The organism is Sphingopyxis sp. (genome assembly GCF_035944815.1).
Lineage (GTDB): Bacteria > Pseudomonadota > Alphaproteobacteria > Sphingomonadales > Sphingomonadaceae > Sphingopyxis.
Genome location: NZ_DASZAU010000009.1, coordinates 168,980 through 284,322, shown reverse-complemented (window position 1 = coordinate 284,322; position 115,343 = coordinate 168,980). Strand labels below are relative to the sequence as shown.

Below are 115,343 nucleotides of genomic sequence, written 5' to 3'. Positions count from 1 at the left end.
CGACGTCGCGTTCGCCGGTCACCGCTACCCCGGCCGGTCCCAGCCGTTCGGCGAGCTGCTTCAGCACCAGTTCGCGTTCGAACTCGGCATCGGCAATGGGATGGACGGTTTCGAAGTTGAAGCGCCGCTTGAGCGCGCTCGACATCTCGTGCACCCCGCGATCGCGAAGGTTCGCGGTCGCAATCACGTTGAAGCCGGGCGCGGCGCTCGCGATGGCATCGGCGCCGAGTTCGGGCAGTGCCAAGGCCTTTTCCGACAGGATCGAAATCAGTGCATCCTGCACCTCGGGCGGGCAGCGGGTGATTTCCTCGAACCGGACGATACGCCCCGACCGCATGGCGTTCAGCACCGGCGACGGGACGAGCGCGCGTTCGCTCGGCCCTTCGGCGAGCAGGAGGGCATAGTTCCAGCCGTAGCGGATATGGTCCTCGGTCGTCCCTGCCGACCCCTGCACCACCAGCGCCGACGTCCCGCTGATCGCCGCCGCGAGCAATTCGGACAGCAGGGATTTGGCGGTACCCGGCTCGCCTACGAGCATCAGGCCCTGCTGGCTCATCAGGCTGACGATCGCGCGATCGACCAGCGGGTCGTCGCCATAGAATTTACGCGATATGCCGAGTTTCGTATCGCCGAGCAGGAAGCTGCGCACCGCGCGCGGCGACAAATGCCAGCCTGCGGGCCTCGGAAATTTGTCCTGCCCCGCCAGCGCGGCAAGTTCGGCCGCGTAACGCTGTTCCGCAGGTGGCCGGATCGACGGTGCCTCGTTGGTCATCAATACGCCTTCTTTTTCCAGTCGGGATCGAAACCGGACCCCTTTTCCGCCAGATCGTGAAGATCGCGCCAGCTTTCCGCAAGCAGGACCGGCGGCACTTCGCCGAGCATGACCTGATTCCCGCCGCCCCCGCCGTCGCGGAGCTTGCGAAACGTCAGCCCGAGGAGCGCGGCGGGGCGGTTTTCTTCGGGCAGCGGGCTACCCGAAAATTCGATCTCGGCCATAAGGCCGGCGTCGCGGTAGGTCTTTTCATATGTCATGAACCAGCCGCCGTCCTGCGCCGGGCCGCGCTGATAACCGAGCTTGGTCGCCGCACCGCGAAGCTTGAACGTTTCGATCATCCAGCCTTCGCGATCGCCGATCGACCGCTCGCGCTTCTGTTCCTCCGCCAGTTCCGGCAGGTCGCGTCCGAACTGGTCGAAGGGCGGTGCCACCGCATAATCGGCGAGATGCGTGCGCCATGCCGCAATCGCGTCCGCCGACAGCAGCGACGAATGCGCGAGCCCTATCCGTGCGAAACCATCGGTCGCGACATCGTTGTCGGACGCGTCGGTATAGCTGCCGTCGCCCAGCGGCCGGAAGGTCGCCAGCGCCTGCCCGTCCGCGTCTGCGCCCTGCCACACGAGCCGCGCCGCGATCCGGCCGACGATCGGGTGGCCCGCAACGAAGCTGCCCCATTCGGCGACGTCCCAGCCGCGTTGCGGGAACATCGCTTCCTGAAGCCGGTCGGTTTGCGCGGCGAGCACTTGCTTCACCTCCTTGCGCGCGTTGGACAGTTGCTTCTTCGCGGCATCGACCAGCGGCTTTTCCTCGTCGACGCGCGGCCCGGGCAGTGCCTTTACCTCGCGCTCCTCGGCATTGAGGATGATCACCCCGTCTTCCGCGTCGAACCGCAACCGGTAGGTCCGCCCTTCGCCCAGATCGAGATCCTGCGTCCCGTCGATGTCGAAGCCGCCTGTCGGGATCGTCCGGTCGGCGAGTTGCGCCGCGCTCCAGCCGTTGCGCTCGGCGACATCGTCGACCAGCGCCGCCGCATGCGCCTGAACGGTCCGCTGTTTCGACCGGTTGGCCGCCGACAGGACGAGTTGCAGCGCCGCACCGCTGCCGATCGACGCCAATGTTTCGAGCAGCGCCTTCGCCTGCGACGTCCGCGCGCCATGATCCTTGAGAAAGATGCGGATGCGCTGCGCGGCATCGGCTCCGCCGACCCGCGCCGCGATCGCCAATATGCCCTTGCTGTCGACCGCGCTCCCCAGATATTCCCCGGCCTTCGCCTGTTTCAGTCGCGCAAAAACGAGATTGCGATCGGTCGGGAAATAGTCGGCGCTTTGCGGCCATCGCTTCGCGTTCGTAATATTCTGGCGCAGCGTCGCATCGACATGCTGCATGGCAAAGGCGTTCGCCTCCTCGTCGCTCGGCCGGCGGATATCCTGGTCGATCCAGCCGGTCAGCACCATCCAGCCGAGCCGGTGCGCGTCGCCCGGCGCGAGCCGGTCGAGCCAGAGGTTCACCAGCGCATTGCCGCCCGGCTGCTTGAGTTTCGCCGCGAGGACGACCCACCAGCGCGGCAGGACGGGGTCGACCGTACTGCCGTCGGCCCAGCGCAGCGCGGGAAGCATATCGAACGGGAACCATTCGAGGCCCTTGGGCGGCGCCTTCGCAAGACCCGCCTTTGCTTCCCCCGCCAGCGTGGCAGGATCGAAATAGGGCGACACATCCTCGCCAAGCCGCTCGAGCGCCGTAATCATGGCGGCGCGCGCCATATCGCTCTTGTCCTTTGCCAGCGCGGCGCGAATCTGCGGCGCCTCGTTCTTCGCGCCGCGCGCGGCGAGCCAGCCGGCAGCGAGCGCGCGAACCTCCTGGCGGCCATCCTGCAGCTGTATGGCAATCGCGCCGTCGATGCCGGGCGTATCCTGCAGCAAGGCCCGTGCCTTTTCGCGCAAGCGCCGTGAGCTGTCGCCCGCCAGTAGCAGCAACCGGCTTCGATACCGGTCGGGGAGCGTCGGAAAATGCCCGAGCAATTCGAGCCCCGGCTGCATGCGCCTTTGCTCCGTTCCGCTCTGCGGCGCCATCCCCAGCGCCTGATCGAGATGATCGAAACGGCCACACAGGACGGGCCAGAGCGGCGTATCGAGATCGGGCAGCGGCCCATACCATCGCTGTGCCAGATAGCCGGCGATGAAGTCGTTCCCGCCGGCTGCCAGCCACAGGTCGAAAAATGTCCGGAAGTCGGCGCCGGCGTTCAGCCGATGCTGCACGGCCGCCCCGATCGGCCCGCTCCAGTCATTGAACAGGCCGTTGATATGACCGTTGGACATCGCGACGGCGAGGCGCGCGAGGTGATGGAGCGACAGGCGCGGATCGAGAAAGAAGGCGTCGATCGCGGGGTGTTTGAACTGATGCCAGCGCAGCCAGTTGACCACCGTGTTGAACGACGCCGGCGCCATGGGCTTGGTGCCCGCGGCGAGTTCGGCGAGATCCTTGAGGTCCCGGGGCCCCTTGGCCGCGAATTGGCGGCTCCAGTGCCAACGCTCGCGCGACGCTTCGGCCTTGCCCTTCGCCAGCATCCGGTTGAATTCGGCGATTGCGGGCTCGAGGGTCCGCATAAGATCCGGGGGAACCGGCGTCGGTGCAGGCTCGGCCGGCACCGGGCCGGCTTCGACCCGGATACCGCGGACATCGACATAACCCTCGACGCCATCCGGCCGTGCATCGGCCACGCCGCCCGGCAATCCGGTGGCCGTCGCCGCGACGGCGGTGCCGAGCCGGTCGAGAGCCGCAATCACTTTGGGAGCCGTCTCGGCTTCGCGCCAGCGCGACAGGAGGTCGCCCGCCCGTTCGCCGAGACACCCCGCGGCGACCTCCACCAGAACCGCGCGCGCTCCCGGTGCGCCTTTCGCGAAACGCGCTTCGAGCGCGCCGATCAGCCGATCCGGATCGGCAGCCGTCAGCGACTGGCCCGCATCGGCCCGCGCCTTTTTGGAAGACCCGGCAGCCAGATCGAGCAGGAGGTCGAGAAACCGATTCTGCAGTCCGAAACGGCCGAGAGCGGATGCGAGCTCTGCGCGGACGTCCGCTGCCAGTTCGGGGACCACCGCCACCACGGCATCGTGCGACCGGTCGAGCCATTCGGTGACGCCGCCGAACCGGCCGACACTGTTGTTCGAACCATAATGCGCGGCGTCGCGGGAAAAGATGATGTCGAGCGCCGGCGCCAGCCCGTTCCCGGTCGTCCCGGCGAGGTCGACGAGCGTGCCGATCGGCTGATCCTTGCGCCCCTGTCCGAGCCAGATCGTAACCGCATGCCGCAGCCAGTCGGGCGATTTCTTTGTCCCGAACATGCCCCAGTCATGCCGGAGCGGCTCGAGCGCGGCGAGAACTTCCCCGAACCGCTGCATCTGGTCGATTCGCCAATTCGCGACATCGGTGAACAGCCCCTCTTCGTCGCTGCGCGGCCAGGTTCGCGCGCGCTGGGTCCACGCCCGCTGGCTGGCTGGATTTTGCAGAGAGAGAAGGATCGAGGGATTCGATCCGTCAGTCACATAGCGAACGGCATTTGCAGGCAGAGCCCGGTCCGACTTCGCCAGATGCTTGAAATAGGCCGCGATTTTTCTGGCAGGAAGTTTACCGGTTCCACCCGGATCCCCTGCACCGGACAGGCCCAGACTCCGCCTGAGGCGATCAAAAATCGACCCGCTCACCACGCCTCCCCACTAGCAGTCTTGGCCACGCCCTCGTTCTGGCACCGCTCGACACACAAATCCAATTAGAACGCCGGAGCAAATGGTTACAGCCCAATATTATTGACAATGGATGGAAAGAGGCCGTCACGGTCAGACCCCTCGTCGCCCTGCCGCGTAGCGACAGCCAGGGCTTCGCGCCCGGCAACTTCTATATCCTTTAAAAATCTCAATTTTTCAAAATCTGAAATTTTTTCTCCTTTTTCGCTTGAATTTTTCCAAAATGCCTGCCCTTATAGATTTCGGCAAGCAAGCGTCTCGTTCAGGACCACTACAAATTTGGCCGGCGCCGTGCGGAATTGCCAGTAAGGCGAAGGGGATTTCCATGAAAATCGTTCATCCGGGCTGGCTCGCCAGCACCGCACTCATCTTGATCGCATGCCAGAGCCCGGCCTATGCGCAGACGGCTTCGGAAAGCCCCGCGGCGAGCGAGGCCGGCGACGAGGATATCGTCGTGACGGGATCGCGAATCCAGCGCTCCGGCTTCGACGCCCCGACCCCGACGACCGTGATCGGCGAAGCCGAACTCGCGCTTGGCAACCGCCCCAGCATCGCACAGGTCCTGAACGACGCCCCCCAGTTCCGCGCCACATCGACCCCGTCGACCACGCCGGGCAATACGAACAGCGGCGTCTCCACCGCCGACATGCGCGGCCTCGGATCGGTGCGCACCCTCACCCTGCTCAACGGGCACCGCTTTGCCGGCGCCAACGACCTCAACATCGTCCCGCAAAGCCTGGTCAAGCGGATCGACGTCGTCACCGGCGGCGCTTCGGCAGCATGGGGCTCGGGCGCCGTCGCCGGCGTGGTCAACATTGTTCTCGACGACGATTTCACCGGCTGGCGCATGGGCGTCCAGTCGGGCATCTCGTCGCGCGGCGACGCCGCGCGCTATGGCGCCGACATCGCTTGGGGAACCGACTTCGCGGGCGGCCGCGGCCATTTCATGGTCGGCGGCGAATATATGAACGAGCGCGGCGCGCTCAGCCGCAGTGATCGCCGCAATCTCGAAGCCGGGCTGTTCCAGCGGCCCGACGGCAAGCTGGAACTGGTCCGCGACCCCAATTCGACCCAGCTCTATAACGGCGGCTCGATCCTCGGCCTCACCGGCGCGCCCCGCAATCTGGTTTTCAACCCCGACGGCAACATCGGCGCTTTCCCGCTCGGCAGCGTCACACAGGGCGCCACCACCGTCGGCGGCGGCGGGCAGAACATCTTCGACTATGTCGCGGTGAGCACCCCCTACGAGCGCGTCAACCTCTTCGCCCGCGCCAGCTACGACCTGACCGACTCGCTCAAGGTCTGGGCCAATTTCAGCTTTCACCGCATGTCGGCAAATTACAGCTTCTTTCCCGAAACACCTGCCGTCGCCATCATGCCCGACAATGCGTTCCTGACGCAGGCGAACCGCGACCAGCTGGCGGCGGCCGGCGTCACCGGTCCGTTTCTGCTCGGCCGCGTCCTCGACGATGTCGGCGACGACGGGGTCATGACCTTCAAGTACAGCCGCCGCAACCTCGAGGGCGCGATCGGCCTCAGCGGCACCTTCGGCGATGGCTGGAGCTACGAAGCCTATTACGATCATGGCGAAATCCGCCTCAACCAGAGCCTCAACAACCAGCGGATCAAGTCGCGCTTCACCAACGGCGTCGACTCGGTGCTGGTGGGCGGCACGCCGACGTGCCGGATCAACGCCGATGCGTCGACGACGAACGACGATGCGAGCTGCGTGCCGATCAACCTGTTCGGCAACGGCAGCATCTCGGACGAAGCCGCGGCCTGGGCCTTCGGCGGGTCGCAGCTGATCTACACGATCAAGCTCGACGCGGCGGGCGCCAGCCTGTCGGGGCAGCCCTTCTCGACCTGGGCCGGCCCCGTCGATATCGCGCTCGGCTCGGACGTCCGTTGGGAAAAGCAGGTCACCAACTATGTCGACCCGCTGTCGCTTGCCAACGCGCTCGGCACGCTCAACTCGTCGGCGACCAACGGCAGCTTCAACGTCAAGGAAGTCTTTGCCGAGGTGAACGTGCCGCTGCTCGACATTAGCGACACGCTGAAGCTCGAGGTCAACGGAGCGGCGCGCTATTCGGACTATAGCACCAGCGGCGGCATCTGGTCGTGGAAGACCGGCGGTACCCTGCGCGTCCTCAATGACCTGCTGTTGCGCGCGGTCTATTCGCGCGACATCCGTTCGCCCAGCATCACCGAATATTTCCTCAACCGTTCGACCAACATCGGCACCGTCTTCGACCCGTTCCAGGGGCCGAACGGTACGGTACAGAATAATGTCGTGGTCTATGGCGGCGGCAACGCCAATCTGACGCCCGAGATTTCGCATACGCTGACCCTCGGCGGATCCTATTCGCCGTCCTTCGCTCCGGGGCTGCGCCTGTCGGTCGACTATTACGACATCGACATCGACAATGTGATCACGACGGTGACGGCGAACGACCTGCTGAAGCAGTGCTTCGCCGCCGCGCCGAACGATCCGACCTGCAGCGGCATCATCGTCCGCGAAACCAATGGCACGATCGGATCGATCACCAACGGGTTCCGCAACCTCGCCAATTACCGGACGCAGGGTCTCGATATCGAGGCCTCGTACCGCCTGCCGTTGGGCGACGGCACGCTGTCGTTCCGCGCGCTGGCGAACCATGTGTTCAACCTGAAGATCAACGGCGCCGATGTCGCGGGCTTCGTCGGCGGAGACACCGCCTTCTCGACCCCGAAATGGCGCGGCACGGCAACGATCGCCTATGACAGCGACGATTTCGGCGCGAACCTGCGCCTGCGCTATGTCGACGGCGGGCTCGATCGCCCGTTGTCGGTTGTGAACAATGTCCCGATCGAGATCGTGAACAACAAGGTCGGCAGCCGCACCTATGTCGACCTTGGCGCGCAGTTCAAGGCGGGGCCCTTCACCCTGTTCGGCAACGTCAACAACCTGTTCGACCGCGATCCGCCGATCACGCCCTATACCAGCCCCAACTATGATGTGATCGGCCGCTATGTATCGGCCGGGGTCAAGCTGAACTTCTGACGTCTCTCACCAGAGCGAGGTCCCGGCGGCGGCGGTATCGACGATACCGCCGCCGTTCTTTTGTCCGGCAACCCGGATCGCAACCGCTCGCACTTCAGGTTTCGAAAACCGCTTGACCGGTCATCGGTTTCGTCCGATATTTCTGTCATGACAGAAATTACCGAACATGATTCGAAACTGTCCCCGGCGGCGACCGAGTTCATCCTCCATTGGGGCAATCTCGGCGGCCAGTGGGGCGTCAACCGGTCGGTGGCGCAGATCCACGCGCTGCTCTTCATTTCCGACCAGCCGCTCCACGCCGAGGAGATCGCCGACATGCTCGGGCTCGCGCGGTCGAACGTGTCCAATTCGATCAAGGAATTGCTCGGCTGGCGGCTGATCGAGCGTGTCCCTCTGCTCGGCGACCGGCGCGACCATTTCACCGCCGAAAAGGACATCTGGGAAATGGTCACGCGCATCGCCGCGGGGCGCAAGGCACGCGAGGTCGATCCGGCCGAGGCAGCGCTCAAGGCCTGCGTCGCGCGCGCGGCGGACGATCCGGGATTGAGCCCGGCAGCCAAGGCGCGTCTCGCCGATATGCTCGACTTCGTCACGACGATGGGCCGCTGGCACGACGAAATGCTGGGCGTGCCCAAACCCGCGCTGATGCGGCTGATCAAGCTCGGCGCCGGGGTGACGAAGCTGATCAATTGGCGGCCCGGCCGCGGCAAGGACGCAAGGTAGGAGGAAGGCCATGTGGGGCGGTGCGCAACGTGAACCGATCGGAGCAGCCCCCGCTTCCCCGGCGTGCGGCGACGACGCGCTTTATGACTATCGCTTCCGCCGCCTTGTCCCCGCCGCCGATTGGGACGTGCTGCCCGAGGACGTCCGCCGCCGTTTTTCCAAGCGCCTCGCCGGACAGGCGGTCGCAACCTACAGCGGCGAAATCGTCTGGACGCGCCTGTCCCGTCCCGGCTGGCTGCTGGCGCAGCTCTGCCGCCTGATCGGCGCGCCGCTGCCGACGGAAGCCAGCGGCCCCGCGCCCGCCGCCGTCGCGGTCAGCGAGGATCGCGCGAGCGGCGGCCAGTGCTGGACGCGAATCTATGGACGCGCGCGCGGTTACCCGCAGGTGATCCACAGCGCGAAAAGCTTTGCCGGCCCGACGGGGCTCGAAGAACATATCGGCGGCGGTTTCGGCATGGCGCTGACCGTCAGGGCCGAGGCCGACGCGTTGATCTTCATGTCCGATCATTATTTCTGGCAGCCCGCGGCGGGCATCCGCCTTCGCCTGCCGCGCTGGCTCGCACCCGGCACCACGGTCGTCACGCACCAGCATCTCGGGTCCGGCCGCTTCGCCTTCGACCTCAAGGTGACGCACCCGCTGCTCGGCGAAGTCGTGAACCAGCATGCGCTGTTCCGCGATGGCTGAGCTGCGCGTCCTCATCATCGGCGCGACCGGGGTGTTCGGCAGCCGGCTCGCCGAACTCGCCGCGCGCGAACCCGGCCTCGCGCTGACCCTCGCAGCGCGAGGCCGGGGCCCGCTCGACACGCTCGCGGCGCGGCTCGGCGGGCTGCCGGTACGGCCGCTCGACCGCGACAGGCTGACCGCGGATGACCTGGCCGGTTTCGACGTCGTGATCGACGCGGCCGGCCCCTTCCAGGCATCGGCCCCGACCGTGATCGAGGCGGCGATCGCGGCACGGGTCCGTTATGTCGACCTCGCCGACGGGCGCGCCTTCGTCGCCGCGATCGGCGCGCACGACGCCGCGGCAAAGGCAGCGGGGATCAGCGTCACCACGGGCGCGAGTTCGATCCCCGCGCTGTCGCACGCGGTGATCGATGCGATGACCGATGGCTGGCAGTGCATCGACCGGATCCGGATCGGTATTTTCCCGGGAAACCGCGCCCCGCGCGGGCTCGCAGTGGTGCAGGCGATCCTGTCCTATGTCGGGCATCCGGTCCGCGTCTGGCGCGGCGGGCGCTGGACCGACGTGCCCGGCTGGGGAATGCTCCACCGCTGGCGGGTACCCGGTGTCGGCGCGCGCTGGGCCAGCGTCTGCGACACGCCCGAACAGGATCTGCTCGTCCGGAGGTACCATCCGCACGACAGCGCCGAGTTTTTCGCGGGGATGGAATTGTCGATCCTCCACCTCGGCCTCGCCTTGCTCGCGCTGCCCGTCCGCCTCGGCTGGATCGCCAGCCTGCGCCCCGCATCGCGGCCGCTGCTCGCCATCGCGAAAACATTGCTCCCGTTCGGTAGCGATATCGGCGCGATGGACATCGTGATCGGCGGGCGGAACAGCCGCGACGAGGCGGCGGAGGTCCGCTGGACGCTGCGCGCCGACGGCAATCGCGGTCCCTATGTCCCGACGCTGGCGGCGCTCGCCCTGCTGCGCCGGTTTCGGGACGGCGGGGCCCCGGCGCCGGGCGCGGCGCCCTGCGCCGGCCTGCTGACGCTGGCCGAGAGCGAAGGCGATTTCGGCCGGCTCGGGATCGCCACCCAACGCAGCTGAAGTGCGTTTCGTCGCACCGAATCCCCTTGTCCGTCCCTTGTCGATGCTTACATATCGGCGCACGATAATTTCCCCCGGAAGATGAGGATCGCCTTGCCATGCCCCGTAAAGCCCTGTCCGCGCCGCTCGCGCTGGTTGCCCTGTTCATGACCCCCGCGGCGGCGCAGGCGGCCGAAGAGGAGGCGGCAGCGACCGGATCGGCGATCGCCTATCCCGACTCGCCGCGCGGCAATACGGTCGATCCGCAGTTCGGCGTCGATGTCGCCGATCCCTATCGCTGGCTGGAGGACGACGTCCGCGTCAATCCGAAGGTCGCCGACTGGGTCGCGGCGCAGAACAAGGTGACCGACGCCTATCTGGGCACCCTGCCCGGCCGCGATGCCTTCGCGAAGCGGATGACCGAGCTTTACAATTACGAACGCTTCGGCCTGCCGACCAAGGCGGGAACGCGCTATTTCTACAGCCGCAACGACGGGCTGCAGCCGCAGTCGGTGCTCTATGTCCGCGAAGGGCTGAAGGGCGAGGGCCGCATCCTCATCGACCCCAATAGCTGGGCGAAGGACGGCGCCACCGCGCTCGCCGAATGGACCCCGTCGGAAGACGGCAAATATCTCCTTTATTCGGTGCAGGACGGCGGCACCGACTGGCGCATCGTGCGCGTCAAGGATGTCTCGACAGGCAAGGACCTCGACGACGAAGTACGCTGGGTCAAATTCTCGGCGCTCGACTGGGCGAAGGACGGCAGCGGCTTCTATTATTCGCGCTTCCCCGAACCGAAGGAGGGCGAAGCCTTCCAGTCCCTGAACGAAAATCACGCGGTCTATTTCCACAAGCTCGGCACGCCGCAGGCCGCCGACGTGCTGATCCACGCGACCCCCGACAAGCCGAAGCTGAACAATGCCGCCATCGTCACCGACGACGGCAAATATCTGCTCGTCGTGGGATCGGAGGGCACCGACGAACGCTATGGCCTGACGCTCTACCCGCTCGGGTCCAAGGGCGCGGGCAAGCCGGTCACGCTGGTCGACGATTTCGCGAACAACTGGGAATATGTGACCAACGAAGGCACGCGCTTCACCTTCCTCACGAACAAGGGCGCGCCGCGCCAGCGCATCGTGTCGTTGGACATCAAAAAGCCCGCGCAGCTCACCGAGCTCGTCGCCGAGAGCGAGGACACGCTGGTCGGCGCGTCGCGCGTCGGCAGCCGCATCATCCTCTCCTATCTCGGCGATGCCAAGTCGGAAGCCGAAATGGTTGCGCTCGATGGCAAGAAGGTCGCGAATATCCGTCTCGCCGACATCGGGTCGGCGTCGGGTTTCGGCGGCAAGTCGCGCGACCCCGAAACCTTCTATGCCTTTTCCAGCTACGCGCGGCCGACCACCATTTACCGGCTCGACACGAACACCGGCAAAACCGAGATTTTCGCCGAACCCAAGCTGACCTTCAAACCCGACGATTTCACTGTCGAGCAGCGCTTCTACAAATCGAAGGACGGCACCGAAGTGCCGATGTTCGTCGTGATGAAAAAGGGCCTCGACCGCAGCAAGGGCTCGCCGACGCTTCTCTATGGCTATGGCGGCTTCAACGTCTCGATGACCCCCGGCTTCTCGCCGACGCGGCTCGCGTGGGTCGACAAGGGCGGCGTGCTCGCGATCGCGAACCTGCGCGGCGGCGGCGAATATGGCAAGGCTTGGCACGATGCCGGCCGGCTCGACAAGAAGCAGAATGTCTTCGACGATTTCATCGCCGCGGGTGAATATCTGATCGCCGAGGGGATCGCGGGCAAGGGCCAGGTCGCGATCGAAGGCGGGTCGAACGGCGGCCTGCTCGTCGGCGCGGTGACCAACCAGCGTCCCGACCTGTTCGCCGCGGCGCTGCCCGCGGTCGGCGTGATGGACATGCTGCGCTTCGACCGCTTCACCGCCGGCCGCTATTGGGTCGACGACTATGGCTATCCGTCGAAGGAAGGCGATTTCAAGAACCTGCTCGCCTATTCGCCCTATCACAACATCAAGGACGGCACGGCCTATCCGGCGGTACTGGTGACGACGGCCGACACCGACGACCGCGTCGTCCCGGGGCACAGCTTCAAATATACCGCCGCGCTCCAGCATGCGAAGGCGGGCGACAAGCCGCACCTGATCCGCGTCGAAACCCGCGCCGGCCACGGCAGCGGCAAGCCGACCGACAAGATCATCGCCGAGGCGGCCGACAAATATGCCTTCGCGGCGAAGTGGACGGGGCTCGACGTCGAATAATGAGCTACGCCCTCGCTTTCACCGCGACCGATCCCGCCGAGCTCTGGGCCGAGGCGGGCGACGCCGCCGCGGCGCTCGTCGCAGGCGAGCCCGACGGCATCGCCAATATGGCGAATGTCGCGGCGCTGATCTGGCAGGCGATCCCCGACCTCAACTGGGCGGGCTTCTATCGCTTCGACGGGACCGAGCTCGTGCTCGGCCCGTTCCAGGGCAAGGCGGCGTGCATCCGCATCCCGCTGGAAAAGGGCGTGTGCGGCGCCGCCGCGCGCCTTCGTGCCACCCAGCGCGTCGACGATGTCCACGCCTTCCCCGGCCATATCGCGTGCGACGCCGACAGCCGCAGCGAGCTGGTCGTGCCGGTGATCGCGCATGATCGGCTGGTCGGCGTGCTCGACCTCGACAGCCCGCGCCCCGCGCGCTTCACCGCCGCGGACCAGGCCGGCGCCGAAGCGCTGGTCGCGCGGATCGCGAGCGCGCTCGCAGGCTAGGCTCCCCGAAGCTCTACGCCGTCAGACCCCGGCCTCGTCTCGGTCGCCCTTCGCCTGCCAGGTCGGATCGACCCGGCGCACCGCACCGTCGAGCGCGCGCAGCAGCAGCGCCGCGACGATCGCGATCCCGCCAAGCATCGCGAAGAAGGGGCCCTGTTCCATATGGCTCCACAGCATGCCGACGAGCCCCGCCGACAGGCTGCCCGAAAAGATCGCAAGATACCATGCCGCGACCGTGGTCGCACCGAGCCGCGGCGGCGCGAGCCGCGCAAAAAGGCCGAGCCCGGTCGGCAGGATCAGCAGCTCGCCGAAGGTGAAGATCGCAAAAAAGACCGCGAACCAGACCCACGGCGCTTTCGCCTCGCCGCTGCCCCATTCGACCGCGGCAAGCAGCAGATAGGCGACCGCGACGACCAGCGCGCCCAGCGCCATGCGCCGCGCGGGCGACATGTCGTGCCCGCTATCGGCGCGGCGACGCCAGTAGGCGAGCAGCGGCGGCGTCATCAGCATCACCAGCAAGGGGTTCAGCGACTGGAACCAGGTCATCGGGATCGTCCACGCGCCGACCGCACGGTCGATCCCGGTGTCGGCCCACAGCGCGACCGTATTGCCGACCTGTTCGTAGGCGCCACGGAACACGGTGACCGAGAGCGCCACGGCGACGAGCACCATGAACGTCCCCCTGTGATCGGCCCAGCGCATCGCGGGCATATCCGCCGTCGGCGCGCGGGGCGGCTCGGGCGGCAGGTAGCGCTGGCCCCAGACATAGATCAGCAGACCCGCGAACATGCCGATGCCGGCGGCGCCGAAGCCATAATGCCAGCCGTACAGCTCGCCGAGCGTTCCGCAGATCAGCGGCGCCAGAAAACCGCCGATATTGATGCCGACATAATAGACATTATACGCCCAGCCGCGCCGCGGATCGCCGGCGGCATAAAGATCGTTGATCTGGCTCGGCAGGCTGGGAAGGAACAGCCCGTTGCCGATCGCGATCGTCGCGAGCGCGGCATAGAAAAGCGGTTCGAACGCCATCATGAAGTGGCCGATCGCCATGATCGTCGCACCGAATATCACCGCACGCCGCTTGCCGAGCAGGCGGTCGGCGATCACGCCGCCGACGATCGGGGTGAAATAGGCGCAGGCGGTATAGGCCCCATAGACGAAGGACGAATGGCCCTGCGTCAGCAGCAGCTCCTTGGTCATATAATAGACCAGCAGCGCGCGCATGCCATAGTAGGAGAATTGCTCCCACATATTGGTGAGGAACAATACGGTCAGCCCGCGCGGCTGGCCGAACCAGGTCGGTGCGCTGGCCTGCGTCATGCCGTCGCGGGCGCGCGCGCGCCCCACACCGTCTCGTCGCACCAGACCGTCCCGTCGCGATAGATCACGCCGGGCGAGCGGTCGCGCGCGAGGAAGAGCGGACCGTCGAGATCGACGAGGTCGCAGAGCTGCCCGGCGACAAACCCCGGCGCAGCGCCAAGACTGCTGCACACCATGCAGCCGACCATCACGCCGAGCCCGGCGTCGCGCGCTGCCGCGGCGATCATCAGCGCCTCGGTCAGCCCGCCGCATTTGTCGAGCTTGATATTGAAGACGTCGAAGCGGCCTTGCAGCCCCGCGACATCGCCCAGGGTCAGTGCGCTTTCGTCGGCGGCGAGCGGGATCGGCGAACGATAGCCGTCGAGATCGGCCTCGCGCCCGCGCGCGAGCGGCTGTTCGATCAACGACACGCCCGCGTCGACCATCGCGTTGGCCAATGCGTCGAGATCGCCGATCGTGAAACCCTGATTGGCGTCGACGCCGATCCACACATCGGGGCGCGCGGTGCGGATCGCGCCCACGCGCGCGATATCGAGGTCGAGTTGGCCCGTGAGCTTGACCTTGATCGACCGGGCTTGGGTATAAGCCGCTGCGGCCTTCGCCATCTTTTCCGGGTCGTCGGCACCTACCGTGAAAGTGGTGCGCAGCGGCCGCGGCTGTTCGAGACCCGCAAGCGCCCAGACCGGACGCCCGGTCCGTTTCGATTCGAGCTCCCACATCGCCGCATCGACGGCGTTGCGTGCACCGCCGGCGGGCAGGATCGAACGGAGTTCGGCGCGCGAGGGACCCGCCTCGATCGCGTCGTGCGCCTGCCCCAGCTGCGCGAGCATGTTCGTCAGATCGTCGCCGAGATAATAGACGCCGGTAGCCTCGCCGCGCCCCACGAACGCGCCGTCGTCGAGCGTGACGACGATCGCATTCGCGCTGTCGAAGGTGCGACCGGCGATGCGGAATGGCTCGGCCAGCCGCAGTTTTTCGACCGAAACGCCGAGTTTCAAACGCGTCATCAGTAATTCACCGTCATTGCGATCAGCCCGAAGGTCCAGGCGACGTACAGCGCGAGCAGGATCGCGAGCAGCACGAGTACCGCCCACAAGGTGCGGAACCAGCCGCGCCTTTCCCGCCGGACGATCTGGAGATTCCAGCCCGCCACCAGCGCGCCGGCGACGAGGATGATCAGCCCCCCGATCTGGAGCGTCCAGAGCCAGGGGTCGAACGACGGAAGCGCCTTGAGCGTCGACAGGCTGACGACCCATGCGACAGCGAGTGCGAACACGAGCCCCGCCGCGACGCGAACGCCGCGATAGGCGAGCAGCGCCGGGCGGCGCAGCGTCAGCGGCGCCTTGTACTGGCGGCGGATCAGCGCCGAAACCGGCCATTGCAGAAAGGTGACCAGCAGGATGCCAAGGCCAATATAGAGCGCGGGCTTGATCCACGCGGCCGATTGCGAAGCCGGCGCGCGATCGAAGACCATGAAGGGCGAGATGCCGTCGACGCTCCAGCGGACGACCTTGCCATCCACCACCTGCGCGGCCAGCCGTCCATGGCCGTTGGCGTTGTGCCAGACGAACGGGGCGGTCTCGACCCATTTCGCCGGAACGCCGCTCAGATCGCGCGCGGCCGGAACGACCAAATCACCCTTGGCATCGACACTGACCGTCACCTGCCCGACAAGCGACGCGAGCGCGTAGAAATTGGATTCGGCACGGCGGCTGTTGAGCCAGTTTCCGGCCAGCATCTTTGCATGCGCCGCCGATGTTTTCGCATCGACGCGCGTCGTCGGCATCTCGGTTCCGGGCAGGTAGCGGTCGGCGAATTTCTCGAACAGCGCACGGCGCACGGGACCGACCGACGCCTGCTCACCCGTCGCGTTGAACGACATGTAGATGCCGATCTTCTCGTCCATGAACAGGTGGAGCGCGGTGTGGAACAGCTGGGTATCGCCCAGATGCGCGATCACCTGCCGCCCGTTGATGTTGGTTTCGAAAAAGCCGAGTTCCATCCGGTTGAGCGGCGGCAGGATGGTCAGCGGCGTGTCGTGCATTATCCGCGCGGTTTCGGGCTTCATCAGCCCTGCGCCGCCATCCAGATGCGCAATCATGAACTTCGCCATATCGGCCCCGGTCGACGACAGCGCGCCGGCCGGCGCCGGCCCGACGATCTCGAATTTCGAGGGGCCCGCCGATCCCTTGCGATATCCGGTCGCCATCCATGGCGCGAAATCCTTCGGCAGCGGCTGGCGGAAGGTCGAGCGCGTCATGCCGAGCGGCTGGAAAATCCGCCGTTCGACATAGTCGTCGAAGCTCATCTTCGACACGCGCTCGACAATATAGCCCGCCAGCGCAGTGCCATAGTTGGAATAGGAGGGCGTCGTCCCCGCGGGGTAGATCCGCTTCGGCGGCAGCTTCACATAGTCGGCGAGCGAGATCCGGAACTTCGGATCCTCGAAGATCGTGCGCTTGCCATGCTCCTCGAATCCCGCGGTGTGCGTCATCAACTGGCGCATCGTCACCGGCTTGCCCTGGTACGCCGGAATCCGGAAGTCGAGATAGGCGTTGACGTCCTTGTCGAGATCGATCCGTCCGGCTTCGACCTCCTGCATCACCGCGGTCCAGGTGAAGAGCTTCGACACCGAGCCCGGCCGGAACAGCGTCCGGTCGGGGTCGACCGGGGTGCGTTTGGCGAGGTCGGCATAGCCGAAGCCGCGCTGGGTCAGAACCTGGCCATCCTTGACGACGACAACGACCGCCCCCGCAAGGTCGCCGCGTTCGAGCGCGAACGGCATATAGCCGTCGAGCCAGCTATCGACGTCCTGCTTGGTGAGCGCCGCGGCCGCACCGGGGAGAGATGGCGCAGCCGCGGCGCCGCCGGCGTCCGGCCGCGCGCTTTTCGGCGCGGCGGGCGCTGGCGTTATCGCCTGTCCCGAGGCTCCCACGCCCAGCAGCAGGACGAGCGGCAGCAAGGCATATTGCAGGATCGATCGCATAGTCGTTCTCCCGATGCGCCGCGCGAAGCGGCGCACCTTCCCTCATCGAAAATAAGTCGGGCTTCAGTCGCCCGCCGGACGGACGACAGCGCCGCCCTTCATCACGAAAGCCATCGTCTCGAGCGCAGCAACGTCCTTCAGCGGATCGCCGCGCACCGCGACGATATCCGCCGCCTTGCCCGCCGCGATCGAACCGATTTCGCGCTCCAGCCCGATGTGCGTCGCGCCCCAGACGGTAGCGGAACGGATCGTGTCGAGCGGCGTCATCCCGGCCTTGGTCATCAGCGCGAACTCGCGGGCATTCTCGCCATGTTTCGAAACGGCGGAATCGGTCCCGAAGGCGATGCGGACGCCGCCCTCGTGCGCGCGGCGCAGCGCATCGACCATCAGCGGGCCGACCGTGCGCGCCTTGGCGCGGACCGCTTCGGGCATCCAGCTCGCTCCCTCGGCCTGCCGCGTCACCGTGTCGCCGGCGAGCAGCGTCGGGACCAGATAAATGTCCTTCGCCTTGAACAGCCGGATCGATTCCGCATCGAGATAGGTGCCATGCTCGACCGAATCGACGCCCGCGCGGAGCGCGGCGTTGACGCCGTCGGTGCCATGCGCATGTGCGGCGACCTTGCGGCCGAGCCGGTGCGCGGTATCGACGATCGCGACCAGTTCGGCGTCGCTCATCTGCTGGCCAAGGCCCGCGGCGGTGTTCGACATGACGCCGCCGGTCGAGGCGGTCTTGATGATGTCGGCCCCCTGCTGCACCGCCAGACGCACCGCGCGCGCGCAATCGTCGGCGCCCGAACACAGGGTCGGCGAACGGAAGAGGTCGATGATTTCCTGCCGGTAGCCATGGACATCGCCATGCCCGCCGTGCGCGGCGACCCCGCCCGCGGCAATGATGCGCGGGCCGACCACCTTGCCGGTGCCGATCGCATCGCGCAGCGCGTTGATCGCTTCGGTCTCGGATCCGAGATCGACAACCGTGGTGAAGCCCGCCTCGACCGTGCGCCGCGCAAAGACGACGCCGTCGAACGCCTGATCGGTCGTCGATTTGGTCACCGCGTCGAGCCGGCTGGTCGGCCCCGATTCAAAGGTCAGATGGACATGGCTGTCGATGAGACCGGGCAGCACGAACGCATCGCGAAGGTCGATCACCCTGCCCTCGCCGACATAGCCGTCGCGGATTTCGGCGACCTTGCCGCCCTCGACGACGATCGTCTTGCCCGTATCGACCCGGCCGCTCGCGGGATCGGCGAGCAGGCGGCCGGCGTGGATATAGGTCCGGTCCGCGCCTTGCTCTGCCACTGTGGGCTGGACGAACAAGGCGGACGCCATCGCCGCCATTATGATCTTCTTCATGACCCTCTTCCTTCCCTGCATGATTATCCGCGCCCCCAGATCGCCTCGTCGCACCAGGCATCGCCGTCCCGATATTCGATCGACGGCGTGCGGTCGGCGGCGAGGAAGATCGGACCGTCGAGGTCGACGATGTCGCAAAGCTGGCCGACGATGAACGCAGGCGCCATCGCGAGGCTGCTGCTGACCATGTTGCCGACCATCACGCCGAGGCCGAGCGCCCGGGCGCGGTGCGCCATCGCAAGGCCTTCGGTCAGCCCGCCGCATTTATCGAGCTTGATATTGACGACGTCGAAGCGCCCCACGAGGCCATCGATGTCGGCAAGCGTCAGTACGCTTTCGTCGGCGGCGATCGGGATCGGGCTGCGATAGCCTTCGAGATCGGCCTCGCGCCCGCGTGCCAGCGGCTGTTCGAGCAGCTTGACGTCGGCGGCGACGAGCGCCGCAATCAGCCGGTCGAGATCGCCGATCGCAAAGCCCTGGTTGGCGTCGACGCCGATCCAGCAATCGGGCCGCGCAGCGCGCACCGCATCGACGCGCGCGATGTCGAGGTCGATATCGCCGGTCAGCTTGAGCTTCAGCGCGCGCGCCTGTTCATAACGCCGCGCGCCGGCCGCCATGACATCGGGGTCGTCGGCGCCGAGCGTGAAGGTCGTGCGCAGCGGGCGCGGCGCCGGCAGGCCCGCGAGTTCATGCACGGGGGTCCCGCTACGCCGCGCATCGAGTTCCCACAGCGCGCAATCGATGGCGTTGCGTGCGCCGCCAGCGGGCAACAAAGACTGCAATGCGTCGCGCGTGATGCCTGCTTCGACATCGCTGCGCACCGCATCGATCGCGGCGGTCATCGCGGCGACATCGTCGCCGCGATAATAGACCCCCGCCGCCTCGCCGCGTCCGGCATGCACGCCATCCGAAAGGGTGACGACGACCACCGGCGCCTCGGTGAAGACATGACCGGAAATGCGGAACGGGCTGGCGAGCGGGAAACTCTCGACCCGATAGTCCAGCGTGAGCGGCATTGTCGTCACTTGGCGGCTCCGCCGCAACCGTGGCGCAGCACGGCGCCCGCTTTCGCGCCGGTGTGCTTGCCCTCCGCCAGTGTGACGACGCCGTTGACGATCACCGTTTCGATCCCGCTCGGCGATGCCGTCGGCTTGTCCCACGTCGCGCCATCGTCGAGCGTATCGAGGTCGAAGACGACGATATCGGCGCGCATGCCGTCGCGGATCAGCCCGCGGTCGGACAGGCCCATGCGCTGCGCCGGCCAGCCGGTCATCTTGCGCACCGCATCCTCGAGCGACAGCACCGGGCGGCGCTTCACATATTCGGCGATGATGCGCGGGAAGGTGCCGTAAGCGCGCGGATGCGGCAGGCCGAGCGCGTCCATCTCGCCGAATTTCTCCGACGCCGCGGCGTCGCTGCCGATGCTCACCCACGGCTGTTTCAGCGCGGTTTCGATATCCTGCTCGCTCATCATGAAATAGAGCGCGACCGACCGGTTGGGCAGACCTTCGAGGAGGATGTCCCATGCAACGTCGGCGGGGTCGCGGTTCAGCGCCTTGCCGATCTCGGCGAGGCTCTTGCCGTGGTACGGCTTGTATTTCTCGCTGAAACCATTGGCGAGCCGGACGTTGCCGAACCCGCCCGAGGCGTGGACGAGGTTCGACCAGCCGGGCATCGATCCCGCGGCGACCTCCTTCTTCATCCGTTCGCGCACCTTGGGATCGCGCAGCCGCTCGATCCCCTTCTGCACGCCGTCGGCCCATACCCAGCTCGGCGCGATGATTTCGAGGCCGGTGCCGCCCGCCGTATAGGGATAGAGGTCTGCCGCGACATCGACGCCCCGCGCGCGCGCCGCGTTGATCGCCGCCAATGCCTGCGGCATCAGCTTGCCCCACCCCGGTGCATAGGCGCCCTTCAGGTGGAATATCTCGACCTTGACCCCGCCTTTTTCGCCGATCTCGATCGCTTCCTCGACCGCCTTGACCAGCCCCTCGCTCTCGTCGCGCATGTGCGTCGCGTAAAAGCCGTCGCATTGCGCCGCGACCTTGGCGAGCGTGACAAGGTCGGAGGTTGTCTGGAAGCTGCTCGGCGGGTAAATCAGCGCGCTGGTGATGCCGAAGGCGCCATTCTGCATCGCGAGTTTGACCTCGCGACCCATTTCGTCGAGCTGCGCCGCTGTCGGTGACCCGGCGCCATCGCCCATCACCTTCACGCGCGCCTGCGTCGCCGAATAATAGCTGCCGAAATTGACCGCGATGCCCTGCGTCTCGAGCCGGTTGAAATAGGCGGGAATTTCGGCGGCAGGGACCGGCGTCCCGCCTTCGCCCGCGATCACCGTGGTCACGCCCATGCGCAGCTTGTTCTCGGCCGCGCCATTTTTGAGCAGCACGCTGCCCGACTGGTCCATCATGTCGATGAAGCCCGGCGAGACATAGCGGCCGGTCGCGTCGATTTCCTTCGTCCCGCGGCCTGGAACCTGACCCACGCGGACGACGCGGCCGTCCTTTACCGCAACGTCGGCACTGACCCAGGGATTGCCGGCGCCGTCGAGGACGCGGCCGCCGCGGATCACGATGTCATATTCAGGCGCCGGGGTGTTCGCGACGAGCAGCAGCGGCAGCACCGACAGGGCACCCAACAAAATCTTACGCTTCATCATGCATCTCCCTTGCAGCGGCCCGCGGCCGGCGACCTTCTGTTCACTTTCGGGCAGCCCCGTCGGGCGCGCGGACCGCACCCACAACCTCGCGAACCGCCGAAATCACGACGTCGGGGCGATCGATCTGGATATAATGGCCGGCGTCGGGGACGGTCAGCTGGCGGCCGCGTGTCGACATCGCCGCCTGTTCGGCGCCCAGTTTTCTCCATTCCTGCTTGAACCGCTCAGCGTCCCGGGCCTCGAGGCCCAGCCCCTTGCGCTCGGCGGGCGTGAACGGCGCCATAGCGGTCAGCACGACGAGCGGACGGTCACCGAAACTGCGGACCCGGCGCGCATCGTCCATCGTCATGTCGAAGCCATCGAGTTCGGACGTCGCGCCGACCACCGACGCGCTGGCATAGGCCGCCATGCGGGCCGCCGCATCCTTTGGCAGTTTCCCCTGTCCGGCGTTCGCCATCGCGAACCGCACGGCGCCGGTCCACGACAGCGCCTTCGCGATGTGCATGATCCACGCGACCTGCCGCGGATTGGCGTCGGTGTTCGCCACCTTGCCGAGCCGGGCGACCTGATCGGGATGCGAGGTATCGACCATCACCAGTCCCGCGACGCGGTCGCCATATTTGCCGACATAGGTTCGCGTGTAGGGTCCGCCGATCGAATGACCGACGAGGACCAGCCGGTCGGTGATACCCGCCCCTTTGAGCAGGGCGTGGAGATCGTCGGCGACCGCGGCCGCCCGCTGCGGCGTGTCCTTGGGGTCGCTCCACATGATCCCGGCGCGATCATAGGCGCACGCGCGCGTGAAGCCCGCGATGCTGTCGTGGACAAGCGTCCAGTCGATCGTCCCGCCGGTGCCCAGCCCCGATTCGAAGACAACCGTCGGCGATCCCGAGCCGCGGCAGTCGATGTGCATCTTTCGCCCGCCGACATCGACCAGTTGCCCGCGCGGAGGATAGTTCGCCACGGCATTCTTGCGCCCCAGCGCTTCATAGATGGCGCCGATGAGGAGTATGAGCAGGAGCAACGCAAGCAGCCCGAGCAGGATCCGTTTCAGCCAGCGAAGCAGGCGCCGCCAGCCTCCCGGTTTCTTCAAGGCAGCAGCGTCCGTCATTGCGCACTCCCCTCGATCGCCATTTCATCGCCCGAACCGCGCTGTGCCCGAACGAGGCGGACCATGCCGATCGTCAGGACCGGCACGACATAGACGGCGAGGAAAACCCATGAGAGCGTCCGATATCCGCTGGCGATCAGCGTCACGAGGCCGAACCGGTCGGCAAGGAACATGCAGCCGACGAGCAATGCCCCGGCAATGCCGCCGCGCGCGCGGCGGCTGAGCGCCGCACCGCCCCGCGCCCTTCGCGCGGCATCGATACGCTCGTTGATCGCATGGACCGACCCCGCCCCGCTCTCGAGCAGTGCGGCAAAGATCATGAACTGGAACAGGAGGTGGAACAGCGGCATTTCGAGCTGCTGGAGCATGAAGTCCGACGGCAGCGTCTCGTCGATGATGCCGGGATAAAAGGCGATCATCGCGACGAAGAACAGGATCGCCGGCGCCATCGCCAGCGGGCCCGCGATCAGTCCCGACACGACCGCGTCGCGCTGGCTGGTCAGATGGCGAATGACCGGCAGGATCACCACCGCGCCGATTACATTGTAACCGGTATAGGTCAGCCCGCCGACAACCCACCCGTCCGCAGGCACGGGAACGGCGAAACGCGCCGCGATCTCATCGCCGAAGCTGCCGAGCGCCAGCACCATGAACAGCGCGTAGACGGCATAGAGGAGGAAGGAGACATATTTGAACAGGCCCTCGACCGATTCATTGCCGAAGGTCACGAAGAGCGCGATGGAAGCAGCAAGGATCGCCGTGCCCGCAAGTTGCGGCAGACCAAAGATCGCCGCACCGATCTCTCCCGCCGCGGCGCCGAACACCGCGAGCACGAGCGTGACGAACAGGACATAGGCGACCTCGAACAGCACCCAGCCGGGTCCCAGAAGCCGCTCGAAGAAGCTGCGATAGTCGAAGGCGCCGATCGCCCGCGCCAGTGCAAAGGTCGCCGCGCAGATGATGCTCCACAGCAGCATCGCAAGCAGCATCGCCGCCAGCCCGCCCCACGGTCCGCTGGGCAGGAAGAATTCGGCGAGTTCGCGCCCCGTCGCATAGCCGCCGCCAATGACGACGGCCTTGAACGCAAAGCCGGGCAGCAGGAAGCGCTGGAACCAGGTCGGTCCGGCCCCCGCTGCCATGGCCGCGCCCGCGCTCATGCGAGGCAGGCGTCCACGAGGCGATCGAAGGCGTCGCCGCCGCGAATGGGATCGGCGACCGGAAGCCCGAGCCGCGCGCTTTCGGCCGCCATCAGGGCGTCGGCCTCGTCGGCATCCATATGCGCCGTATTGAACGAAACCCCGGCGCAGCGGATCGCCGGATTGGTCCGCGAGCCGAGCCGCAGGTTGAGGTCGATCGTCTCTTCGATGCTCGGCAACGCATAGCCCGGCAGTCCCATGACCTCATCGCGGCCGGGCTGGTGACAAACGACGATCACGTCCGGCTGGCTGCCGTGCAGCAGACCGAGCGATACCGCAGCATAGGCCGGGTGAAAGAGCGAGCCCTGCCCCTCGACGACATCCCAGTGACCGGGCGCCGCATCGGGGCTTACCAGTTCGGCGGCGCCCGCTTCGAAATCGGACACGACGGCGTCCATCGGGACGCCGCCGCCGGCGATCATGATGCCGGTCTGGCCGGTCGCCCGGAAATCGGCGTCGACGCCGCGGGCCGCAAAGGCGCGCGCCAGCGCCAGCGCCGTATATTTCTTGCCGAGCGCGCAGTCGGTTCCGACGGTAAGCAGCCGCTTGCCCGAGCGCTTTCGTCCCGTCCCGACCGGCAGCCCACGCGGCGGGTCGCGCACATCGATCAATTGCCGCCCGAGCTCGCGGGCTCGGGCGGCGAGATCCGGAAGGTCGGACAGGCGCATATGCATGCCGCTGACGATATCCAGCCCGGCGTCGAGCGCCTCGATCAGCGCCGGCATCCAGCTATCGGCGATCACTCCGCCGCTGTTGGCAACGCCGATGAGCAGCGATCGGGCACCACGCTCATGGGCTTCGGCGGGCGTCAGCGGCTCGAGACCCGTGCTGACCGCCGCACCCGGCAGAGCATATTCGCCGACGCATTTTTCGGGCGCCCAATCGCGGAGCCCGAGCGCCGTCTTGGCATAGCCGCGCTCGGTCGTGTCGCCGAGGAAGAGCAGATAGGGTTGCGGCAGGCTCAGGGTCCGGGCGCTCGCAGCGAGATAAGATTGGATGGTCACACATTTCACCCTGAAAGAGTTCAAGATCGCAGGCGCTGGGCAAATATCCCATGAACGCCAATCAACGCCCAATCAGGCTATAATTTTCTGATTTTGAAATTTCAACCATATTCGACACCCGGCGGGGCGAATGCTGTCCGGCGCGACCATCCACCGCGCCGGACTGTGTCAGAAGGCCGTGCCGTAGCCGATGAGGTGAAAGACAAGGGCGATCCACAGCAGGACGATCGCGCTCAGGACCAGCACGACGCTCCACACACGGGCAAACCTGCCCCGCGCGCCCTTCCAGACCAGAACAAGATGCCACACCGCGGCGCCCAGCAGGGCAAAGAGGATGAGCGGCGTCGCGATCCGGAGCGCGATCAACATGCCGTCGAGCTCGCCATTCAGCGACGAGAAATCTCCGAGGAGCGCGCTGGCAAAGACCGGCCAGGCGATCATCACCGCTACCGCCAGCCCCGCGAGAGCGCGTGTCAGGCGATAGGCACGCCATTCGGCAAGTCTGCGGCTCGGATGCACGCCATAATGCCGGCGGACCAGCGCCGCGACCGGCCAGAAAAGCGCGGTGAGCAGCAGCGCAGTCAGGCCGATCAACAAGGCGGGGGTCAGCCAGACGCTCGAGCTGTACCAGGGAACGGGCTCGAACAGCATGAAGGGCGACGAGGAGTCGATCCCGAACCGGACGACACGTCCCTCCTTCACCTCCGCCGCCAGCCGCATCTTGCCGCCTGCCTCGCGCCAGACGAAGGGCGCAATTTCCACCCATTTGCGCGGCGCGCCGCCGATGCCCGTCGCCGCCCCGAACAGAAGGCCGCCATCGGCGTCGAGGCCGACCTTGAGCTGACCGCCCAGTTCGGCCGCTTTCAGGAAGCTCGTTTCGAGCCGCCGCGTCTTGTTATAGGTGCCAACCATCATCCGCGCATGTTCGCGCGCGGTCGCGGCGTCGACGCGGCCGTCGCGCGGCGCTTCGGGGAAGTAACGATCGGCGAAGGCCTCAAACAAATGGCTGCGAATCGCCGCCGAGACCTTGTCCGTGCCCGCTGCGTTCATCGACATATAGATGCCGACCTTTTCCTCGGGGAAAATCCAGATCTGGCTGTGGAAGACGATCGAATCGCCGCCGTGCGACAAAACTTTCCGCCCGTTGATATTCTGCTCGTAAAAGCCGAGCGCCATGCCGTTGAGCGCGGGGATCGACCGCGTGATGCTATCGTGCATCAGGCGCGCGGTCTCGGGCTTGAGCAACGCGCCGCCATTGTCGAGATGCGCGATCATGAACCGCCCGAGGTCGGCGCCGGTCGCGGCGAGCCCGCCGGCGGGTGCAAAAGCGTTGAGTTCAGGGCGCCCCGGCTTGCCCAATCCGAGAAGATAGCCATTTGCCAGCAGGGGTTCGAGCCGCGCGGGCAATTTCGCCCGCATCGTCGAATGCGTCATCCCTGCTGGCGCGAAGATATGCCGCTCGACATAATCATCGAAGGGCATGCCCGACACCCGCTCGACGATATAACCGGCGAGCGCGGTGCCATAGTTCGAATAGGCGGGGGTAGTACCCGGGGCGTAGATCCGCTCGGGAACCTGCCGCTTCATCGCCTCGGCAAGGGTGGGAATGTCCTTGAGATCATAGCTGTTGAGCCCGCGCTGCACCTCGTCGAAGCCGGCAGTGTGCGTCATCAGGTTGCGCATCGTGACCGGCTTGCCGGCATAGGGCGGAATGCGGAAATCGAGATAGGTGTTGATATCCTTGTCGAGGTCGATCCGGCCCGCCTCGACCATCTGCATGACCGCAGTCCAGGTGATCGTCTTCGACACCGAAGCCTGCTTGAAAAGCGTCGTTTCGGGATCGACGGGACGCCGTTTGGCAACATCGGCAAAGCCGAAGCCCCGCTCGGTCAGCGGTTTGCCGTCTTTCACCACCACGACGACAGCGCCCGCCGCGCGCCCGCGTTCGAGCGCATAGGGCATGAAACCGTCGAGCCATGCGTCGACATCCGCCTTGGTCAAGGGGGTGACCGGCGCTGCCGCCGAATCCCCTGCAACGACACCGGCGACCGGCGCTTCGCCCGACGCGGCCGCCCCCGTAAGCAGCGCGAGCGCCAAAGCGCCCGCCAGCCTGACCGATTTGATGAACCGCATGTCGCTCCCCCGCTTGTCCGGCCTGCGCTTTTTCGCAGTTGGCGTTAAAATTTTCTCAAACTGAAATAATTTTCATTTTGAGACAAGCCATCGGAGACGCGGTTTGTCAATGCAGAATGGTCGCAGCAAGTCATCGCCCGCCGCGTGACAGCAGGAACAGGCGCCTCGTAGCGCCGTTTTGCGAAAATCAGCTTTCGATGGGTTGCAACGACGACTTCAGATCGGCGTCATTGGCCGAACAGACCGAAAGCACGCGGCACGGCCCGTCACCGACTGCGACATAGCCATGCCCCATAGAGGCGTCGAAATAGGCCGAATCGCCGGTCTTCAACAGCGACGGCGCGTACATATCGGTGTGAAATTCGCACTCACCCTCCAGCACGAGGACATATTCCTCGCCCGGATGCCGCATCAACTCGCCGAATTCGTCGATCGACCGCACCTTCACCTCGATGATCATCGGGTTCAACGCCTTGTTCAAAAGGTCGGCCGACGGATAGGTATAATGATAGGTCGACGTCTCGATCGACGCGCCTTCGTTGGCAGGCGTGATGCTCCGTCGTCCGGTCGCCGGACGTTGCGTCGCCACCGTTTGCGAGGCCGGCGCGGCAAACAGGCGCGCGATATCGATATCCAGCCCGCGGCTCAGCCGCACAAGCTTTTCATAGCTCAGCGACATTTTCCCGGTTTCGACCTTCGAAAGCGTCGAGACGGGTATTCCCGTCCGCTCGCTAACCTCGACCAGCGTCCAGCCCTTTTCGGTCCGGAATTCACGCAGGAAAAGGCCGGGACTATGATCCCCCGATCCGAGGCGTCCGGCGCCCGGCATTATCTTGTCCGGCCTTGATGGCATGATGGTCCTTTCTACTGATTTTCTTATCTAGCATATATTTTCATCAATGCACTCTGCATCAAGGAGTGGTTCGGAACGGCCGATATGCGACATTTGTCGCCGGCAGTGCCGATCACGCCGCGCCCGACACAAAGACCTGTTCAGGATAAATTTGACAAATCAGAAAATTCTGAAAATGACATATGCCATCTTCGCGGCAACGCGGCCCAATGCCGCCGGGCGGCGAACAGCGGAGCGACACATTGACTGAAACCGACACCAACGATTCCCGAAAACCATCCCCCGCGGGAGCCCGGTTTCGCTGGATGTTAGCGCTGCTGGTCCTTGTTGCGGCACTCGCGCTTGCCTGGCTTGGAAACCGCCTGCCCGGCGTTGCGCCCGAAACTGCGCCGGCCACCGAATTTTCCGCCGCAAGGGCGATGAAGGACGTGCGCGCGATCGCCACCGACCCGCATCCGATCGGATCGGCGGAGATAGAGGTCACACGCCAATATCTTCTGTCACGCATGGCGGCTCTCGGCCTCGATCCGCAGCTCCGCGACCAGACGGTCGTCGTGACGCGCCGCAATTCGGCCGATACAGCGATCGGCGGACGTCTGCGCAACATCGTCGGCATCCTGAAAGGCAGCGATCCGACATTGCCCGCGGTGCTGTTGATGGCGCACTATGATACCGCGCCGCTCTCACCCGGTGCGGGCGACGATACCGCGGGCGTCGCGGTCGCGCTCGAAGTCGCGCGCGCGCTGGGGGCGGGTGCCCCGCTCCGCCGGTCGGTCATCTTCCTCATGACCGACGGCGAAGAAGTCGGGCTTTTGGGCGCCAATGCCTTTTTCGAAAGCGACCCTCTGCGCGGACTCGTGGGGCCGATTCTCAACCTCGAAGCGCGCGGAGACAGCGGGCGGACGCTGATGTTCCAGACCAGCGGCAACAATCGTCCGCTTGTCGAGGCCTATCGTCGCAGCGTTACGACCCCTGCGTCGGACTCGCTGATGGTGACGATCTACAAACAGATGCCGAACGACACCGATCTGACCGCGGCGCTCGAGCGCGGTCATGCCGGCATGAACTTCGCCTTTGTCGGTCATCAGATGGCCTATCATACGCCGCTTTCGACCGCGGCGAGCCTCAATCAGGGCAGCATCCAGCATATGGGCGGCCAGATATTGCCGCTCGTGCGGGATTTCGCACAGGCAAAGGATATGGGGCGCGGCGCCGGCGACATGGTGTTCGCCGATCTCTTCGGCCAATATTTCCTGGCCTATCCGGTCGCGTTCGGCTGGGCGCTGGCTGTCATCGTGATCGGGGCGATATTCGCCCTGACCGCGGCAGCGCTTGCACGCCGCTCGGCGAATTGGCGCGACGTGGCGAGGGGTGCCGGCGCGGCCATCGCGTTGCCGCTCTGCATCGCGGCCGCCCTGATGCTGGTGCAGCGTCTCGTCGCGCTGTTGCTCGGCGATATCGCATCGCCCTATGCGGTCACGGGCCAGTTCGCATGGATGCTTGGCGCGACCCTGCTGCTTGGCCTCGGCACCGGAGCGCTGGTGATCGACGCCGCCGTCCGCGGACGGCGCTGGCGGTTGGCACTTTGCGTCGTCACAGCATCTATGCTCGCTGCCTTCCTCGGCGATTTCAGCCTCGTCGCGCTGCTGATCGGCGTTGCGGCGGGATTCATTCTTGGCGTCAGCACGGGCCGCCCGGCGGCCCTTCCCGGCTGGCTGGCGGGCGCCGCATCCGTGCTCGGCGTCGCAGCGCTGGCGCTCCAGCTATGGCTTCCCATGGGGGCGCATGCGCTCATCTGGCCCCTCGCGCTGTTGTTGCCCGTTCTCGCATCGCTCCTGTTCGCGGCCGGTCGCATCGATCGCCCCGCGATCCTGATCGCGCTCGCGCTGCCTGTCGTGCTGCTGGCCGGGCTCATGGCGCGGACCGGCTATGATCTGTTCGTGATGATCGGAGTGACGGCCCCGGCAATCATCGCGCCTTTCCTGATGCTGGCGGTGCTCGCACTCGCCCCGCTCCTGTGGCCCTTGCGGGCATTGGCGCGCGTGGGGACGCTCCTTGCCATCGCGGGCCTCGTCCTCGCTACGGTCGCCGGGATCGTGGGCCGGACGCCGTCGGCCGCGAGCCCCGAGCTTGTCGAGGCGTTCCGGATCGCCGACGTCGACACCGACAATGCCCGATGGGCCAGCGGCAAACCGGACAAGAGCGGATGGGTCCGAGCGACGCTGGCGCAGGACGGCGACAAGCCCCGGCCCGGGTCGATCGTTCCCTTCGCCAAAGGCGATTATTGGGTCGCGAGGGCAAAGCCCCTGCCCGTCGCCGCGCCACGCCTCGAGGTCACTGCGACCGGACAGGGACGCGCTCGGCTCATCGATATCCGCGCCGCAAACGCCAATGCCGGGCGATATATGCGGATCCATTTCAAGCCATCGGTCGATCTCACCGGACTGCAACTGGCGGGCAAGCCGGTAACCGACACCCTGAAAGCGGGTGAATGGTCGCAGGTCATTTTCCATGCGAGCGGCGGCGAAGAGGTCCGCCTGACGCTGCGCGCCGACCGCCCGGGACAGATCGAGGTCCGGATGGCCGAAGTTCGGGGCGGCGACCCCATCAAAGATTCCCCGATCCCGCTTCCCCCGCACGTCGTCCCGTACCGGCGGTCGGGCGACACCATGATCGTCACGCGCCGTTTGGCGAGTTGGTGACGTATCGGAGCCGGTGAGAAGAGTCGGCCCGGATGGCATGGGCGCCACCCGGGCCAGCCGGTAATCAGAACGCAGCGGTCACGCTTGCGACGACAGCGGCATCGGCGATCGATCCGCTCCCGTCGCCACCCTTGCTAAAATTGGGTTGCAGGCGGGCGGCCTCGGCCTTGCCGATGTCGGTGTCGACATAGGAAATGTTCAGCGTGAGGTTGCGCCAGGTCGCATCCATGCCCAGCGCCCAATCCCAATAGCGGCCGGTCGGCGCAACGCTGGTGCCATTGGGGCCAAGGCCTGGATTGCCATCCGAATAGCCGACGTGCGCCTTTGCCGTCAGCGGCGTTCCGCCGATCGCGAAGGCGCCATCGCCCCAGAGGTAGAGATTGTCTTCCTTCTGCCCGCGGCTATCGGGAGCAGCCGAGACGTTCGCCAGCGCATATTGCTTGGGCGCATAAGCAACCCCGGCAGTGAGGGTCGCGGGGCCGGTCGTGCCGGTCAGCTTGACATAAGGCTCGGCGAAATCCGATTCATCGGCGCCACCGGGATACATGTACCAGACCATGCCGACGTCCAGCGTCGCATTTTCGGCGATCGACGCCTTGTAACCGCCGATCAGGTCGAGTTCCATATTCGCACCGCCGAACGTACCCCATCCCGACAGGTTGGAAGCCCAGACACCGGCGTAGAGACCGCTTTCGTGCGCGAGGGTCAGGCCGCCCTGCACTGCCATTTCCTTGTCGGACTGCGAAACCCCGCGAAAGCGATAGTCGGACGCGAGCGTCGCCGAACCCGACAGGGTGACGGCCTGCTTGTCTTCTTGCTGCGCCGAAGCGGCGACCGGGAACAGGCCGGCGGCAAGCGCGGCGGCGGCGATCAGATTTTTCATATTGGCCTCTTGAACATGCCCCGGCCGGAATGGCGGGAACGGGTGAGGCGGCCCGACTAGATCAGCGGCGCGTTGGAAATCGAGAGCGGGAAACAGGGGATTTCATAGTGTTTTCATTATGCCCGGCCGCGAGCGCCCAAGGGGATATCAGACATCGCGATCGGGCCGGACCGTCACCGCGAGGTCGGGCGGCGGCATTCGGCGCCAGCGCTCGGAGACCTCGACAATCTCCCACAGTGCAGGCCCGGCAAAGAGCAGCGCGCTGCCCGCACTGCCGCAGAGGAAGACGATCGCCGCGAGCAGCAGCATGAACGACGTCGGTTCGCGCGCCGGCACTCCCAGCGCCATCTGGTGCAGGCGGACGGCAACCGCGCCGCCCGATCCGAGCAAGACCATGCCTCCGCCACGCAGCCCAAGACTGGCCGACAGGCTTTGATGCCATTTCTTCATCCGAACCTCCAAAAGAGGTCGTTCAATTACGCAGGACGACATATGATTTCGAGATCGGGAAGCGGCCGCGCGCATTGAGATTGCATAGGATCGAAATCGGCCGCTTAGCCGAGCCTTTCGATAGCGAAGGCAGCGAGCGCGACCGCGCCGCACATATAGACCGTCAACAGCAGCGGCCCCTGTGCACCCAACCAGTCGATAATGCGGTCGTGCAGGCGCGCCGGGGCGGCGGGGTGGCAATCGATATCGCGTCTGGTCATGCCCCGATCTAGGCAATTGCCCCGTTTGAAATCGAGAGGGGCAGAACGCTATTCGCGTATAAAATCCATATGATCGGCGCGTGGCCTCAGCGGGACGGGACAGTTTCTTCGGCTACCGGCTCGCTATCGAGCCTGAGCCGGTATCCGATGCCGAGCTCGTTGCAGATGATCTGCGGTTGCTGGGGGTCGCTCTCCAGCTTCTGGCGCAGCGTGCGGATCAGCACGCGCAGATATTCGACATGATGTTCATGCTCGTGCGGCCAGACTTCGGCCATGATCTGGTTGTGCGTGATGACGCGCCCGGGAAAGCGCGCGAGCTGTGCCAGCACCGCATATTCCTTTGGCGTCAGATGCACTTCCTTGCCGCCCTTGGTCACCGTGCGCGCGATGAGGTCGAGTTTGACGTCGCCGACCATGAGGCCGAGATTGCCGCCATCGCGGGTCAGGCGATTGCGGAGCGCGACGCGGACCCGCGCAAGCAGCTCATCGGTATCGAAAGGCTTGGTCAGATAGTCGTCGGCGCCAAGGTCGAGCGCCGCCACTTTCTCCTCGGTCGCGTCGCGTGCCGATACGATGATGAGCGTCGTATCGGACTGCTTCTTGATGAGCTGGACCAGTTCCAGCCCGTCGCGATCGGGAAGGCCGAGGTCGAGCAGCGTGATGTCGGGCCGCTCGTCGCGCAGCCGATCGGTCGCTTCGCGCGCATTCTCGGCCTCGACGATCGCATAATCGGCGCGCTCCAGCGCCGCACGGATCAGGCGGCGGATGTGAAGCTCGTCGTCGACGACCAGAATCTTGTGGCGCACTTTCATAGATTGTCCTTGTCGGCGGGATGCGTGATGATCAGCGCATCGGGAATGCGGATGGTGAAGCAGGCGCCGTGCGGATCGGCATTGTTGCCCGCCTCGACCGACAGGCCCATCGCCTCGGCAAAGCCCTTCACGATCGCGAGGCCGAGACCGGTGCCGTGCTTGGCGCGGTCGCTCCCCTCCAGCCGGGTGAAGGTTTCGAAGACGCGCTTCTCGTTGCCCGGCGCGATGCCCGGCCCCTCGTCGATCACCGAAAGCTCGATCGCGTCGCTCATGCGCCGCGCGCGGATGGTGATCGGCGTATCGGGGTCGGCATAGCGTCCCGCATTATCGAGCAGGTTGATCAGGCAATGGTGGAGCAGCACGGGGTCGACACGGACGAGCGGGATGTTGGGGGAAATATCGACCTTCACCTCGTGCCCCGCCAGCGAACCGCGCGTATCGTGCGCGGCGCTTGCGGCGGCGTCGAACAGGTCGGTCGCCTCGACCTTCATCGGCAGCGCCCCGGCCTCGACGCGCACCATGTCGAGGAGGTTCGAGACGAAGCGGTTGAGCCGCCGCGCCTCGGCCTCGATCGTCCCCGCGAGTTCGGCCGACGGATGCCGCTGCATTTCCTGCGCCGCCGACAGGATCGTCGTGAGCGGGGTGCGCAGGTCGTGGCTGACCGACGACAGCAGCGCCGAGCGCAACCGGTCGCGTTCGTCGACCTGCCGCGTCCTCAAATTATCCTCTTCGAGTTCCATGCGGTCGAGCGCGATCGACGCCTGGTCGAGCAGGCTCATCAACAGCGGCACCTGATCCGAGCGGACGGGCTCGCGCGCATCGTCGCGCGTCAGCCCGAGCACGCCGAGCACGCCGCGCGTCGTGCGCAGGGGGTGGAAGAGCCAGTCGGAGGCGGTGAGCGTCGCCGACCCGCGCCCCGCGGGCTGTTCATTGTCCATCGCCCATTGCGCCGCGGCGCGTTCGATCTGCTCCAGCCGGTCCTCGGGCGGTACAGCGGCACGCAGCATCGGACCGTCGGCCGACGGCAGGAGCAGCACTGTCCGTACGTCGAGCAGACGGCCGACCTCGGCACAGATCGCCTGCATCAACACATCCTGATCGGGCGCGGCGGTGAGCTGGCGCGAGAAGCTGGCGAGCGCCGCATTCTGGCGCGCGCTCGACTGCGCGAGATCGGCCTGCGCCCGCACGCGCGCGGCAAACTGGCTCGTCACGATCGCCACGCCCAGCAGCACGAGGATGCTGATGACATTCTCGGGGTTGTTGACGGTCAGCGTACCGGTCGGCGGCAGGAAGAAGAAATTATAGGCGAGACTGGAAGCCAGTCCCGCAAACAAGCCGGCGCGCAGGCCGAAGGTCGCTGCGGCGAACATGACCGGCACGAGATAGAGCAGCGAGATATTGCCGAGATCGATCACCTCGATCAGCAGGCGCCCGAGCGCCGTCATCAGCACCACCATCGCGAGCGACCAGATATAGTCCGAGGTCTTGCCCCAACGGCCTGGGAGAGCAGTCGCGGGCCGCTGCGCGGCCTTCGCTTCAGGTTCGCCGGGCAGGACATGGACCGCGACATCGTCGATCGTCCGCACCAGCTGGTCGACAACCGAGCCATGGCGCATTTCGAACCACCAGGGCCGCGCCGACTTGCCGATCACGATCTGTGTCGCGCGCGCGTCGCGCGCGAAAGCCTGCAAGCCTTCGACCACGCTAGCCGCAGGCACGGTCGCGGTCGAAGCGCCAAGGCGCGAGGCGAGCGCGAGCGTGTCGGCGAGTTGCTTGCGATCGTCGTCGGTCAGCGACTGGCTGCGCCGGGTCTCGATATAGACCGCGGTCCACGGTGCCTTGAGCGCGTCGGCAAGCCGCTTCCCCGCACGGACGAGTTCGGCCGCGACCGGAAGCTCGCTGACCGCGACGACGATCCGTTCGCCGACCGCAAAGCTTCCCGCAAGCGCATGGCTGCGCACATGGTCGAGCATCTGCGCATCGACCGCCTGCGCCGCGCGGCGCAGCGCCAGCTCGCGCAGCGCAGTCAGGTTCGATTTCGAAAAAAAATGGCCGAGCGCGCGCGTCGCTTCCTGCGGGATATAGACCTTGCCGTCGCGCAGCCGCTCGATCAGTTCGTCGGGCGGAATGTCGACGACCTCGATCTCGGCATTTTCCAGGATAACGTCCGGAACTGTCTCGCGCACGCGAACGCGGGTAAACGACGCAACGACGTCGTTGAGGCTTTCGACATGCTGGATGTTGAGCGTCGAATAGACGTCGATGCCGGCACCCAGCAATTCCTCGACGTCCTGATAGCGCTTGGGATGGCGGCTGCCGGGCGCATTGGTGTGCGCGAGTTCGTCGACGAGGACGAGCTGCGGACGCCTTTCGAGGATCGCGTCGATGTCCATCTCGCCGAGGCTGTGCCCCTGATGGTCGACCTCGCGCCGCGCGACGATCTCATGACCCTCGATGAGCGCCTCGGTCTCGCGCCGGCCGTGCGTTTCGACCACGCCGATCACGACATCGACCCCGGCCTCGCGCCGATGGCGTCCGTCGGTCAGCATTTCCCATGTCTTGCCGACGCCGGGCGCGGCGCCAAGGAAGACTTTGAGACGGCCGCGGCCTTCCTGCGCCGCCTGACGCAGGAAGGCCTCTGGTGATGGTCTATCGCTTTCTGTCACGCAGCAGGTTTAGCGCCAAAAGCATCGAGTCGTCGATTGAGCTCGAACACGTTGACGCGCGGTTCGCCGAGGAAGCCGAAAAGCGGCTTTTCGACGCTCTGCTCGACCAGTCCGCGCACTGCAGCCGGATCGAGCCCGCGGACACGCGCCACGCGATCGACCTGGTAAAGCGCCGCCTCGGGCGTGATATCGGGGTCGAGACCGGAAGCCGACGCGGTGACGAGGTCGGCGGGGATCGCCTTGCCCGGTTCGGCCGCCTTCAGCTTTTCGACGTCGCCCTTGACACGATCGACGAGCACCTGCGACGTCGGGCCGAGGTTCGAACCCGACGAGGCGAGCCCGTTGTAACCGTCTCCCGCGGCCGACGGGCGCGTGTTGAAATAGCGCTCGCTGGTGAAAGCCTGTCCCGCAAGCGTCGAGCCGACGACCTTGCCATTTTCGCGAACGAGGCTGCCGTTCGCTTGGGCCGGGAAGAACGCCTGCCCCACGCCGGTCAGCGCAAGCGGATAGCCTATTCCCAGCAGCACGGCGAAGAGCAGTGTCATGACGAACGCCGGACGCAGCGAGCTGATAATATCCTTGTTCATTACCGGTCTCCTTAGACCAGACCCAGGCCGCCAACGGCCAGGTCGATAAGCTTGATCCCGATGAAGGGCGCGACGAGACCCCCGAGCCCGTAGACCGCAAGGTTGCGTGCGAGCAAAGGCCCTGCGCCCATCGGACGATAGGTCACGCCCTTGAGCGCGAGCGGCACGAGCATCGGGATGATCAATGCGTTGAAGATGATCGCCGAGAGAATCGCGCTTTCCGGGCTGCTCAAACCCATGACGTTGAGCACGCCGAGCCCCGGGTAGAGCGCGATGAACATCGCCGGGATGATCGCGAAATATTTGGCGACGTCGTTCGCAACCGAAAAGGTCGTGAGCGCCCCGCGCGTCATCAGCAATTGTTTGCCGAGCCCCACGACTTCGATCAGCTTCGTCGGATCGCTGTCGAGGTCGACCATATTGCCCGCCTCGCGCGCCGCCTGCGTGCCGGTGTTCATCGCGACGCCGACGTCGGCCTGCGCGAGCGCCGGCGCGTCGTTGGTGCCGTCGCCGCACATCGCGACCAGACGCCCGCCCGCCTGTTCCTTGCGGATCAGCTCGAGCTTGTCTTCGGGCGTCGCCTGCGCGAGGAAATCGTCGACGCCCGCTTCGGCAGCGATTGCCGAGGCCGTGAGCGGATTGTCGCCGGTGATCATCACCGTGCGGATGCCCATCGCGCGCAGCTCGCCGAAACGTTCGCGGATGCCGGCCTTGACGATATCCTTGAGGAAGATCGCACCGAGCAGCTGGCCGTCCTTCGCGACCGCCAGCGGCGTACCGCCGGCGCGCGCGATTTCGTCGGTGATCCGGCGCAATTCGGTTGCGGCGGCGGTGGTACCGGCGCCGGGATTGGCCTTCAGAACCGAATCGACCGCCCCCTTCTGGATCACGCTGTCGCCGATCTTGATCCCCGAAATGCGCGTTTGTGCTGTGAACGGGATGATTTCGGCACCTTGCGGCAGTTCACTTGCCGTCTGTCCGAATTTCTCGCGCGCAAGCGCGACGATCGAGCGGCCTTCGGGCGTTTCGTCGGCAAGGCTGGCAAGCAGCGCAGCTTCGGACAAAACGGCCATCGACTGACCGCCGACCGGGCGGAATTCGGTCGCCTGACGGTCCCCGATCGTGATCGTGCCCGTCTTGTCGAGCAGCAGCACGTCGACGTCGCCTGCAGCTTCGACCGCACGGCCCGACTTGGCGAGCACGTTGAAGCGCACGAGACGGTCCATGCCGGCGATACCGATTGCCGACAGCAAGGCGGCAATCGTCGTCGGGATGAGCGTGATCAGCAGCGCCGCGAGGATTGCGACGGGAATGCTGCCGCCCGCATAAGAGGCAAAGCCGGGAATGGTTCCGACCGCGATCAGGAAGATGATCGTCAGGCCGACAAGCAACAGGGTCAGCGCGATTTCGTTCGGAGTCTTCTGCCGCTCGGCGCCTTCGACGAGCGCGATCATCCGGTCGAGGAAGCCCTGCCCCGGATTGACCGTCACCTGCACGCGGATTTCGTCCGAGATGACGCGCGTGCCGGCGGTCACGGCCGAACGATCGCCGCCCGCCTCGCGGATCACGGGGGCGCTTTCGCCGGTGATCGCGGCTTCGTTGACCGACGCGACGCCCGCGACGACTTCACCGTCGGAAGGGATGAGGTCGCCGGTTTCGACGAGCACGATATCGCCGACACGGAGCGCGCTGGCGGGCACGCTTTCATAAGCTTTGCCTCCATCCTTCACCCGCTTGGCGGTCAGTTCCGCCTTCGTTGCGCGTAGCGATGCCGCCTGCGCCTTGCCGCGGCCTTCCGCCAGCGCCTCGGCGAAGGTGCCGAAGAGCACCGTCAGCCAGAGCCAGATTACGAGTTGCAGCTTGAAGCCGGTCGCAAGGCCGTCGTGGCCGACGACGAGGAGCACCGTCAGCAAGGTCGCGACGACCGCGGTGGTGAACATCACCGGGTTGCGGATCAGTTCCTTCGGGTTGAGCTTGCGGAAGGCATCGCCGATCGCCGGAACGATCAGCTCTGCCGTGAACAGGGACTTGGTTTCAGACCGAGCCATTGGGATATCCTTAGAAAAGCTGGCCGTTGATCATCGCGAGATGATCGGCGATCGGACCGAGCGCGAGGCTGGGCAGGAAGGTCAGGCCGCCGACGATCAGCACGATGCCGACCAGAAGGCCTGTCCACAGCACCCCGGTGGTGGGGAAGCTGCCCGCCGTTTCGGGCGTATATTTCTTCGCCGCGAGGCTACCCGCGATGGCCAACATGGGGATGATGATGAAGAAGCGGCCAAGCCACATCCCGACGCCCAGCATGAAGTTATAGAAGGGCGTGCCGGCGGTGAGGCCCGCAAAGGCCGATCCGTTGTTCGCGACAGCACTGGTGAAGCCGTAGAGAATTTCGGAAAAACCGTGCGGCCCCTTGTTGAGCGGCCCGGCAAGACCCGCCTCGGTCACCGACGCGATGGCGGTGCCGCCAAGGATGATCAGCGGAAGCACCGCGATCGCGAGCACCGCAAGCTTGACCTCGCGCGCCTCAATCTTCTTGCCGACGTATTCCGGCGTGCGGCCGACCATCAGGCCCGCAACGAACACCGCGAGGATGGCGAACAGCAGGAATCCATAGATGCCCGCCCCGACGCCGCCGATGACGACTTCGCCAAGCTGCATGTTGAACAGCGGGATCATGCCGCCCAATGCGGTGAAGCTGTCGTGCATCGCATTGACCGCGCCGCACGAGGCCGCAGTGGTAACCGCGGCGAAGAGCGACGAGGCCGCGATTCCGAAGCGGACTTCCTTGCCTTCCATATTGCCGCCCGCGACGCCAAGCTGGTGGAAGATCGGATTGCCCGCGGCTTCCTGCCAATAGACGACACTGGTGCCGGCGAGGAAGATGACGAGCATCGCCGCGAGGATCGCCCAGCCCTGACGCTGGTTGCCCACCGCCTTGCCGAAGGTCCAGGTCAGGCCGAAACCGATCGCGAAGATTGACAGCATCTGGACGAGATTGGTGAGCGCGTTCGGATTTTCGAACGGATGCGCCGAATTGGCGTTGAAGAAGCCGCCGCCATTGGTCCCGAGCATCTTGATCGCTTCCTGCGACGCGACCGGGCCGAGCGCCAGCGTCTGCTTGACGCCTTCGAGCGTCGCGACATCGACCGAGCCGGCGAGCGTCTGCGGCACGCCGTTGGCAATCAGGAAGATCGCATAGACGATGCAGATCGGCAGCAGCAGGTAAAGCGTGACGCGCGTGACGTCGGCCCAGAAATTGCCGAGCGTCGCCGCGCTGCGCCGCGCGAAGCCGCGGAAGAAGGCAAAGGCGAGCGCGATGCCCGTCGCCGCCGACAGGAAATTGTGGATCGTCAGGCCGAGCATCTGGCTGAGGTTCGACAGCGTCGCCTCGCCCGAATACCATTGCCAGTTGGTGTTGGTGGTAAAACTGACCGCGGTGTTGAACGCGCCATCGCTACCGACGCCGTCATAGCCGAGCGGATTGAGCGGCAGCACGCCTTGCAGGCGCAGCACCGCATAGGTGAAGAGCAGCAAGGCAACGTTGAAGATCAGCATGTGGACCGCGTAACGGCGCCAGCTCTGCTCCTCGTTCGGGTCGATGCCCGACAGGCGATAGAAACCCGCCTCGACGGGGCCGAAGATGCGGTGCAGTGGCGTGCGCTGGCCGTCGTAGAGCGCGAAGATCCAGCGGCCCATCGGCTTGGTCATCGCCAGCAAGATGCCGACGAAGACGATGATCAGGAGCCATCCCTGAAAGGTCATGGCGCGCCTCCCTTAGAAGCGTTCGGGCCGCGCGAGCACGGCGACGAGATAGAGAAGAAGGCCGAGCGCGGTGAGGCCCGCGAGCCAGAGGTCGAGAGTCATGGTCATCGATCCTTATGCGTCGTCGCACAGCCGCGCGTAGCCGAGGCTCGCGGCGAGGAGAGCGAGGATGATGCCGACCCAGATGAGATCCTGCATGGGTAGTGCTCCGGCAAGGCGCTGGCCACGGGACGCGGCACGAGTCGTCTGCGGGCTTCCAAATAGGTCAGGGGCGAATTTGAATTCGAGACACCGAAAACCGCGATCGCATAGTATTCTCATATGATTTTGCCGATTTCGGCGGAATGGCGCGCGATGGTGCCGGTTCGTCGCACCAGATCGCGCTGGAAGCAGCACGGTCTATAGTGTGTTCCCTCCCCGGTCCGCCTTGCTTCGAGCCGGGAGGATTGCGCACAGCCATTTCGCAGCGCCCCGGGGCCGGAAATAATGAAAATACAATGGTCGACGCGCTCTCTCGATCTCGAATCCCTATGCGCGCCTCAATAGATTGCCGGCATCGGACCCCGATTTCCGGGCTTCGATTTGAGTAGCCAAGGAGCATCTCACCATGTTGTCTGCGATTTCCGCGGAGCCCGACCCATCGAGCCTGACGATCTTTCTCGGCCGCGACGCGGCCGGGCACTGGCTCGTCCAGGGTTGTAACGGACAGCTCGAAGGGCGTTTCATTTCGCGCGAGGCCGCCTGGGCTTTCGCCCGCGCCGAGGCGTGCGGCGTAGCGGGCGCGCGCCTCGTCAGCGCGCTGCATCCCTTGATCCCGAGCGTTTCGTTCGAGCCCTTGCGGGCGGGCGAACCTTCGATGCCGCGTGCCGCTTGAGGAGGATCATGATGCGCTTTTCCCATCTCTCCCCTTCGGCGATCATATGGATGTCGCCGGTCTCCTTCGGCGCCGTCGCGCGACCCGAAAGCCTTGGCGAGCGGGCCGAAAAGGATCGACGCTGGCCCGCCATGTTGCGCAAGCTCAAGGGCCTGCGCAAACTCGGCCGCCGCAGCATCCGTATCGTCGACGCCGATTGCGGCGCGGGCGATCTGTTGATCCACGCGGCGCAGCGCGCCCGCGAACTGGGTTTCGTGGCGGTCGAGGGCCGCGGCGTCGACGCCGATCCCCAACTCGTCAACGCGGCGAAAAAAACCGCTGCTCGCCAGCCCGACGCGGCGATCGGCCTCGTCTTCGAACTGGGCGATCAGCGCGAGGCGATGCGCGAGGAAGCCCAATTCCCGGCCGACCTGCTGCTCTGCTCGTCGTCCGAAAGCGAAGCGCGCGATTTTGCCAGGATCGCCCGCGCCGCGGGCGATACCGTGCTGTGCGCCCGGACCGGAGGACGAAACCCATGACCGTTCGCGACCTTCGCTGGCGCATTGCCGGCGCGACCTTGCTCATCATGGGCTATTTCGTCGTCGATGCAGCCACAAAAGCCGCGGGCGGCGCCGACATGTTCGGCCTGCTCGGCCTTCTAGTGGCCGCCGGCGGCCTCCTGCTCCTTATCGGCGGCAAACGCGTCGCGCTTGCGCTCAAGGTCGAGCGAAGTCGCCATCGCGAGCTCCCGGGTGCAATCCGCGTCGCGCGGCAGGCCCGCCAGCGCGATCTCTGATTTCTGACAAAGGAACCCCCATGCCTCCTTTCCACCTGCTCGGCGGCGAGATGCACGCCGAAGCGGTCTCGCTCGCGACGATTGCCGCGAACGTCGGAACCCCCGCCTATGTCTATTCGGCCGAGGCGCTGCGCACCGCCGCGCAGCGCTTTCGCACTGCGCTCGCCAGGGTACCGCGCAAGCAACTGATGTTCGCGGTCAAAGCGAACCCGTCGCTCGCGGTGCTGCGCATTCTCGCCGACCAGAATTATGGCGCCGATATCGTGTCGGGCGGCGAGCTCGACGCGGCCATGCGCGCCGGAATCGCGGCAAATCACATCGTCTTCTCGGGCGTTGGCAAGACCGCGCCCGAACTGATCGCGGGTCTCGATGCGGGAATCGGGCGCTTCAACCTCGAGCATGAGCGCGAGGGGCAGTTGCTGTCCACGCTTGCCGCACAGCGCAGCAGGCGCGCGCCTGCGCTGCTGCGCATCAACCCGGACGTCGATGCGAACACCCATGCGAAGATCACGACGGGGCGCAGCGACAGCAAGTTCGGCGTCCCGGTCGGCGAAGCGCTCGCCATGTACGACCGCCTCTCGGGGCTCCCCGGTCTCGACCTCCACGGCCTTGCCGTACATATCGGCAGCCAGATCACCGATCTCGCGCCGCTGGAAGCCGCCTATCGCAGGATTGGCGACCTGATCCGCGCGTTGCGCGCCAAAGGGCATCGCGTGTATCATGTCGATCTGGGCGGCGGCCTCGGCGTTTCTTATCGCCCGGGTCAGGATGACGCCGATGTCGAGGCCTATGGCGCGATGGTCGCAGCGGTGACGCGCGACTGGGACGCCACCCTGCTTTTCGAACCGGGCCGTTTTATCGCAGCGCGGGCGGGCGTCCTCCTTACGCGCATCCTGTGGGTGAAACCCGGCCGGGAGCACCCGTTCGTCGTGGTCGATGCCGCGATGAACGACCTCGCCCGCCCCGCGCTTTACGATGCCTGGCACGAATTTGCTGCCGTGCGTCCGTCGGGCAAGACCTTCTCCGCGAATATCGTCGGCCCGGTCTGCGAAACCGGCGACACTTTTGCGAAAGCCCGCGTGATCGACCGGGTCGACGAGGGCGATCTGGCGCTGTTTCATACCGCCGGCGCTTATGGCGCGGCCATGGCATCGACCTATAATTGTCGCCCGCTCGTCCCCGAGGTGCTCGTCGACCGCAATCGTTATGCGGTCATCGCCGAGCGCATCCCGGCGCACGAGGTCCGCAGGCAGCGGCTCGCACCGTGGATGCCCGACGTGCCCGATATGCACGCCGCCTGAAACCGCTGCCGCGTGGCGGGCCTGACGACATAGGCCGGCCACGCGAGCCGCACGCTCCGGAATGCCGGACTATGACTGGCCGAGACCGCAGTGCGCCTCCTCGAACAGGAGCTTCAGATCCTTTTTCAATATCTTGCCATTGGCATTCCGCGGCAGCGTCTCTGCCACGAAGCGCACCGCCACCGGCACCTTGAACGCCGCGAGCCGCGCTCGCACCCATTGCTGGAGTTCGGCTTCGGTCGCCGTCATGCCGGGGGCGAGATGGACGACCGCAGCTGGTTCTTCGCCCAGCGTGCGGTGCGGAATGCCGATGATCGCCGCGTCGGTTACGGCCGGATGTTCGTAGAGGGCATTTTCGACCTCGGACGAATAGATATTCTCGCCGCCGCGCAGCACCATGTCCTTGGCCCGGTCGACGATATAGACGAAGCCTTCTTCGTCGAGCCGCGCAAGGTCGCCGGTACGCACCCAGCCGTCCACGAAGGTTTCGGCGGTCGCCTCGGGCTTGTTCCAATAGCCCTTCACGATCATCGGTCCGCGCGCCCATAATTCGCCGACGGTCCCGACCGGCAGCACGGTCACGCCGTCGTCGGCGCGGATTTCGAGGTCGGCGACCGCGACCGGCGGCCCCGCACTCGTCGGGCGGTTGAGATAATCCTCCGACGAATGCGATGTCACCGTCGCCATCGTCTCGGTCATCCCCCAGCCGTTGCCGGGGAGCGCGCCAAACTCTTCATAGATGCGCTTGACAAGCTCGGGCGCCGACGGCGCCCCGCCATAAGCGATCGCCTCGAGCGACGAGAGGTCGTAGCGCGTGCGGTCGGGATGCTCGATCAGCTGCCAGGCGATCGTCGGCACGCCGCCGGTGACATTGACCTTCTCGCGCTCGATGATCTCCATCGCGCGCACCGCGTCCCATTTGTGCATGAAGATCGTCGTATGCCCTGCGGCCAGGCTGCCCATCAGGCTCGCCGAACAGGCGGTGACGTGGAACATCGGTATCACCGTCAATATCGTGCGCGGCGTCGGATCGGGCACCGGCTCGCCGCGACGCAGGAAGCTGCGCGCGGTGGCGAAGCCGCCCGACAGGATGTTGGTGAGCAGGTTGCGATGCGTGCCGAGTGCGCCCTTCGGATTGCCCGTCGTTCCGCTGGTGTAAAAGATCGTCGCATCATCGTCGCTGTCGAGATCGACCTGCGGCCGCTCGATGGGGTCGAGGTCGGCCCAGCCTGCCGGCGCGCCGACGATGTCCTCGAGCGCAGTTGTTCCCGCGACCGGCGCGGCGGCGCGCGCGACGATCCGGTGCGTGACCGCCGGCAGGTCGTCCAGATAGTCCGCAATGCGGTCGAGGCGCTCGCCATCGACGATCACCAGCTTGGCGCCCGAATCGCGGATGCCGTAAGCCAGCTCGGCGCCCGTCCACCAGGCATTGAGCGGCACCGCGATCGCACCGATCGTGACGATCGCGAAAAAGGCCATCGGCCATTCGGGGAGGTTGCGCATCGCCAGCGCCACCCGGTCGCCCTTCCCCACACCCATGCCCCGCAGCGCGCGCGCCAGCGTAGCGGTCGCCCGCCAGTTCGCTTCATAGGACACGCGCGCATCATCGAGGATCGTGAACATCCGGTCGCCATGCATCCGCGACAGGTCGAGCAGGGCGCCGAGGTCGTGCGGCGCATGTTTCCAGACCCGCGTTGGAATGCCCCGGATATCGAGCGTTTCCATTTCGAACTTCGTGCCCGGCGCGGTCAGCGCCGCCGTCGCATCGTCTAGCGACATTCGGGGCCAGGCGGGGTCGAGCGGAACGACGGCTTCGCTAACGGGATCGTTGGACAATCAGTCTCTCCATGATGGCGCGTCGTCGGGCCGCCGCGCCTTGTTCCTTCACGGAGGATCGATCTTGCCGCAGCAAAAGGCAAGGGCCGGTTCGGGTCCCCCCACCCGAACCGGCCCCAAAAAAATGGAGGCCGCACACAGGTGCGGCCTCCCGTCAATGCGCCAGCAAAGTGGCGAGACGGCCCTGTGCGCCATGCACCTCGACTTCGCCACCGCGCGACCGGCGGCGTTGCCACCATTCGGCGAGCAGTTCGGCGCAGCTATGGTCGATCGAGCGGAGACCCGACAGATTCATGCTGACGCGCCGGTCGGCGGGCAGCGCGTCCAGCGCCGATGACAATTTCGGCAGCGAGACGAAACTCGCCACGCCCGCGAGCCGCAGTTCATGCCCATGGTCGTCTTCCGTCTGGTCGACGTCCAGCTTGAGCCGCCGCATATTGGGGATGATCTCCACCAGCGACAGCGCGAGGCCGACGAGAACACCGGTCAGAAGGTCGGTTGCGACCACCATGACAAGCGTCGCCGCCCAGATCACCGCCGGCAGCGGGCCGTGCGATTTCAGCAGATGGCGTACATGACGCAGGCTGACCAGCTTCCAGCCGGTGACCACAAGAATCCCGCCGAGCGCCGCCATCGGAATCTGGCGCAGCAGCCACGGCAGTGCCGCAACCAGCGCCAAAATCCAGATGCCATGCAGCACCGCCGACATCCGCGTGACCGCACCCGCTTGGACGTTGGCCGAACTGCGGACGATGACGCCGGTCATCGGCAGCGCGCCGGCCGCACCGCACAGGAAATTGCCGACGCCCTGCGCCCGCAGTTCCTTGTTATAGTCGGTGCGGACGCCGTCGTGCATCCGATCGACCGCCGCCGCCGAGAGCAGGGTCTCGGCGCTGGCGATGAATGCGATCGCGATCGCCGTGACCATCAGCGTCGGGGTCAGCATCGCGCTGAGCCCCGCCATCGTCGGCGGCGCGATCGCCGCGGTGATCGATTCAGGCACATCGACGCGCGCCACGTTCAGCCCCGCGAATGACGCGATCAGCGTGGCGAGAACGACGCCGATCAAGGCGCCGGGCAACAAACGCAGCGCGGCGGGACGCAGCTTGTCCCAAAGCAGCGTGCAGCCGATTGCGACGAGGCCGATGAACAGGGCGGGGATGGCCGGACCGTCGAGACCGAGAACGCGGCCCGGAATCGCGACCAGATTTTCCAGCCCGCTGGCAAGCGGCCGGGCATCGAACAGGACATGGAACTGGCCGACGACAATCAGCACGCCGATACCCGCAAGCATCCCGTGGACGACCGCAGGCGAAATGGCGCGGAACCAGCCGCCCAGTTTCATCACGCCCGCCAGGAACTGGATCAGGCCGGCGACGACGAGGATCGGCCCGAGCGCCGCGAGACCATGGCGCTGGACGATTTCGAAGACAATGACCGCGAGGCCCGCCGCGGGGCCGCTGACCTGCAGCGGCGAACCCGCTAGCAGGCCGACGACAATCCCGCCGATGATGCCGGTGATGAGGCCCTTCTCGGGCGGCACGCCGGACGCGATCGCGATCCCCATACACAGCGGCATCGCGACCAGAAACACGACGACCGACGCGGTGAGGTCGCGCGCCAGCCAGTTGGAGGGGAGTTGCGAGACAGTCATGGATGTCACTCTGCGGCGACCAGCGGCAGCGTGTCGGCGGCGCGGCGCGGCCCGGCAGCGAGCGCCACCGGCAGCGGACGATCGTCGCGCATCGGCGTGAAGCGGCCCGTTTCGCCGTCGAGGCCAAGGACAGCGCCGGCGTGGATGTCGACAAACCAGCCATGCAGTGAGATTTCGCCGCGCGCGATGCCCAAGGCCACCGACGGATGCGTGCGCAGGTGCGCGATCTGGGCGACGATATTTTCCATCGCGACGATCCGCACGCGTTGATGGTCTTCGGCTTCGGGATAGCCTTCCGCCGCGACGCGCTGGGCGGCGTGCGAGTGGCGCAACCAGGCCGCGACATTGGGCATGGTGTCGAGGCTTTCGGGATGCACCAGCGCCTTCATCGCGCCGCAATCCGAATGGCCGCAGACGATGATGTCGCGCACGCCGAGCGCGAGCACGGCATATTCCACGGTCGACGACACACCCCCGTTTGCGGTCGCGAAGGGCGGTACGATGTTGCCCGCATTGCGGCAGACGAACAGATCACCCGGCTGCGCCTGCATGATATGTTCGGGCACCACGCGCGAATCCGCGCAGGAAATCATCAGCGCCTTGGGGCTTTGCCCGTCGGTCGCGAGTTTGGCGTACAGGTCCAGATTGCTGGGGAAAACCTGCTTTTCAAAATGGAAGACGCGTCCGATCAGCTCGTTCATTCCGATACTCCTTCGCTGGGGGGCGGACAGGACGAGGTCCCGGCCGTTGGAAGGAGGCAGATAATCGGCGTCGATTGCTGCGACGCAGCATGAATGTAAGGAATTATTGCTGGCGTGACACAGGCTTGGCAAAATTGCCCCGGGGCAAGGCGATTTCGGCGCGCAGGCCACCTTCGGCGCGATTGGTCAGGGTGAGCATCCCCGCCTCGCGCTCGACCATCCGCGACACGATCGCGAGGCCGAGGCCCAGCCCTTTGGTATTGCGGCTGCGGGCGGCGTCGAGCCGGACGAAGGGTTGCAGCACATCGGCAATGGATTCGGCTGGAATGCCGGGGCCGTTGTCCTCGACGCGCAGGATTATCCTCTCCGGATCGCAGGTCAGGCTGACTGCGACGTCTTCACCATAATGGATGGCGTTCTCGATCAGGTTGCCGACCGCGCGTTTGAATGCGTTGGGACGCAGCATCGCCACGAGATGATCGGGTCCTTCATAGCAGATCCGGTGACCATGATCGGTCATGTCGTCGACCAAGGTCGCGACCAGAACGGCAAGGTCGACGCGCATCGACGCTTCGGAATCCTCGTCGCCGCCAAGATAGGCGAGGACTGAGGCGATCATCTCCTCCATCTCCGCGATGTCGCGTTCGGATGAAACACGCAGATCCGCGTCGTTCGACCCGTCGATACGAAGCTGGAGCCGGGCGAGCGGGGTGCGCAAATCATGGCCGACGGCAGCGAGCGCCTGCGTGCGATCGGCGATCATCCGGCTGATCTGACCCTGCATCTGGTTGAACGCACGGATCAGGTGACGAACCTCGTTCGTCCCCTCTTCGCGCACGACCATGCTTTCCCCCTGCCCGATCCGTTCGATCGCGCTGCTCAGCGTCTTGAGCGGCCGCAAGGTCTGGCGAACGAGCAAACCGCCGAGCACGGCAAAGGCCAGCGCGGGGATCAACGCGAGCATGATACGGTTGAACTGAAGAGCCCAGCCGGTGACGAGGCCGTGCATCTTGAAATGAACCCACGAACCGTCCGACAGGATGATCTGTCCCGCAACGCTGTCGCCGCGGACCGGCGAGGCCAGCTGCAATTGCAGCCCCGAACTCGCGAGCGACGGCTCCCATTCGACGACCTGGTCGCGCATGTTACGCATGTCGGCAGCGAGCACGCGGCGTTCGGGCGCCAGTCGCTGCCAGTGCACCGTATAACGATCGGTGGAAAGATAGCTGGCGATCGCCGGCCTTTCCTCCTGCGGCCGTTCATCGATCAGCCGCTCGACGATCACGAGATGTTCGGCCAGCCGCCGCGCCTCGTCCTCCTTGATCGAAAACTCGCCGGCGCGCTCATAGAGGAGCGTGCTGACCGCGAATTCCATCGTCACCGTCAGCAGGATGATCCCGACGATGCGACCGATCAGTCCAAGCGACGGACGTGCGATCATCAAATCCGGTTGACGCTGGCGTTCAGCATATAGCCGACGCCCCGCACCGTGACGAACGGCGCCGGTCGATCATCGTCCGCCAGCTTGCGGCGCAGCCTGCTGACGAGAACGTCGATGCTGCGGTCGGAGGAATCGCCGATCCTCGTTCGCGACAATTCGATCAGGCGTTCGCGCGCGATCACGCGCAGCGGATGGCTCAAAAAGCTGGCGAGCAAATCGAACTCGGCGCCGGTCAGAGGAATCATCGCACCATCGCGCGAGAAGAGTTGGCGACGCGCGAAATCGACCGTCAGCCCGTCGAATTCAGCCCGGTGCGACGGGGTTTCGCGCCGCTCCTCAACCACGCCGCGACGCAGCACGGCGCGGACGCGCGCGACAAGCTCACGCGTTCCGAAGGGCTTCGCCAGATAGTCGTCCGCGCCCAGTTCGAGCCCCACGACACGGTCGGTTTCGCTGGCGCGTGCGCTGATGAAGATGATCGGCACACTGCTGCGCTGCCGGATCATCTTGCACAGGTCGATACCGCTGGTGCCCGGCAACATGATGTCGAGCAGGATCAGGTCGATCGGGCCAGCCTCAAAGGTCGCCCACATTTCGGCAGCTGTCGCGGCAGGCCGGACGATATAGCCATTTTCCTGAAGCGCCCGGGCGGTGAGCGTGCGGAGCGGCGGATCGTCTTCCACGAGGAGAACGGAGGGAGCGGTCATGGCGGGTTGGGGGAAATGGGACTGGGCGAGCGAGGGAGAGGAAAACATCCGCGCCGACGTAGGTAGCCATGAGTTAAGGTCAATGCCCATCAAACGCTTCATCGCAGAAGGATAACGCTTTATCGACACAGAAACAAAACGATACATCCGCCCGGCGATGCCGGGCGGCCCAGCAACATTTCATTACACTTGCGACAATCGGCCGCACGGTGTCGGCGCTAGATGCCCGCCAATCGCCCGGAGCCTTGGCTGTCGTCCCCGCAGCGGGCCCCTGCACATTTTTGGGAGTATGGCTGGTGCGCCTTTCATGTCTTGCCTTGGGCCTCACGGCGACGCTGCTGGCAGTACCCGCCGCCGCCACCGCTCCGTCGGTCCCGCGGCAACTTGCCAAGATGGATGCCGAACGCTTTCGTTCCGCAGCCACGCTTGACGACGATGACCTGGAGTTTTCGGCGATCATCTCGACACGCGACGGGTTTCGCAAGGAACGGCGCGTGAATGGTTCGACATGGGCCGACGGCCATGTCGAGGCGCATATCGACAAACGCACGGGCGACATCCGGTTCGAAGTGCATCAATCGCTACGGTATCGCGGCTCGCAACGCTTCTACGAGACGGTCCATTTCGAGGACCGCGATGGAAAACTCGTCGTACGCGCGCTGGACCGCGCACTGCGCGGCGACGACACCATGTGCCCGAACAGCGATTTCACGGGCGACTGCTCGCTGACGATGAAGCTTGTCTTCTCGGTCGACGAGGCGCTGCTCAAGACCGTCGCGGCGCGCGGCGAAAGCTGGGATCTCAAATTCAAGGGCCGACCCGATGGCGAAGACGACCTCCGGATCCGGATCGTCCCCGCCGAGATCGAAGGGCTGTTGCTGGCCGTCGGCGACTATCATGCGAGCATGGCGTCGCGGGCGAGCGATTGAGGCGCTCGTTTGCCAATCATGCTGCAAACCTGGTCGGCGATGCCGGTCAGCCAGCCCAATCGGCAAAAACGCGGTAAACGCCCGATCCATTGTTCCGCCGCACACGTCTTGGGAATGGCTCGAATTTCCTGTAGATTGCCGCCAGGCGAAGGAGAAGGCGCATGGCGGGCGGTCTGGCAATCGTGCTGAGCGGCGGCGGCGCAAAGGGCGCCTTCCAGGTCGGCGTCGTCCATGAACTGGTCGTCAACCGGGGCGTGCGGATCGACATTGTCGCCGGCGTTTCGACCGGCGCAATCCAGGCGCTCGGCGTGGCGCAGGACGATGTTCCCGGGCTGCTCGACGCCTGGCTCGGCATCCGGGGCAACAACTCGATCTACAAGGAACGCCCGCTCGGCGTCGTCGGCGGCATCCTCGGCGAGGATGCAATCTACGACGCGGCGCCACTCAAAAAATTGCTCAAGGACTTCGCCGACGAAACGAAGCTCGCGGCGAGCGGGCGCAAATTGCTGCTGGGTGTCGTCAACCTCGGCACCGGCACCTATCGCAGCATCGACGAAAGCGTGCCGGGTATCCATAATTGGGTCTACGCGAGCTGCGCCATGCCGCTGTTCTTCGACCCACTCAAGACGCGCGATAGCGCCGGCACGACCGAGCAATGGGTCGATGGCGGCGTGCGCGACGTGACCCCGCTGAGCGCCGCGCTCGAAATGAACCCGCGCGGCGTGATCGCGGTGCGCGCCTCGCCCGCTCCGCAACCGGGACCCGTGCGCACCTACAAGAATCTGATCAAGATCGGACTGCGCGCGGTCGATATATTGCAATCCGAAGTGTCGGCGAACGACCTGGCCGGCGCCGCGCTGATCAACGACCTGATCGCCGCGCGCGAGGCGCAGCTGCGTGCTCTCCAGAACGAGGGAATCGGGGGCGCGCAAGCGGCGCGCATCCTGCGCCCGCTGGACGTCCAGATCTCGCGCTATCGTTTTGCGCCGATCCGGATCATCGAACCCGAGGAGGAATATTCGGAAACGCTCGACTTCGATCCAGCGAAGATCCGCACCGCGATCGATGCCGGGCGGCGCGCGGTCGAGCGCGAATGGGATGCGCTCGAACCGCTGCTCAGCTGATCAGTCGGCGGTCACCTCGATCTCGCGCTGCTGGCGGATATCATCCGACGACGACCCTGCCATGATCCGGTACCGGCCCGGCACCACCACCCATTCGCCGCGTTCGGCATCGAATTTCGAGAAGGACCGGGGATCGAGCGTCACGGTCAGCGTTCGGCGCGCCCCCGGCGCCAGATCGGCCTTGGCAAAACCGCGGAGGGCAACCGGCGCGTCGCCGGTCGCCGGCGTCACCGGGGCGACGTAAAGCTGTGCCACCTCCTTGCCGGCGCGCTTGCCGTCATTGCGCAGCGTGATTTTGACCGGGAGCGCCTCCCCCCCCTTGACCCGCGCCGGTACCGACAGCCCCGAATAGGCGAAGCTGGTATAGCTTAGCCCGTGGCCGAAGGCGAAGAGCGGCTTCACGCCCTTTGCGACATAACCGCGATAACCGACGAGCAATCCTTCGGAATAGGGCGTCTTCGCACCCTTGAGGTTGACCGTGTCATCCCCGGTGCGCACCGGGAAGGTGACGGGCAGCTTGCCCGACGGGTTGACCTTGCCGGTCAGCACGTTCGCCAGCGCCGCGGCGCCGCCTTCGCCCGGCAGCCACATGTCGAGGATCGCCGGCGCCTTGTCCGCCCACGGCATGGTCATAGCGGCCCCGGCGTTCATGACGACCGCGGTCCGGGGGTTCGCGGCGACGACCGCCTCGACGAGCCGGTTCTGGTCGCCCGGCAGGTCGAGCGAGGTGCGATCATATCCTTCGCCCTCGGTCGTCGACGACGAACCGACGAACAGCACTACCGCGTCGGCCCCCCGCGCCGCCGCAACCGCCTCATCGAACGAGGGCAGCGGTTCGCGGATGCCAAAGCTCAGATATTCATAAGGCGTCTGGCCGTTCACATAGTCGAGGCGGATCGGATAGCTGCGGCCGGCTTCGAGCTCGACCGACACCGTCCGGCGCGGGATCGGGAAACCCAGCACGTCGCGGACATCGGGCTTCGACGCGCTTTCCTTGGACAGCACGGTCTTGCCGTCGAGGACAATTGTCGCGTTGCCCGTGCCACGCGTGCTGAATTCATAGGTGCCGCCCTTCTCGGGCCAGAACAGCCCTTCCCAGCGGAATGCCGCATAGCCGGTTACTTGCGGCCCCGCGATATTGCCGCTGATCCGCTTGAGGAAGCTGGTCGCGGTTTCGCGTTTCACCGGCTCGCCGCTCATGTCGGCAGTGGCGTAGTAGGTCGCTGCCAGACCTGTGACATTGCGATCGGCGCCGGGGCTGAACAATTTGGGGTTTGCGCCCGGCGGCGTCTCTTCATTGTCGACGCCGCGGGCGTAATCGATCTTCACCCCCGGCAGCGCCGCCTTGAGCGCCGCGAGCGGCGTGCTCGTCTCGAAGGGCACGACCGCCGAGCTTCCGCCGCCCTGAATGCGTACGACATCGGCGTTGGGACCGATGACCGCGAGCGACTTGATCGACGACGGAAGCGGCAGCACGCCGCTGTTCTTGAGCAGGACGATCGCTTCCTCGGCTGCGCTTTGCGCCAGAGCGGCATTGCGCGGCGTGGTTTCGGCGACCGGCCGTGCCACGCCGCGTTCGATCGCACCGCTGCGCACGATCAGCCGCACCATGCGGCGGGCATTGTCGTCGATTTGCGCCGCTGTGACCTTGCCCTCTTCGACGGCCTTTTTCAGCTTCGGCCCGAAATGGTTCGGCGGCCCCGGCATCTCGAGGTCCATGCCGGCGTTGACCGTCGTCGCGGTCGAATGGACCGCGCCCCAGTCGGACACGACAAAGCCCTTATAACTCCACTCGGTCTTGAGAAGGTCGGTGAGCAGCCATCGGTTCTCGGCTGCATGGCTGCCGTTGATCTTGTTGTACGACGCCATCACCGACCAGGGATCACCCTGTTTGATCACCGTCTCGAACGCCGGGAGGTAGATTTCGCGCAGCGTCCGCGGATCGACGACCGAGTCGACGATGAAGCGGTTGGTTTCCTGATTATTCGCGGCGAAATGCTTGAGCGAGACACCGATGCCGGCGCCCTGCGCGCCCTTCACATAGCCGAGCCCGATCTGGCCCGCGAGATAGGGGTCTTCGGAATAGGTTTCGAAATTGCGGCCCCAGCGCGGGGTGCGCACGATATTGACCGTCGGCGCGAGCAGCACGTCGGCGCCGTGCGCGAGCGTCTCCTTGCCGATCGCCGCACCGACCTTCGCCGCGAGATCGGGATTCCACGTCGCCGCCATTGCGACGCCGACGGGAAACACCGTCGCGGGCTTGCCATCGGGCGAACGCACGCCGGTCGGCCCGTCGGTCATGCGGATCGAGGGGATTCCCAGCCGCTCGATCGGGTTCAGCGTCATCGAGCTTTCACCTGCGAGCAGCAGGATCTTCTCGTCGAGCGTCAGCCGCCCCATCAGATCGTCCACCCGCGCATCGACCGGCGCTGATTTGTCCTTGTAGATCATATCCTGCGCCTGTGCGCCGGACAGCGCCACCGTGGAGGACAGCAATGTTGCCGCCAGATAGGCTGTCCGGCTCTTCATCACTTGATCTCCGCCAGATCCTTGGCCGTCGCGGCAAGCATCTCGTCGGTGATCTTGCCGTTCGAATAGGGCTGGAGCTGCGTCAGGCTGATCGCCTTGAACATCTCATATTCGGGCAGCGCGATCATGCCGGGGAAATGCTTTTCGATCACCGCCTTGCCCTTTTCGTCGGCGACGATGTCCTGCAGCGGGGTGTCGAGGTTGAACTTCGCATCGCTTGCCGGCGCGGCATCGGTTGCGGGCGCGGGAGCCGCAGGCGCTGCGTCGGTGCCTTGGGCGAAAGCGGGAGCGGCGGCCATCAACGCCGCAACAAATATGGCAGTTTTCATATTACTTCTTCCTTTTGAAGATCGGCGACCATCGCTTCTCTGATCAGATATTTCTGGACCTTCCCCGTCACCGTGGTGGGGAATTCGCCGACGATACGCACGTATCGCGGGACTTTATAGTGGGCGATCCGGCCGCGGCAGAACTCGCGCATATCCTCGGCGCTAGCCTCCGCGCCGGGCTTCAGACGCACCCAAGCGCACAGCTCTTCGCCCATGCGCTCATCGGGGATGCCGACCACCGCGACATCCTCGACCGCGGGATGGCGATACAGATAATCCTCGACCTCGCGCGGATAGATATTCTCGCCCCCGCGGATCACCATGTCCTTCAGGCGCCCGACGATATTGCCATAGCCTTCGGCGTCGATCGTCGCGAGGTCGCCCGAGTGCATCCAGCCGTCGTCGTCGATCGATTCCATCGTCCGCTGCGGTTCGTCCCAATAGCCGATCATCACCGAATAGCCGCGCGTGCAAAGCTCGCCGGGTTCGCCCGAGGGAACGATATTGCCATCGGCGTCGACGATCTTGCATTCGAGATGCGGCTGCACACGGCCGATCGAGCCGACACGGCGCTCGAACGGATCATCAGGCGCGGTCTGGAAGCTCACCGGGCTGGTCTCGGTCATGCCATAGGCGATCGTCACGTCGCGCATGTTCAGCCGCTCGACGACCTGCCGCATCAACGGTTCGGGACAGATCGCGCCGGCCATGCAGCCGGTGCGGAGCGAAGAAACGTCGAAGTCGTCGAAGCGCGGATGCGCGAGCACCGCGATGAACATCGTCGGTACCCCGTAAAGCGACGTGCAGCGTTCGGCCTCGACCGCGCGCAGCACCGCTTCGGGATCGAAGCCCTCCGACGGATAGACCATCGCCGCGCCGTGGGTGATGCTGGCCAGATTGCCCATCACCATGCCGAAGCAATGATAGAGCGGCACGGGGATGCAGATGCGGTCGCCCTCGCCCAGCCCCTGCGTCCGGCCGACGAAATAGCCGTTGTTGAGGATATTGCGGTGGCTGAGCGTCGCGCCCTTCGGCAGGCCGGTGGTGCCGCTGGTGAACTGTATGTTGATCGCGTCGTTCGGATCGAGCGTCGGACCGATGGCGGCAAGGCGCTGACGCTCGGCATTCGTCCCGCGATCGGCGACGTCATCGAAGCGCAGCCAACCCGGGCGCATCTCCGCACCGACAAGGATCAGCGAGCGCAGGGTCGGCAGGCGTTCGGCGCGAAGCTGGCCGGGGGTGCTTGCGGCGACTTCGGGCGCGAGTTCCTCGATCATCGCCGGATAGTCGCTCGTCTTGAAGCTGGTCGCGGCAACGAGTGCCGACAGCCCGACCTTGTTGATCGTATATTCGACCTCGGACAGGCGATAGGCAGGGTTGATCGTGACGAGGATCAGCCCCGCGCGTGCGGCAGCGAACTGGGTCAGCGTCCATTCGGCGCAATTCGGCGCCCAGATCCCGATCCGGTCGCCGGGGTTCAGCCCGAGCGCAAGCAGGCCGGCGGCAAGGGCATCCGACCGTTCGAGAAGCTCGGCGAAGCTCCAGCGGATGCCCTGCCCGACCGCGACCAGCGCATCGCTGGTGCCCCAAAGATCGGCAGCACGCGCGAGCGCTTCACCGATCGTATGTTCGATCAGCGGCGGTTCGCTCGCACCCGTGACATGGCTTGTCATTTTACCGGAGCCTCGCATGCGAAGCTCGCGGCATCGTCGGTCGATCCCTTGCCGTCCCATTTTGCCACCTTGGGGAATGCACAGAGCGGCCGCGTCCGCCCGGCCTTTGCCGGAAGGCCGATATAGGCGAACAGATCGTTGTCATATTTGGTCGCGATGATCCGTTCAGGCGCGGGGCCGCCCTGCCGCCAGCCGTCGAGCGCCGTCAGCGGATCGAAGTTGTTCGGCCCGGGACCTGCAAGGCAGTGCGACATGCCGGGGACCATGAACAGGCGAACCGAAGTCGCGGCAGCTTTCGGGTTGGCCGCGACCAGACGCCCATAATAATCGACCGTATTCTGCGCCGGAATCCCGGCATCGTTCCAGCCATGATAGAGGATCAGCTTGCCGCCGCGCTCGTAGAAAGCGCGAAGGTCGGTGCTGTCGGCATCGAGGTCGCCGCCGACACGCGCCTTCGCCAGCGCATAGTCGCGATCGAGGTCGAAGTCCGACAGCTGCCAGTCGGGATTGGCGTGGACGAAATAGCGGAAGAAGGCGGTACCGAACTTCACATGCTGCGACGTCTTGCCGGTCAGCCATTGCGACCAGGTGCCCGCCTCGGCCTCGGCGCCGGGTGCGAAACCGGGGTAGAAGCTCTTGCCGTCGGCACTCTTCGGACCTTCGTAGAACAGCTTTGCGGTCGCAACTTCGCCGGGCGTCAGGCAATCGGCGCCCTCGCCGCCCTTGCATGCAAGCTTTGCGGGGTCGAAATCACACGCGCGCGGGTCGTCGATCACGCCGTCCTTGACGCCGTCGAGTGCATCGCACGCCCCCAGCGATGCCGCCTGAAGCAGCTTCAGCTTCGCCATCGAGAGGTCGCCGCCGGGTTTGTTCGCGGCAACGGCATTGTTCGCAAAGGCGCTCGCCATGCGCGTCCACGGCATCGCCGGGGCGCCCGCGATGATTGCGTCATAATCGGCAGGATACCGCTGCGCGAGCGTCAGAGCCTGCCGGCCGCCGTCCGAGCAGCCGTGAAAATAGCTCGCCGCGAGCGGGTTTTCGTAGAAGGCGGCGATCACCTGTTTGGCGGTCTCGGCGCCGACATGGTTCGCGCGCCAACCATAGTCGCGCACCTTTTCGGGCGCGTTGAGCGCCCAGCTTGCGTCGACGTCGGCTTCACTGAAATGCCCCATGTCGGTGCCGACCGCAGCATAGCCCTTTTGCACCGCTCCGCGCATCAGCAGCGACGGGAGCAGCATGTTCGCGCCGAAGCCGCCATTGCCCGCGCCGAGCAGCTTGCCGTTCCATCCCGCGCGCTCGGGCAACCACACCTCGACCTTGATCGACGATCCCGGCACCGGCGACAGCGTCGCCTGTACCCGGCAGAAGGCGGCGGGTGCCGGCAGGCCGGGTTTGCCCGCCTCCAGATTGACCATCGCACCGCCCGCGAGCGAGGTCGCGGCGTCGATCTTGCCGTCCTTCAGCGCCAAGCCGGTCAGCGCCTCGCAGCTGCCGATTTTTTGCACGGCGGGCGTCGGCGCGGGTGCCGGCTCGTTCGCGGTACAGCCCGCGAGCAGCGATCCGCCGGCGAGCAGGAGGAGCGATGCGGTCCTCATTTGCCGACCAGTCCCCGACCGCGCATCCATGTCGCCAACGCGTCGGTCCATGCGTCGCTCGGTTTGCCGCTTTTCTTCATGCCGAAACCATGGCCTCCGCTCTCGTAAGTTACGATCGTGCTACTTGCGCCCGCCGCCTTCCACGCCGCAGCGAGACGGACGCTGTCGTCATAGGCGAGCTTGTCGTCCTTCGCCGCCGCGACGAACAGCGGCGGCGCCTTCCTCGGCACCGCGATCGTATCGGGGAGCAGGCCAGGATAGATAGCGATCGCGAAATCGGGTCGGCTCGCGGGCTTGTTCGCCGCTAGCGTCCATACCGTCACCGCACCGCCCGCCGAAAAGCCCATCAGCCCGACGCGGTTCGATTTGATGCCATAGCGGGCCGCATTCTTGCGCACCCATTTCACGGCATTCTCGCCGTCAGCGGTCGCGAGCGGACGCAGCGGCTCGACCGCCGTGCGCAACGAAGGGAGATTGGCAAGATAACGCATCATCTGGAGCGGAAAATCCGCGCCGGTTTCGAGCAGCCGATATTTGAGCACAAAGGCGGTGACGCCCTGGCTGTTCAGCCATTTCGCGACCGCCTCACCCTCATTGTCGATCGACAGCATGTGAAAGCCGCCACCGGGCGCGACGATCACCGCAGTGCCATTGGGCTTGTCGGCAACATAAGGGGTCAGCGTCGCGTCGGACACGTTGCGAACGATCGTCCCGAACGCCCCGCTCTCGCGCACTTCCTTCGAGGTCGCTGGCACCGGGTCCGACGACAGACGGATCACCTCCCACGCACAGGCTGGGATCGCAACGATGGCGAGCGCGCCGGCGATGACGGCAGAGAGGCGCATGGTCGTGACTTTCATTATTTTCCGTTCCGTGCGGCGGCGATGGCGGTGAGCGCAGGCGTGGTTGCCGGTGCCATGGCGGTTGCCTCGATACCCATCGACAGCAGTTTAGGCGCGCCGGGATCGAGCCGGCCCCATGCGGGCAGTCCGCTGCCGTTCGGGTCGCCGGTCTTCGCGAAATTGGTCCAATAGTCGCCGAGCTGTTTCGCCGCCGCGCGGTCGGATGCCGTTGCATCGGCGGACAGATTGCCGAACTGGAACGCAACATCCGACGCGTGCACCGCGCCGACGTCGGGTTTGCGCTGCGCCTCGGCGACATAGCCGAAACGATAGAGGAAGGTCGGCGCCCCGGCGCGCGCCTGCAATCGCCCGAACGCCAGCGCCGGTTCGGCGAACATCGCGTCGCCGCCAAGCCGCCGGTTCGCTTCGTCTTCGCTCGCATAAGACGCTTTGACAGCGACGGCGGCGGCACCCAGCGACTTTTCGACCGGGCCATTGACCATCGCGCGGAACGGCGCGGGGATGAAGCCGAGTTCGTCGTCGTTGCTGCCGATGATATAGGGAATGCGCGCCTGCTTGCCCTCGGCAAAGATCGTCTCCGCGCCCGCGGGAACGATCGTCCCGTCGGTCATCGGCCCCGAATAGCGATCCTCTTCCTTGCTCATCAGCGCGACGCTGCCGAGGACCGTTTCGGCAGGCAGCGCACGCAGCGCCGCCACATCGGCGGCGCCTGCACGAGTTGCGAAGACCTGCCCCTTCGCCTGTGCGTCGGCCAGCGTCGGCCAGTCGTCGCGGCCGCCGCCCGAGGCGACGATCGCGCGCGCGAACAGGCCCTTTGCAGCTGGCGATGCCATCAGGCGCGACACCGATTCCCCACCGGCGCTTTCACCAAAGATCGTGACCTTCGAAGGATCGCCGCCAAAGGATGCGATGTTGCGCTGAACCCATTTGAGCGTGGCGATCTGGTCCATCAGCCCCCAGTTGCCGCCCTGCCCCAATGCCGGGTGCGCAAAGAAGCCGAAGCGGCCGAGGCGGTAGTTGAAACTGACGATTACGACACCGCGCCTGGCAAGCAGGGCACCGTCGGTTTCGGGCAGTGTGCCCGATCCGCCGACGAAACCGCCGCCATGGATCCAGACCATCACGGGCAGCTTCGCACCCTTGGCGGGCTTCGGCGTCCAGACGTTGAGCGTCAGGCAATCCTCGCTCATCGGCCGCGATCCGGGCTGAACGCCCGGAAGCGGGTTTTGCATGCAGTCGGGGCCGTAAGCAGTTGCGTCGCGTGGCGTCGTCCACGGGACAGCAGGCGCGGGTGCGCTCCAGCGCAGGGCGCCGACCGGGGACGCAGCGAAGGGAACACCCTTGAACGACGCCACGCCATCGGTCGTCGCCCCGGCCACGGCGCCGCTGTCGATGGTCACCTGCTGCGCCGCGACCGGCGAAGCCAGCAGCGCCGTCGAAACCAATATGCCGCGGATCATTGCGCGCCTCCGGTGATGAAGATGAAACGGCCGGGGCCGGTACGATAGATCGAATAACCCTGATCCTCGCGGACCGGGCTGGCGCCGGGCGGCGCCGTAACGACGCCAAAGTGTTTCGGCACCCAGATTTCGCCCGTCGTGTTCGCCGGCACCTCGGCGGTCAGCGTCAGCCTCCCCCCCTCGACCTTCCAGCCCGAGAAGGCGCGGCCGTGGACGCTGTCCATCGCGGCTTCGGCGCTCGCGAGACCGTCAGGGATGGCAGGCTTCACCAGCACCAGCTTGTATCCCGGCGCACCAGGGCGAAGGCCCGCGAGCCGCTGGCGCATCCAGTCGGCGATCGACGCGAAATAATGATGGTCGCGCGAGCGGCTGTTCAGGCTCCACGTCTCGAACATCGTCGAGTGACCGTTGTCGATCCACCAACCCCAGCTCGGCTCGTCGGTGCGCGTCGCGACGCGATAGGCAAGGTTGGCGTGGCCATAGTCGCTCAGGATTTCGAGCAGGTAACGCGCGCCATAGACGCCCGTGCGCAGCCCCTGCTTGTCGACATCGCGCGCGATCGTATCGGCGACACCCTGTTCGCGGCCCGGTGGCACCATGCCGAATGCGAGCGGCAGAATATTCTGCACCTGCGTGGCGGAGCCGGCGACGCCCTTGGCATCGACCGTGCGATACCAGCCATTCGCTGCATCCCAATAGCGCGCATTATAGGCCGCGCGAATGTCGCTCGCGAGTTTCGTATAGCGCGCCGCATCATCAGCCTTGCCAACGATCGCCGACGATTTGGCGAGCAGATCGGCCTGATGGAAGAAATAGGCTGTCGTCACCGCGTCGATCCCGCCGCCGCGCGCGTTGCTATAGTCCATGCCGCCCGCCGACGCCCATTCGGAGAGCCCGGCCGACCGTTTGAAATCGGGCGCCTTTATAAAGGTCGCGGTGTAATCAACGAGCCGGCGCTGCATCTCCTGATTGTCGGCGAGGATGCGCGTATCGCCCGTGGTCGCGTAAAGCTCCCACGGCAGGATCATCACCGCAGCATCCCACGGCGTCGTCGGCCCCCAGATGACGTTCCAGCCGGGGGTGTTTTCATAGCCATAGAAGGGCGTCGTCGGCGCAATCTCGGGCACCTCGCCCTTGTCCGACTGGGCATCGCGGAAATCGGCGAGCCATTTGGTCCAGACGCGCGCGACGTCGAGGCTGCGCGCTGCTGCGCCCGCCGACGCCTGCGCATCGCCGCTCCAGCCATTTTTTTCATAGGTCGGCGTGTCGGTCTGGAAACCGTGGAGATTGTTGAGGATCGACGCGATCGCGGCTTGATCGATCTGGTTCAGCAGCGGATCGGCGCTCGTAAAGTTGCCGGTGCGTGCGACCGCCGAATGGACGATGCGCGCGGTCAGCGCACCCTCGGGCGGGGTCGCGGGGAAGCCATCGACCTGCACATAGCGGAAGCCGCGATAGCCGAAGCGGGGCTCCCATTGCTCCACGCCCTTGCCCGCGAGCGTATAGCGGTCGGTCTGGAGCTGTGCGTCGATCAGGCCCGCGGCGGGAACGACCTTGCCGTCGTCGGCGATACGCTCGCTCGCGATCATCGACACGGTGCGCCCGCGCGGGCCGCTGAGCTTCAGCACCGGCCAACCCGCAACGATGCGGCCAAAGTCATAGACATGCACGCCGGGGGCGACCTCTTTCACCGCGACGGGCGCAATATCGTCTACCGGTTCGATCGCTTCGGCATTGGCGGCAACAAGCTGTCCCGTCGGTCCGGCGACGACCGGTGCGACCTGCCATTTGCGGTCACGGAAACCTGCGCGATCCCAGCCCGCCGGCACCAGCCGCGCGTCGAAGCGCTCGCCGCGATGCACCGAGTCATTCAGCGTCGGACCCGACACCGTGCGCCAGCTTCCGTCAGTCGCAATGGTTTCGCGCGTGCCGTCGGAGTAGGTAACTTCGAGCTGCGCCTTGAGCGCAGGTTCGGCGTGCCAAGGCGCGGCATGGAAATACCATTCATTGGGGTCGGTCAGCCCGTACCAGCCGCGACCGAGTTCGGCGCCGATCACATTTTCGCCCCGGCGCAGCAAGGACGTGACATCCTGCGTGTAAGCGAGCACGCGCTTGTCATAGGCGGTGTAGCCGGCGCCGAGCGACGAGCCGACGATAGTGCCGTTGATCGACAGGCGCGGCATGCCTGCCCCGGCGTAATAGAGGCGCGCGCTCGCAACCGGCTTGGCAAGACGAAAGGCCCGGCGAACCAGCGGCGCGGGCGCTTCGATCGGCAGCACCAGATCGACGCCCGGCACGCCGCTGGCGACCGCCAGCCCGTCCTTCGCCACGCTGCCGCCGGTGAAGGGATTGTCGCCGTCCGCGAAGTCGAACGCGACCGCGGGGCTTTGCGTGCCCGATACGCGGACCGAGTGGACGGTGGCGGCAGCAGCTTCCTTGCCGGCAAAGCCGATTGTGCCATGCTTGTGCGTATCATTGTCAACCGTCGCGACGACGGCGCCGTCGATCCGCGTGACGATCCGGCCGCCTTCGGCTCGGATCGACAGCGCGATGCGGCGCCCCTTGAGTGGAACTCCAAGCTTGACCTGCCCCAGCCGCTCCATCTTGATCGCCGAACTCGTGCCGCCGGGATAGCGGCGGATCGTCTGGATCAGCTCGGGCCCGTTCTTGTCGTCGGCGAGCGTCCAGACATAGGCGTCGCCATAGGTTTTGCCGTTGGGAAGCGCGCGGAACAGTATGTCGATGGCTTTGCCGGTCAGCGTCAGGTCGGCGTCGAGCGTCAGGTCGCCCCAGTCATGGTCGCGGCGCTCAGGCCCCGAAATCCATTTGGCCTGCCAGTCGGATGCAGCGAGCAGGCCGGTTTCCCACCAGGCGGGCGCGCTCCAGTCCGAGACCTTCCCCTCGGCATCCCATACCTGCACCTGCCACCAATAGCGCTGGCGCGATGCGAACGCCGGCCCCGCATAGGCAATCTGGACATTATCCGCCGACGCAACCTTGCCGCTGTCCCACAGCGGCGTGCGTTCAAGATCGGCTTCGGAGGTCGCGACGCGGATACGGTATGCGCTCTGCCGCGCCACCGGCGAACGCCAGGCAAGCCGCGGCGCCGCCGTATCGAGCCCCAGCGGCGCTACGGCATATTCGGTCCTGAGCTCCGCCGGGGCCTGATCGGCAGCCAGTGCAGGCGAGGTCGCCAGGCCGACGGCCGCGAGCGCACCCAGCAACAGGCCTCGCAAGCTTCCGATCAGCGGCAACCCAACCTCCCTGTCAGAATTTGGTGCGAATACCGAAAGATACCAGCCGGCCGAGCGTGCTGCCATTGGTATATCCCGATGCACTGTTCAGGAACGGCGGGTCCTCGTCAAAGACATTGTCGACGTTCAGCGTCAGCATGGTATTCGCGAGCATGTCGCCGAGATCGTAACTGAAGAAGAGATCGACGGTGTCGAAGGCCGCGACGCGCTCCTGCGGTGCCAGCCCGATGACCGGATAGCCGCTGCGGTGGTTCAGCGTCGCGCGCGCGGTAAAATCGCCGATAGTCGCGCCAAGCCCTGCCGTGAACAGGAAGCGCCCGGTGCCGTTTTTGAGGTCGTCGTTGACCGGGCCGCCCTGCACCACCTGCGTTTCGCGATTGAGGATATAGCTGCCCGCGAAGTTCGCGCTCACCGAACCGAACCCGGTCGGGCGATTATAGGCGAGGTTGAAGTCGATGCCGTCGACATTGACCGCGCCAAGGTTCGCGCGCTGCGCGAGGAACAACACATAGGGCGAGCTGATCGCGAACAAGGTCGCGAGGTTGGGCACGCCATCGACGCGCAGATTACCGGCAGCCGCCTGCGCCTGTGCGAGCGTCGGGTTAAGAATGAAGAAATCTGCATAGGCCGGCGTCGTGAACAAAAGCGGCGACGTGAACGGCGGCACGGCGATCGCATCCTTGAACTTCACGTTGAAATAGGTCGCGCTCGCGACGAAGCCTTCGAGCGCGGCGGGCTTGAGGTCGAAACCGAGCGACCATGTATCGGCGGTCTCGGGCTTCAGGTTTGCGTTGCCGCCGGCGATCGCGATCGTCGGGCGCAGCGCGTCGAAGGGCGAGCTCGTCGGCGCGCGGAACGGGCTGAACGGCAGCACCTGCACGCGCGCGTCGACCGAATTGCCGAGATCGGCGAGGCTCGGCGCGTGGAACGACGTGCCGTAATTGCCGCGGATCGTCAGCGCCTCGAACGGGCGCCAGGTGACGCCGATCTTGGGATTGGTCGTACCGCCGACGTCGCTGTAATCGTCGTAGCGGATCGAACCCGACAGCTCGAGGCTGTAGAAGCCCGGCGTGCGATTGTCGGCGCCGAAGATCGGGATCAGCAATTCGCCGAACAGCGACTTCACATTGCGCGCGGCATAGGCGTTCGAGCCGGTGACGGCATTTTCGGGGCCGCTCCCGGTGAAGGAGCGGATATTCTCGTAATGATATTCGCCGCCGACCGCGAGACGGATATCGCCGCCGGGAAGGCTGGTCAGCGGACCGTCGAGCACGATGCGCCCTTCGGCGAGCTCCTGCGTCGCTTCGCCATAGTTGACGAAATCGTCGATCGCCGCGAGCACCAGCGGCGAGGTTGCCGAGAGATTATAGGGATTGAGCGCGGTAGCGGTCGTTGTCCCGTTCAGCGCGATGGTCGCGGCGGTCGAGTTAAACGAACGCTCGGTCGATTCATTCTCGCTGCGGCCGAAATTGGCCATCGTGCGCAGCTGCCAGCCGCCGCCGAGTTCGAAATCGAAGCTGGGCGTGATGCCATAGGAAGAAAAGCGCGACGGACTGTCGTTGCTCGGCCCGAAGACATCGTCGAACGCGAAAGCGACGCTGTGCGCCAGTTCGGCGCCGATCGGCTGGAAGAAGGGATTGGCGGCGGTGATCGTCCCGCTCATGCTGCTCTGCGCGCTGCGGTGCAGCGTATCGCGCTGCGACCAATAGGCCGACAGCTTGAACGCGACCGAATCGCTGAGGTCCTGCGTCAGTCCGGCAAAGACGCTGTGCCGTTCTTCGCGCGGATAGATGGCGGCATAGTCGGTCTGGTCGCAGCGATTGATCCCCGGCGCGCGCCCGGGCAGCGCATAGGTCGTCGTACCGACCGTGATGTTCGCGAGCGCGCAGGCGGTGCTCCGGAAATCGCCGCCGCCGCGATCGGTCTGGTTCGCCGTTGCATAACCGCGGTCGAGGCCGATCAGATCGTCATGCCAGGCATAGGAATAGGAGACGAAGACCGAACCCGACCCCCAGTCCCTGCCCGCAATGATGCTGGCGTCGACCGTCTGATAATCCTTGGCGAAGCCGTAGCGCGCATTGACGCCGATGCCGTCGTAGCGGTCGCGCGTGATGAAGTTGATCACGCCGCCGATCGCGTCGGAGCCATAGATCGACGAGCCGCCGTCGGGGATGACGTCGACGCGCTTGATGACGTCGGGCGGAATAACCGAAGGATCGAAGCTCGTCTGCAGGATGCCCGCGCCGACCATCCGGTGCCCGTCGAGCAGCACGAGCGTGGTCGAACCGCCGCTGGCACCGAGATTGCGGATATTGGGGCGCACGATCGGATTGCCGAAATTGCCGAGCCCCGCCGGCACCGTACCGAAATTGCCGACCTGCGGGATCGAGGCAAGCAGGTCGTTCGCCGACGCCGCGCCCGAGGCGACGACATCGGCCTCGCTGACCGCAACGACATTCGTCCCGACGGGCGCGACGCCCCGCAGCAAGGTGCCGGTAACGACGATGTCTGCATCGGTCGGCGCGTCGGGATCGGCCTCCTGTGCATAGGCCGCATTGGCGCCGAGCAATGCCGCCATACATGCCGCCGCCGAAACGCCCCGCCGCCAGGCGCGACGCCGTCCAACCATATCCAGACCCGCAGCCATTGCCTTCATCGCATCCTCCCTGCACTCGCCCTCGCGAGTTGTCCCTTTTGACGGAGGCGCCTGTACGGCGATCTTTTCCTCCGATGCTACGCTTCGCTGAGCGTTTCTGCATCAATGCTCATTATTTGTCTTTATTAATCACGTCAACGATCATTTTCAATCATTCAAGCTCGAACAGCACGGCGAACCGCCGTTTTCTTCCGAAAGGCTTTGGAAAATTCAGGCGATGATGACGCGGATGCCTGCGGCTTCCATCATCGCGACGTGGGGCGGCTCGATTCCGGAGTCGGTGACGACGATGTCGATCTCGTCGAGCGCACAGACGACATTTCCCGAGGGACCCGAAAATTTGGAGCTGTCGACGAGCACGATGATCTCGTCGGCGCGTTCGATCAGGCGGCGCTCGGCGGCAACGAGGATGACGTCGGCCTGCATCAGTCCCGCGGGGCCCATTGACGCCGCGCCCATGAACAGCTTCGGCGCATGAAAGCGCGGCATGCCGTCGTCGCCGGCAGCGGATAGCACGATATTCTGCTCGCGGAACACCTGCCCCGAGGGAATGAGGATGCGCGTCGTCGGCTGCGGCAGCAGCGCGCTGACGATGTGCAGCGAGTTGGTCAGAACCTGAAGGCTGAGCCCGTCGAGATGCGGGCACATCTGCAGCGTCGTCGAACCGCCGTCGATCATCACGCCCTCGCCCGGGATGCAGAGCGCAGCCGCCGCACGCCCGATCGCTTCCTTCGCGGCGCGGTTGCGTCCGATATTCTCGTGAAACGGGACGCCCGACAGGCCTTCCTCGGGGGTGGCGGCCGCACCGCCGCTTCCGCCGACCCGCTTCGCCCCGCCGCGCACACGCGTGATCACCCCGGCTTCTTCCAGCCGGTCAAGATCGCGGCGGATTGTCGCTGGGGACGCCGCCACGCGGCTTTCGAGATCGCGGAACGAGACGAAACCGCTCTCGCCCAGGCTGTCGAGGATCATTTTTTCGCGTTCGGCTGCGTGCATCGGGGTCCCTGTCTGATTGCGTCTATTTGACGGGAGCTGCGCCGAGTTGCAATCGAATGATTAGATGATTCCTGCCGCAGCGCCCGCGGCCTTGCGTTCCTGCGCCTTCCGGCCGCGCCAGCCGCTCGCACGATAGGCCGCGATCGTATCGATCGCTCCCCCCGCTTCGGCGCGCGCCATCGCAAGGATCGGCGTGACGTCGGTCCGGTAGGCGGCGCGCAGCGACTGGAACGCCATCATCGTGTCATTGGCCTCCTGCGCCGCGAGGAGGGCCTCGCGGTCGACGAGCAGGGCCTTGGCGTATGCAGTGGCAATCGCTTCGGCCGACGAGAGCATGCTTTCGATCGGATCGGTCACATTGTGCGACTGGTCGATCATGTAAACAGGGCGGAAATCGCCGCGCGGGTTCAGCTCGGCCTCGATCAGTTCGTTGAAGACGAGGAAGAGCTGGTGCGGATTGATCGATCCCGAGTCGAGATCGTCGTCGCCATATTTGCTGTCGTTGAAGTGGAATCCGCCAAGCTTTCCGAAGCGATGCAGCCGCGCAACGATCTGTTCGATATTCACGTTCGGCGCATGATGACCGAGATCGACGAGGCATTTCGCCTTGTCGCCCAGTTCCTGCGCGACGAGGATCGAGCTGCCCCAGTCGGAAATCACGGTCGAATAGAAGGCGGGTTCGAACATCTTGTGCTCGATCAGCATCCGCCAGTCGCCGGGCAGCGCCGCATAGACCTGCGACGCGGCATCGAGATAGCGATCGAGCGAGCGGCCGAGATCCTGCTGCCCCGGGAAATTGGTGCCATCGCCGACCCAGACGGTGAGGTCGGTCACGCCGAGTTGCTTCCCGATCTCGATACATTCGATGTTGTGCGCAATCGCCTGCTCGCGCACATCGGCGCGGGTCGAAGAGAGCGAGCCGGAGGCATAGCTTTCAACCTGCCCCGGCTGGTCCTGAAAGGTGTTGCTGTTCACCGCGTCGAAAGCGAGCCCGAACGACGCAGCCTCTTCGCGCAGCGCGCGATAATCGCTGACCTTGTCCCACGGGAAATGCGGGCTGACGCGCGGAGTCGCGCGGCCGAGCTGCTGGATGACCGCGCAGTCCTCCAGCTTTTCGTGGATGTTGGTCGGCTCGCCGGCGATCGGGAATTTGGCGAAGCGCGTACCGCCGCGCCCCGCGCCCCAGCTCGGCACCGCGACCGAAAAACCCGCGACCTTCGCCTTCACGCCATCGATATCGATCCCCCGCCGACCGAGCTGGCGGCCAAGGCTGGCATAATCATCGTCGAGCGCGGCGGCGAGACCGGCGTTCAGCCGCTCGATATCCTCCTGTGCGAGCGGCAGGTTGCCGGACATAATATTCTCCTGAATTGCGCGTCTTACCGCGGGAATGCCTGCGCGTTGCCGGCATCGACGTTGATCATGTTTCCGGTCGACTTTGCCGACATATCAGAGCTGAGGAAATAGACGGCTTCGGCGACATCCTCGGGCAGCACGTCGCGCTTCAGCATCGAACGGTTGCGATAATGTTCCTCGAGCTCGCTGCCCGAATCGATCCCGTGCGCGCCCGCGCGTTCGCGGCGCCAGTCGCCGTCCCAGATGCGCGACCCCTTGATCACGGCATCGGGATTGACGGTGTTGACGCGGATACCGAAGGGCGCCCCTTCGAGCGCGAGGCAGCGTGCAAGATGCAGCGCCGCGGCCTTCGCCGAGGCGTATGCGGATGCGTTGGTCGCCGCCGCAATGCCATTCTTCGACCCGATGAAGACGATCGAGCCGCTGCCTTGCGCCTTCATCAGCGGAAAGGCTGCGCGCGCGGTCAGGAAATAGCCCTGCGCGAGCACGTCATAATTGCGCTGCCACAGGTCGAGCGTCGTGTCTTCGATCGGCGCCGACGACGCGATGCCCGCATTGGCGACGAGAATGTCGAGCCCGCCGAATTCGCGCGCGCACGCGGCAAAAGCATCGGCGACCTGCGCCTCGTCGGTCACGTCGCAAACCGCCGAACGGATCCGGTCGCGTCCGAAACGCCCTTCGAGCTCGCTCGCGGCCTTCGCCAAGGCGTCGACGTCGCGGTCGACGAGCAGCACGCACGCATCGTCCGCGGCAAGCCGCTCGGCGGTTGCGGCGCCGATACCACCCGCGCCGCCGGTTACGAGCGCGATGCGCCCGGCGAGGGGTTTAGGCTTCGGCATGCGCTGGAGCTTCGCCTCCTCGAGCAGCCAATATTCGATGTCGAACGCTTCCTGCTCGTCGAGCCCCACATAGGCGCCGATCGCCTCCGCGCCGCGCATCACATTGATCGCGTTCGCATAAAATTCGCCCGCGAGCCGCGCGGTCGTCTTGTCGCCGGCAAAGGTCATGCGGCCGATGCCCGGGACGAGAATGACGACGGGATTGGGATCGCGCATCGCGGGTGACCCCGGTCGCGCGCAGCGCTGGTAATAGGCGGCGTAATCGCTGCGATAGGCCTCTATCCGCTCGGCGAGATAGGCGCCGTCCGCGATCCGCGCCGGATCGAGCACCAGCGGCGCGATCTTGGTCCGCAGGAAATGATCGGGGCACGAAGTGCCGATTGCCGCGAGCTTCGCGAAATCGCAGCTGCCGGTGAATTCGAGCGTTTCGGCATCATCGGCAAAATGGCCGACGCGGCGCCCGCCCATCAGGCCACGCAGCTTCGGCATCAGCTCCGCTGCGACGGCGGCGCGTTCCGCGACAGGACGTGCCGCGACGATCTCGCCCCCGAACGCCGGCGCGTCGGCCAGCTTTGCGTTCAGAAAATTTGCGGCATCGGCGATCAGCGCGATCGTGTTGTCGTAACAGGCCCTCGCGCTGTCGCCCCAGCAGATGATGCCGTGCCCCGCGAGCATCACCCCGCGCAGTCCCGGATTGGCAGCGACATGATCGCGAAGCTTCAATCCCAAATCGAAGCCCGGCCGCTGCCAGGGAAGCCAGCCGATCGCGCCGCCCCAGATCGCCTGCGTCGCCGCCTCGCCCTCGCTCGACGCGGCGAGCGCGATGATCGCATCGGGATGGACATGGTCGACATGCGCGAAGGGCAGATAGGCGTGGAGCGGCGTGTCGATCGACGCCGCGCGCGGATTGAGCGCGAAGGTGCAGTGCGGCAGATAAGCGACCATCTCATCCTCGTGCGCGAGACCGCGATAGAGGCTTTCAAGGCCGAGCAACTTGCCCTGATAGAGCGTCGAAAAGCCGTCGAGTTTCATCGACCCGATGTCGCCGCCCGATCCCTTGACCCACAGGACCGGGACGGTCTCACCGGTCAACGGATCGCTCCCGTCGAGCTTGGCAGAGGTATTGCCGCCGCCGAAATTGGTGACCGTCAGGTCCGAACCGAGACGGTTCGAACGATAAAGGAGCAGATCTTCGGGCGACTTGTCCGCCACCTCGTCTTCCGACCAGCGATTCGCCGGGATGGCGAACAGCAGTGCGGCGGCATTGGATTGCGGCGGGACGTCCAGAAGATCGGGCATGAAGGAAACTCGTTGTTTCGACTATGGCACGCCATGTATCGAAAAGGCTGGCGCTCTGCAATCAGTTTCGATAAAGTTCGATCAAATTCGGTCGCAACGAAGCAAGAGGGAGAGGAATGAGGGGTCGCGCAACCATAGTCCTCGATGTCGGGAAAACGCTGGCAAAGCTCAGCCTCTGGTCGCCCGACGGCGCGCTGATCGAACGGCGCGTGCGGCCGAACGAGCGCGTCAGGACAGCGGACTATATGGCGCTCGATACCGCCGGGATCGAGCTCTGGGCGACCGAGGTGCTCCGTTATTTCGGCACACTCGCCGATGTCGGGGCGATCATCCCGGTCGGGCATGGTGCGGGCGTGGCAATCATCCGCGACGACCGGCTGGCCTGTCCCCCGATCGATTATGAAGAGGCGATGCCCGCCCCGCTTCGCGCAGCCTACCACGCCGAGCGCGGCGCGTTCGCCGAAACCGGCTCGCCCTGCCTGCCCGACGGCCTCAACCTCGGCGCCCAGCTGTATCGTCTCGAACATCTCGATCCGTCGCTGGCGCACGGCACCCGGATCTTGCCCTGGGCGCAATATTGGAGCTGGCGGCTGAGCGGCGTCGCCGCGTCGGAAGTCACCAGCCTCGGCTGCCACTCCGACCTCTGGAACCCCATCGCCGGCACGCCGTCGCAGCTTGCCGAACGGCGCGGCTGGGCGAACAGGCTCGCGCCGCTGCACCGCGCCGGCGACATCCTTGGCAGGCTGACGCCGGCGTGGACCGCGACGACGGGCCTGCCGACCGACACCGAGGTGCATTGCGGGCTCCATGATTCGAATGCCGCCCTGCTCGCGGCGCGCGGCTTTGCCGAAATCGCGGAACATGAATCGACCGTCCTTTCGACCGGCACCTGGTTCGTCGCAATGCGATCGCCAAAGGATGCCGCGTCGGTCGACATCGGGCGCCTCGACGAAGGACGCGACTGCCTGATCAACGTCGATGCCTTTGGCAAACCGATCCCGTCGGCGCGCTTCATGGGCGGCCGCGAGATCGAGACGCTGATCGGCCTCGACACGCGGCGGATTGATATTGCACCCGACCAGCCCGCACTGCTCGCTGCGCTGCCCGACGTGCTGGCGGCGGGCGCGATGGTGTTGCCGAGCCTTGCACCCGGCTTCGGCCCCTTCCCGCGCGGGCGCGGGGGCTGGCTTGCCGAACCCACGGGATCCGAGCGGCGGCGGGCGGCGGTATCGCTCTATGCCGCGCTCCTCGCCGACGCGGCGCTCGACCTCGTCGGGACGCAGGAGCGACTGCTGATCGAGGGCCGCTTTGCCGAAGGACAGGTCTTTGTGCGCGCGCTCGCCGCGCTGCGCCCCGACCTTCGCGTCTATGTCGGCAAGGCGCATAACGACGTGTCCTATGGCGCGCTGCGCCTGCTCGACGCCGCGCTGCCGCCGGTCGAGCCGCTCGAGCTGGTGCAGCCTCTCGACGCCGACCTCGCCGCCTATCGCGCGCGGTGGCGCCGCGAAAGCGAACGGATGGAAACCGCCGCGTGAAACCTGCATCGATCGGCGATTACCGCGAAGCGGCGCGGCGGCGCCTGCCGCATTTCCTGTTCGAATATTTCGACGGCGGTTCCTACGCCGAGCGCACGCTGCGCGCCAATATCGCCGACCTGCAGGACGTTGCGCTGCGCCAGCGCGTGCTGAACGATGTAGCGGCGATCGACCTGACGACGACGCTGCTCGGCCAGCAACTGGCGATGCCCGTCGCGCTCGGCCCGATCGGGCTTGCCGGCATGGCGGCGCGGCGCGGCGAGGTGCAGGCGGCGCGCGCGGCGGCGGCGAAGGGCGTGCCCTTCACGCTGTCGACCGTGTCGGCCTGCTCGCTCGCCGAAGTCGCACGCGGCTCGCCGGTGCCCTTCTGGTTCCAGCTCTACATGGTGCGCGATCGCGGCTTCATGCAGTCATTGCTCGACGAAGCGAGAACAGCGCATTGCCCGGTGCTGGTCTTCACCGTCGACATGCCGCTTCCCGGGGCGCGCTATCGCGACGTTCGTTCGGGGCTTTCGGGCGCCTCCGGCATTGCGGGACAGGCGCGCCGCGTCGGCCAGGCGATGCGTCGGCCCGGATGGGCATGGGACGTCGGCGTCCGCGGTCGGCCCCACCAGCTTGGCAATGTCGCGCCCTTGCTCGGCCCCAGATCGGGACTTGAGGACTTCCTTGGCTGGATGAAAGATAATTTCGATCCAGGCGTGACATGGCGCGATCTCGATTTCGTGCGCGCGCGTTGGAAGGGCCCGATCGTCATCAAGGGCATATTGGACGCCGACGATGCGCGCCTTGCCGCCGAAGCCGGGGTCGACGGAATCATCGTATCGAACCATGGCGGGCGCCAACTCGACGGGGTGCCGTCGGTCGCGCGGGCGCTGCCGGCGATCGCCGATGCGGTCGGCGACCGGTTGACCATCCTCGCCGACGGCGGGGTGCGATCGGGGCTCGACGTCGTGCGGATGCTTGCGCTTGGCGCAAAGGCCGTACTGCTCGGCCGCGCGTGGGCATTCGCGCTGGCCGCGGACGGCGAACGCGGCGTGCGGCATGTGCTCGACCTGATCGAGGCCGAAATGCGCGTCGCGATGGCGCTGACGGGGGTAACCGGAGTGGACAGGATCGGGCCGGACACATTAGCCGCCTGAGGGTTGTGAGGGGAGAAAAGGGATGGATGCGAACCCGCTGCTCGGCGTGTTCTTTCACTGGCTGGGCGGACTGTCGTCGGCGAGCTTTTATGTGCCGTACAAACGCATCCGCGCCTGGTCGTGGGAGATTTTCTGGATCACCGGCGGCATCTTCTCATGGGCGATCGCGCCATGGCTGTTCGCGTCGATCCAGACGCACGACCTGATCGGCGTACTCAGCCGCACGCCCGGCGATATCTGGTTCTGGTGCTGGTTCTGGGGCGCGATGTGGGGGCTCGGCGGGCTGACCTTCGGGCTCACCATGCGCTACCTCGGCCTCTCGCTCGGCATGGCGGTCGCGCTCGGGCTCACGACGGTGATCGGCACGATGGGGCCACCGATCTTTCGCGGCACCTTGGGCGAGCTGTTCGCGACGACGAGCGGGCAGACGGTGTTCCTCGGCATCGCGATCACCTTGGTTGGGATCGTCATCGTCGCGCAGGCGGGGCGCCGCAAGGAACGCGAGATGGACGCGGCGATCGCCGAGGCCGGCACGTCCGAGTTCAATCTCCGCAAGGGCCTCGCGATCGCGGTCTTTTCGGGCATCATGTCGGGCTGCTTCGCATGGGGTCTCGACGCCGGCGCGCCGATCCGCGAACTCACGCTTGCCGCCGGGACCGCGCCGCTATGGCAGGGCCTTCCCGTGCTCTGCGTCGTGCTGCTCGGCGGGCTTACCACCAACCTCATCTGGTGCGGCATCCTGATCGAGCGCAACCGCAGCGTGCGGCAATTCGCCGGCGAAGCGGCGCCCGGTGCGACCGAAAAGCCGCCGCTCGCGCTCAACTATGGCCTCGCCGCGCTCGGCGGGACGCTCTGGTATTTCCAGTTCTTCTTCTACACGATGGGCGAAAGCCAGATGGGGCGCTTCGGTTTTTCGAGCTGGACGCTGCACATGGCGAGCATCATCCTCTTCTCGACGCTCTGGGGCTTCGCGCTCAAGGAGTGGGCGCCCGCGGGCCAGCGCACGCGCGCGCTGGTGTGGCTGGGCATCGCGGTGCTCGTCGCCTCGACCGTCGTGATCGGGCTTGGCAACAGCCTCGCCTGACGGGTCTCAGGCAGGCGTGGCGGCAAGCTCGCCGCGCGCCTGCCGGAACACTTCGATGCTGCCCCAGATTGCGAGTGCGGCCATGATCGCGGCGACGGCAAGGTCGGGCCAGCTCCGTCCGGTGCCGAACACGCCGAGCGCGGCGCCCATCACGGCGATATTACCGATCGCATCGTTACGCGAGCAGATCCATACCGACCGCATGTTCGCATCGCCCGTCCGGTAACGATAGAGCATCAGCGCGACGGCGACATTGGCCGCGAGCGCGAGCGCGCCGATCAGCCCCATCGTCTCGGCATGCGGCGCCGATCCCGTGACGAAGCCCCAGACCGCCGATCCGAAGACCCAGAGGCCAAAGACAAGCATCGTCCCCGCCTTCAGCAAGGCGGCGCGTGCGCGCCAGGCGAGCGCCATGCCCGCGACGCCGAGGCTGATCGCATAATTGGCGCTGTCGCCAAGGAAATCGAGTGCATCGGCCTGCAGCGCGCGCGAATCCGCCGCGACGCCCGCAACAATCTCGACGCCGAACATCGCGGCGTTGATGATGAGCGCGATCCACAGGATCCGCCGCCATTTGGGGTCGTTGAGTGCGGTCTTGCCGCTTTTGCCGGCACAGCATTGGTCGGCCATCGCCGAATTCTCCTATCATCTTCGAGTCGGCACCCTATATGCACCCTGTAGCAACTACAGGGTCAAGCGATGAAAATCGGCGAATTGTCGCGTGCCACCGACACCAACATCGAAACCATCCGCTATTATGAGCGCATCGGCCTGCTTCCCGCGCCCGACCGGACGGCGGCCAATTATCGCAGCTATGGCGACGCGCACCGCTCGCGCCTCAGCTTCGTGCGCCATTCGCGCGATCTGGGCTTCACGATCGAGGAAATCCGCTCGCTGCTCGACCTGTCGGACGATCCCGCGCGCGATTGCGGCGAGGCCGACCGCATCGCGACCGCGCATCTCGAACAGGTCGAGGCAAAGATCGCGCAGCTGACTGCATTACGCAACGAGCTGGCGCGCATCGTCGGGCGATGCCGCGGCGGGCTCGCGGGCGATTGCCGGGTGATCGAAGCGCTCGGCGATCACCGCCACTGCGAAAGCGCGCATTGATTTGGGAAAGGTGGGACGATTCTGTTGCCCGGCTCGTCCCCAGCCGCTGGTATCCGATTCTGTTGCCCGGTTCGGTCCGAACCGCGTTCTATTTGTCTAACCTTAGGCCGTGAGGCTTATCGGTTAGGCAGCAAGAGCGAGTGCTTCGTTATCGTTAGCACTTATTGGTTTTGAGCCTTTAACGGGTTACTCAGCCCGGAAGAAAACATCGTCTTTGAACACACGTCGATCCTGGTTCGGCCCCGTCAGAAGCCCGCGCGCCCCAAAAGAAGCACGGGTTTGTGGTGGAGCCGCCGGGTACTGCCCCCGGGTCCGCTGTGTCTATTCCACGACACCATTTATCCTCATAGCCGACCGAAACCGGCACGACTTATATAGGAAGCCCGCCCGCGCTTGGAAAGAGCGCAGGCGGGCATTTTGTCGTGGACGCCGAACTACTTCTTTTTGAGTTCGTCGCGAATTTCCGTCAGCAGGTCGACCTCGGTCGGCCCCGCCGGCGCGTCGGGCGCCTTGCGCACCACCTTGTTCACCGCCCTGACCAGCAGGAAGATGATCCAGGCGAGGATCAGGAAATTGATCACCGCGGTGATGAAGGCACCATAGCCGATCATCGCCACCCCGGCCTTTTTTAGCGCGGCATAGTCGGTCGCTGCGATCCCGTCGGGCACGCTGCCGAGCAGGATGAACTTGCTCGAAAAATCGACCCCGCCGAAAATCCAGCCGACCAGCGGCATGATCAGATCTTCGGTCAGCGATCCGGTGATCGTCGCGAAGGCGCCGCCGATGATGACACCGACCGCGAGATCGATGACATTCCCGCGCGCGATAAATTCCCTGAACTCGCTCAACATCTTGCTGCTCCCCGGATATTGGCTTCCGTGCCTCGAACCTGCCGCGACGATTGCACAAAGGCAAGCAGCTTCCTATTATCTGTATTGTTGCGGCAAAACGCCGCCGGAGGGAGTTTTGTGACCATGACCTATCGTAACGCCCGCTGGTTGATCCTGCCCGTCGCCGCGATGAGCCTGTCCGCCTGCGGCATTAACAGTGTTCCCACCAAGGAAGAGGCCGCGAAGGCCAAATGGGCGAATGTCGAGGCCGCTTACCAGCGCCGCGCCGACCTGATCCCCAATCTGGTCGAAACCGCCAAGGGCGCATCGAAGATCGAACAGTCGACGCTCGAAGGCGTGATCCAGGCGCGCGCTTCGGCGACGCAGGTCAAGCTCAGCACCGACGACCTCAACGACCCCGCCAAAGTGCAGGCTTTCCAACAGGCGCAGGGCAATGTGTCGGGCGCGCTCGGCCGCCTGCTCGTCACCGTCGAACAATATCCCGACCTCAAGAGCCAGGCGCGCTTCGCCGACTTGATGACGCAGCTCGAGGGCACCGAAAACCGCATCAACGTGACGGTACAGGACTATAACGCCGCGGTGCAGGACTATAATACGACGATCCGGACCTTCCCCGACATCATCGGGGCAAAGATCGTCCACGGGGCGAAGCCGATGACGCCGTATCGCGCCGTCACCCCGAACGCCAATCAGGCGCCGAAGGTCGACTTCGGCCAGTAAGGTGGGCCTGACCGCCCTGCTCCGTCCGATGGCGGCAGCCGCCCTTTCCGGGCTGCTGCTGCTCTCGGCGCCGACATCCGCTCAGACGTTTCCCAAACTGACCGGGCGCGTCGTCGATCAGGCCGAGATCATTCCGGCAGCCGAAGAGGCCGATCTCGACATCCAGCTCGAACAGCTGGAGAAGACGACCGGGCACCAGCTGGTCGTCGCGACGGTCAACAGCCTCGATGGCAATGACATCGCCGACTATGGCTACAAGCTCGGCCGCGAGTGGAAGATCGGCGATGCCGAGAAGGACGACGGTGTCGTCTTCCTGATCGCGCCGAACGAGCGGCGGATGAATATTTCGGTCGGTTACGGCCTCGAACCGATCCTCACCGATGCGCTGTCGGGCCGGATCATCCGTGACGTCGTGACGCCGAAGTTCAAGGCGAACGATTATCCCGGCGGCATCCGCGACGGCGTCAACGCGATCGCGCAGCAGATCCAGCTGCCGCCCGAAGAAGCCGCGGCGCGCGCGGCGGCAGCCGATTCCGCCGAACGCGACCGCGCCGACGACGGCGACTGGGGCGGGCTTTTCTTCATCGGTTTCATCGTCTTTTTCTTCTTCATCCTGCCGATGCTCTCCAGCCTCGGCCGGCGCGGCAAGAAACGGCGCAAGGGCCGGCCATGGGATGCGCCGATCATCATCTGGGGCGGCGACGACTGGGGCGGCGGCAGCGGCGGCGGTTCCTCGTGGGGCGGCGGCGGATCGAGCTGGGGTGGCGGCGGGGGCGGTTTCGGCGGCTTCTCGGGCGGCGGCGGATCGTTCGGGGGCGGCGGCGCCTCGGGCGGCTGGTAGGGGGATGCAGCCATGAAAGTCAGCCACGTCAGCGAAGCCGACCATGATATCGTCACCGCCGCGGTCGCGGCGGCCGAGGCGCATACGAGCGGCGAAATCGTCGCCGTCGTCGCCGCAAAATCGAACGATTATGACGATGTCGCCCTGGTCTGGGCGAGCATCGTTGCCTTTGTCGCCATGTCGGTGATCGCGCTGTTTCCCGAATTTTATCGCGGCCTCTACGACCGGCTGACTGGCGGCTGGGGGCACGAGCTGACGGCCAATCAATGGCTTGGGACGGTGATCGCCATCGGCGTGATCAAATGGATCGGCATGTGGCTGATCCTGCTGTGGCGGCCGCTGCGGATGGCGCTGACCCCGCGCGCGATCAAGGCGCAGCGCGTGCGTGCCCGCGCGATCGACCTGTTCAAGGTCGGCACCGAGGGCAAGACCGCGGGACGAACCGGCGTCCTCCTTTATCTCAGCCTCAAGGAACATCGTGCCGATATCGTCGCCGACGAGGCGATTGCAGCGAAAGTATCGGCCGAGGTGTGGGGCGATGCGATGGTGGCACTGATCGACCATGTCCGCGCCGGACGACCCGGCGAAGGCATGGCCGAGGCAGTGCGCCAGATGGGCATCGTGCTGGCCGAACATTTCCCGCGCGGCAGCGAAAACCCGAACGAACTCCCCGACCGCCTGATCGAACTTTGACGAAGGAAAAGACATGAGCCGCCCCGGCGCCGACACCCCGATCGAAACGCGCTGGGAAGGCCGCTTCATCACCGTCAAACAACAGGGCACATGGGAATATGTCTCGCGCTCGCGCGGCATCCACGCCGCGGTGATCCTCGCGATCGACGAGGCCGACGACGGCCGCCATGTCATATTGGTCGAACAATATCGCGTGCCGCTCAAGGTTCGCTGCCTCGAACTGCCTGCGGGGCTGGTCGGGGACGAGACCGTGGGCGAAGCGTCCGAAATTGCCGCCGCGCGCGAGCTGGAGGAAGAAACCGGCTATCGCGCCGACCATTGGCGCACGGTGGGCGAATTCTACAGCTCGCCCGGCATGGTCAGCGAGAGCTTCACCCTGCTCGTCGCGACCGAATTGACCAGGGTCGGCGACGGCGGCGGAGTCGAGGGCGAGGATATCGCCGTCCACCGCGTCCCGCTGGCCGGGATCGAGGAATTTATCGCGGCGAAACGCGCCGAGGGCTGTGGGGTCGACGTCCGGGTGGCGCTGTTGCTGGCGGATGGATTGCTGGCGGGATAGCGACCGGCCGACCGGACGCTGATCGATCCTGCGTCGTCACCCCGGACTTGATCCGGGATCCATCGCAGCGCTGAAATCGTGGATCCCGGATCAAGTCCGGGACGACGAAAGTGGGTTGAACGAACGTCCGTTCACTACCCCAAAGCCGACATTCGCTTGATCAGTCGCTACCGCCCGCCGAACCGCCAGCGCAGCAGCGGGCGCGTCAGCAGCAGTCCGGCGAGGAAGCCGCCGACATGCGCCCAGATGGCGACCGCGCCGAAGCCGCCGCCGCCAGAAAAACCGACGAGCAACTGAACGACGATCCAGGCCGCGGCGAGCCACAGCGCGTGCACCGAGTAGCGGGAAATCGGCCCGATCGCCCTTGCTCGCGACCGGCCGTATATCAGCGCGAACACCGCAATCGCCGCCGAAATTGCGCCGCTGGCGCCGATCATCGGCACCCTCGACTGCGGATCGGCCAGAAATTGCGCGAACGCGCCGGCATAGGCCCCGGCGACGAGCAGGACCGCCATCACCTTTGCACCTAGCGGCGCCTCGAGCTGGCGACCGACGAACAGCAGCACGAACAGGTTGAAGACGAGGTGCATCACCCCGCCGTGCAGGAAGGCCGAACTCAGCGGCGTCAGGAAGAAGGGAAGTACCGTCCCCGGCGGCGCGATCAACTCGGCGCCGAAGCGCGCGGGAATGAAGCCCGCGCCGATAAACGCCTGCGGCTCATATCCCGTAATCGACAGGATGACGAACAGCGCGACGCAAGCGAGCGCGTACCCCGTGACGAGCGGAGCATCCTGCGGCTTCATCGCGCCGGTCCCGTCAGATGAATTCGATCTTGGTCACCAGATAATATTTGTCGCCCGCGGGCACGGTGACCTCGACCTCGTCGTCGACACGGCGGCCGATCAGCGCGCGACCGAGCGGCGAATTATAGCTGATCTTGCCGTCCTTGGCGTCGGCCTCGGCCTGCCCGACGATCTGGTAGCGGACGGGCTTGTCGTCCTCGTCGGCGAGCGTGACGGTCGCGCCGAACACGATGCGGTCGCCCGACAGCGTCGTCGGATCGATCACCTGCGCGCGCGACAGCTTGTCCTCGAGGTCGCCGATCGTCGCTTCGACCTGGCCCTGACGTTCTTTCGCTGCATGATATTCGGCATTTTCGCTAAGGTCGCCATGCGCACGCGCTTCCTCGATCGCATCGACGATCAGCGGGCGTTCGGCTTTGAGGGTCGCGAGTTGCGCGTTCAGCTTCTCATAGCCTTCTGCCAGCATCGGCACCTTTTCAACGCTTGCCATTATCCTGTTGTCCTTCGTCAATAATCCAGCGCCAGCGAAACTTCGCCGGGCGGCTGCGCCGCTGTTCCGTCAATGTCGGGGGGTGGAGCGGTATCTTCAATAATAGTCCTGAAGCGGCTTTACTTCAAGACTATGCGCGCGGAGCGCCCCGATCGCCTGCGTCGCCGCATCGCTTGCCGCGGCGGTCGTATAATAGGCGATGTCGGCCGCCAATGCCGAGGCACGGATCGACTGCGAATCCTGCAACGACTGCCAGCCTTCGGTCGTGTTGAAGATCAGCTGGACGTCGCCGTCCTTGATCCGGTCGACGATGTGCGGGCGGCCTTCGGCGACCTTGTTGACGCGCTCGACCTCGATGCCCTCGCTCGCCAGATAGTCGGCGGTGCCGCCGGTCGCGACGACCTTCCAGCCCCAGTCGGTCAGCTGTTTCACCGCGCCAAGGATGCGCGGCTTGTCGCTGTCCTTCACCGACACGAAGACGCGGCCGTCGGTCGGCAGGCGGTCGCCCGCGCCGAGCTGCGCCTTGGCGAACGCAAGGTTGAAATTGCTGTCGATCCCCATGACTTCGCCGGTGGACTTCATCTCGGGCGACAGCACCGGGTCGGTGCCGGGGAAGCGCGCGAAGGGGAAGACCGCTTCCTTGACCGCGACATGGTCGATGTCGCGGTTGATCTTCGGCAGGTCGGCGAGCTTCTCGCCCGCCATCACGCGCGCCGCAATCTTGGCGATCGGCGAGCCGACGGCCTTCGCGACGAAAGGCACCGTGCGGCTCGCGCGCGGGTTCACCTCGATCAGATAGACCTCGTCACCCTTGACCGCGAACTGGATGTTCATCAGGCCGCGCACTTCGAGCGCGCGCGCCAGCGCATCGGCCTGCCGCTCGATCTCGGCGACGATTTCGTTCGACAGGCTGTACGGCGGGATCGAGCAGGCGCTGTCGCCCGAATGCACCCCGGCTTCCTCGATATGCTGGAGCACGCCCGCGACGACGACGTCGGTGCCGTCGCACAGCGCGTCGACATCGACCTCGATCGCGTCGCGCAGATAACGGTCGATCAGCACCGGCGAGTCGCCCGACACCTGCACCGCGGTCTCGATATAATTTTCGAGCTGCGCCTGGTCGTCGACGATCTCCATCGCGCGGCCGCCGAGCACATAGGAGGGGCGCGTCAGCACCGGATAACCGATGCGCGCCGCGACCGCGACGGCTTCCTCGCGGCTGCGCGCGATGCCGTTTTCGGGCTGCTTGAGGCTGAGCTTGTTGACCAGCGCGGCGAAGCGCTCGCGGTCTTCGGCCAAGTCGATCGCATCGGGCGAGGTGCCGAGGATCGGGATGCCCGCCTCCGCCAGCGCCTGCGCGAGCTTGAGCGGCGTCTGCCCGCCGAACTGGACGATCACGCCGACGAGTTCGCCCTTCGACATCTCGACGTGCAGGATTTCGAGCACGTCCTCGGCGGTCAGTGGTTCGAAATAGAGGCGATCCGACGTGTCATAGTCGGTCGACACCGTCTCGGGGTTGCAGTTGACCATGATCGTTTCATAGCCCGCCTCTTCGAGCGCGAAGCAGGCGTGGCAGCAGCAATAGTCGAACTCGATCCCCTGCCCGATCCGGTTCGGACCGCCGCCGAGGATGACGACCTTTTTGCGATCCGACGGGTTCGCCTCATTTTCGGGCTCGCCGAAGGTCGGGGCTTCGTAGGTCGAATAGAGATAGGGCGTCTTTGCAGCGAACTCCGCCGCGCAGGTGTCGATCGTCTTGAACACCGGGCGCACGCCGAGCTTGTGGCGCAGCGCGCGCACCTCGGCCTCGGTGACGCCGCCGGTCATCGCCTTCACCGCTTCGTGGATCAGGCCGCTGCCGCGCGCGGTCGCCTGCCGCGATCCGGGACGAAGGTTCGCCGACTGGAGCGCGAGATAGGCAAGGCGCTTGTCCGAAAAGCCCATGGCCTTCAGCTTGCGCAGCCCCTCGGCATCGCGCGGCAGGCCGTTTTCGCAGACATCCTGTTCGGCGGCGACGATCTCGGCGATGCGTTCGAGGAACCACATGTCGTAGCCCGCGACACGGTTGATGTCGGCGAGCGGCAGTCCTTCACGGATCGCCTGCGCGGTGTTGAGCAGCCGGTCGGGGGTACGCTGCGCCAGTTCGTTGCGAAGCTGGTCGTGGCTCGCGCCCTTGAGGCGGTCGACGAAGTTGAAGCCCGAGAGGCCGGTCTCCAGCCCGCGCAGCGCCTTCTGCATCGATTCATGGATGGTACGGCCGATCGCCATCACCTCGCCGACCGACTTCATCGCGGTCGACAAAGTCGCCTCGGCGCCCTTGAACTTTTCGAAGGCGAAGCGCGGGATCTTGGTGACGACATAGTCGATCGTCGGTTCGAACGACGCCGGGGTCACGCCGGTGATGTCGTTCATGATCTCGTCGAGCGTGTAGCCGACCGCGAGCTTCGCGGCGACCTTGGCGATCGGAAAGCCCGTCGCCTTCGATGCGAGCGCCGACGACCGCGACACGCGCGGGTTCATCTCGATCACGATCAGGCGGCCGTCCTTGGGATTGACCGCGAACTGGACGTTCGACCCGCCGGTTTCGACGCCGATCTCGCGCAGCACCGCGATGCTCGCGTTGCGCATGATCTGATATTCCTTGTCGGTCAGCGTCAGCGCCGGCGCGACGGTGATGCTGTCGCCGGTATGCACGCCCATCGGATCGACATTTTCGATCGAACAGATGATGATGCAATTGTCCTTGCGGTCGCGCACCACCTCCATCTCATATTCTTTCCAGCCGAGGAGCGATTCCTCGATCAGGACTTCGGTGGTCGGCGAGGCGATCAGGCCGCCGCGGACGATATGTTCGAATTCCTCGCGGTTATACGCGATGCCGCCGCCGGTGCCGCCCATGGTGAAACTGGGACGGATGATCGACGGCAAGCCGGTGCGTTCGAGCACCGCGAACGCCTCGTCGAGCGTGTGCGCAATGCCCGAGCGCGCACTTTCCAGCCCGATCTTGTCCATCGCGTCGCGGAACTTGATCCGGTCCTCGGCCTTGTCGATCGCCTCGGCATCGGCGCCGATCATCTCGACGCCGTACTTGGCGAGCGTGCCGTCCTGCGCGAGCGCGAGCGCGGTGTTGAGCGCGGTCTGCCCGCCCATCGTCGGCAGCACTGCATCGGGGCGCTCTTTCGCGATGATCTTCGCGACGATCTCGGGCGTGATCGGCTCGACATAGGTCGCGTCGGCGAGGTCGGGATCGGTCATGATCGTCGCCGGGTTGGAGTTGACGAGGACGATGCGATAGCCCTCCTCCTTCAGCGCCTTGATCGCCTGCGTCCCCGAATAGTCGAACTCGCACGCCTGGCCGATAACGATCGGGCCGGCGCCGATGACGAGGATGGATTGGATGTCAGTTCTTTTGGGCATTATTTTCTTTCGTCGGCAGTCGATCTTGCTGCTTTTTGCGGAGGCGTTCACAGCGGAAGACCGCCTCGGGGTCGATATTTTCTGGTGGTTGGAATCTCGAGGGGCGTCCCGGCAGGCATTCAATCGTCGTCGGGGCTGTCCCTCGGGAAACGGAAATGGTCATTCCATTGATGCGGGCTTCCCCGATCAAACAATCAAGCCTGTCGGTCGGAACCGCATCTATCGAAACAAATGTTGATCCTGTGTGATGAAGACCGATTGAATCAGTTTCAAAACGATTGATCCCACATTTCCTAGCCAACATCGCACTGAAGGCCCCAACCTTTTCCCACGGATAATTGGCTGGTAAATCGTAGTTATCATCAGCAATTCGCAGATACAGTCGCTCTGGTTCCGCCCCTTGCGGCCACAGATTGGCGGCCGCCGCCGCCAATGCAACGGGTACGGCGCCTGCCAGCATCCAAAGGAGCGCAGAGCGATTCACCCCAACCCACCCACGAACTTCTCGAACAGGTAAAAACTATCCTGCGGGCCCGGACTGGCCTCGGGGTGATATTGCACACTGAATGCGTTCTTGCCGGTGATCGCGATGCCGCAGTTCGATCCGTCGAACAGGCTCTTGTGCGTTTCGACCACGCCCGCGGGCAAGGTCGATGCGTCGACCGCGAAGCCGTGGTTCATGCTGGTGATCTCGACCACGCCATCCTCGGCACGTTGAACCGGATGGTTCGCGCCGCGGTGGCCCTGATGCATCTTCACGGTCTTTGCGCCCGCCGCGAGACCGAGCATCTGGTGGCCGAGGCAGATGCCGAAGATCGGCACGTCGCGTTCGAGCAGGCCCTGGATCACCGGCACCGCATAATCGCCCGTCGCGGCCGGGTCGCCGGGGCCGTTCGACAGGAACACGCCCGCGGGCTTGTGGCTGAGCACTTCTTCGAGGCTCGCGGTCGCGGGGACCACGGTGACGCGCGCGCCGGCCTTTACGAGGTTGCGGAAGATATTGTCCTTTGCGCCATAATCGATCGCGACGACATGCGGCCGCTCGCCGCCGTCCTCGGTCGCATAGCCATGCCCCAGCGTCCACGCGCCGCCGGTCCAGTCGCCGGTGTCGGTGCGGCTGACCGCCTTCGCAAGGTCCATGCCCTCGAGCCCCGCCCAGCCACGCGCCATGGCGAGCAGTTCGTCGATGTCGAACTTGCCGTCGGGGCTGTGCGCGATCACGCCATTCGGCGCGCCCGCGTCGCGGATGCGGCGGGTGAGCGCGCGCGTGTCGATGCCCGCGAGCCCGATCACGCCCTGTTCGGCCATCCATTCGGGAAGCGTCTGGACGCTGCGGAAATTGCTGGGCTGCGTCGGCAGCTCGCGCGTGATCGCGCCGAGCGCGCCGTGGACGCCGCGTTCCATATCCTCGGGGTTCGCGCCGACATTGCCGATGTGCGGGAAGGTGAAGGTGACGATCTGCCCCGCATAGGAGGGGTCGGTCAGGATTTCCTGATAACCCGTCATCGACGTGTTGAAACAAATCTCGCCCACAGCAGCGCCGCTCGCGCCGTAACCCACGCCCCACAGGATCGTGCCATCGGCAAGGACAAGGACGCCGGTGGCGCCCGAGGGCTGGGCCGCAGGCGCGGCAGAGGGGTTGGCAGGTGCCATTCAAAATGCTCCGGACGGGGGGCTAAACGGCCGACCAAGTAGGAGGCAAAAAAGTGATTCACAAGCTATCGGATTAGGAAACTTCTCGCTAGAGAGGGCCTTTCCGAAATTTGCAGCGCATGGGGACACGCATGATTCGTGACGACATCAAGGCTGCGCAGGTCGCCGCGATGAAAGCCGGCGACAAGGCGCGTTTGGGCACCATCCGGCTGATGCTGGCCAAGATCAAGGACAAGGACATCGAGCTCCGCACCGGCACCGCGCCGGCCGACGACGATGTGCTCGTCACCGACGTGCTGCAGAAAATGGTCAAGCAGCGCCGCGAATCGATCACCATGTACGAACAGGGCGGCCGCCAGGAACTCGCCGACATCGAGGCGGCCGAGGTCGTCGTGATCGAGGATTTCCTGCCCGCACAGCTTTCCGAGGCCGATGCGACCGCGGCGATCAAGGCGATCGTCGACGAACTTGGCGCGACGAGCCCGAAGGACATGGGCAAGGTGATGGCCGCGGTGAAGGACCGGCTCGGCAGCCAGCTCGACATGAGCAAGGCGAGTGGGTGGGTGAAGGCGGCGCTCTCGTAAGAAGACACGCCCTCCCCTAGCCCCTCCCGCAAGCGGGAGGGGAACTGGCTGGGCCGCGAGCGCATATTCTCCCCTCCCGCTTGCGGGAGGGGTCGGGGGAGGGCCTGTTTGGATAAGGGCTACAAACGACCGACCATGCGCTCCCGCGAACTCCGCCTGAACGCTACTCCAGCGGAACGGAAACTCTGGGAGCAATTGAGCGCACGCAAAGTAGTCGGCATCCGCTTCAATCGCCAATTTCCGATCGGCCCGTTCATTTGTGATTTTGTCTCGCGGTCGGCCAAACTCATCATCGAAGTCGATGGCGGCCAGCACGCGGTTGATGTAGAAAAAGACCGAGCGCGCACGGCCTATCTGGAAGCACAGGGATATAGAGTGATCCGGTTCTGGAACAATGATGTGCTGGAGCGGATCGAAGGCGTCGTGATTGAAATCGAACGCGTGCTTGCGGACATGCCCTCCCCTAACCCCTCCCGCAAGCGGGAGGGGGAAGCTTGACCCTCACCCCGCAATGGCTGGACGAACTCCGCTCGCGGATCACGCTGTCGACGCTCATCGGGCGGACGGTGAAGGTCACGCGCGCGGGGCGCGAGTATAAGGCGTGCTGCCCCTTCCATAACGAGAAGACGCCAAGCTTCACGATCAACGACGAAAAGGGCTTCTATCACTGCTTCGGTTGCAGCGCGCATGGCGATGCGATCCGCTGGATGACCGACCAGCGCGGCCTCAGCTTCATGGACGCGGTGAAGGAGCTGGCCGCCGAAGCCGGCATGGAGGTTCCGGCCGCCGATCCGCGCGCCGCGAAAAAGGCCGAGGAGCAGGCGAGCCTGCGCGACGTGACGCAGGCGGCCGCCGACTGGTTCACGCAGCAGCTCGGCAGCAGCAACGGTACGCCCGCGCGCGAGTATCTCGCCAAGCGCGGTATTTCGGAGGCGACGCGCAAGGCGTTCGGCTTCGGCCTTGCGCCCGAGAGCCGGAGTGCGCTCAAGGAAGCGCTCAAGAAATTCCCGACCGCGATGCTCGTCGAGGCGGGAATGCTCATCGCAGTCGACGACAAGGAGCCCTACGACCGCTTCCGCGGCCGTCTGATGATCCCGATCCGCGACGCGCGCGGTCGGGTGATCGCGTTCGGGGGACGCATCCTCGGCGACGGCGAGCCCAAATATCTGAACTCGCCCGACACGCCGCTCTTCGACAAGGGGCGCACGCTCTATAATCTCGACAAGGCGAGCCCCGCGTCGCGGCAGACGAACCGGATCATCGTCGTCGAAGGCTATATGGACGTGATCGCGCTCGCCGAGGCGGGGATCGCCGACGCGGTCGCGCCGCTCGGCACCGCGCTCACCGAAAACCAGCTCGGGATGATCTGGCGCATGGTGCCCGTGCCGGTGCTCTGCTTCGACGGCGACGCCGCAGGACAGAAGGCCGCGATGCGCGCCGCGATGCGCGCGCTGCCCCTCCTCCGCCCGGGCTTCAGTCTTGCCTTCGCAACGCTGCCTGCGGGACAGGATCCCGACGACCTCGTCCGCGCGCGGGGCGCTTCGGGCTTCGTCGACATCCTGGACGAAGCGCAGCCGCTCGTCGAGCGCCTGTGGGCGCACGAGGTCGCCGCCGGGCCGCTCGCGACGCCCGAAGAACGCGCCGCGCTCAAGACGCGCCTGCTCGCGCACGCCGACGCGATCGAGGATGCCGACGTGCGACACCATTACCGCGAGGCGTTTCGCGAACGGCTCGACACGCTGTTCGCGCGCAAACAGCCTGAGCGCGGCGTGCGCCAGCCCTGGACCCCGAACGCGCCGCGCGGCGGATTCGGTGGAGGGGGACGTCGCTTCGCGCCCGATCCGCGGTTGCAACCTCCGGCGGACGAAACGCGTTTCATCGGGCAGGCCGGGATCGCGGCACCGCTGATCGCCGCGCTGATCGGCGGATTGCTGCGCTATCCCGCGGTTATCCGGCGCCACGACGAGGAACTGGCGCGACTGTCGATCGGCGATCCGGCCGACGCCGAACTGCTCGACGCGATGCTTGACATCGCGATGCGGCAGGAAGGGCTTGATTGCGAGGGGTTGCTTGCCATATTGGAGCCAATGAAAGTGTATAATAGGGCGACGACATTGCTCCGAGCCGATGGAATGCACTTCTCATTCAATCGCTCGCCGAAGAAGAATGAGGCCATCGATCATGATCGGGCGCAGAGGGAACTTTCGGAGTTCATCTCTCTCGTAAACACGCAGGCGGAGCTGAAAATGCGTCGTTTGCAAGCCGATGAGATCGCCAGGGCCAGACTCGATGACCAATCCATCGCGGAGCAGAACCGGCTGCGGGCGATGGATGAAGACCTGATGCACCGGCTCCAGGCGTTACGCGAAAGCGGCGCCTAGAACCGAAACCCCTTATTGCCCCAAGGCAAGGAACAAGAATGGCCACCAAGAACACCGCCGCCGAAACCGATACCGACGCCCCGCTGATCGACCTCAACGAGGCCGACGTCAAAAAGCTGATCGCGCGCGGCAAGAAGCGCGGTTACCTGACCTACGACGAGCTGAATGCGGCGCTGCCGCAGGACGAGATGTCGTCCGAGCAGATCGAGGATATCATGTCGGCGATCTCCGACATGGGCATCAACATCGTCGAAAGCGACGAGGATGTGCAGGAAGAGGCCGACCAGGAAGCCGACGACGATGTCGACGTCAGCGCCGGCACGGGGTCGGTGTCGAACCCCGCGATCGAGAAGAAGAAGGAAACGGTCGATCGCACCGACGATCCCGTTCGCATGTACCTGCGCGAAATGGGCGCGGTCGAACTGCTCAGCCGCGAAGGCGAAATCGCGATCGCGAAGCGTATCGAGGCAGGCCGCGACACGATGATCCTCGGGCTGTGCGAAAGCCCGCTGACCTTCAACGCAATCATCGACTGGTCGACCGCGCTCAACAATGGCGACATGCAGTTGCGCGAGATCGTCGATCTCGAAGCGATGCTGTCGAAGGACCCGGCGCCCGAAAACCTCGATGAGGAAGGCGCCGAGGACGATGGCGAGATCAGCGAAAAGACCGCCGGCGTCTCGTTCAAGGACGAGGACGAGGTCGAGGAAGAACCCTCGGCCGACGGCGACGACGAAGACGGCGAAGGCTCGTCGGGCAAGCGCGAGAATTTCGAGGAAGACGAGGAAGACAACACCCTCAGCCTCGCGGCGATGGAAGAGCTGCTGAAGCCCGACGCGCTCGAGAAGTTCGCGAACATCACCAAGAGTTTCAAGGCCTTCTCGAAGCTGCAGGAAGCGCGCCTCGAATCGCTCTCTGGCGGCGAGGAATTCCCCGCAGCGTCGGAAAAGAAGTACCACAAGCTGCGCGAAGAACTCACCGCGCAGGTCGAGAGCGTGCAGTTCCACGGCACCAAGATCGAATATCTCGTCGACCAGCTCTACAGCTATAACCGCCGCCTGACCGCACTCGGCGGCCAGATGCTGCGTCTCGCCGAGCGCCACAAGGTGCCGCGCAAGTCGTTCCTCGACAATTATGTCGGGCGCGAGCTCGAAGAGAATTGGCTCGAGGACGTCGGGACGATCGACAAGAAATGGGCTGCCTTCGCCGAGAATGAAGGCGGCGCGGTCGACCGCATCCGCATCGAGATTTCGGAAATCGCGCAGGCGGCGGGCATGAGCCTGACCGAATTCCGCCGCGTCGTGAACATGGTCCAGAAGGGCGAGCGCGAGGCGCGCATCGCCAAGAAGGAAATGGTCGAAGCGAACCTCCGCCTCGTGATCTCGATCGCCAAGAAGTACACGAACCGCGGCCTGCAGTTCCTCGACCTCATCCAGGAAGGCAATATCGGCCTGATGAAGGCGGTCGACAAGTTCGAGTACCGCCGCGGCTACAAATTCTCGACCTATGCGACCTGGTGGATCCGGCAGGCGATCACCCGATCGATCGCCGACCAGGCGCGTACGATCCGTATCCCGGTCCATATGATCGAGACGATCAACAAGCTCGTGCGCTGCAGCCGCCAGTTCCTCCATGAGAGCGGCCGCGAGCCGACGCCCGAGGAAATGGCCGAGCGCCTGTCGATGCCGCTCGAAAAGGTTCGCAAGGTGATGAAGATCGCCAAGGAGCCGATCAGCCTCGAAACGCCGATCGGCGACGAGGAAGACAGCCACCTCGGCGATTTCATCGAGGACAAGAACGCCGTCATCCCGGTCGATGCCGCGGTGCAGTCGAACCTCAAGGAAACGGTGACCCGAGTCCTGGCGTCGCTCACCCCGCGCGAGGAACGTGTTCTCCGCATGCGCTTCGGCATCGGCATGAACACCGACCACACGCTCGAAGAAGTGGGTCAGCAGTTCAGCGTGACGCGCGAACGTATCCGCCAGATCGAGGCGAAGGCGCTCCGCAAGCTGAAGCACCCGTCGCGCAGCCGCAAGATGCGCAGCTTCCTCGACCAGTAAGCCCTTCGGATCCTCGAAACATCAGACGCCCCGCCCTCACCGGCGGGGCGTTCTATTTTGCACTTTGGATCAAAGTCTTGATCCGATGCTGCGCCGCACAATTTTTCGGCAGCGCCTTCTTTAAATCTTCATCTTCGCGCCCCAGATAGCCCCCGTCGTCGCGATGCAGAGGGCTTCATGATCGGTTCAGGCGTGACCCATCAAATGGCAACTGTTCCCATTCGTTGGGAAAGGATTCACGAGGACTGAAGGGAAGCCTGTCGGGGCGAGACAGGAAAAGCCCGGAAATTCGAGGGACTGCACAAATTGGCACGGCCTTTGCGATGCTTTCGACATCGGCACGGGGCGATGCCCGCAGCCAAAGGGAAAGACGAAAAAATGGAAAACGAAACCACCAACCTCTTCCGCCGCCGCGACACCTTCTTCGGTATCTGCGAGGCCGTTGGCCAGGATTTTGGCTTCAACCCCCTGTGGCTCCGCCTCGCGTTCATCGCGCCGCTCTTCTTCTTCCCCGCGCAGACCTTCATGGCCTATTTCGCGCTCGGTCTCGTCGTGCTCGCATCGCGGCTGATCTTCCCCGCGAAGACGGCAGCGCCGGCCCAGCCCGCGCTGAATGCTATCGAAACCGAAGCGCCGAAGACCGACAAGGTCGAGGAACTCGCGCTCGCAGCTTGAGCGGTACCGGCCGGGCATCCCTCTCCCCGTCTGGCCTCTCCGCTCCGATGGCGCCCCGGCGCCATAGACGGGGCCGGCAAGCTCTCCCCGGTGCTTGCCGGCCCCCTTGCCTTCCGGCGGACTTGTCCCTGACTGGAACAGGAAAAATTCGGATCGATCCGCCGCTTATAAACGCGACGTTTACGACGTTGGCTTATGACCGATCGCTGACATTCCATCGGCTTGGGCCCGGCGCCCAACCACAGCGAGGATCGAGCGTTGAGCCCATCGACACAGCCCAAGCTGCAGACGCGCGGCGTCGCCGAAATGCTCGATTCGCTGGTCGCCAGCGACGGCACCGGCGCGCACCCGCACGTCCGCTCGGGCGCGCTGTCGAACGGCCCCGAGGCGATGCGCAATCTCGCCGATGCCGTACACTTCCTCTGCCTCCTCCACGGCCGCCATCCGGGCGTGATCGACAATGCCGCACGCAAGGCGGTCGATCCCGCATCGCGCCAATGGATGGACGAAGCAGCCGACGCATTTGCCCTCGAACGCGCCTTCCTGTCGAAGATCGCCTCGGCGGTCGGCCCGGTGCCGAGCACGCAGGGGCAGGCCCAGTGCGAAGCCGCGGTCGCCGCGCAGCGCAAGGCAATCGACATGCTCGCGGAATCGGATCGCCATGGTTGCGCGGTCGGCGCGGCGATCGCGCTGACGCTCGACTGGCGGACGATCCGCGTCCTGCTCGATATCAGCGCGCAACGGCTCGATCTGGCACCCCCGACCTGTGCCCTTCCCGACCTGCGCGAAACCGCACGGCTGGCGGGCACGGTCGCCGACGGCAACCCCGCGGTCGAGCGCGCGATGGTGTTCGGCGCGCAGCAGCTGATCACCCAGCACAGCGGCCTGTGGGACCTGATGTCGGTTCGCGCCGCGAGCCGCGTCCACCCCTGACCGTACGCGCGCGGCGCGCCCTCGAACGGGAGTCCGCTTGCACCGCTTCCCCGTCGCCGCTATGCCTACTTGACGTTCACGTTAAGGGAAAGGCTGCGAGCCGATGCGTTTCGAAGGTACCAGCGCCTATATCGCCACCGACGACCTGAAGGTCGCGGTCAATGCCGCGACCTTGCTGCGCCGTCCGCTGCTCGTGAAGGGCGAACCCGGCACCGGCAAGACCGTGCTCGCCGAAGAGATCGCCAAGGCGTTCGACGCGCCGCTGATCACCTGGAACATCAAATCGACGACGAAGGCGCAGCAGGGCCTTTACGAATATGACGCGGTGGCGCGCCTGCGCGACGGCCAGCTCGGCGAAGAGCGCGTCCACGACATCCGCAACTATATCCGCAAGGGCAAATTGTGGGAGGCGTTCACCTCGCCCAAGCTCCCCGTCCTGCTGATCGACGAGATCGACAAGGCCGACATCGAATTCCCGAACGACCTGCTTCAGGAACTCGATCGCATGGCGTTCCATGTCTATGAGACCGACGAGACAATCGTCGCAAAGGAGCGCCCGATCGTCGTCATCACCTCGAACAACGAGAAAGAATTGCCCGACGCTTTCCTGCGTCGTTGCTTCTTCCATTATATCAAATTCCCCGACCGCGACACGATGGCCGAGATCGTCGAGGTTCACTTCCCCGGAATCCAGAAGACGCTCGTCAGCCGCGCAATGGACATCTTCTATGAGGTTCGCGAAGTCCCCGGCCTCAAGAAAAAGCCCTCGACCAGCGAGCTGATCGACTGGCTCAAGCTGCTGCTCAACGAGGATATGCCGCTCGAGGTGCTCCAGAACCGCGACGTCGGCAAGGCGATCCCGCCGCTCCACGGCGCGCTGCTCAAGAATGAGCAGGATGTGATGCTGTTCGAAAAGCTCGCCTTCATGGCGCGCCGTCAGGGCAGTTGATGCGCTACACCGGCCGCTGTTCGTGCGGCGCGGTCCAGGTTCGTATCGACGGCGAGGCGCTCGCGGTTCGCCAATGCTGGTGCGGGCGCTGCCAGAAGATCGCAGCAGGCGGCGCGACGCACAATGCCATCTTCCGGACCGAAGATATCGTCGTAGACGGGATTCTGGCATCGGATAGCTATATCGCCGACAGCGGCAATACGCTGACCCGGTCGCATTGCCCTATATGCGGCACGCCGATGTTCAGCGCCTCGTCGGCGCGGCCCCAGATGCGCGTGGTGCGTCTCGGGGTACTCGACCAGCCGCATGATCTGAAACCCACGATGGCGATCTGGACGAGCGAAGCGCCCGCCTGGGCGACGATCGATCCGGCCATGGATCGATATCCGGCGCAGCCGCCGGCGCCGCCCGGCCCTCAGAGCTGATAGGCAACCTCGACGTCGCCCCAGCGGCGACCGTTGATCACCGCAGGCATATAGACGTTGCGCACCGTCAGATAATTGATGCCGTCGCCTTCCTGGCGATAGACGGTCATGAAGAAGGGCGCGGTGCTGCGCTTGGCCGCCAGGTCGGTTTCGTCGAGCAGAATGCGACCGTTTCGACAGTGCGCGGTGTCATGTTCGAGTTCGCCGGTCGGCGCGCGCGAGCAGTCGGTGATGTGGGTAGGCAAAAAACCGTTCATATCGCCCGCGGACGACATCTTGATCTCGGGGTGGCTCGCGACGATACGATCGAACAGCGGACGCCAGTTGGCATCTGCCCAGTCACAGAGCGTGGTACGGAAGCGTTCGGGGTTCGAGCCCGGAACGCGCACATAATTCACATCGAAAAGCTGCTCCGTCGTCAACTCGCCGCGCGCGATCGCGGTTTCGGCAAGACCGACGAATTCGTCACGCACTTTCGCTGCCAGTTCGACGATCGCCGAATCCTGTGGGCTGACCCCCGCCGAAATCACTGCGTTGAACATGCGGTTCGACACATGCTCCATCGACAGGATCGAATCGCGGGTGCCGTCGAGGGTCGAACTATTGTCGCGCACCGACGTGACGACGCTGTCGAGCGCCTCGCGTACCTTCGCGCCATTGGCATGCACCATCGCGCTCGACTGCGCGATCCGGTCGCTCTGGTCGTCGAGCAGCGCGACGAGATGCGTCGCGTCGTGCAGCGCGTCGGTAATCGTTTCGAACTGCGCCTCGGCGCGGCTCGACTGTTCGACGCCGGTCTGGATCTCCGCGACAAGCCCGCTCGCCTCGGCGGCGAGGCTGCCGATGCTGCGGCGGATTTCGTCGGTCGCGCCGCGCGTATTCTGCGCAAGCTTCTTCACCTCGGCCGCGACGACCGCAAAGGTCCGGCCGGCATCGCCCGCGCGCTCGGCCTCGATCGCGGCATTGAGCGCCAGCATGTTGGTGGTCTTGGCGATCGACTCGATCGACTGGCTCACCTGCTGCACCTGCTCCATCACCGCGGCGAAATTGGTGACGTGCGTGCCGAGGCGCGCGACAAGATCGATGACCGAGCGGAACTCGGTAACGGCGGCGTTGACGCGTTCGGCCCCGGCATCGAGCTGTTCGCACGCACGCGCCGACAACAGCTTCGCCTCATCGGTCGAATCGGCGATCTGGCGCTGATCGGCCTCGAGGCTGACGACATATTCCTCGAGCCGGCCAAGCTCGCCGATCTGGCGCTCCATCTGCTCGGTCGAACGCTTGATCCGTCCCGCGGCGTCGCTGCAACCCACCGCCAGTTCGCCGCAGTCGCTTGCAACCGACTGGTCGAGCAGTTGTGCGGCCGGGTTGATCGGATCGAATTTCATTGGCTTGCCCACGTCCCTGGATGATCGACGAGCTATGCCGGAGATTGGTTAACGGGGCGTCAATGGAAGGCGGCCGGAGCGAGCGGAGGCTCGCCCCGGCACAATCCTTATCCGCGAATGAAGGCGAGCATATCCGCGTTGATCTCGTCGGCGTTGGTCGCCGCCATGCCGTGCGGATAGCCTTCGTAGGTCTTGAGCACGCCCTTCGCGAGCAGCTTCGCCGACAGCGGCGCCGAGTCCGCATAAGGAACGACCTGGTCGTCGGTGCCGTGCATGACCAGCGTCGGGACCGCGATTGCCTTCAAATCTTCGGTGAAGTCGGTTTCGGAAAAAGCCTTGATGCAGTCATAATGCGCCTTGGCGCTACCGACCATGCCTTGGCGCCACCAGTTCTGGACCAGCCCCTTGCTGATCTTCGCGCCATCGCGGTTGAAGCCGTAGAAGGGGCCCGAGGCGATATCGAGGTAGAATTGCGAGCGATCGGCGGCGAGCGCCTTGCGGAACCCGTCGAAGACCTCGATCGGCAGGCCGCCCGGGTTGCTCGCCTTCCGGACCATCACCGGCGGCACGGCACCGACGAGGATCAGTTTCGAAACCGTACCCGGCCGTGCGCGCGCGACATAATGCGCGGCTTCACCGCCGCCGGTCGAATGGCCGATATGCACCGCGCCCTTGAGCCCCAGCGCGGCGACCAGCGCCGCGACGTCGGCGGCATAGGTGTCCATGTCGTTCCCCGTGTCGGTCTGGGTCGAACGGCCATGGCCGCGCCGGTCGTGCGCGATCACGCGATAACCCTGTGCGAGGAAGAAGAGCAGCTGGTTGTCCCATTCGTCGGCGGTCAGCGGCCAGCCGTGATGGAAGACGAGCGGCTGGGCATCGCGTGGTCCCCAATCCTTGTAAAAAATCTGCACGCCGTCGGCTGCGGTAATGAAATTCATCGGATGTGCTCCTTGGTTGGCGGAAGGGAGAGAGGCACCGAAACCCGCGCCGGGCCATGAAAGGCTGCCGGCGATCGCCATGGCGCCGCCGGCGACCATGAACGACCGGCGACTGGCCATGAATTCTTCCAATATCGTCATATTCAGATCCCCGATTGGCAGATGGCGCCGACAGCCGGTCAATAGTCCCAGACGGCAGGCACGGCGCGGAACGCGTCGCCCGCCACCGCCACATGGTAGATCGACGGAAAGGGAAGATGCGTCGCGACGAACGCTTCGCGCGTTTCGGCGAACTGGCGCAGGAGATTGATACGAACGCGTGCCGATTCTTCGGGATCATGCTCGAAGCCATTGAACCATTCGGGCTGGTCGAACCCGACCTGGAAGATCGCATCGCCGACGAAGGTCAGCCGGTCATCGCCCGACGCGACGCGGACCATGCAGTGTCCCGGGGTGTGACCGCCGGTAAGCAGCGCGGTGACGCCGGGCGCCACTTGGGCTTCGGTCTCGAAGGTCACGATCTGGTCGCCATATTGCGCCATGAACCGTTTTGCGGCGCCCCGAAGCGCGTCGGGGAAGCCCTGCGGCATGACGGTCTTCGAAAAATCGGGAGCCTTCCAGAATTCGACTTCGGCGGCCGCGACATGGACGCGCAGGTCCGGACGAAAGCGATCGTGCGTGCCGTCGATGATCAGGCCGCCGATATGATCCATATGCATGTGCGTCACCACGACGTCGGTGATCGACGACAGCGCGATACCGGCAGCTTCGAGCCGCTGCACGAGCCGGCCGGCCTTTTCGAGATTGAGGTTGGGGTCCATGCCCAGCCCTGCGTCGACAAGGATGGTCTGGTCGCCGCTGCGCACGACGAGGACATTCAGCGGCCATTCGGCGATTTCATGCGGCAGGAACTGATCGTCGAGCCAGTTGTCGAGGACGTCGGGCGCGACGTTGTGCGCGAGGACATGCGCCGGAATCGGCAGCACGCCGTCGCTGATCACCAGAACGTCGATATCGCCTACCTTCAGCGCGTAACGCGACGGAACCAGCTCGTCGGCAGCGGGTGCCTCCGGTTTCAGAAGGGTGTTGATCGTCATGTAGGTCTCCTCTTTTTTGCGGTTCTTATGGAGACTGGATCGGATGTTTCGGCCGCCACCGATATCGTGCAGCCCGACAGGAGCCGGGATACATATGCAGCAGGCACCCTGTACCTTGGGACAGGGTCGGGCGTCCGGTTCCCTTTCGCTCGCCGGGTTGCTAGGCTTGGTCGTCACGACCCGTGCCAACTCGCCTAGGAACAAATCTTGCGGCACCTCGCCCGGTTCGACCTCAACCTGCTGCGGATTTTCGACGCGATCTTTGCCAAGGGCGGGGTATCGGCGGCGGCGCGGCACCTGAACCTGTCGCAGCCCGCGATCAGCCATGCACTGACCCGGCTGCGCACGCAGTTCGACGATCCGCTGTTCGTGCGGCAGGGCAACCGGCTGGTCCCGACGTCGGCCGCGCGCGCCATCGCCGGTCCGGTGCGCGAGGCGCTGCGCGGGCTCGACGTCGCGCTCGACGCCGCGGCCGCCTTCGACCCCGCAGCCTCGACGCGCGAGTTCCGCATCGGCGTCCGGCTGTCGGGCGAGATGCCGCGTTTTTCTCCGCTCGTGTCGCGGGTGCGCGCCGAGGCGCCGAACGTCGCGCTCGCCAGCGTGACCTTCCGCCGCCGCGATCTGGTGTCGATGCTGGCGAACGGCGATCTCGACCTCGCGCTCGATGTCGCGCTGCCCGCCGACGAGCGGATGTGCCGCCATTACCTCGGGACCGAACCGCTCGTCGTGATCGCGCGCAAGGGCCATCCCCGCGTCGCGGGATCGATCGACCTCGACACCTATCTGGCGCTCGACCACATCATCGCGACGGCGCGGCCCTATGGTCCCGGTGTCGAGGACATGGCGCTCGACCGCATGGGGCTGGCGCGGCGCGTCGCCGTACGCTGCCAGCACGCGATCACCGCCTGGCAGATCGTCGCAACGTCCGACATGCTGTTCGCGCTACCCCGGTCGCACGCGGCAGTGCTCGATGCGATTTGGCCGATGCAGCTTGTCGACCTGCCGTTGCCGATCGAGTCCGGCGGCAATTATCTTTACTGGCATCAGGCGGCGCAGGCCGATCCCGGGCTCGGCTGGCTACGCGCGATCATCATCGACGAGCTGACCAAGGCGGCCTAGTCATTCGTGAGGTGAATATAGATTATTCGATCCTATCATTTTCCTTGATAGGTCGATGCCGCTAGCGTTCCGGTGAAAATCATCGGAGAGCCAAATGACCGAAATCGAACTCCAAGCCGAACTCAATGACCTCAGAATGTCGAAGGAAGCGCAGCCGCTGTTCGATGCGGTGAAGCGCCACATCGCGGAAAATGTCGACCCGATCACCGAGGAGTTTTTCCGCCTCGGCGAAGGTCGCGCCGACCGCTGGAGCTGGGCGCCGGGACAGCTCGAACTGCTCGAGGGCGCGAAGAACAAGGCGAAGGCCGCCGGCCTCTGGAACTTCTTCCTGCCACATGGCGACACCGGGACGCCGCTCAGCAATCTCGACTATGCCTATATCGCCGCCGAGCTGGGCAAATCGCCGCTCGCCTCGGAATCGCTGAACTGCTCGGCGCCCGATACCGGGAATATGGAAGTGCTCGAAATGGTCGGCACGCCCGAGCAGAAGGAGCGCTGGCTGAAGCCCCTCCTCAACGGCGAAATCCGTTCGGCCTATGTGATGACCGAACCCGGCGTCGCCTCGTCCGACGCGAGCAACCTTGAAACCAGCGCGGTGCTCGACGGCGATGAATGGGTCATCAACGGCGAGAAATATTTCATCAGCGGCGCGGGCGACCCGCGCTGCAAGATCCTCATCTGCATGCTCAAGACCAATCCCGAAGCCTCGCGCAAGGGGCAGCATTCGCAGATCCTCGTGCCGATGGACACGCCGGGCGTACAGGTGCTCGGCCCGATGCGCGTGTTCGGCGCCGACCACGCGCCGCAGGGCCATATGCACATGCGGTTCGACAATGTCCGCGTGCCGCGCGAGAATATCCTGCTCGGCGAGGGACGCGGATTCGAGATTTCGCAGATGCGCCTCGGGCCGGGCCGCATCCACCATTGCATGCGCACGATCGGCAAGGCCGAGGTCGCGCTCGACCTGATGGTGAAGCGCGGCAATTCGCGCACCGCCTTTGGCCGGCCGCTGTCGCAGCTCGGCAAGAATCTCGAAGTCATCGCGCGCGCGCGGGTCGAGATCGAGGCGATGCGCCTGATCGTACTCAAGGCCGCGAAGGCGATGGACCTGCTCGGCAATCGCGAGGCTCGCGTCTGGGTGAGCATGGCAAAGGCAATGGTCCCCGAACGCGCCTGCCAGATCATCGACCAGGCGATCCAGATTCACGGTGCGACGGGCATCTCGCACTGGACGCCGCTCGCCGAGCTTTACGCCGACGTGCGCCACCTGCGCTTCGCCGACGGGCCGGACGAGGTCCATTATATGGTGGTCGGCCGCGACGAACTCGCACGCCACTGATCGTGCGGGCGGTGGTCACCCACCGCCGCCCGGACATCCGACGATCTTATCCCGGAAGAATGTGATCCTCGGCGAGAGCGAGCGCCCCGAGCAGGCCGGTATTTTCGCCGAGCGCGGGCGCCACGATGATCTCCCCGGGTGTCCCCGCGAAATAGCCTGCCGCCGCCTTGGCGGCCTCCGCCCGAACGCGATCGAGCAAGCCGGGCGTCCCCAGCACGCCGCCGCCAAGGACGATGCGCGCGGGTTCGAGGATAGCCTGGAAAGTCTGCGCAGCCTGCGCGAGATACCAGGCGATGATCTCGTGCCCGATATGATCGGCGGACAGGTCCGACAGCGAAACGCCCCAGCGCGCGATGATCGACGGGCCCGCGGCCAGCCCTTCGAGACAGTCGCCGTGGAAGGGGCAATGGCCCGCAAAACCGGTATCGGCGGGGTGGCGCGGCATGCGAATATGGCCCATTTCGGGGTGGCTGAGGCCGTGAACAAGGCGCCCGCCCACGACCGCGCCGCCGCCGACGCCGGTACCGACGGTGAGATAGAGCGTCGAATTCGTCCCCTGCCCCGCGCCCCATTTCCATTCGGCGAGCGCGGCACCATTGACGTCGGTATCGATTGCGACGGGGCAGCCAAAGGCGCGCGCGAAGGGACCGGCGATGTCGGCGTCGCTCCAGTACGGCTTGGTCGTGCGAGTGATATGGCCCCATTTGGGCGACGCGCGATCGAGATCGAGGGGCCCAAAGCTGGCAATACCCACCGCGGCATAGTCGCCGCCCTGCGCGCGCAGCCAATCGATCGCAGCGGGGATCGTTTCGTCGGGACGCGTCGTGTCGATGCGGGTCCGCGTGTAAATTTGCCGCGCAGGGTCGCCCACACCCACGATGAACTTGGTCCCGCCCGCCTCGATCAACGCGATCCTGTCACTCATATCCCATCCCTTGTGCCCGCCTTGCAAGCCGGACACGCCACGCAGGCGCGTTCGACCATGATCGGCGGCTTGTTACCGTCGGGGGTGCGATAGCGCGCTTCGATAGGGGCTGCCACCGCTTCCGCAGCTGCGGTTGCAGATCAGCGTGCGACGACGCCCGCCCAATCGAGGTCGAAGCGCGCCAGATATTTGCGCAGCCGGTCGGCATCGTTGGTCGACTTGCGTTCCTCGCGCGATGCCGCGAAGAGTGACCGGCCCGCCGCGGAGAGGCTGCCGTGCTGCCGGCAGACAGCGACGACATAGGCAAGCTGCACCCGATCGAACGGATCGATCGTCCGAAGCCGGCTTTCGGGCAACAGATCGTCGAGTACATCGCCGCGCGCCTCGCCGGGCGACCATAGCGATTGCAGCCTGCCGGTTTCGAATGCGACCGCGCCGGAATCGATCCGCCCCGCCGGACTGAGCGTCGCCATGCGCGTGACACTCGCCGCCAGATCGCGAAAATTGCCCCTCCAGAGGGCGGAGGGGCTTTCGGCGAAAGCCAGATATTTTTCGCGCGCTTCCTTGTTGAAGGTGACGCGTGCTCCTTCGCGCTCGGCGAAACGCTCCAGTTCGTAATCGAGGTTGGGGGCGATATCCTCGCGACGCTGCGCGAGCCCCGGCAGGCTGAATGTCCAGAGGTTGAGCCGCGCGAACAAATCCTCGCGGAAGCGCCCGGCATCGACCGCGCCCACCAGATCGCGATTGGTGCCGGCGATCAGCTGGAATTCGCTACGCGCCTCGCTGTCGGCGCCGACGGGAAGAAAACGCCCTTCCTCGATCGCGCGCAGGATCATCGCCTGTTCGTCGAGACCGAGTTCGCCGATCTCGTCGAGGAAGAGCAGCCCCTTGTCGGCCGATTTGAGCAGGCCCGGACGATCCTGCGCCGCGCCGGTGAAAGCACCCTTGCGGTGTCCGAACAGCGCCGACATCGCGCTGTCGCCCTTCAGCGTCGCGCAATTGACCTCGACGAACGGGCCGGCAATCTGATGCCGCAGCTTTTTGAGCTCATAGATTTTGCGTGCCAGCTGGCTCTTGCCCGCACCGGTCGGGCCCATCAGCAGGATCGGTGCGCGGCTGCGCACCGCGACCTGCTCGATCTCGTCGATCATCCGGTTAAAGGCAGCGTTCTGCGTCTCGATCCCGCTTTTCAGAAAGCTCGCACTCTCGGCGCTCGCTTCGGCAAAGCGCGTCGCGATGCTGTCGTAACGCGACAGGTCGAGATCGATGACATTCCACGTACCGGTCGGCTGCGGCGCGCCGCGTCGCGGTTGCGTCTGCAGCAAGCGTCCGGGCAGGTAGCGCGCCTCCGTAAGCAGGAAGAGACAGATTTGCGCGACGTGCGTCCCCGTGGTGATGTGGACGAGATAATCCTGATTGTCGGGATCGAACGGGAAGCTCCGCGCGAAATCGAGCAGCTTTCCATATACTTCCTCGAAATCCCAGGGATCGTCGAAGTCGAGCAGTTGCGGCACCACCTCGGTTTCGGGCGAGACGTCGCGGATATCGTCCATGACATAGTCGGCGAGCCTGCGGTGGTAGCTGCCATGGAGCAGGACGAAGCGGTCGACGCGCAAATCTTCCTGCATGCAGATGCTGACCGTCGGCCGCCACTTGTTCCAACGCGACGGGCCGAACTTGGCGGCATCGAGCGTCGAGCCGAGGAATCCGATGACGGTTACGGGCTTCATGGGGAATTTATACTACAGGATAAACTACGATACAATATAATCGTACTTTCTCCTTGCCCTAGCCAAGCGAGAATTGGCCACCCCATTTTTATACATTTAAAAACAATGTCTTGATGAAAGTCCACCGATCGCTTTTTCGATTGGCACGCCTCCTGCAATTCTGTCGGCGTCGGGGCTCACGTCCCCCGGCACAAGTGGAACGAAGGGGCGGCCGGAATAGGCTGGCCGCCCCCGAGGGTCCGGCAAGAGATTTCGAAGGAGTTGGACGATGGCCAACAAGAACCTGTTTTCCACGGCGCTCGCACGCTTCCTGCCGCAGACCGATGCGGTGAACGACGCCGGCGGCGCAGCCTATGCCTATGGCCCCGAAGCGAAGCTCGCACAGCTTGCCGCGACCGGCACGCTGTCGGACGGCTTTTATTCGGGCGCCGATGCGCAGCTCGCCGACGTTCTGGCGGCGGCTCAGGCCGTGTCGCCCGATTTCGTCGCCAAGGCCGCGATCTATGCCCGCAAGGCGGGCGCGATGAAGGATATGCCGGCGTTGCTCGCCGCATATCTCACCGTCGCCGATCCCGACCTCGCAGTGCGCGTCTTCGGCCGCGTGATCGACAACGGCCGCATGCTGCGCAACTTCGTGCAGATCATGCGTTCGGGCCAGGTCGGCCGCCGTTCGCTCGGCTCGCGTCCCAAGCGGCTCGTCCGCGAATGGCTGGAACAGGCCTCGATACCGCAGCTCATGGCCGCGGCGACGGGCAAGGATCCCAGCCTCGCCGATATCGTCCGTATGGTCCACCCGGCGCCGGCTTCGGCCGAGCGGCGCGCCTTCTATGGCTGGCTGATCGGCAAGCCCTATGATGTCGCGGCGTTGCCCGCGGAGATCGCGGCGTTCGAGGCCTGGAAGCGCGACCCCAAGGGCGCGTTGCCCCCGGTGCCGTTCGAATGGCTGACCGCCTTTCCGCTGACCGCCGAGAATTGGGCGGAGCTTTCCGGCCGGATCGGCTGGCAGGCGCTGCGCATGAACCTGAACACGCTGGCGCGTAATGGTGCGTTCGATGTGAAGGGGGTCACCGACACGGTCGCGGCGCGACTGTCCGATGCCGATACGATCGCCCGGGTTCGCCCGGCGCCGTATCAGCTGATGGTCGCGATGGGTCAGGTCGGCGAGGCGGTTCCGCTTCGCGTTCAGGCCGCGCTCGAAGAGGCGCTGGAGCTGTCGCTCGCGACAGTCCCGGTGCTGGCGGGCAAGGTCGTGGTCTGTCCGGACGTTTCGGGCTCGATGAGCTGGGCGGCGACCGGATACCGCAAGGGCGCGACCTCGGCGGTCCGCTGCATCGACATCGCGGCGCTCGTCGCGGCGGCGGTGCTGCGTACCAACCGGCAGGCGCGGGTGATGCCCTTCGATGTCGACGTCGTCGACATGGCGCTCGATCCCAAGGCACGCGTCGCGGTCAACGCGGCACGGCTGGCGGCGATCGGCGGCGGCGGCACCAATGTCTCGGCTCCGCTCGCGCGGCTCAACCGCGAACGGGCGGAAGTCGATACGGTGGTGATCGTGTCCGACAACGAAAGCTGGATCGATCCCTCGCGCCACGGCGCCACGGCGACGATGAACGAATGGAAGAAGCTGAAGGCCCGGAACCCGGGCGCGAAGCTGATCTGCATCGACATCCAGCCCTATGGCACCACGCAAGCGCGTGACCGGAAGGACATCATGAATGTCGGTGGCTTCACCGACGCGGTCTTCGACGCGATGGCTCGCTTCGCTTCCGGCGAAACGCGCGACTGGGTCGAGATCGTCAACGAAACGGAGGTATGAAAATGGGTCACGGCGAATGCCGGGAAGGACTACATTGGTAATGTGGCGGTCGCGGGTTCGAATCCCGCTCGTCCGGCAACGGACGGTAGCTCAGCCGGGTAGAGCACCAGCCTTAGGGCAAGTCTTTTCCAATCCTCGTCGCCGTGACCCGTCACAAAATCTCGAAAGATATCGCAGCGAATGCCGGTGGGACTACATCCTCCAACGATATAGGTCCGACGAGTAAAGCGCCTTGGCCCCCGAAAGGGACCGGGGAGATGCGGGTTCGAATCCCGCCGCAGGAACGTAGCTTAAGGACCGCCGTCTCGCCATGTCTCGTCGCTGCGAGACACTTTCATGCCGGCGGATGCCGGTGGGACTACATCGGAAACGTCTCACCAACCCCTCGCCGCCGGCACCCATTTCAGGCTGGCAAATGCCGGCGGGACTACATCGGTCAGGCCGAAAGGCCCGCGGTTCGACTCCGCACCGGAGAAATCCGGATGTCTCGCCACACACTCGTTGCCAGCACCCGAAACATGTCGGCGAATGCCGGCGGGACTACAGGGTCAGAGCGTCCGCTTCATTGCGGAAGGTCGGCGGTTCAAGTCCGCCCCCGGCATGCCGGAGTAGCTCAGGAAAAATGTCTCGCCACGCCTCGTCGCCGGCACCATGAAGAACAGGAAGAAGGAGGTCAGCCATGACCCGGACGAGCTATGAAGTGATGAATGTCGAGGGCGGACGCCCGGTCAAGATGTGGACGCGCGGCGTGCCCGTCGAGGACATGGCGCGCGCGCAGTTGACCAAGGCGGCAAAAATGCCGTTCGTGTTCAAGCATGTCGCGGCGATGCCCGACGTCCATGTCGGCATCGGCGCCACCGTCGGATCGGTGATCCCGACCAAGGGCGCGGTGATCCCGGCCGCGGTCGGCGTCGACATCGGCTGCGGCATGATGGCCGCGCGCACGACGCTGATGGCGCACGACCTGCCCGACAACCTCGAGGGCATCCGCAGCGCGATCGAGGCGGCGGTTCCGCACGGCCGGTCGGTCGGACGCGGCCAGCGCGATCATGGTTCGTGGGGCGATCCCCCGGCGGCGATCGTCGACGCCTGGGCGACGCTCGCCGAACGCTTCGGACGCATCGTCGCCAAGCATCCGCGGCTGAAGAACACCAACAACCTGACGCATCTGGGCACGCTCGGAACGGGAAACCATTTCATCGAGCTGTGCCTGGATACGGAAGGCCGGGTGTGGGTGATGCTGCATTCGGGATCGCGCGGCGTCGGCAACGCGATCGGTACCTACTTCATCGAACTGGCGAAGAAGGACATGCGCAAATGGTTCATCAACCTGCCCGACGAAGATCTGGCGTACTTCCCGGAAGGGACCGATCATTTCGACGATTATGTCGAGGCGGTCGGCTGGGCGCAGGACTTTGCGGCACTGAACCGGCGCATGATGATGGCGAACGTCATCGCCGCGATCCGGCTCCAGATCGCCAAGCCCTTCGAGGCCGAGGCCGAAGCGGTGAACTGCCATCACAATTATGTGACGCGCGAGAACCATTTCGGCGAGAATGTGCTCGTCACCCGCAAGGGTGCCGTGCGCGCAGCGAAGGGCACGATGGGGATCATCCCGGGTTCGATGGGCGCAAAATCGTTCATCGTGCGCGGGCTGGGCAACGCCGAAAGCTTCGATAGCTGCAGCCATGGCGCGGGCCGCGTCATGAGCCGCACCGCGGCGAAAAAGCTCGTCACGCTCGACGAGCATATCGCCGACACCGCGGGCGTCGAATGCCGCAAGGACGAAGGCGTCATCGACGAAACGCCGAAGGCATACAAGCCGATCGAGGCGGTGATGGCGGCGCAGGCCGACCTCGTCGAAATCGTCCATACGCTGAAGCAGGTGGTGTGCGTGAAGGGGTGATCCCCTTCACGCCGCCATCCAAAGGGGGACATCATGCACGACCGGGTCGCCGAATGGCGGCAGGAGGGCCGGATATTCGTCTGGCGCTATCCGAAACGCAGCAAGCACGCGGGCGAATGGCATTTCACCGGCGACCCGGCGGGTTGCCGTTCGATCTGCGACCTTATCGACCGGATGGGCGGCGAAAGCGCGTGTCATCGGACCTTGAAGATCGCGCCGGTGACGGCGGCGATCGCCACTGTTCCGAACTTCGGCGAACCCAAGGCGGATCGGTTCGCGACGATGCGGGTCGCGTTCGAGCCCGATGCTGGCGATCTGTCGATGGAGGCGGACGGCGACAAGCTGATCCTGACCTTCGGGAACAAGCGGCTTCACACCCTGCGCGCGGCTTTTGCCGAAGTGGAGGTCGGCATCGGCGATTTCGGCGTAGCGACGTCGGACGATCGCAAGGAAAAAGGCTGGTGGTTCTGGTGGATGCCTTGATCTGCCGGACGTTATGAACAGAAGTTGGAAGAAGATGAGCATCGAACCCGCCATCCGGCACGAAATCGAAACCCGCCTGTCCGCCGTCGAGGCGGACGATGGCGTGCGCCTGCTGCTCGCGATCGAATCGGGATCGCGCGCGTGGGGTTTCCCCTCGCCCGACAGCGATTACGACGTGCGCTTCCTCTACGTCCGGCCGCGCCGCGACTATCTGGCGCTGAGCCCGGTGCGCGACGTGATCGAGCGCGAGATCGTCGACGAGATCGACCTCAATGGGTGGGACATCCGCAAGGCGCTGGGGCTGATGCTGCGCAACAATTCGGTGCTGTCCGAATGGGTCGAATCGCCCATCCACTATCGCGCTGCGCACCCGGTCATCGCGCGCATGGCGGAGCTCAAGGACCGGCATTTCGACCCCAACGGCTTTGCGCTGCACTATGCCAAGCTCGGGCGCACGTCGGTCGCACGCTGGTTACAGGACGCGCAGGAAGTTTCGGTGAAGCGCTATTTCTATGCGCTGCGCCCCGCGCTTGCGATCCGCGTGCTGCGGCGCGATCCCTCGCGCCGGCCGCCGATGCAGTTGCAGCGGCTGATGGTCGAAGCGGACTTGCCGCCCTCGGCCAGCGAAGAGATCGAGCGGCTGGTCGCGTTGAAGGCGGACACGCGCGAGGCGGGACCGATCGCGCGTGTGCCCGAAATCGATGCGCTGATCGCCGACGAACTGGGGCGTGCGGGTGAAGTGCCCGCGCGTCCGCCGAGCGCCGCCTTTGCCGCCGAGGCGAACGCGCTGTTTCTGGATCTGGTAGTAGAAGAAGAATGATGATCATCATCGACGGATCGGAAGGCGAAGGCGGCGGGCAGGTGCTGCGCTACGCGTGTGCGCTGGCGCTCATGACCGGGCAGCCCTTCACGATCGAAAATATCCGCGGCGGACGCGAGAAGCCGGGGCTCATGCGCCAGCATGTGACCGCGATCGAGGCCGCGTGCGTGATCGGCGGCGCCGAATGCTCGGGGCTGGCCGTGGGGTCGAACAGCATCGGCTTCCGCCCCGGGCGCGTCACGCCCGGCGACTATCACTTCGCCGTCGGCACCGCAGGGAGCACCGGGCTCGTCCTCCAGACGATCCTCGTGCCGCTGATGACCGCCGACGCGCCGTCGCGACTGGTGATCGAAGGCGGGACGCACGCGATGGCGGCGCCGCCGTTCGACTTTATCGAGCGCACGCTGCTGCCTGTCCTTCGCCGCATGGGACCGACGGTTTCGGCGCGGCTTGTCCGCCACGGCTTTTTCCCGCGCGGTGGCGGGCGGATCGAGGTCGATATCGTGCCTGCACCGCTTCGCCCGGTCGAATGTATCGAGCGCGGCGCGCGGCGCGGCGTGTCGGTGACCGCCATCGTTGCGGGCATTCCCTTCGACGTCGCCGAACGCGAACTCAAGACCGCGCGAAAGACGCTGCCCGAATGGCCCGAAGAGGCCTTTGTCACGCGGCAGGTCCCGGCCGAGCAGGGTCCGGGCAACGCGTTGCTGGTCGAAGCCGAATTCGAGCATGTCACCGAGATCATATCGGGCTTCGGCAAGCTCGGCCTTCCCGCCGAGCGGCTTGCGCAAACCGCGGCCAAGCGCATGGCGGGCTATCTCGCGAGCGATGCGTTCGCGGGCCCCTATCTGCAGGACCAGCTGTTGCTGCCGATGGCGTTCGCGCGCGGCGGCGCGTTCACGACGGTCAAGCCGAGCGAGCATATGCGGACCGCGGCCGGCCTGATCGAACGCTTCACCGACACGCGGTTCCGCGTGTCGGACCGCGACGACGGCCGTCATCTGGTCGAAGTGATCGCCTGATTTGCCGCGGCGGGGGCCTTGCAGCGCAGCAAGGCCCCCGCCTTCTTCGATTCATCTTGGCGTGCGGCTCCTTAGCGGCCTAAGCATGTTCGCGACCAAGGAGATGTGAACGCCGATGTCCGACGCCCGACAAGAAAGCCATCCCGAAATCCGCGAAGCCGTCCGCCGCCTGTGCGCCGGCTTCCCGGGCGAATATTGGCAGGCGCTCGACCGCGACCGCATCTATCCGACCGAATTCGTCCGCACGCTGACCGACGCGGGCTTCCTGTCGGTGCTGATCCCCGAAGCCTATGGCGGGTCGGGCCTCGGCCTCGGCGCCGCAACCGCGGTGCTCGAGGAAATCCACCGGTCGGGCTGCAACGGCGGCGCGTGCCATGCGCAGATGTACACGATGGGCACGCTGCTCAAGCACGGGTCCGAAGCGCAGAAACAGGCCTATCTGCCCGCGATTGCCAGCGGCGAACTGCGGCTGCAGGCGTTCGGGGTCACCGAACCGACCGCGGGAACCGACACCACGCGCATCCGCACTTTCGCCAAGCGGGTCGGCGACAAATATATCGTCAACGGCCAGAAGATCTGGATCAGCCGCGCGGAACATTCGGACCTGATGGTCCTGCTCTGCCGCACCACCCCGCGCGAGGAGTGCGCCAAATCGTCCGACGGGATGAGCGTTCTGCTCGTCGACATGCGCGAGGCTCAGGGCAAGGGGCTGACGATCCGGCCGGTGCGGACGATGCTCAACCATGCGACGACCGAGCTTTTCTTCGACGATCTCGAAGTCCCCGCCGCGAACCTGATCGGCGAAGAGGGCAAGGGTTTTCGCTACATCCTCTCGGGCATGAACGCCGAACGTATCCTGATCGCGTCCGAATGCATCGGCGACGGCCGCTTCTTCGTCGACCGCGCATCGGCCTATGCCAAGGAGCGCGAAGTGTTCGGCCGCCCGATCGGCGAAAATCAGGGCGTCCAGTTTCCGATCGCGCGCGCGTGGGTCCAGATCGCCGCCGCCGCCGAGATGGTCGACAAGGCGGCGCGCCTGTTCGACGCGGGCGCCGATTGCGGTACCGAGGCCAATATCGCGAAGATGCTCGCGTCCGAGGCGAGCTGGTACGCCGCCGACATGTGCATCCAGACCCACGGCGGTTTCGGCTTTGCCGAGGAATATGACATCGAGCGCAAATTCCGCGAGACGCGGCTCTATCAGGTCGCGCCGATCAGCACCAATTTGATCCTGAGCCACGTCGCGACGCACGCGCTTGGCCTACCCAAAAGCTTCTGAGGCCGGAATGGACGACTATTCCGAATGGGTCGGCCGCAGCGAAACGCGCACCGATATCGCCGCTCCCGCGCCGCTTGCCGGTCTGGCTGCGCTGCTCGACCATGATGTTTCGCCTTGGGCGCCGGGCACGGTCCCGCCGCTCGGCCACTGGCTCTATTTCCTGCCCGATGCGCGCCAGTCGGTGATCGGTGCCGACGGCCATCCGCGCCGCGACGGGCACGGCCTGCTCCCCCCCACCCCGCTGCCGCGGCGGATGTGGGCGGGAAGCCGCGTCGAATTCCTGTCGCCGATCGCGGTCGGCGCGGCGCTGACGCGCATCACCACGATCGCCGCGATCAAGCCCAAGCGCGGCGCAAGCGGCGACCTCCTGTTCGTCACGCTGCGCCACGACATCGCCGCTGACGGTGTCCCCGCGATCCGCGAGGAGCAGGACATCGTGTTTCGTGAAGCCGCAACCGGGCCTGCGACGCCGCCGCCGCCCGTCGCGCCGGCCGAACCCGAACCCGCCGACGCCGTCCGCAGTATTACGCCCGATCCGGTGCTGCTGTTCCGCTATTCGGCGCTCACCTTCAATGCGCACCGGATTCATTACGACCGCGACTATGCCCGCGATGTCGAAGGCTATGCCGGGCTTGTCGTCCATGGCCCGCTTATCGCGACGCTGCTGATGGATCACGCCGTCCGCGCAGGCTTTGCGCCGCGCCGCTTCGCCTTCCGCGCCGAAGCTCCGCTGATCGACGGCGCGCCCTTCGAGCTGTGCCTCGCGCGCCAGGACGACGGCGCTCGCCTGTGGGCGCGCGATGCGGCGGGACGCGCGACGGTGCGCGCAGAGGTCGATCTCTGACCCCCAAAGCGCTCGGGGGACATGCCTGCCTTGCCAAAACGGGAGTTTGGTGCACCCGGCGGGATTCGAACCCACGGCCCCCAGATTAGGAATCTGATGCTCTATCCTGCTGAGCTACGGGTGCGCCGCGGTTCGTGTAGCGGCGGGGGACGCAAAGCGTCAATCGGGGTAGTCAATTAACTGCGGCACAGGCCCGCGCTTGGCAGCTTCTGTCGAACGGGCACGATTCTCGCGCCGCGCCAGTTCTTCATATCGGCAAAGCGGAACAGGTTCCGGGGCCGCAGACTTCGCCGCGCGGCTTTCGTCGCGGCGGTCAGTTGATCGCATCGGGCGGGGCGATCGGCACGAGCAATGGCATCGCGGCGATCCCGTCGTCGCGCAATCCCTGCGCTTCCTCGGGCGACGCCTGCCCATGGATCAGGTCCTCGGTCACGCGGCCTTCGTGCATCGCGCGCGCCGCGTCGGCAAAATCGCGGCCGACCCAGCGCGACTGCGGCAGCATCTCCGCTTGCTTGACAGCAATCTCGGCGATCACCTTGCGCACCAGATCCGGCGAGGGTTCGCCATTCACCGGCGCTCCCGTCGACTTTACGGCGACCGCAGGCATCTGGTTCGACTTGGCGCCGACGCGCGGCGCCATCGCCGCTTTGCGAACCGCGCTATCGCCGCAAACCGGACAGGCGATCAGCCCCCGCGCCTGTTGCTCGGAAAAGCTGTCGCCGCTCGCGAACCAGGCTTCGAACCGGTGGTCGCCGGCGGCACAACAAAGGTCGAAAACGATCAACTCAACCCAATCCGAGCAAAGGATCGAGGCCACCGCGCGCGTCGAGCGCCGCCATATCGTCGCTGCCGCCGATGTGCCTGTCGTCGATGAAAATCTGCGGGACGGTCCGCGCACCGCCGGCGCGTTCGACCATCGCGTCGAACCCCGCGCGGTCCATCGTCACGTCGATTTCCCGATATTCTACCCCCTTGCGGTCGAGCAGCGCCTTCGCCCGCGTACAATAGGGGCAGAGGAATTTGGTGAAAACTTCAATCTTGGCCATCTGGCTATCCTGTCATCGCTTGGTCCATCATATCGGAATCCAACGAAGCAAAGTCAAATATGTTGCCCGCCAGCAGCGCGTCGGGAACGACCCGCGCCCACGTCAGCGCAGAGACTCGCGCGGCGCCGCTGCGCCGTAAAGCCCGCGCCGCCGCGCGCAGGGTGGCACCGCTGGCATGGACATCGTCGATCAGTACCAGATTCCGGCCCGCCGTGCGCGATTTCGCGCCCGGTGCGAGCGCGAACGCGCCGCCGACGATGCGTTCGCGTTCCTTTCGCCCCTTGCCGCGCAGCGACGCGGTCGCCCGCGTCCGCAACAGCAGGTGATGATCTCGCGGGGCGCCCGTAATCCGCGCCAGCTCGTCGGCTACCAGTGCCGCCTGGTTGAACCCGCGCGACCAGAGCCGCCAGCGATGCAGCGGGACCGGCACCAGCAACATGTCCCCCGGCGCGCCCAGTGCCGCGAGCTGCCTTGCCATCAGCCGGGCCATCAACCGGGCATGCCCGGTCCGCCGCCCATATTTGAGCCGCAACGCGACGGTCCGCGCCACCGCGCCATAGGCGACGGCGGCGGGCGCTCCATCGAACGGCGGCGGGCTGGCGAGACAGGCCCCACACGCCATCGGCGAGCCGGGTAGCGCCGACGGCAACGGGATCGAGCAAGAAGCGCAGGCAGGACCGTCGAGGAAATCGAGCGACGACCAGCATTGCAAGCAGAATTGCCGATCCTCGCCGACGATCAGGCCGCAGCCCGGACAGCGCGGCGGCAGCGCATAGTCGACGACCGCGCGCACTGCACCGCGAATGCCGCGAAGCAACGCCCCCGCCGCCCCTACTTTTTCTTCGGCTTCCCCCATCGCCATCGCCATCCGATGCTTGTGAAGCATCGCCGGGGGCGGCACAAGCGGCGCATGTCGCAGCCTCCCCGCCCGCTTTTCTCCCCCGCCCGCCACGGCGCCCAGCGCGATCGCATGGCGCGCCTTCCCGCATCGGTGAATTTCCTTGCGCCGATCATCGCCGAAACCTTGCTCGACCGGCTCGCGATGGTGACGCGCGAGTTTCCCCGCACCCTGCTCATCGGCGCGCATGACGCGGTGCTTGCCGACAATCTGCGCAGCACCGGCACCCGATTGACGATCATCGAGGCCGGCCCGCGGCTCGCGGCCGCGAGCGGCGCGACGGCCGTGGAGGCCGACGCCATCGACCTGCCCCTTGCCAGTTTCGACCTTATCGTCTGGCCCGGCGGACTCGACGGCATCAACGACGTGCCTGGCGCGCTCGTGCGCCTTCGCGCGTTGCTGGCGCCCGACGGCCTGCTTCTCGGCACCTTCGTCGGCGACGGTAGTCTGCCCAGATTGCGCCGCGCGGTCATGGCCGAAGGGGTGCGGCCGATCGCCCGCCTGCATCCGCAGATCGATCTCGCGGCGATGGGGAACCTGCTCCAGCGCGTCGGCTTTGCCCTGCCCGTCGTGGACGTCGAGGCACTGACCGTGCGTTATGCCGACTGGTTCGCGCTCGTCCGCGACCTGCGTGCCACCGGGCTGGCCAGCCGGCTCGCGCCCGCGCCGCCGTCCCTGACTCGCGAAGAGGTCGCGCGCATCGCGGTCGCCTTCGGTGCGCAGGCAGACCCCGACGGCCGCACCGCCGAAAGTTTTCGCCTCGTCCATTTCAGCGGCTGGGCACCGCATCCCGACCAGCCGCAACCCGCCCGCCGCGGCAGCGGGACAGCATCGCTTGCCGATGCGTTGAAACCGAAAAGCTAGATCAACGCCTCGAGCAGCCCGATCAGCGGCTTGTCGGCGGGCGGCATGGCGAGTCCGTGCAGTTCAATGGGGCGCACCCAGCGTAGCGCGGTGGCATGCTGTGCGACCGGGGTTCCGCGCCACTTGCGGCACACATAGAGCAGCAGCAGCAGATGGCGGTCGCCGAGCATGTCGCTGGCAAAACAGGCAGGCGCGAGACAGGCATGGTCGACGTCGATCGCCAGTTCCTCGCCCAGTTCGCGGATCAGCGCCGTCTCGGGCGTCTCGCCCGCCTCGAGCTTGCCGCCCGGGAACTCCCACAGCCCCGCCATCGGCAGGCCCTCGGGGCGCTGCTGCACAAGCAATCGCCCATCGCGATCGACGAGCGCCGCGGCGACGACGACCAAGCTATTTTTTGGCGGTTTTCCGGGGCTGGACACGGACAAATTGTTAACCTTCCTATGCGAATATGGGAACCCTCGGGAACTATAAATTCAGTCAGGGGTGGAACAATGCGCAACATTTACAGGCTGATGCGGTCGACCAGGGCCGCCACAGCCGTCGAATATGGGCTGATACTGGCCCTCGTCTTTCTGGCGGCTGTTACCGCTGTCGGCAATGTGGCGAATTCGACTGGCGGCATGTGGAACGACGTTTCGAACGCAGCCCAGCAGAATATGTAGCACGGGCGCCGGCGTCCCTTTTTTGGACAAACGACCCCTCGCAACTTCCTCGGCACATTAAGATTTTCAAAACCTATTCGTCCTAGAACCGCAGATGTTGACCCAGACCAGACCGTCAACAGGGTAAGTGAAATCAGGAGACCAGTCATGAAGTTCATCAAGAAATTCGCTCGCGACACCAAGGCCGCGACCGCCATCGAATACGGCCTGATCGCCGCTCTCATCGCCGTTGCCGGTATCACCGCGATGGGCGCCGTCGGCAACAGCGTCAGCAACACCTTCAACAAGGTTGACACCGAACTGAAGAAGTAAGCTTCTGACGTTCGGTCCGCTTCGGCGGCCCGACCAAAAAGAAAGGGCGGTGGCTTTGTCACCGCCCTTTTTTTGTCCGCGCGCGGCTATCGGCTGGCGTAGACGACGATCTTGACCCGCTGCCCCGGCGTCAGCCGGCTCGACGCGGTCAGACGATTGAGCACCTGGAAACGTTCGGCCTGATAATCGCTATAGGCCATGCGCCGCGCAAGGCTCGCCATCGTGTCGCCGCGTCCCACCGTTACCACATCGATCCGCCGCGGCTTGATTGCCGCCGCTTCGGCCGTGCTCAGGCGCCGGACGCTGTTGAACATCGAATTGAACACGCCGCCACCGCCCGCCTTGGTCAGCGTGACGAAGTGGAATGCGCTGCTTCGCGAAAATTCATAAGCAAAGACGGTGACGTCGACCTGCCCCGACTGGCTGTTAACCCGCGCGGTCGAATAGGAGGCCGGGATGCCGTTCACCGTCGTCCGCTGGATAGCGCCGGGGCTGATCGAGGCGTTACCCGCGACCGCCTTGAACGCTGCGGCGATATAGGCGTTCATGTCGCCGCTGTAGGCGCCGGTCGTAAATTGCGCCTGCCCGCCGTTGCCGCTGACCAAGACTGCGGTCGCTCCATTTTGCATCCCGTAACCGTTCGGGACGGTGAAGCGCAGCCTGAGATCGGGGTGAAGGAAATCGCGCCCCTCGACCACACCCTGCGCCGGATCGTCGCCATAGAGCACGCCGTCGACCGACGCGAAAAAGGCGTCGGCGTTGCGGTTGCCGCCGCTGCCGCCGACGCGGCTTGCCAGCGTCTGCGCATTGCGCACGCGCGATGCGGGGTCGGGGTGCGTGCTCGCCCATTCGGGCAGCGAGCGCGCATCGCCGCCGGCCAGCCGCGCATCGAGGCTCGTTTGCGCGGCGAGACTGGCGAGCATCGTCGAGAGCGCGAGCGGATCATAGCCGGCGCTACGCAGATACTGGACGCCGAGCTGGTCGGCCTGCAATTCCTGGCTGCGCGAAAAGCCGAGCGTCGCAAGCTGCGCGACGCGCATCGAATTATTCTGGAGCAGGCCGCCAAGTCCGCCGAGCAGGCCGCCATTGTCGCCGATCGCGCCGCCGAGTACCGCGCCGAGCACGCCGAGGATCTGGTTGCGCGTCGCAGCCGACTGGCGCTTCTTGCTGTGCTGCGCGGCGACATGGCCGACTTCGTGCCCGAGCACACCCGCCAGTTCGGCCTCGTCGTTCATCAGCGCCATCAGCTGGCGCGTGACATAGACGTAGCCGCCGGGGATCGCGAAGGCGTTGTTCACCGGCGAATTGAGCAGGGTCACGGTGAAATCGCTCGGGCTGCGCGACAGACCCGACTGGACCGCGATATTCTGCCCGATGCGGTTCACATAGGACGCCTGCGGCCCGCTGTACGCGCCGCCGAATTCCTGGAGCAATTGCGGATGCGCCTCGTCGCCCTGCTTGCGTTCGGCCGCCGAGATGTTGGTCTGCGTCTTGATCGCCTTCAGCTGCGCATCGGCCGCGCCGGTAAAGGCGATGCCGCCCATCGCCAAGGCCGCCGCCAGCGTCTTCCCGGTCTTCCAGCTCATCCCGTGCCTCCCACTCGATAATTCGCTCAGGAATATTCCCGTCGCGCGACAAGACAAGCCGCCTGATGGACCGCGGCCTGTCGATTCTGGAAAAATAACGCCATGACCCGTGATCGGGTTCCGACCGGAACGCCGCTAAGCGCGCCCCATCGCGAGGAATTTTTCCTCGCGCGCGGCGAGCAGCGTGTCGCGCGGCAGGCCCGAAAGCGCACCCAGTTCCTGATCGATCGCATCGCCGAGCGCGGCGATGGCGACGTCGGGCGCCCGGTGCGCGCCGCCGACGGGTTCGGGAACGATGCGGTCGATGACCTTGAGCCCGAGCAGGTCCTGCGCCGACATCTTCATCGCCGCCGCCGCATCGGCCGCCTTGTCCGACGTGCGCCACAGGATCGACGCGCAACCTTCGGGCGAAATGACCGAATAGACGGCATGTTCGAACATCAGCACACGATTGGCGGCGGCAAGCGCGATCGCGCCGCCCGAACCGCCCTCGCCGACCACCGCAGCGACCATCGGCACGCCCAGCGCAAGGCATTGTTCGGTCGAGCGGGCGATCGCTTCGGCTTGCCCGCGCTCTTCGGCCTGGATGCCCGGAAAGGCGCCCGAGGTGTCGACCAGCGTGACGACCGGCAAACCGAACCGGTCGGCG

Annotated in this window: 97 protein-coding genes, 3 tRNA genes and 1 other RNA gene (2 of these 101 running past the window's edge); 43 read left to right on the top strand and 58 right to left on the bottom strand. The window is 65.5% G+C overall.

Annotated features, from left to right (window positions below; all coding sequences use genetic code 11):
- Positions 1–772, bottom strand: the 5' portion of a protein-coding gene (locus tag VGU00_RS12195) for an AAA family ATPase (protein ID WP_327468835.1). Its footprint begins 326 nt before the window's first position; only the first 772 of its 1,098 coding nucleotides appear in the window; it begins with the start codon at positions 770–772; the stop codon falls past the left edge of the window.
- Complete coding sequence (locus VGU00_RS12190; protein WP_327468833.1) at positions 772–4,314, bottom strand: DUF4132 domain-containing protein; 3,543 nt, start codon at positions 4,312–4,314, stop codon at positions 772–774. The genes VGU00_RS12195 and VGU00_RS12190 overlap by 1 nt, the downstream gene beginning before the upstream one ends.
- Positions 4,315–4,837: 523 nt before the next feature.
- On the opposite strand from VGU00_RS12190, the gene VGU00_RS12185 reads away from it, so the two are divergent.
- The 6 genes from VGU00_RS12185 to VGU00_RS12160 all read left to right on the top strand — a co-directional run bounded on the left by VGU00_RS12185 (position 4,838) and on the right by VGU00_RS12160 (position 12,790).
- Positions 4,838–7,552 (top strand): TonB-dependent receptor plug domain-containing protein, encoded by a 2,715-nt coding sequence (locus tag VGU00_RS12185; protein WP_327468830.1) that lies wholly within the window; start codon positions 4,838–4,840, stop codon positions 7,550–7,552.
- Positions 7,553–7,699: 147 nt separating this feature from the next.
- The gene (locus tag VGU00_RS12180; RefSeq protein WP_327468828.1) at positions 7,700–8,275 is read left to right on the top strand and encodes a GbsR/MarR family transcriptional regulator; all 576 of its coding nucleotides are present in this window, start codon (positions 7,700–7,702) and stop codon (positions 8,273–8,275) included.
- A gap of 10 nt (positions 8,276–8,285) precedes the next feature.
- Positions 8,286–8,960: a DUF4166 domain-containing protein gene (locus tag VGU00_RS12175; RefSeq protein ID WP_327468826.1), complete on the top strand. Its 675-nt coding sequence runs from the start codon at positions 8,286–8,288 to the stop codon at positions 8,958–8,960.
- Positions 8,953–10,044 carry a saccharopine dehydrogenase NADP-binding domain-containing protein gene (locus VGU00_RS12170; protein ID WP_327468824.1) on the top strand — a complete coding sequence of 364 codons (1,092 nt, stop codon included), beginning with the start codon at positions 8,953–8,955 and terminating at the stop codon, positions 10,042–10,044. The genes VGU00_RS12175 and VGU00_RS12170 overlap by 8 nt, the downstream gene beginning before the upstream one ends.
- 98 nt (positions 10,045–10,142) lie before the next feature.
- A complete protein-coding gene (locus tag VGU00_RS12165; RefSeq protein ID WP_327468822.1) occupies positions 10,143–12,302 on the top strand; it encodes a prolyl oligopeptidase family serine peptidase in 2,160 nt (719 codons plus the stop codon).
- Positions 12,302–12,790, top strand: coding sequence for a GAF domain-containing protein (locus VGU00_RS12160; RefSeq protein ID WP_327468820.1), 489 nt, complete (start codon positions 12,302–12,304; stop codon positions 12,788–12,790). Before VGU00_RS12165 ends, VGU00_RS12160 begins: the two co-directional genes overlap by 1 nt.
- 21 nt (positions 12,791–12,811) lie before the next feature.
- On the opposite strand, the gene VGU00_RS12155 is transcribed toward VGU00_RS12160, so the two are convergent.
- The 11 genes from VGU00_RS12155 to VGU00_RS12105 all read right to left on the bottom strand — a co-directional run bounded on the left by VGU00_RS12155 (position 12,812) and on the right by VGU00_RS12105 (position 27,384).
- Positions 12,812–14,155: a peptide MFS transporter gene (locus VGU00_RS12155; RefSeq protein WP_327468819.1), complete on the bottom strand. Its 1,344-nt coding sequence runs from the start codon at positions 14,153–14,155 to the stop codon at positions 12,812–12,814.
- Entirely contained in the window at positions 14,110–15,120 is a 1,011-nt protein-coding gene (locus VGU00_RS12150) for a dipeptide epimerase (RefSeq protein ID WP_327468817.1), read from the bottom strand. The genes VGU00_RS12155 and VGU00_RS12150 overlap by 46 nt, the downstream gene beginning before the upstream one ends.
- Positions 15,120–17,099, bottom strand: coding sequence for a serine hydrolase domain-containing protein (locus VGU00_RS12145; RefSeq protein WP_327468815.1), 1,980 nt, complete (start codon positions 17,097–17,099; stop codon positions 15,120–15,122). Before VGU00_RS12145 ends, VGU00_RS12150 begins: the two co-directional genes overlap by 1 nt.
- Before the next feature lie 63 nt (positions 17,100–17,162).
- A complete protein-coding gene (locus VGU00_RS12140; RefSeq protein ID WP_327468813.1) occupies positions 17,163–18,452 on the bottom strand; it encodes a metal-dependent hydrolase family protein in 1,290 nt (429 codons plus the stop codon).
- 23 nt (positions 18,453–18,475) lie between these two features.
- On the bottom strand, positions 18,476–19,468 hold the full coding sequence (locus VGU00_RS12135; protein ID WP_327469829.1) for a dipeptide epimerase: 993 nt from the start codon (positions 19,466–19,468) through the stop codon (positions 18,476–18,478).
- 5 nt (positions 19,469–19,473) lie between these two features.
- Complete coding sequence (locus VGU00_RS12130) at positions 19,474–21,111, bottom strand: N-acyl-D-amino-acid deacylase family protein (RefSeq protein WP_327468811.1); 1,638 nt, start codon at positions 21,109–21,111, stop codon at positions 19,474–19,476.
- A gap of 40 nt (positions 21,112–21,151) precedes the next feature.
- A complete protein-coding gene (locus VGU00_RS12125; protein WP_327468810.1) occupies positions 21,152–22,222 on the bottom strand; it encodes an alpha/beta hydrolase in 1,071 nt (356 codons plus the stop codon).
- On the bottom strand, positions 22,219–23,361 hold the full coding sequence (locus VGU00_RS12120) for a hypothetical protein (protein WP_327468808.1): 1,143 nt from the start codon (positions 23,359–23,361) through the stop codon (positions 22,219–22,221). The genes VGU00_RS12125 and VGU00_RS12120 overlap by 4 nt, the downstream gene beginning before the upstream one ends.
- A gap of 14 nt (positions 23,362–23,375) precedes the next feature.
- Positions 23,376–24,422 carry a DUF1611 domain-containing protein gene (locus tag VGU00_RS12115; RefSeq protein ID WP_327468806.1) on the bottom strand — a complete coding sequence of 349 codons (1,047 nt, stop codon included), beginning with the start codon at positions 24,420–24,422 and terminating at the stop codon, positions 23,376–23,378.
- Between the two features lie 168 nt (positions 24,423–24,590).
- Positions 24,591–26,555 (bottom strand): serine hydrolase domain-containing protein, encoded by a 1,965-nt coding sequence (locus VGU00_RS12110; RefSeq protein WP_327468804.1) that lies wholly within the window; start codon positions 26,553–26,555, stop codon positions 24,591–24,593.
- A 187-nt stretch (positions 26,556–26,742) separates the two neighbouring features.
- Positions 26,743–27,384: an XRE family transcriptional regulator gene (locus tag VGU00_RS12105; RefSeq protein WP_327468802.1), complete on the bottom strand. Its 642-nt coding sequence runs from the start codon at positions 27,382–27,384 to the stop codon at positions 26,743–26,745.
- A gap of 329 nt (positions 27,385–27,713) precedes the next feature.
- On the opposite strand from VGU00_RS12105, the gene VGU00_RS12100 reads away from it, so the two are divergent.
- Positions 27,714–30,110: a M28 family peptidase gene (locus VGU00_RS12100; protein ID WP_327468800.1), complete on the top strand. Its 2,397-nt coding sequence runs from the start codon at positions 27,714–27,716 to the stop codon at positions 30,108–30,110.
- 64 nt (positions 30,111–30,174) lie between these two features.
- Here VGU00_RS12100 and VGU00_RS12095 read toward each other — a convergent pair whose 3' ends face one another.
- The 9 genes from VGU00_RS12095 to VGU00_RS12055 all read right to left on the bottom strand — a co-directional run bounded on the left by VGU00_RS12095 (position 30,175) and on the right by VGU00_RS12055 (position 39,632).
- Entirely contained in the window at positions 30,175–30,993 is an 819-nt protein-coding gene (locus VGU00_RS12095; protein ID WP_327468798.1) for a TorF family putative porin, read from the bottom strand.
- A gap of 147 nt (positions 30,994–31,140) precedes the next feature.
- Positions 31,141–31,443, bottom strand: coding sequence for a hypothetical protein (locus VGU00_RS12090; RefSeq protein WP_327468796.1), 303 nt, complete (start codon positions 31,441–31,443; stop codon positions 31,141–31,143).
- A gap of 104 nt (positions 31,444–31,547) precedes the next feature.
- Positions 31,548–31,703 carry a hypothetical protein gene (locus VGU00_RS12085; RefSeq protein ID WP_327468795.1) on the bottom strand — a complete coding sequence of 52 codons (156 nt, stop codon included), beginning with the start codon at positions 31,701–31,703 and terminating at the stop codon, positions 31,548–31,550.
- An 86-nt stretch (positions 31,704–31,789) separates the two neighbouring features.
- The gene (locus VGU00_RS12080) at positions 31,790–32,515 is read right to left on the bottom strand and encodes a response regulator transcription factor (RefSeq protein ID WP_327468793.1); all 726 of its coding nucleotides are present in this window, start codon (positions 32,513–32,515) and stop codon (positions 31,790–31,792) included.
- Positions 32,512–35,181: a sensor histidine kinase KdpD gene (locus tag VGU00_RS12075; RefSeq protein ID WP_327468791.1), complete on the bottom strand. Its 2,670-nt coding sequence runs from the start codon at positions 35,179–35,181 to the stop codon at positions 32,512–32,514. The genes VGU00_RS12080 and VGU00_RS12075 overlap by 4 nt, the downstream gene beginning before the upstream one ends.
- Positions 35,178–35,768 (bottom strand): potassium-transporting ATPase subunit KdpC, encoded by a 591-nt coding sequence (gene kdpC, locus VGU00_RS12070; protein ID WP_327468789.1) that lies wholly within the window; start codon positions 35,766–35,768, stop codon positions 35,178–35,180. Before kdpC ends, VGU00_RS12075 begins: the two co-directional genes overlap by 4 nt.
- Positions 35,769–35,779: 11 nt before the next feature.
- Positions 35,780–37,816, bottom strand: a complete 2,037-nt coding sequence (gene kdpB, locus VGU00_RS12065) for a potassium-transporting ATPase subunit KdpB (RefSeq protein WP_327468787.1) — start codon at positions 37,814–37,816, stop codon at positions 35,780–35,782.
- Between the two features lie 10 nt (positions 37,817–37,826).
- Positions 37,827–39,530, bottom strand: a complete 1,704-nt coding sequence (kdpA, locus tag VGU00_RS12060; protein WP_327468785.1) for a potassium-transporting ATPase subunit KdpA — start codon at positions 39,528–39,530, stop codon at positions 37,827–37,829.
- 12 nt (positions 39,531–39,542) lie between these two features.
- Positions 39,543–39,632 carry a potassium-transporting ATPase subunit F gene (locus tag VGU00_RS12055; protein ID WP_327468783.1) on the bottom strand — a complete coding sequence of 30 codons (90 nt, stop codon included), beginning with the start codon at positions 39,630–39,632 and terminating at the stop codon, positions 39,543–39,545.
- 505 nt (positions 39,633–40,137) lie between these two features.
- On the opposite strand from VGU00_RS12055, the gene VGU00_RS12050 reads away from it, so the two are divergent.
- Genes VGU00_RS12050 through lysA form a run of 4 tightly spaced genes read left to right on the top strand, consistent with a single transcriptional unit; the run spans position 40,138 to position 42,480 of the window.
- On the top strand, positions 40,138–40,404 hold the full coding sequence (locus VGU00_RS12050; RefSeq protein ID WP_327468781.1) for a hypothetical protein: 267 nt from the start codon (positions 40,138–40,140) through the stop codon (positions 40,402–40,404).
- 8 nt (positions 40,405–40,412) lie between these two features.
- Positions 40,413–40,922, top strand: coding sequence for an SAM-dependent methyltransferase (locus VGU00_RS12045; protein WP_327468779.1), 510 nt, complete (start codon positions 40,413–40,415; stop codon positions 40,920–40,922).
- The gene (locus VGU00_RS12040) at positions 40,919–41,179 is read left to right on the top strand and encodes a hypothetical protein (protein ID WP_327468777.1); all 261 of its coding nucleotides are present in this window, start codon (positions 40,919–40,921) and stop codon (positions 41,177–41,179) included. Before VGU00_RS12045 ends, VGU00_RS12040 begins: the two co-directional genes overlap by 4 nt.
- A gap of 20 nt (positions 41,180–41,199) precedes the next feature.
- Positions 41,200–42,480 (top strand): diaminopimelate decarboxylase, encoded by a 1,281-nt coding sequence (gene lysA, locus VGU00_RS12035; protein ID WP_327468775.1) that lies wholly within the window; start codon positions 41,200–41,202, stop codon positions 42,478–42,480.
- A gap of 69 nt (positions 42,481–42,549) precedes the next feature.
- Here lysA and VGU00_RS12030 read toward each other — a convergent pair whose 3' ends face one another.
- The 5 genes from VGU00_RS12030 to VGU00_RS12010 all read right to left on the bottom strand — a co-directional run bounded on the left by VGU00_RS12030 (position 42,550) and on the right by VGU00_RS12010 (position 48,819).
- The gene (locus VGU00_RS12030; RefSeq protein ID WP_327469827.1) at positions 42,550–44,259 is read right to left on the bottom strand and encodes a class I adenylate-forming enzyme family protein; all 1,710 of its coding nucleotides are present in this window, start codon (positions 44,257–44,259) and stop codon (positions 42,550–42,552) included.
- Between the two features lie 211 nt (positions 44,260–44,470).
- Positions 44,471–45,970 carry a SulP family inorganic anion transporter gene (locus tag VGU00_RS12025; RefSeq protein WP_327468773.1) on the bottom strand — a complete coding sequence of 500 codons (1,500 nt, stop codon included), beginning with the start codon at positions 45,968–45,970 and terminating at the stop codon, positions 44,471–44,473.
- Between the two features lie 5 nt (positions 45,971–45,975).
- The gene (locus tag VGU00_RS12020) at positions 45,976–46,671 is read right to left on the bottom strand and encodes a carbonic anhydrase (RefSeq protein WP_327468771.1); all 696 of its coding nucleotides are present in this window, start codon (positions 46,669–46,671) and stop codon (positions 45,976–45,978) included.
- A gap of 103 nt (positions 46,672–46,774) precedes the next feature.
- Positions 46,775–48,112, bottom strand: coding sequence for an ATP-binding protein (locus VGU00_RS12015; RefSeq protein WP_327468769.1), 1,338 nt, complete (start codon positions 48,110–48,112; stop codon positions 46,775–46,777).
- Positions 48,112–48,819: a response regulator transcription factor gene (locus tag VGU00_RS12010; RefSeq protein ID WP_327469825.1), complete on the bottom strand. Its 708-nt coding sequence runs from the start codon at positions 48,817–48,819 to the stop codon at positions 48,112–48,114. Before VGU00_RS12010 ends, VGU00_RS12015 begins: the two co-directional genes overlap by 1 nt.
- Before the next feature lie 317 nt (positions 48,820–49,136).
- Between VGU00_RS12010 and VGU00_RS12005 the strand changes: the two genes are divergently transcribed.
- Both VGU00_RS12005 and VGU00_RS12000 read left to right on the top strand, forming a co-directional pair.
- A complete protein-coding gene (locus VGU00_RS12005; RefSeq protein WP_327468767.1) occupies positions 49,137–49,748 on the top strand; it encodes a hypothetical protein in 612 nt (203 codons plus the stop codon).
- 161 nt (positions 49,749–49,909) lie between these two features.
- Positions 49,910–50,872: a patatin-like phospholipase family protein gene (locus VGU00_RS12000; protein WP_327468765.1), complete on the top strand. Its 963-nt coding sequence runs from the start codon at positions 49,910–49,912 to the stop codon at positions 50,870–50,872.
- On the opposite strand, the gene VGU00_RS11995 is transcribed toward VGU00_RS12000, so the two are convergent.
- The 11 genes from VGU00_RS11995 to VGU00_RS11945 form a co-directional block, all read right to left on the bottom strand.
- Positions 50,873–53,401, bottom strand: a complete 2,529-nt coding sequence (locus VGU00_RS11995; protein ID WP_327468763.1) for a beta-glucosidase — start codon at positions 53,399–53,401, stop codon at positions 50,873–50,875.
- Positions 53,401–53,730 (bottom strand): hypothetical protein, encoded by a 330-nt coding sequence (locus tag VGU00_RS11990; RefSeq protein ID WP_327468761.1) that lies wholly within the window; start codon positions 53,728–53,730, stop codon positions 53,401–53,403. Before VGU00_RS11990 ends, VGU00_RS11995 begins: the two co-directional genes overlap by 1 nt.
- Complete coding sequence (locus VGU00_RS11985; RefSeq protein WP_327468759.1) at positions 53,727–55,403, bottom strand: AMP-binding protein; 1,677 nt, start codon at positions 55,401–55,403, stop codon at positions 53,727–53,729. The genes VGU00_RS11990 and VGU00_RS11985 overlap by 4 nt, the downstream gene beginning before the upstream one ends.
- Positions 55,400–56,998: a tannase/feruloyl esterase family alpha/beta hydrolase gene (locus tag VGU00_RS11980; RefSeq protein ID WP_327468758.1), complete on the bottom strand. Its 1,599-nt coding sequence runs from the start codon at positions 56,996–56,998 to the stop codon at positions 55,400–55,402. Before VGU00_RS11980 ends, VGU00_RS11985 begins: the two co-directional genes overlap by 4 nt.
- Positions 56,995–57,858 (bottom strand): alpha/beta hydrolase, encoded by an 864-nt coding sequence (locus VGU00_RS11975; RefSeq protein WP_327468756.1) that lies wholly within the window; start codon positions 57,856–57,858, stop codon positions 56,995–56,997. Before VGU00_RS11975 ends, VGU00_RS11980 begins: the two co-directional genes overlap by 4 nt.
- Positions 57,858–59,321, bottom strand: coding sequence for a carboxylesterase/lipase family protein (locus VGU00_RS11970; protein WP_327468754.1), 1,464 nt, complete (start codon positions 59,319–59,321; stop codon positions 57,858–57,860). The genes VGU00_RS11975 and VGU00_RS11970 overlap by 1 nt, the downstream gene beginning before the upstream one ends.
- Positions 59,318–62,545, bottom strand: coding sequence for a family 78 glycoside hydrolase catalytic domain (locus tag VGU00_RS11965; protein WP_327468752.1), 3,228 nt, complete (start codon positions 62,543–62,545; stop codon positions 59,318–59,320). The genes VGU00_RS11970 and VGU00_RS11965 overlap by 4 nt, the downstream gene beginning before the upstream one ends.
- A gap of 43 nt (positions 62,546–62,588) precedes the next feature.
- Positions 62,589–65,153 carry a TonB-dependent receptor domain-containing protein gene (locus VGU00_RS11960; RefSeq protein ID WP_327468750.1) on the bottom strand — a complete coding sequence of 855 codons (2,565 nt, stop codon included), beginning with the start codon at positions 65,151–65,153 and terminating at the stop codon, positions 62,589–62,591.
- Between the two features lie 288 nt (positions 65,154–65,441).
- A complete protein-coding gene (locus VGU00_RS11955; protein WP_327468748.1) occupies positions 65,442–66,227 on the bottom strand; it encodes a DeoR/GlpR family DNA-binding transcription regulator in 786 nt (261 codons plus the stop codon).
- A gap of 60 nt (positions 66,228–66,287) precedes the next feature.
- Positions 66,288–67,583 carry an L-rhamnose catabolism isomerase gene (gene rhaI, locus VGU00_RS11950; protein ID WP_327468746.1) on the bottom strand — a complete coding sequence of 432 codons (1,296 nt, stop codon included), beginning with the start codon at positions 67,581–67,583 and terminating at the stop codon, positions 66,288–66,290.
- Between the two features lie 23 nt (positions 67,584–67,606).
- Complete coding sequence (locus tag VGU00_RS11945; RefSeq protein WP_327468745.1) at positions 67,607–69,721, bottom strand: bifunctional rhamnulose-1-phosphate aldolase/short-chain dehydrogenase; 2,115 nt, start codon at positions 69,719–69,721, stop codon at positions 67,607–67,609.
- A 116-nt stretch (positions 69,722–69,837) separates the two neighbouring features.
- On the opposite strand from VGU00_RS11945, the gene VGU00_RS11940 reads away from it, so the two are divergent.
- Genes VGU00_RS11940 through rhaT form a run of 3 tightly spaced genes read left to right on the top strand, consistent with a single transcriptional unit; the run spans position 69,838 to position 73,479 of the window.
- Positions 69,838–71,256 (top strand): carbohydrate kinase, encoded by a 1,419-nt coding sequence (locus VGU00_RS11940; protein ID WP_327468743.1) that lies wholly within the window; start codon positions 69,838–69,840, stop codon positions 71,254–71,256.
- A complete protein-coding gene (gene lldD, locus VGU00_RS11935; protein WP_327468741.1) occupies positions 71,253–72,395 on the top strand; it encodes an FMN-dependent L-lactate dehydrogenase LldD in 1,143 nt (380 codons plus the stop codon). Before VGU00_RS11940 ends, lldD begins: the two co-directional genes overlap by 4 nt.
- Before the next feature lie 22 nt (positions 72,396–72,417).
- Complete coding sequence (rhaT, locus tag VGU00_RS11930) at positions 72,418–73,479, top strand: L-rhamnose/proton symporter RhaT (protein ID WP_327468739.1); 1,062 nt, start codon at positions 72,418–72,420, stop codon at positions 73,477–73,479.
- Between the two features lie 6 nt (positions 73,480–73,485).
- Here the strand turns inward: rhaT and VGU00_RS11925 are convergent, their stop codons facing one another.
- Complete coding sequence (locus VGU00_RS11925; protein WP_327468737.1) at positions 73,486–74,109, bottom strand: cation transporter; 624 nt, start codon at positions 74,107–74,109, stop codon at positions 73,486–73,488.
- 69 nt (positions 74,110–74,178) lie between these two features.
- Here VGU00_RS11925 and VGU00_RS11920 point away from each other — a divergent pair, with 69 nt between their 5' ends.
- Complete coding sequence (locus VGU00_RS11920; RefSeq protein ID WP_327468735.1) at positions 74,179–74,589, top strand: helix-turn-helix domain-containing protein; 411 nt, start codon at positions 74,179–74,181, stop codon at positions 74,587–74,589.
- Positions 74,590–74,637: 48 nt separating this feature from the next.
- Here VGU00_RS11920 and ssrA read toward each other — a convergent pair.
- Positions 74,638–74,993, bottom strand: a transfer-messenger RNA (tmRNA) gene (gene ssrA / locus VGU00_RS11915).
- A gap of 30 nt (positions 74,994–75,023) precedes the next feature.
- Complete coding sequence (gene mscL / locus VGU00_RS11910; RefSeq protein WP_327468733.1) at positions 75,024–75,440, bottom strand: large conductance mechanosensitive channel protein MscL; 417 nt, start codon at positions 75,438–75,440, stop codon at positions 75,024–75,026.
- 123 nt (positions 75,441–75,563) lie between these two features.
- Between mscL and VGU00_RS11905 the strand changes: the two genes are divergently transcribed.
- Genes VGU00_RS11905 through VGU00_RS11890 form a run of 4 tightly spaced genes read left to right on the top strand, consistent with a single transcriptional unit; the run spans position 75,564 to position 78,253 of the window.
- Entirely contained in the window at positions 75,564–76,160 is a 597-nt protein-coding gene (locus VGU00_RS11905; protein WP_327468731.1) for a LemA family protein, read from the top strand.
- Positions 76,161–76,188: 28 nt separating this feature from the next.
- Positions 76,189–77,001, top strand: coding sequence for a TPM domain-containing protein (locus VGU00_RS11900; protein WP_327469823.1), 813 nt, complete (start codon positions 76,189–76,191; stop codon positions 76,999–77,001).
- 12 nt (positions 77,002–77,013) lie between these two features.
- Positions 77,014–77,694: a TPM domain-containing protein gene (locus tag VGU00_RS11895; RefSeq protein WP_327468729.1), complete on the top strand. Its 681-nt coding sequence runs from the start codon at positions 77,014–77,016 to the stop codon at positions 77,692–77,694.
- 13 nt (positions 77,695–77,707) lie between these two features.
- Positions 77,708–78,253, top strand: a complete 546-nt coding sequence (locus VGU00_RS11890) for an NUDIX hydrolase (protein WP_327468727.1) — start codon at positions 77,708–77,710, stop codon at positions 78,251–78,253.
- Between the two features lie 167 nt (positions 78,254–78,420).
- Here VGU00_RS11890 and VGU00_RS11885 read toward each other — a convergent pair whose 3' ends face one another.
- The 5 genes from VGU00_RS11885 to carA form a co-directional block, all read right to left on the bottom strand.
- Positions 78,421–79,056 carry a rhomboid family intramembrane serine protease gene (locus VGU00_RS11885; RefSeq protein WP_327468725.1) on the bottom strand — a complete coding sequence of 212 codons (636 nt, stop codon included), beginning with the start codon at positions 79,054–79,056 and terminating at the stop codon, positions 78,421–78,423.
- Positions 79,057–79,069: 13 nt separating this feature from the next.
- Positions 79,070–79,546 (bottom strand): transcription elongation factor GreA, encoded by a 477-nt coding sequence (greA, locus tag VGU00_RS11880; protein WP_327455418.1) that lies wholly within the window; start codon positions 79,544–79,546, stop codon positions 79,070–79,072.
- Between the two features lie 96 nt (positions 79,547–79,642).
- Complete coding sequence (gene carB / locus VGU00_RS11875; RefSeq protein WP_327468723.1) at positions 79,643–82,963, bottom strand: carbamoyl-phosphate synthase large subunit; 3,321 nt, start codon at positions 82,961–82,963, stop codon at positions 79,643–79,645.
- Positions 82,947–83,447, bottom strand: a complete 501-nt coding sequence (locus tag VGU00_RS11870) for a hypothetical protein (RefSeq protein ID WP_327468721.1) — start codon at positions 83,445–83,447, stop codon at positions 82,947–82,949. The genes carB and VGU00_RS11870 overlap by 17 nt, the downstream gene beginning before the upstream one ends.
- Positions 83,444–84,616 carry a glutamine-hydrolyzing carbamoyl-phosphate synthase small subunit gene (gene carA / locus VGU00_RS11865; protein ID WP_327468719.1) on the bottom strand — a complete coding sequence of 391 codons (1,173 nt, stop codon included), beginning with the start codon at positions 84,614–84,616 and terminating at the stop codon, positions 83,444–83,446. Before carA ends, VGU00_RS11870 begins: the two co-directional genes overlap by 4 nt.
- 131 nt (positions 84,617–84,747) lie before the next feature.
- Here carA and VGU00_RS11860 point away from each other — a divergent pair, with 131 nt between their 5' ends.
- The 8 genes from VGU00_RS11860 to VGU00_RS11825 all read left to right on the top strand — a co-directional run bounded on the left by VGU00_RS11860 (position 84,748) and on the right by VGU00_RS11825 (position 92,623).
- Positions 84,748–85,200, top strand: a complete 453-nt coding sequence (locus VGU00_RS11860; protein WP_327468717.1) for a GatB/YqeY domain-containing protein — start codon at positions 84,748–84,750, stop codon at positions 85,198–85,200.
- A gap of 108 nt (positions 85,201–85,308) precedes the next feature.
- A complete protein-coding gene (locus tag VGU00_RS11855; protein ID WP_327468715.1) occupies positions 85,309–85,698 on the top strand; it encodes an endonuclease domain-containing protein in 390 nt (129 codons plus the stop codon).
- Positions 85,695–87,581: a DNA primase gene (gene dnaG / locus VGU00_RS11850; RefSeq protein WP_327468714.1), complete on the top strand. Its 1,887-nt coding sequence runs from the start codon at positions 85,695–85,697 to the stop codon at positions 87,579–87,581. Before VGU00_RS11855 ends, dnaG begins: the two co-directional genes overlap by 4 nt.
- A 38-nt stretch (positions 87,582–87,619) precedes the next feature.
- Complete coding sequence (rpoD, locus tag VGU00_RS11845; protein WP_327468712.1) at positions 87,620–89,641, top strand: RNA polymerase sigma factor RpoD; 2,022 nt, start codon at positions 87,620–87,622, stop codon at positions 89,639–89,641.
- A gap of 378 nt (positions 89,642–90,019) precedes the next feature.
- Positions 90,020–90,316, top strand: coding sequence for a PspC domain-containing protein (locus tag VGU00_RS11840; RefSeq protein WP_327468710.1), 297 nt, complete (start codon positions 90,020–90,022; stop codon positions 90,314–90,316).
- 258 nt (positions 90,317–90,574) lie between these two features.
- Positions 90,575–91,249 carry a DUF6975 family protein gene (locus VGU00_RS11835; protein WP_327468708.1) on the top strand — a complete coding sequence of 225 codons (675 nt, stop codon included), beginning with the start codon at positions 90,575–90,577 and terminating at the stop codon, positions 91,247–91,249.
- A 103-nt stretch (positions 91,250–91,352) separates the two neighbouring features.
- A complete protein-coding gene (locus tag VGU00_RS11830; RefSeq protein WP_054730929.1) occupies positions 91,353–92,198 on the top strand; it encodes an AAA family ATPase in 846 nt (281 codons plus the stop codon).
- The gene (locus VGU00_RS11825; RefSeq protein ID WP_327468705.1) at positions 92,198–92,623 is read left to right on the top strand and encodes a GFA family protein; all 426 of its coding nucleotides are present in this window, start codon (positions 92,198–92,200) and stop codon (positions 92,621–92,623) included. Before VGU00_RS11830 ends, VGU00_RS11825 begins: the two co-directional genes overlap by 1 nt.
- On the opposite strand, the gene VGU00_RS11820 is transcribed toward VGU00_RS11825, so the two are convergent.
- The 3 genes from VGU00_RS11820 to VGU00_RS11810 form a co-directional block, all read right to left on the bottom strand.
- Positions 92,614–94,011 carry a methyl-accepting chemotaxis protein gene (locus tag VGU00_RS11820; protein ID WP_327468703.1) on the bottom strand — a complete coding sequence of 466 codons (1,398 nt, stop codon included), beginning with the start codon at positions 94,009–94,011 and terminating at the stop codon, positions 92,614–92,616. The genes VGU00_RS11825 and VGU00_RS11820 overlap by 10 nt on opposite strands.
- Positions 94,012–94,118: 107 nt before the next feature.
- The gene (locus VGU00_RS11815) at positions 94,119–94,949 is read right to left on the bottom strand and encodes an alpha/beta hydrolase (RefSeq protein ID WP_327468701.1); all 831 of its coding nucleotides are present in this window, start codon (positions 94,947–94,949) and stop codon (positions 94,119–94,121) included.
- Between the two features lie 179 nt (positions 94,950–95,128).
- Positions 95,129–96,046 (bottom strand): MBL fold metallo-hydrolase, encoded by a 918-nt coding sequence (locus tag VGU00_RS11810; protein WP_327468699.1) that lies wholly within the window; start codon positions 96,044–96,046, stop codon positions 95,129–95,131.
- Positions 96,047–96,253: 207 nt separating this feature from the next.
- Between VGU00_RS11810 and VGU00_RS11805 the strand changes: the two genes are divergently transcribed.
- Positions 96,254–97,165, top strand: a complete 912-nt coding sequence (locus VGU00_RS11805; RefSeq protein WP_327468697.1) for a LysR family transcriptional regulator — start codon at positions 96,254–96,256, stop codon at positions 97,163–97,165.
- 94 nt (positions 97,166–97,259) lie between these two features.
- A complete protein-coding gene (locus VGU00_RS11800; protein ID WP_327468695.1) occupies positions 97,260–98,504 on the top strand; it encodes an acyl-CoA dehydrogenase family protein in 1,245 nt (414 codons plus the stop codon).
- A 46-nt stretch (positions 98,505–98,550) separates the two neighbouring features.
- Here the strand turns inward: VGU00_RS11800 and VGU00_RS11795 are convergent, their stop codons facing one another.
- Complete coding sequence (locus tag VGU00_RS11795; protein ID WP_327468693.1) at positions 98,551–99,429, bottom strand: ROK family protein; 879 nt, start codon at positions 99,427–99,429, stop codon at positions 98,551–98,553.
- Positions 99,430–99,569: 140 nt separating this feature from the next.
- Positions 99,570–101,159, bottom strand: a complete 1,590-nt coding sequence (gene rtcR / locus VGU00_RS11790; RefSeq protein WP_327468691.1) for an RNA repair transcriptional activator RtcR — start codon at positions 101,157–101,159, stop codon at positions 99,570–99,572.
- Between the two features lie 268 nt (positions 101,160–101,427).
- Here rtcR and VGU00_RS11785 point away from each other — a divergent pair, with 268 nt between their 5' ends.
- The 9 genes from VGU00_RS11785 to VGU00_RS11745 all read left to right on the top strand — a co-directional run bounded on the left by VGU00_RS11785 (position 101,428) and on the right by VGU00_RS11745 (position 109,326).
- Complete coding sequence (locus VGU00_RS11785; RefSeq protein ID WP_327468689.1) at positions 101,428–102,975, top strand: RNA-binding protein; 1,548 nt, start codon at positions 101,428–101,430, stop codon at positions 102,973–102,975.
- Positions 102,976–102,986: 11 nt separating this feature from the next.
- Positions 102,987–103,050: transfer RNA gene (locus VGU00_RS11780), tRNA-Thr, on the top strand.
- Between the two features lie 454 nt (positions 103,051–103,504).
- A tRNA-OTHER gene (locus VGU00_RS11775) sits at positions 103,505–103,577 on the top strand.
- A 77-nt stretch (positions 103,578–103,654) separates the two neighbouring features.
- Positions 103,655–104,881, top strand: a complete 1,227-nt coding sequence (locus tag VGU00_RS11770) for an RtcB family protein (RefSeq protein ID WP_327468687.1) — start codon at positions 103,655–103,657, stop codon at positions 104,879–104,881.
- 33 nt (positions 104,882–104,914) lie between these two features.
- Complete coding sequence (locus VGU00_RS11765) at positions 104,915–105,364, top strand: hypothetical protein (protein WP_327468685.1); 450 nt, start codon at positions 104,915–104,917, stop codon at positions 105,362–105,364.
- A gap of 34 nt (positions 105,365–105,398) precedes the next feature.
- Positions 105,399–106,184 (top strand): nucleotidyltransferase domain-containing protein, encoded by a 786-nt coding sequence (locus VGU00_RS11760; RefSeq protein ID WP_327468683.1) that lies wholly within the window; start codon positions 105,399–105,401, stop codon positions 106,182–106,184.
- Positions 106,181–107,203: an RNA 3'-terminal phosphate cyclase gene (gene rtcA, locus VGU00_RS11755; RefSeq protein WP_327468681.1), complete on the top strand. Its 1,023-nt coding sequence runs from the start codon at positions 106,181–106,183 to the stop codon at positions 107,201–107,203. The genes VGU00_RS11760 and rtcA overlap by 4 nt, the downstream gene beginning before the upstream one ends.
- Before the next feature lie 115 nt (positions 107,204–107,318).
- Positions 107,319–108,482 (top strand): acyl-CoA dehydrogenase family protein, encoded by a 1,164-nt coding sequence (locus VGU00_RS11750; RefSeq protein WP_327468679.1) that lies wholly within the window; start codon positions 107,319–107,321, stop codon positions 108,480–108,482.
- A 7-nt stretch (positions 108,483–108,489) separates the two neighbouring features.
- Positions 108,490–109,326 carry an FAS1-like dehydratase domain-containing protein gene (locus VGU00_RS11745; RefSeq protein ID WP_327468678.1) on the top strand — a complete coding sequence of 279 codons (837 nt, stop codon included), beginning with the start codon at positions 108,490–108,492 and terminating at the stop codon, positions 109,324–109,326.
- A gap of 47 nt (positions 109,327–109,373) precedes the next feature.
- On the opposite strand, the gene VGU00_RS11740 is transcribed toward VGU00_RS11745, so the two are convergent.
- From VGU00_RS11740 to VGU00_RS11725, 4 genes are all read right to left on the bottom strand, one after another.
- Positions 109,374–109,450 (bottom strand) — tRNA-Arg (locus VGU00_RS11740).
- 189 nt (positions 109,451–109,639) lie between these two features.
- Positions 109,640–110,110 (bottom strand): DUF1178 family protein, encoded by a 471-nt coding sequence (locus VGU00_RS11735; protein ID WP_327468676.1) that lies wholly within the window; start codon positions 110,108–110,110, stop codon positions 109,640–109,642.
- Position 110,111: 1 nt separating this feature from the next.
- Positions 110,112–110,372, bottom strand: coding sequence for a glutaredoxin 3 (gene grxC, locus VGU00_RS11730; RefSeq protein ID WP_327468674.1), 261 nt, complete (start codon positions 110,370–110,372; stop codon positions 110,112–110,114).
- Positions 110,373–110,376: 4 nt separating this feature from the next.
- Entirely contained in the window at positions 110,377–111,228 is an 852-nt protein-coding gene (locus VGU00_RS11725; protein ID WP_327469821.1) for a ComF family protein, read from the bottom strand.
- A 114-nt stretch (positions 111,229–111,342) separates the two neighbouring features.
- On the opposite strand from VGU00_RS11725, the gene VGU00_RS11720 reads away from it, so the two are divergent.
- Complete coding sequence (locus VGU00_RS11720; protein WP_327468672.1) at positions 111,343–112,134, top strand: methyltransferase domain-containing protein; 792 nt, start codon at positions 111,343–111,345, stop codon at positions 112,132–112,134.
- Here VGU00_RS11720 and VGU00_RS11715 read toward each other — a convergent pair.
- Positions 112,131–112,520, bottom strand: a complete 390-nt coding sequence (locus VGU00_RS11715; RefSeq protein ID WP_327468670.1) for a (deoxy)nucleoside triphosphate pyrophosphohydrolase — start codon at positions 112,518–112,520, stop codon at positions 112,131–112,133. The two genes, VGU00_RS11720 and VGU00_RS11715, sit on opposite strands and share 4 nt — an antisense overlap.
- A 126-nt stretch (positions 112,521–112,646) precedes the next feature.
- Between VGU00_RS11715 and VGU00_RS11710 the strand changes: the two genes are divergently transcribed.
- Positions 112,647–112,796, top strand: a complete 150-nt coding sequence (locus VGU00_RS11710) for a Flp family type IVb pilin (protein ID WP_327468668.1) — start codon at positions 112,647–112,649, stop codon at positions 112,794–112,796.
- Between the two features lie 147 nt (positions 112,797–112,943).
- Positions 112,944–113,108: a Flp family type IVb pilin gene (locus tag VGU00_RS11705; protein WP_327468666.1), complete on the top strand. Its 165-nt coding sequence runs from the start codon at positions 112,944–112,946 to the stop codon at positions 113,106–113,108.
- 86 nt (positions 113,109–113,194) lie between these two features.
- Here VGU00_RS11705 and VGU00_RS11700 read toward each other — a convergent pair whose 3' ends face one another.
- Both VGU00_RS11700 and VGU00_RS11695 read right to left on the bottom strand, forming a co-directional pair.
- On the bottom strand, positions 113,195–114,694 hold the full coding sequence (locus VGU00_RS11700; protein ID WP_414713529.1) for a M48 family metalloprotease: 1,500 nt from the start codon (positions 114,692–114,694) through the stop codon (positions 113,195–113,197).
- A 135-nt stretch (positions 114,695–114,829) separates the two neighbouring features.
- Positions 114,830–115,343, bottom strand: partial view of an acetyl-CoA carboxylase carboxyltransferase subunit alpha gene (locus VGU00_RS11695; protein WP_327468664.1) — the 3' portion only. 434 nt of this gene lie beyond the right edge of the window; the window shows 514 of its 948 coding nt (coding positions 435–948); its start codon lies beyond the right edge, outside the window — the gene reads right to left on this strand; its stop codon occupies positions 114,830–114,832.

Excerpts from the sequence above, each read along its gene's own strand:
- VGU00_RS11825 (WP_327468705.1), top strand. The coding sequence starts at position 92,198 with ATGCGCTACACCGGCCGCTGTTCGTGCGGCGCGGTCCAGGTTCGTATC.
- grxC (WP_327468674.1), bottom strand. The coding sequence starts at position 110,372 with ATGGCCAAGATTGAAGTTTTCACCAAATTCCTCTGCCCCTATTGTACG.
- VGU00_RS11995 (WP_327468763.1), bottom strand. The coding sequence starts at position 53,401 with ATGAAGAGCCGGACAGCCTATCTGGCGGCAACATTGCTGTCCTCCACG.
- VGU00_RS12105 (WP_327468802.1), bottom strand. The coding sequence starts at position 27,384 with ATGCCGGGCGCCGGACGCCTCGGATCGGGGGATCATAGTCCCGGCCTT.
- lysA (WP_327468775.1), top strand. The coding sequence starts at position 41,200 with ATGCCTCCTTTCCACCTGCTCGGCGGCGAGATGCACGCCGAAGCGGTC.
- rhaT (WP_327468739.1), top strand. The coding sequence starts at position 72,418 with ATGGATGCGAACCCGCTGCTCGGCGTGTTCTTTCACTGGCTGGGCGGA.
- VGU00_RS11795 (WP_327468693.1), bottom strand. The coding sequence starts at position 99,429 with ATGAGTGACAGGATCGCGTTGATCGAGGCGGGCGGGACCAAGTTCATC.
- VGU00_RS11760 (WP_327468683.1), top strand. The coding sequence starts at position 105,399 with ATGAGCATCGAACCCGCCATCCGGCACGAAATCGAAACCCGCCTGTCC.
- VGU00_RS11710 (WP_327468668.1), top strand. The coding sequence starts at position 112,647 with ATGCGGTCGACCAGGGCCGCCACAGCCGTCGAATATGGGCTGATACTG.
- VGU00_RS11860 (WP_327468717.1), top strand. The coding sequence starts at position 84,748 with ATGATTCGTGACGACATCAAGGCTGCGCAGGTCGCCGCGATGAAAGCC.
- VGU00_RS12090 (WP_327468796.1), bottom strand. The coding sequence starts at position 31,443 with ATGAAGAAATGGCATCAAAGCCTGTCGGCCAGTCTTGGGCTGCGTGGC.
- VGU00_RS12055 (WP_327468783.1), bottom strand. The coding sequence starts at position 39,632 with ATGACTCTCGACCTCTGGCTCGCGGGCCTCACCGCGCTCGGCCTTCTT.
- VGU00_RS12180 (WP_327468828.1), top strand. The coding sequence starts at position 7,700 with ATGACAGAAATTACCGAACATGATTCGAAACTGTCCCCGGCGGCGACC.
- VGU00_RS11840 (WP_327468710.1), top strand. The coding sequence starts at position 90,020 with ATGGAAAACGAAACCACCAACCTCTTCCGCCGCCGCGACACCTTCTTC.
- VGU00_RS12140 (WP_327468813.1), bottom strand. The coding sequence starts at position 18,452 with ATGAAGAAGATCATAATGGCGGCGATGGCGTCCGCCTTGTTCGTCCAG.
- VGU00_RS12100 (WP_327468800.1), top strand. The coding sequence starts at position 27,714 with ATGTTAGCGCTGCTGGTCCTTGTTGCGGCACTCGCGCTTGCCTGGCTT.
- VGU00_RS11785 (WP_327468689.1), top strand. The coding sequence starts at position 101,428 with ATGGCCAACAAGAACCTGTTTTCCACGGCGCTCGCACGCTTCCTGCCG.
- VGU00_RS12085 (WP_327468795.1), bottom strand. The coding sequence starts at position 31,703 with ATGACCAGACGCGATATCGATTGCCACCCCGCCGCCCCGGCGCGCCTG.
- VGU00_RS11920 (WP_327468735.1), top strand. The coding sequence starts at position 74,179 with ATGAAAATCGGCGAATTGTCGCGTGCCACCGACACCAACATCGAAACC.
- VGU00_RS12120 (WP_327468808.1), bottom strand. The coding sequence starts at position 23,361 with ATGGCAGCGGGGGCCGGACCGACCTGGTTCCAGCGCTTCCTGCTGCCC.
- VGU00_RS11885 (WP_327468725.1), bottom strand. The coding sequence starts at position 79,056 with ATGAAGCCGCAGGATGCTCCGCTCGTCACGGGGTACGCGCTCGCTTGC.
- VGU00_RS11800 (WP_327468695.1), top strand. The coding sequence starts at position 97,260 with ATGACCGAAATCGAACTCCAAGCCGAACTCAATGACCTCAGAATGTCG.
- rpoD (WP_327468712.1), top strand. The coding sequence starts at position 87,620 with ATGGCCACCAAGAACACCGCCGCCGAAACCGATACCGACGCCCCGCTG.
- VGU00_RS11905 (WP_327468731.1), top strand. The coding sequence starts at position 75,564 with ATGACCTATCGTAACGCCCGCTGGTTGATCCTGCCCGTCGCCGCGATG.
- VGU00_RS11820 (WP_327468703.1), bottom strand. The coding sequence starts at position 94,011 with ATGAAATTCGATCCGATCAACCCGGCCGCACAACTGCTCGACCAGTCG.
- VGU00_RS11890 (WP_327468727.1), top strand. The coding sequence starts at position 77,708 with ATGAGCCGCCCCGGCGCCGACACCCCGATCGAAACGCGCTGGGAAGGC.
- VGU00_RS11830 (WP_054730929.1), top strand. The coding sequence starts at position 91,353 with ATGCGTTTCGAAGGTACCAGCGCCTATATCGCCACCGACGACCTGAAG.
- VGU00_RS11705 (WP_327468666.1), top strand. The coding sequence starts at position 112,944 with ATGAAGTTCATCAAGAAATTCGCTCGCGACACCAAGGCCGCGACCGCC.
- VGU00_RS11895 (WP_327468729.1), top strand. The coding sequence starts at position 77,014 with ATGAAAGTCAGCCACGTCAGCGAAGCCGACCATGATATCGTCACCGCC.
- VGU00_RS12165 (WP_327468822.1), top strand. The coding sequence starts at position 10,143 with ATGCCCCGTAAAGCCCTGTCCGCGCCGCTCGCGCTGGTTGCCCTGTTC.
- rtcR (WP_327468691.1), bottom strand. The coding sequence starts at position 101,159 with ATGAAGCCCGTAACCGTCATCGGATTCCTCGGCTCGACGCTCGATGCC.
- carA (WP_327468719.1), bottom strand. The coding sequence starts at position 84,616 with ATGGCACCTGCCAACCCCTCTGCCGCGCCTGCGGCCCAGCCCTCGGGC.
- VGU00_RS11815 (WP_327468701.1), bottom strand. The coding sequence starts at position 94,949 with ATGAATTTCATTACCGCAGCCGACGGCGTGCAGATTTTTTACAAGGAT.
- VGU00_RS11810 (WP_327468699.1), bottom strand. The coding sequence starts at position 96,046 with ATGACGATCAACACCCTTCTGAAACCGGAGGCACCCGCTGCCGACGAG.
- VGU00_RS12110 (WP_327468804.1), bottom strand. The coding sequence starts at position 26,555 with ATGCGGTTCATCAAATCGGTCAGGCTGGCGGGCGCTTTGGCGCTCGCG.
- VGU00_RS12130 (WP_327468811.1), bottom strand. The coding sequence starts at position 21,111 with ATGATGAAGCGTAAGATTTTGTTGGGTGCCCTGTCGGTGCTGCCGCTG.
- VGU00_RS12025 (WP_327468773.1), bottom strand. The coding sequence starts at position 45,970 with ATGACTGTCTCGCAACTCCCCTCCAACTGGCTGGCGCGCGACCTCACC.
- VGU00_RS12010 (WP_327469825.1), bottom strand. The coding sequence starts at position 48,819 with ATGACCGCTCCCTCCGTTCTCCTCGTGGAAGACGATCCGCCGCTCCGC.
- kdpA (WP_327468785.1), bottom strand. The coding sequence starts at position 39,530 with ATGACCTTTCAGGGATGGCTCCTGATCATCGTCTTCGTCGGCATCTTG.
- rtcA (WP_327468681.1), top strand. The coding sequence starts at position 106,181 with ATGATGATCATCATCGACGGATCGGAAGGCGAAGGCGGCGGGCAGGTG.
- VGU00_RS12185 (WP_327468830.1), top strand. The coding sequence starts at position 4,838 with ATGAAAATCGTTCATCCGGGCTGGCTCGCCAGCACCGCACTCATCTTG.
- VGU00_RS11945 (WP_327468745.1), bottom strand. The coding sequence starts at position 69,721 with ATGCCCGATCTTCTGGACGTCCCGCCGCAATCCAATGCCGCCGCACTG.
- VGU00_RS11700 (WP_414713529.1), bottom strand. The coding sequence starts at position 114,694 with ATGAGCTGGAAGACCGGGAAGACGCTGGCGGCGGCCTTGGCGATGGGC.
- VGU00_RS11990 (WP_327468761.1), bottom strand. The coding sequence starts at position 53,730 with ATGAAAACTGCCATATTTGTTGCGGCGTTGATGGCCGCCGCTCCCGCT.
- VGU00_RS11980 (WP_327468758.1), bottom strand. The coding sequence starts at position 56,998 with ATGAGGACCGCATCGCTCCTCCTGCTCGCCGGCGGATCGCTGCTCGCG.
- VGU00_RS12020 (WP_327468771.1), bottom strand. The coding sequence starts at position 46,671 with ATGAACGAGCTGATCGGACGCGTCTTCCATTTTGAAAAGCAGGTTTTC.
- VGU00_RS12015 (WP_327468769.1), bottom strand. The coding sequence starts at position 48,112 with ATGATCGCACGTCCGTCGCTTGGACTGATCGGTCGCATCGTCGGGATC.
- VGU00_RS12170 (WP_327468824.1), top strand. The coding sequence starts at position 8,953 with ATGGCTGAGCTGCGCGTCCTCATCATCGGCGCGACCGGGGTGTTCGGC.
- VGU00_RS11745 (WP_327468678.1), top strand. The coding sequence starts at position 108,490 with ATGGACGACTATTCCGAATGGGTCGGCCGCAGCGAAACGCGCACCGAT.
- VGU00_RS11970 (WP_327468754.1), bottom strand. The coding sequence starts at position 59,321 with ATGATCCGCGGCATATTGGTTTCGACGGCGCTGCTGGCTTCGCCGGTC.
- VGU00_RS12175 (WP_327468826.1), top strand. The coding sequence starts at position 8,286 with ATGTGGGGCGGTGCGCAACGTGAACCGATCGGAGCAGCCCCCGCTTCC.
- VGU00_RS11955 (WP_327468748.1), bottom strand. The coding sequence starts at position 66,227 with ATGCACGCAGCCGAACGCGAAAAAATGATCCTCGACAGCCTGGGCGAG.
- VGU00_RS11985 (WP_327468759.1), bottom strand. The coding sequence starts at position 55,403 with ATGACAAGCCATGTCACGGGTGCGAGCGAACCGCCGCTGATCGAACAT.
- VGU00_RS11750 (WP_327468679.1), top strand. The coding sequence starts at position 107,319 with ATGTCCGACGCCCGACAAGAAAGCCATCCCGAAATCCGCGAAGCCGTC.
- VGU00_RS12095 (WP_327468798.1), bottom strand. The coding sequence starts at position 30,993 with ATGAAAAATCTGATCGCCGCCGCCGCGCTTGCCGCCGGCCTGTTCCCG.
- VGU00_RS12050 (WP_327468781.1), top strand. The coding sequence starts at position 40,138 with ATGTTGTCTGCGATTTCCGCGGAGCCCGACCCATCGAGCCTGACGATC.
- mscL (WP_327468733.1), bottom strand. The coding sequence starts at position 75,440 with ATGTTGAGCGAGTTCAGGGAATTTATCGCGCGCGGGAATGTCATCGAT.
- VGU00_RS11925 (WP_327468737.1), bottom strand. The coding sequence starts at position 74,109 with ATGGCCGACCAATGCTGTGCCGGCAAAAGCGGCAAGACCGCACTCAAC.
- VGU00_RS12080 (WP_327468793.1), bottom strand. The coding sequence starts at position 32,515 with ATGAAAGTGCGCCACAAGATTCTGGTCGTCGACGACGAGCTTCACATC.
- VGU00_RS12000 (WP_327468765.1), top strand. The coding sequence starts at position 49,910 with ATGGCGGGCGGTCTGGCAATCGTGCTGAGCGGCGGCGGCGCAAAGGGC.
- carB (WP_327468723.1), bottom strand. The coding sequence starts at position 82,963 with ATGCCCAAAAGAACTGACATCCAATCCATCCTCGTCATCGGCGCCGGC.
- kdpB (WP_327468787.1), bottom strand. The coding sequence starts at position 37,816 with ATGGCTCGGTCTGAAACCAAGTCCCTGTTCACGGCAGAGCTGATCGTT.
- greA (WP_327455418.1), bottom strand. The coding sequence starts at position 79,546 with ATGGCAAGCGTTGAAAAGGTGCCGATGCTGGCAGAAGGCTATGAGAAG.
- rhaI (WP_327468746.1), bottom strand. The coding sequence starts at position 67,583 with ATGTCCGGCAACCTGCCGCTCGCACAGGAGGATATCGAGCGGCTGAAC.
- VGU00_RS12045 (WP_327468779.1), top strand. The coding sequence starts at position 40,413 with ATGATGCGCTTTTCCCATCTCTCCCCTTCGGCGATCATATGGATGTCG.
- VGU00_RS12030 (WP_327469827.1), bottom strand. The coding sequence starts at position 44,259 with ATGTCGCTAGACGATGCGACGGCGGCGCTGACCGCGCCGGGCACGAAG.
- VGU00_RS11770 (WP_327468687.1), top strand. The coding sequence starts at position 103,655 with ATGACCCGGACGAGCTATGAAGTGATGAATGTCGAGGGCGGACGCCCG.
- VGU00_RS12150 (WP_327468817.1), bottom strand. The coding sequence starts at position 15,120 with ATGACGCGTTTGAAACTCGGCGTTTCGGTCGAAAAACTGCGGCTGGCC.
- VGU00_RS11975 (WP_327468756.1), bottom strand. The coding sequence starts at position 57,858 with ATGAAAGTCACGACCATGCGCCTCTCTGCCGTCATCGCCGGCGCGCTC.
- VGU00_RS12040 (WP_327468777.1), top strand. The coding sequence starts at position 40,919 with ATGACCGTTCGCGACCTTCGCTGGCGCATTGCCGGCGCGACCTTGCTC.
- VGU00_RS12135 (WP_327469829.1), bottom strand. The coding sequence starts at position 19,468 with ATGCCGCTCACGCTGGACTATCGGGTCGAGAGTTTCCCGCTCGCCAGC.
- VGU00_RS11960 (WP_327468750.1), bottom strand. The coding sequence starts at position 65,153 with ATGGCGGCATTGCTCGGCGCCAATGCGGCCTATGCACAGGAGGCCGAT.
- VGU00_RS11720 (WP_327468672.1), top strand. The coding sequence starts at position 111,343 with ATGGCGCGCCTTCCCGCATCGGTGAATTTCCTTGCGCCGATCATCGCC.
- VGU00_RS12125 (WP_327468810.1), bottom strand. The coding sequence starts at position 22,222 with ATGACGGACGCTGCTGCCTTGAAGAAACCGGGAGGCTGGCGGCGCCTG.
- VGU00_RS12145 (WP_327468815.1), bottom strand. The coding sequence starts at position 17,099 with ATGCGATCGATCCTGCAATATGCCTTGCTGCCGCTCGTCCTGCTGCTG.
- VGU00_RS11900 (WP_327469823.1), top strand. The coding sequence starts at position 76,189 with ATGGCGGCAGCCGCCCTTTCCGGGCTGCTGCTGCTCTCGGCGCCGACA.
- VGU00_RS11765 (WP_327468685.1), top strand. The coding sequence starts at position 104,915 with ATGCACGACCGGGTCGCCGAATGGCGGCAGGAGGGCCGGATATTCGTC.
- kdpC (WP_327468789.1), bottom strand. The coding sequence starts at position 35,768 with ATGAACAAGGATATTATCAGCTCGCTGCGTCCGGCGTTCGTCATGACA.
- VGU00_RS11940 (WP_327468743.1), top strand. The coding sequence starts at position 69,838 with ATGAGGGGTCGCGCAACCATAGTCCTCGATGTCGGGAAAACGCTGGCA.
- VGU00_RS11725 (WP_327469821.1), bottom strand. The coding sequence starts at position 111,228 with ATGGGGGAAGCCGAAGAAAAAGTAGGGGCGGCGGGGGCGTTGCTTCGC.
- VGU00_RS12160 (WP_327468820.1), top strand. The coding sequence starts at position 12,302 with ATGAGCTACGCCCTCGCTTTCACCGCGACCGATCCCGCCGAGCTCTGG.